We start from the raw sequence: 113,833 nt of genomic DNA on the forward strand, positions 1-113,833 counted from the left end.
GTCGACCGTTACCTGGCGACTTCGGTGCCGGGAATCCATGCGCTCGGCGACGTGGCCTGTGTGGATGGCGTCAACGCCATGTACGTGCAGCCGCTGCAGGCCGGCGCCAAGGCCCTGGCCCATACGCTGACCGGCACCCCTACCGAGGTGCGCTACGGTGCCTGGCCGGTGCTGGTCAAGACAGCGCTGCTGCCGGTGGTGGCACTGCCGCCGCTACGCACTCCGGCGCGCTGGCGGATCGAGGGCGAAGGTCGGGATCTGGCTGCCTATGCCGAAGACCAAGACGAACGTTTGATCGGTTTTGCGTTGACAGGAGGTTGCGTCAGGCGGAAAGTTGAGCTGGCGCGAGCCGCTCCGCCGTTGCTAGGCTAGTGTCGTCAGTACTTCGGCTGATTGTCTTCTGCCCGTAAGGAACTGGCGATAAACTCCGCTTGCGCTTCATGAGCAGGGGTGAACCCGATCACAAGGGAACGGGCTCTCCGGGAGCGACAGGCGATCGCGCTTGAAACTTATCGTGAAGAACAACACAGCCGGCCGACCGTGCCGGGATTATAGCCATACCAGGAGGGCTGTATGCGTAAGCCAGAACTTGCTGCGGCAATTGCCGAGCGTGCGGAATTATCGAAGGACAAGGCCAGTCAGGTGCTCAACGTCATTCTCGACGAAATCACCGGTAGCGTGGCTCAGGGTCAGGATGTCTCCCTGATTGGTTTCGGTACCTTCACCGTGCGCGAGCGTGCCGCACGAACCGGGAAGAACCCCCAGACCGGCCAGCCGTTGTCCATTCCGGCCAGCAAGACCGTGGCCTTCAAGCCGGGCAAGGGTCTCAAGGACGCCGTCGGCAAGGGGTGACGTAGGCCAGACGGTTCTGCGTGGCGCGGCCTGTGTCGTCAGGCCGCGATATCCTTCTCTCGCTCGGACTGGATCGACATGAAGCTGCGATTGATGCTGTGGTTGCTGGGATGGCTGCTCAAGCGAGCCCTGCGCCGCAAGCCGGGCTTCCGTCAGACGCTATCCGACATGCGTGCCTTCGATTGGGGTATTGCCACCGAAGACCTCTCCGTCGCACGTCACTATCGCATGTCGCCCGAGGGCATTCAGAGTGCCCCGGGGCTTCCCGTGGACCTCGACCTGGAGTTGCGCTTCGACGACGAGACGACCGCCATTCGCGTGCTGCGCAAGCCGACCCAGCAAGCCTTTCTCGATGGCATGATGGCAGGCCAGGTACGCCTAGTGGGCGACTCGGGCGACCTGAAAAAACTGCAGAAGCTGCTCACGCAGCTCTGAATCACTTTCATTACCAAGCTTCCCCTGCATGGCGTGACATGACGTGGATATCCCTCACCAGCGGCTGGTCTATTTTAGAGTCACCCTGGAATCGGGCTCAGTACGTCAGGCAGCCGCAAGACTCGACATCGCTCCCTCGGCGGTGAGCCGGCAACTCAACCTGCTGGAGGAGGCACTAGGGGCGACGCTGCTGGAGCGTAAGCGAACCGGCATCCGCCCCACGCCGGTGGGCGAGATGCTGCTGCAATACTGCGAGCGGCGCGGCGCCCTCGACGAAAGCTTCATCGCCTCGCTGGAGGCCTACCAACGGCTGGAGACCGGCACCGTGTCGCTGGTGGTGGGCGAAGGTTTCGTCGGCGACCTGATCGCCAAGCCGCTGCGCGAGTTTACCGAACGCTATACCGGCATCCAGCTCGATATTCATCTGGCCGGCACCTCCGGCATCATCGAAGCGATCATCGATGAACAGGCCCATATCGGCCTGATGTTTCATGAACGTACCCACCACCAGCTGCGCTTCTGGGTCTCGAGCCCGCAGCCGCTGATGGCCATCCTGCCGCCCGAGCACCCGCTGGCCGAAGAGCCGGAGCCCCTAACCCTGGCTCAACTGAGCGAGGAGCCGATGGCGATGTGGGATCCCAGCCACCAGGTGCGGCAGATGGTGGACCAGGCCTTTCACCAAGCGCGGCTGCGTCCGCGCATGAGCATGAATACCAACTCCATGGCGGTACTGGCGCAGTACGTGCGCAGCGGCATGGGCATCACCCTGCTGCCGGCCTTTGCCGTGGCCCGCGATCTCGAAGCGGGAACGCTGATGGCGCGTCCGGTCGACGACCCCCTGTTCCTGCGCTCCCAGGCGCATATGGTCACCCGCATCGGGCGCCAGCAGCCCAAGGCCAGCGTGCTACTGCTGCGCCACCTTCAGCGCTGGATGCAGGCCTTCCAGGGCGCCGCGGTGCCCTCCCTCGAGAGCGCTGCGGCGGGCGGCGATCAGCCCACGCCGTTGCCGTAGCCCATCGCCACGCTGGCTTCGCTGGCGGTCTCCACCCACACGCTCTGCGGCAGGGTGTACTCGCGCAGGCCGTCGAGACCGCTGGAACGACCGAAGCCGCTGTCGCCGAAGCCGCCGAAGGGCGACATCACGCTGATCGCCTTGTAGCCGTTGATCCACACCGTGCCGGCGCGCAGTTGGCCGGCCACCCGGTGCGCGCGGGCCGGGTCCTGGGTCCACACCGCGCCGGCGAGACCGAAGCGGGTGGCGTTGGCCAGGCGTACGGCCTCCGCTTCATCATCGAAGGGCATTGCCACCAGTACCGGGCCGAATACCTCCTCGCGGGCGATCTCCATCTCCGGGGTGACGTCGACCAGCACCGTGGGTGCCAGGAAGTAGCCCTTTGCCTCCTCGGGCAAGCCTGCCGGGCGGCTGCCACCGGCGATCACCCGCGCGCCGGCGGCCACGGCGTCCTCGATCATGCGCGTCACGTGAGCGTATTGGCGGGCGTTCTGCAGCGGCCCCATGCGGGTCGCCTCGTCGCCGGGCAGGCCGACTTCGATCCCGGCCGCGGCGCGCGCCAGCCGCTCGGTCACCTCCGCGAAGGCCTCGCGCTGAACCAGCAGTCGCGAGCCGGCCACGCAGCTCTGTCCCGCCGCGGCGAAGATCGCCGCCTGGGCGCCGGCCACGGCGGCGTCTAGCCTGGCATCGGCGAAAACGATGTTGGCCGACTTGCCGCCCAGCTCCAGCACGCTCGGTACCAGCCGCCGCGCGCCGGCCTCGGCGATCAGGCGACCGCTGTGGGGCGAGCCGACGAATACCAGCTTGCTGATGCCTTCGCTGCCGGTGAGTGCCGCGCCAGTGCTCGGCCCCAGGCCGTTGACGATGTTGACCAGCCCCTTGGGCAGGCCGCCTTGCTCCAGCAGCCGAGCGATCACCACCGAGGTGAAGGGGGTGAGTTCGGAGGGCTTGAGCACCACGCCGTTGCCGGCGGCGATGGCCGGGGCGAGCTGCCAGGCGCAGGTGAACATCGGCGCGTTCCACGGCGTGATCTGTCCCACCACCCCATAGGGCACGTGACGCACGTAGTTGAGGTGACTGGTGGGTACCGGGATCACCTCGCCGTGCTGCTTGTCGCACCAGCCGGCGTAGTACTCGAACATCTCGCGCACCTTGCCGACCTCGCCGCGGCAGTCGCGGATCGGCTTGCCGGCCACCACGCTCTCGAGCTGGGCCAGTGCTTCCTCTTGGCCTTCGAGGCCGCGTACGGCGGCGTTCATGCGTCGACCGCGCTCGCTGGCGGTGAGTGCCATCCACGCCTGCTGCGCCCGGCTGGCGGCGGCAACGGCACGCTCGACCAGGGCGGGGCCGGCATCGCGATAGTCGAGCAGCGCCTCGTCGGTGGCGGGATCGACCAGCGTTATCGTCTCGCCTTCGCCCGGACAGGGTGCGCCGTCGACCCAGTTGGAGAACCACACCTCGTCCTGCAGGGCGAAGCCATCCAGCAGCGTCGAGAGTCGTTCACGGGCCTGTTGGTTGAGAGGGTTCATGGCGCAGTCTCCTCGGTGGGGGTAGCAGCGGCCAGCAGCGCGCCGGCGATACGGTTGAAGTCGTCGCCATCGGCGAGATGCTCCGGGTCGGCGTGCCACGCCTCGACCACGGCATCGAGCAGGCCCGGTGGCATGTCGAGGCGCTTGGCGGCGTCGCGGGCCAGGCGCAGGTCCTTGCGCATCAGGCCGGTGGTGAAACCCGAGTCGAAGCGCCCGGAGAGGATCCATTCGGGGAAGTTGACCTCGCTGACCGCGCTGCGCCCCGAGCCGCTGTTGAGTCCGGCCAGGCAGGCGGCGGGATCGACCCCGGCGCGGGCGGCCATGGCCACCGCCTCGGCGGTGGTCAGCAGGTGCGCGGCGCACAGATAGTTGTTGGCCAGCTTGACCACATGGCCGCTGCCCGGCCCGCCGACATGGGTATAGCGGGCCGACATCGCCTCGAGCATCGGCGCCAGGCACTCGATGGTGGCCGCCTCGCCGCCGAGCAGCATGCCGAGCTTGCCCGTCGCCGCTCCCTTGGGGCCACCGCTGACCGGGGCGTCGAGCCATTCCAGCCCGGCGGCCTGGACCTTGGCGGCCAGCTCCCGGCTGATCACCGGATCCGAGGTCGAGGTATCGACGATGACGCTGCCCTTCGGTGCCAGGCCGAGCAGGCCGGGCGAGGTCTCGACCACCTCCCGGACCTGGGCCGAGGTGGGCAGCGACAGCAGGTAGACGTCGCTCGGTGGCAGCTCGTCGGGGGCGATCACGGGCAGCCCCCGTTTGGCCAGGCGCTGGCGGGCGCTCTCGAACAGGTCGCTGCCGGCGACGTCGAAACCGGCGGCTTGCAGGGTCAGGGCCATGTTGCCGCCCATTTGGCCGAGGCCGATAACGCAGATTCTCATGGACGTTCCTCAATAAGATGCAGATGCCGTGTCTGGCAGGCGCGTCGATCCGGGCCGCAGCAGCGCTGCGGCCATGGAAGCCGTGGCGAAAAGCGCCGTCAGTCGTCCAGCAGGGCCTTGACCAGTGCCTGCCAGTAAGCCACGCCGAGCGGGGCGATGGCGTCGTTGAAGTCGTAGTGCGGGTTGTGCAGTGCCGCGCTCTCCACGCCGTTACCGAGCCAGATGTAGGCGCCGGGACAGGCCTCGAGCATGAAGGCGAAGTCCTCCGAAGCCATGCTCGGCGGCAGGTCGCGATGCACGCGGGTGATGCCCGGCAACGTCTCGAGCACTCCGGCGCAGCGCGCCGCATGCTCGGGCGCGTTGATCGTGGCGGGATAGCGCGACTGGTAGTCGAGTTCGACCTTGAGGTCGTGGAACCCGGCCAGCGCCTCGACGGCCTGACGAAAGCGTCGCTCCAGATAGGTGCGCAGCTCGCCGTCGAAGCAGCGCAGGGTGCCGCGCAGCTCCACCGTTTCCGGGATCACGTTGAAGGCGTCGCCGGCGTGGAACTGGGTGATGCTGAGCACCGCGCTCTGGTGGGGCGGCGTCTCGCGACTGATCAGCCCCTGCAGCTGGCTGGCCAGCTGACAGGCGGCCAGGAGGGTGTCGCTGCCCAGGTGAGGCATGGCGGCGTGGCAGCCGCGCCCGCTGAGCCTCAGGGTGAAGACGTCGAAAGCGGCCATTACCGCGCCGTCATGCACCGCCGCCTCGCCCACGGCGAGTCCGGGCCAGTTGTGCAAACCGTAGACGGCTTCCATGGGGAAGCGCTCGAAGAGCCCTTCCTCGACCATCACGCGGCCGCCGCCCTCGCTCTCCTCCGCCGGTTGGAAGATGAAGACCACCCTGCCGGCGAAGTCAGGGGCGGCAGCCAGTGCGCAGGCTGCCCCCAGCAGCATGGTGGTATGTCCATCGTGACCGCAGGCGTGCATCTTGCCCGGCCTGCGGGAGGCATGATCGAAGCGGTTGGCCTCCTCGACGTCGAGCGCATCGATGTCGGCCCGTAGCCCGATGGCGCGTCCGGGACCGCGCCTGCCGTCGAGAATCGCCACGACGCCGGTACCGCCACCCAGCCCGGTCACGACCTCGAGACCGGCCTGGCGCAGCAGCTCGGCGATGCGCCCGGCGGTGCGATGCTCCTCGAAGGCGGTTTCCGGGTGGCGATGGAAGTCGTGGCGCCAGGCCGTGAGGCGCTCGGGCGTCGGTAGCAGGCGGTCATCCATGAACGGGCTCCTCAGAGAATCAGGTGGGCGATGAATGCCGAGGCAACGAAGGTACCGGTGAATACCAGCAGCGAGACGATCACCAGCTTCCAGCCGGTCTGGCGGAACATGGTGAACTCGCGGCCGGTCAGCGCCAGGCCGGCATAGGCCAGTACCGGCGTCACCACGGCGAGGAAGTTGACATGGGAAAGCTGCTCGACGACCCAGGCGTTGCCGGGAAAGAAAGGCAACGTCATGGCGATACTGACCAGCGAGACCCAGGCCACGCTGGGCAGGTAGAACGGGGCGAAGCGGCCGATGACCAAGCCGATCATGACCATGACATAGAGCAGAATCATGCCGGGCAATGCCTGGAGCAGCGGGGCGCCGTTGATCATGTTCGAGCACCAGGCCGCCACGCACACCACGGCCAGCAACAGGGCGGTCTTGCCGAGCTGCTGCTCGGGGCGCAACTCCTCGAGGGCGTCGGCGTTCAGTGTGGGAGTGGTATCAGCTTTCATGGCGAATCTCCTGCAGGGGGGCGCCGCCCAGACGCTTGTAGAGCCATTCGGCCGCGGGCAGGGCGATGAACAGGGAGACGTAGAGGCCGGTGGCGTAGGTCAGCAGGTTGCTGGCGCCGGAGAAGGCCAGCAGTTCGTCGCGCAGATGGGGTGCGGCTTCTGCCAGGGCGCCGGAACAGGCCGCCACCATGCTGCCGCTGCCCACGCCGCAGGCCATGGCCAGAGCACGGATGTCGAGGACATCCAGCGAGGCCAGGTAGCCGGCCATCAGCGCGAAATAGAGGGTGCCGAACATGGTGCCTACCACGTAGACCCCCATGATGCCGATGCCTTCGGGGCTTCTCAGGCCGTATCTGTCGGAGATGACCGCGATGTTGGGTTCGCGGGCGATGGAGTAGGTGGCGCCAATGGCCTCGCGTCCCATGCGCAGCACCAGCACGGCGAAAGGCAGCGCCAGCAGCATGGTGCCGAGGTTGCCGAGCTCCTGCAGGAGAAGCGCGGGGCCGGCGGCGATGATCTGCTCGATGGCCGGGCCGATGGTGGAGCCGAATTTGGCGATGAAGGGCAGGATGGAGATCATGATCAGCGGCCCGGCGGCGTTGCTGACCCGTTTGGGAATGATCCGCTGCATGCCCGAGAACAGGTGCGGATTGAGCAGCACACCGATCAGGAAGGCGTAGAACAGCGGCAGCAGCAACAGCGTGCCGGGACCGAGAGGAATGCGCAGGATGCCGATCGCTTCGGCCAGCAGCGACGCCAGCACCACCGTCAGGTGCAGACGCCAGTCGAGTAGCAGTTTCATGTCCATGGAGTTGTCCTTGTCGTGGTATGGGACAACCCCGAGTATCGAAAGGAGAGTGTTCCAATGATAGGCGCTTAATGTTCTGAAAATTACACCCTGAGAGGACACGGCGGACCTACACTTTGAGCGTATCGACTGCAAGGAAGACCATGGAACGCTCACCTAGCATATGGCAATTGCCGCTCACGGATTTCCGCAACGCTATCGAGGCTCGCGCCATGCCGGGCTGCGGTGCGGCGGCAGCGGTCAGCGCGGGATTGGGTCTGGCCCTCGTCCTCAAGGGGTTGCGCCTGAGCGATACCCGAGCGCCCGGGGTGCCGCGGAGGGAGCTGATCGCGCGTGGCGATGGCTTGCGCGACGAGTTGGCACGCCTTGCCGATGACGATATCGCCGTCTTCGAGAATTACCTGTCGGCCAAGAAGCACTCCCATGGCACGCCTCAGCGGGCCGGACGAGAAATCGGCGAGATGGAGCGGGCCATCGAATCCGCTTGTCGCGTGCCGCTGGCGATTGCACGGGCCTGTCGCGACGGGCTGGTGTTGAGTGTTGAAGCGCTACCCCAAACGGCCGAGCGGCTGCAGAGCGATACCCTGGCCGGTGCGAAGCTGCTGCATGCGGGGTTAGGTGCGGTGCTGGCGGGGGTTGACGATAACCTTGAGGGGCTCGCCGACCCGAAAGAGCGGCGTGCGCTGGAAGGTGAGCGTGAAACGCTCCAGGCCGAAGCCGATAGCTGGCTTTCCCGGCTTTCAGCGTAAGAGCCTGCGTTGACTGTGTGTCTATACGAAAGTCGAATGTCGGGTAGAGTATAGGGCATGGCTCTCTGCGAGATGATGCCTTTCATGCCGATATCGCTATCGCTCTCGCTGCAACGACTCTGGACGCTGGACAAGTTCGCCTACAGCCTGCGGGTCTTTCTCGCCTTCAGCGGGGCGCTCGCGCTGAGCTGGGTGCTGGCCGACATCGCGCTGCTGATCCCGCTGTTCCTGGGCATCATCGCCAGCGCCCTGTCGGAGACTGACGACAGTTGGCAAGGGCGGCTGCAGGCATTGCTGGTGACGCTGCTCTGCTTCGCCGTCGCATCGCTTGCCGTGCGCTGGCTCTTTCCCTGGCCGTGGCTGTTCGCCGTCATGCTGGGTGTTTCCACCTTCGTCCTGATCATGCTCGGCGCGGTGGGGCAGCGCTACGCCACCATCGCCTCCGGCACGCTGATACTGGCGATCTACACCATGATCTCCATCGAGCACCACGCCAGCGTGCCCGAGGCGGGGGGCTGGAACCAGACGTTGCTCATCCTGTTGGGGGCGGCCTGGTACGGGGCGATTTCAGTGATCTGGTGCGCACTGTTCTCGCGCCAGCCGGTCAAGCAGAGCATGGCCCAGCTCTATCGCGAGCTGGGCAAGTATTTGATCCTCAAGTCGATGCTGTTCGAGCCGCTACGTGGGCTGGACGTGGAGGCTCGCCGCTTGGCGCTGGCGCGGCAGAACGGCAAGGTGGTCGAGGCGCTCAATCGCGCCAAGGAGATGATCTTTCGCCGACTCGAGGGGCAGCGCGGCAGCCGCAAGCTTAACCGCTACCTGCGTATCTACTTCATTGCCCAGGACATTCACGAGCGGGCCAGCTCCTCGCACTACCCCTACGCACAGCTGACCGACGCCTTTTTCCATCACGACGTGCTGTTCCGCTGCCAGCGCCTGCTCGACCAGCAGGGGCAGGCGTGCAAGCGGCTGGGCAAGGCACTGTTGCTCAATCGTCCTTTCGAGCACGGCCAGAGCGAACGGGCGCTCGCCGATCTGCGCGCTTCCATCGATCATCTGCGTGCCATGGACAATCCGGCGTGGCGTGGCCTGATGCCTCCGCTCACCGCCCTGGCCGACAACCTCGCCACCCTGGAAGAGCAGCTGGCCATGGCGCACAATCCCGACGCTGGCGCCGATCAGGACGATGTCAGCTTGCTTGATCGCTCGCCATCGAGCCTGAAGGATGCCTGGGAGCGCATTCGTCTTAATCTGACGATGGGCTCACCCACCTTTCGCCATGCGATCCGGTTGCCCCTGGCCCTGCTGGTGGGATACGGCCTGTTGCACCTGATTCATCCCACCCAGGGGTTCTGGATCCTGCTCACCACGCTATTCGTCTGCCGCCCCAACTTCGCCGCCACCCGGCGTTTCCTGGTCCAGCGCATTGCCGGCACCGTGCTGGGGCTGACCGTCGGCTGGGCCTCGATCACACTGTTTCCCAGTGCGTTGCTGCAGACACTGATCGCAGTGTTGTCAGGGGTGACCTTCTTCGCCACCCGTGAAAAGCATTACATCGTTGCCACCGCCGCGATCACGCTGCTGGTGCTGTGCAGCTTCAACCAGGTCGGCGACGGCTTCGACCTGATCTGGCCGCGGCTCTTCGATACGCTGATCGGCGCGTTGATCGCCGGTGCAGCGGTGTTCTTCATTCTGCCCGACTGGCAGGGAAGGCGCCTGCATCGCGAGGCGGCCAGCGCGCTCACCGCCAGCCGCCGCTACCTGGAGGAAATCCTGCAGCAGTATCAGAGCGGCAAGCAGGACGATCTCGCCTACCGACTGGCGCGGCGCAACGCCCACAACGCCGATGCCGCGCTGTCAACGTTGCTGGCCAACCTGCTACAGGAGCCCGAGCACTACCGCCGTCGCGATGCCGATGAAGGTTTCCGTTTTTTGGTACTGTCGCACACCCTGCTTGGGTATCTCTCGGCGCTGGGTGCCCATCGGCACCGACTCGGCGAGGCGGATTATGTCGCTCGCCTAGTTCCCGCCGCGCGCCGCATCGCCGACTATCTGGAGATGCTGTCGGATCGCCTGGTTCGGCGCGTACCGGTGGCTGGACTCGAAGAGGCGAGAGAGGCACTGGTGGCATGGTTCGAAAGCGAGTCTCAGGGGGCTGAGGGCGAAATCTACCGCCCCATGCAGACCCAGCTACTGTTGATCGCGCGGCAGTTGGGGCCCCTGACAGAAGCGGCCGATCGCCTGATCGAGGTACGCCATGATTCGGCCGGCGCGGGCGCCGCTGCGGCGGGTTGAGGCCCGTCATACCTGACCGTAGCGTCCCGCCTCGTCGCCGAGCCAGCGGCGGATCAGCGGCCGGCTGGCCTCGGGGTGCCCGGCGAGCAGCGCCTCAGCCAGGGAAGGAATGCGTTCGAGAAGGTCGGCGTCGCGCTCGAGATCGGCGATCTTCATCTGAGCCAGCCCCGTCTGGCGGGTACCCAACACTTCGCCGGGACCGCGCAGCTCCAGGTCCTTCTCGGCGATGCGGAACCCGTCGGTGGTCTCGCGCATCACCGCCAACCGCTCCCGGGAGTGAGCCGACAGCGGACCGTGATAGAGCAGCACGCAGAAACTCTCGGTCGACCCACGTCCCACCCGACCGCGCAGCTGATGCAGCTGCGAAAGCCCCAGCCGTTCGGGATTCTCGATAATCATCAGGCTGGCATTGGGCACGTCGACGCCCACCTCGATCACCGTGGTGGCGACCAGCAGGTCGAGCTCGCCATGCTTGAAGGCATCCATTACGCCGGCCTTTTCGGTGGCCTTCATGCGTCCGTGTACCAGGCCGATGGCGAGTTCCGGCAACGCCTCGGTGAGCTCGTCGCGGGTGGCTTCGGCGGCTTGACATTGCAACGCGTCGGACTCCTCGATCAGGGTGCAGACCCAGTAGGCCTGACGTCCTTCGGCGCAGGCGTGGCGGATTCGGGTGACCACCTCCGGACGGCGCTCATCGGGGACTACCACTGTCTTCACCGGTGTGCGTCCGGGCGGCAGTTCGTCGATGATCGAAACGTCGAGGTCGGCGTAGGCGCTCATTGCCAGGGTGCGTGGAATCGGTGTGGCGGTCATTACCAGTTGGTGCGGCGTGAGGCCCCCGGCTTCCCCCTTTTCGCGTAGCGCCAAGCGCTGGTGCACGCCGAAGCGGTGCTGTTCGTCAATGATGGCGAGTCCCAGGCGCTGGAAGTGCACGTCGCCCTGAAACAGGGCGTGGGTGCCCACCACCATGCGAGCCCGTCCGTCGAGAATGGCCGCCTTGGTATCGAGGCGCGCCTTGCCCTTGAGCTTGCCCGACAGCCAGGCCACCTCGATGCCGAGCGGCTCGAACCAGGCCTTGAAGGTATGATAGTGCTGCTCGGCCAGGATCTCGGTGGGCGCCATCATGGCCGCCTGGCAGTCGCCGGCGATGGCGGCCAGCGCAGCCATCGCCGCGACCACCGTCTTGCCCGAGCCGACGTCGCCCTGCACCAGGCGCAGCATGGGCACCTCGCGTGCCAGGTCGCTGCCGATCTCGTCGAGCACGCGGCGCTGGGCGCCGGTCAGGGAGAACGGAAGCTGGGTAAGAAAGCGCGTCTGCAGGCCGCGTCCGCTGGGCAGCCCCGGCGCGCCGTCCTGCTGGATTCTCAGGCGCACCTCTCTCAGGCTCAGGCGATGCGCGAGCAGTTCCTCCAGCGCCAGCCGGCGCGTGGCCGGATGCCGGCCGCTGGCGAGCCGTTCGGGATCGGCATCCGGCGGTGGTTGGTGCAACACATGCAGGGCCTGATGTAGCTCGGGCAGGGCGAAGCGTTGGCGCAGCTCGCTGGGAATCCAATCGGGCAGCGCCTCGGGAGCGGCGTCGTGCCGTTCCAGTGCCTGTTCAATCAGCGCCCGCAAGCGCGCCTGGTGCAACCCTTCGGTGGTCGGGTAGATCGGTGTCAGGTGATCCTCGACCGGCGCCGTATCGCTGGTCAACAGGCGGTACTCGGGGTGGTAGATCTCCAGGCCGGTGGCGCCGGCACGGGCCTCGCCGAAGCAGCGCACCCGGGCACCGGAGCGGAATTGCTGCTGCTGCGCAGGGGAGAAATGGAAGAAACGCAGGCTGATGATGCCCGAACCGTCACGCAGCCTGACCAGCAGGCTGCGGCGGCGTCCCTTGACCACCTCGCTGGCCGAGACCTCGCCCTCCACCACCGCCTCGTGACCGGCCCGCAGGGTGCCGATCGGCGTAATACGGGTGCGGTCCTGATAGCGCAGCGGCAAATGAAACAGCAGGTCGGCCACGCTCTCCACGCGCAGCCGGGCCAGCTTCAGCCGCAGCGCTTCTCCCACTCCCTTGAGGGAGGTGACCGGCGCGTCAAGCGCATTGGTGTCAGCGCTCATGCCGGTTCGGGAAGCGCCTCGTGACATTGCTGGATCGCATCGGTGACGGCATCGATCGCCTTGGGTCGCGGGAAGCTGGCGCGCCAGGCGATGGCCACGGTGCGCGACGGGGCCGGCGAACGGAAGGGACGGCTGGTGAGCAGGCCGCTCTCGTAATGGCCGGTACCGATGGCCGAGCGCGGCAGCACGGTAATGCCGAGCTTGGAGGCGACCATGTGGCGGATGGTTTCCAGCGAGCCGCCTTCGGCCGTCAGGGTATTGCTCGGACTGTTGAGCTGCGCGCTGATCGCCGGACAGGCCTCGAGGATCTGATCGCGGAAGCAATGACCTTCGCCGAGCAGCAGCAGGCGCTCCTTGAGCAGATCCTCCTTCTCGATGACATCACGCTGGCTCCAGGCGTGGTTGGCCGGCATGAGGACCTCGAACTCCTCCTCATAGAGGGGCTTGGTGACCACGTCGGTCTCGGTGAACGGCAGCGCGATGATGATGGCGTCGAGCTCGCCGCTACGCAGCTTGCGCCGCAGGTTGGCGGTGAAGCCCTCCTCGATGTACAGCGGCATCTGCGGAGCGCTGCGCGTCAGCGACGGTATCAGATGAGGGAACAGGTAGGGGCCGATGGTATAGATCGCGCCGATGCGCAGGGGGCTGGCCAGCTGATCCTTGCCGGCGTTGGCCAATTCCTTGATCACACTGCTCTGCTCCAGTACGCGCTGGGCCTGCTCGACGATCTTCTCGCCCAGCGGGGTAACCTGGACAGTGGACTTCGAGCGCTCGAACAGGGCCACGCCAAGCTCTTCCTCAAGTTTCTTGACGGCCACCGACAGCGTCGGCTGCGAGACGAAGCAGCGCTCGGCGGCGCGTCCAAAATGCCGCTCCTGAGCCAAGGTTACGATATAGCGAAGTTCTGTTAGAGTCATGTCTGGTGCCCTTGGGCATCCTCTCGGACGATAGATGACTTTCAATAGGGACTTTTTATCAGGGGGCGAGAGAAAGGTGAAGAAAACGACATTGATTCTGGGCTGTGGCGATATCGGCATGGTGCTGGGGCGCGAGCTGCTGGTAGCCGGACATCACGTGATCGGCGCCCGCCGCAGCGTAGCGGCATTGGAGGGTTCCGGCATCGAACCGCTGGCACTCGACCTGCTTGACGAGGACGCGTTGGCCAGATTGCCTGACGCCGACTACGTGGTCTACATCCTCAGTGCCGACCGCTTCGACGAGGCCGCCTATCGAGCCGCCTATTGCGACGGCCTCAAGACGGTGTTGCGCATCTATGAGGGACGCGACAGGGCGCCGAAGCGCCTCTTCTTCGTCTCGTCCACCAGCGTCTATGCGCAGAAAGAGGGCGAGCGGGTTGATGAGGAGAGCCCCGCGGAAGCGGCCGGATTCTCCGGGACGGTGATGCGCGAGGCTGAGCGAGCCTTGCGCGAGAGTGCGCTGGCCGGCACCACGGTGCGTTTCTCGGGCATCTACGGCCCGGGACGCGACCGCCTGATCCGACAGGTACTCGAGAGACGTATCGCGCCCAAGACACCCCCGATGTACTCCAACCGCATCCATCGCGACGATTGCGCCGGCGTGCTGAAGCACCTGATCGGTCTCGATATCGCCGGCCAGCCGCTCGACGATCTCTACCTGGCCAGTGACTGTGCGCCGGAGCCGCTGCACGAGGTGATGGCCTGGCTCGCCCTCCAGCTCAAGGTGGAGCCGACCGAAGTGATCCAGGCACCGCTGCGCAAGCGCGCAAGCAAACGCTGCGACAATACCCGCCTGCGCGAGACGGGCTATGTCTTTCGCTTTCCCAGCTACCGAGACGGCTACGCTCAGGTGATGGAGGAGGGCGGCTTCCTGGCCGAACCGGTCTGATCCGGGCCTGGCGCGACAGGCAATGCGGGAAAACGCCCGCGCTGCCTGTTTGCTCTGGTTCCGGGCATCCCGTTTTCCCGCCGACCTGCGCTCACAGCGGCAAACGGTAGCCCAGGGCGAGCACCTCGATGCCTTCGTTGGGCGCCTTGATGCCCGCATTGGAATAATGCGTGAAGCTCAGCGAGAGTTCGCCGGGTCCCAGCGACCCTCCCAAGGCGATGCGATCCTGGAACTGAAACGCCGTGGAGAGATCGCGCGAGCCGATCCGCGCATCGAGAAACACCGCAGCGCCGATGCCGCCCTCGACGAAGACGCTCCTCTCCCCGGCGAAAGTGTAGCGCAGCATCGGCGAGAGCAACCAGGCGGCGTTTTCGTCGCTCTCCTCTCCGTTGAGCAACAGCAGGCCGGTAGCCAGGCGCAGGTCAAGCTGCGGATGCAGGCGATCGAGACCGATCATGGTATCGAATTCGATTCGAGCGGCGGCTCTCGACTCGCTGGTGGCGCCACCTGCGATATAGAGATCGGCCAGACCGGTGGGACTGCCCGTCATGAGAAAACAGGCCGCCAGAGTGGCGGCGGATTTTCGCTGGATCATGGTTTCTCCTTTCGCGTACGCACCGGTGCGGGGCGACTCACCGTTGGCGCGCTTCGTCCTTGAGCTCAGTTCTGCGATTCCGCCAGGGCCTGGTAGCGTGCGCCACGATCATCGATGATCGATTGAATCAGCGCTATCTGATTATAAGACCATGCCAGCGCTACGTCGGGTAATCCTTGTCGCTCGAAGGTGGCAGCGCGTCGCAGCAGAGTGACGTGGGGAACGAATCGGGCGGGGCGGCCCCCCAAGCCGAGTGTTTCGAGCGTGCCCCATAAGGCTTCCTGCAAACGTGACAAGGCCGGGTGGGGGCCCCCGCCGACCCAGACGATACCCGGCCGTCGGAAGCAGCCCCAGCGGTCGATGTGCCATCTGCCGGGTTCGATGCGCTGACCGCCCACCCAGTCGGCCAACTCGCTCGCCTGCGCCTCGCCCACCTCGCCGAGGAAGGCGAGCGTCAGGTGCAGGTTGTCGTCCGGCATGCGTCGACCGCCGCAGCGCGCGTGGGCGGCATCCGCCAGCTCACCGAGCCGCTGGCGCAGCTCGGACGGCGGCATCAGGGCCAGAAACAGCCTCACGCTCTGCTAGTCTCCAATCACCATGACGGCTTCGGCTTCCACCTGAGCGCCTTTCGGCAGCGCCTTTACGCCTACCGCGGCACGCGCCGGGTAGGGCGCTTCGAAGAACTCCTCCATGATCCGATTGACGATGGCGAAGTTGTCGAGGTCGACCAGGTACAGATTGATCTTGACGATCTCGCCCAGCGAGCCGGCAGCCTCCTCGCATACCGCCTTGAGGTTGGCGAAGACCTGGCGCGCCTGGGCTTCGAAATCGTCGGAAACGAGCGCCATGGTGGCCGGGTCGAGCGGGATCTGGCCGGAGAGATAGACGGTGTTGCCGGCCTTGATGGCCTGGGAGTAAGGGCCGATGGCGGCGGGCGCTTTGTCGGTATTGATGACAGCCTTGTTGCTCATGGTGGGTCTCCTTGTGATTCTCATGGCGATGCACTAACGAAAGGCCCGCTCGTCGCCAGAGCGACGAACGGGCCGGAAGCGGATTCAGTTGCCGACGCGCGAGATCCTGCCGACGTGCGATAGGTTACGGATGCGCTTGATGATTCGGGCCAGGTGAACGCGATCGCGTACCGCCAGGGTGAGGTGCACGATGGAGAGGCGCGCGTCGCGCTCCTCAATGCCGATGCGCTCGATATTGGCGTCAGCATCGGTGACCAGGCTGGCGAGTTCCGCCACCAGGCCACGGCGACTCTCGATCTCGATGCGCAGCGCCACCGGGAAATCCTCGACGATCTCGTGGGACCACTCCAGCGCGAACAGCTTGTCCGGATCGTTCCTCAGTTCGTCGAGATTGCGGCATTCGGCACGGTGCACCACGATGCCCTTGCCTACCGACAGGTGGCCGACTACCGGGTCACCCGGCAGCGGATGGCAGCAGCGGGCGAACTTGATCACCATGCCCTCGGCGCCGCTGATCAAGATCGGCCCCTGGGGCTGGAGCGTGCGTTGGCCGGCCTCGGCCATGTCGCCGTGCAGGATGTCGATCAGACGACGGGCCACCACGTGGGTCACCCGAGTGCCGAGGCCGATCGATTCGAGCAGGCTCTCCTCGCTCTTGAGCGAGAGCTCCTCAAGCAGTTCCGGCAGGACGTTCTCCGGCAGTTCTTCCAGGCTGGTTTCGAAATCGCCCAGCGCCTTGTTGAGCAGGCGCCGGCCGAGTTGAACCGCCTCGGTGTGTTGCTGGTGCTTGAGGGCGTGACGAATTGCCGAACGGGCCTTGGCGGTAACCACGAAATTGAGCCAGGCCAGGTTGGGGCGAGCGCCCGGTGCGGTGATGATCTCCAGCGTCTGGCCGCTTTCCAGCCGGGTGGAGAGTGGCGCCAGGTGGCGATCGATGCGACAGGCGATGCAGTTGTTGCCGATATCGGTGTGCACCGCATAGGCGAAGTCGATCACCGTGGCGCCCTGGGGCAGTTCCATGATGTCGCCACGCGGCGTGAACACGTAGATGTCGTCGGGGAACAGGTCGTTCTTGACGTGCTCGATGAACTCCAGCGAGTCGCCGGCGTGACGCTGCATCTCCAGCAGCCCCTTGACCCACTCCCGGGCGCGGGCATGGCTGCCCTCGGCGATGGGATGTTCGGTCTGGCCCGCCTTGTAGAGCCAGTGGGCGGCGATGCCGTTGTTGGCCATGGCTTCCATCTCGCGAGTGCGAATCTGCACCTCGATGGGCATGCCGCCACTGCCGAACAGGGTGGTATGCAGGCTCTGGTAGCCATTGGCCTTGGGTATGGCGATGTAGTCCTTGAAGCGCCCTGGCACCGGCTTGTAGAGGTTGTGCACCACACCGAGGATGCGGTAGCAGCTGTTGACGTCTTCGGTGATGATGCGAAAGCCGAACACGTCCATGATTTCGGCGAACGGCTTGCGCTGGTCGCGCATCTTTTTGTAGATCGACAGCAGGTGCTTCTGGCGGCCTACCACGGTGCCGGGCAGGCCTTCGTCGTCGAGGCTTTTCTGCAAAGTGGTCTGGACTTGGCGGATTGCCGAACGGCGGTGGCCTCGGGCGCTGGAAACGGCGCGCTTGATGCGCTCGGCGCGCATCGGATGCAGTGCCTGGAAGGAGAGATCCTCGAGTTCCACCCGAATGGTATTGATGCCCAGCCGACTGGCGATGCGGGCATAGATCTCGAGCGTCTCGCGGGCGATGCGCCGCTTCTTCTCAGGGCGCAGGGCGCCCAGGGTGCGCATGTTGTGCAGGCGGTCGGCGAGCTTGACGATGATCACGCGAATATCGCGCGACATTGCCAGCACCATTTTCTGAAAATTCTCGGCCTGGGCGACGGCCTTGTCCTCGAAGGTGATCTGGGTCAGCTTCGAGACACCGTCGACCAGCTCCGCCACCGGCTTGCCGAACTGCTCGGCCAATGCCTCCTTGGACACGCCGGTATCCTCGATCACGTCGTGCAGCATGGCCGACATCAGGCTCTGATGGTCCATGTGCATGTTGGCGAGGATGTTGGCCACCGCCAGCGGGTGGGTGACGTAGGGTTCACCGGAGCGTCGCCGCTGGCCGTCGTGGGCCTGCTCGGCATAGTAGAAGGCGCGCTTGACCTGCTGAATCTCGTCGGCTGGAAGGTAGCCGCCGAGTCGGTCGGCCAGGTCGTCGATGGTGAACATTAGCGCGCCTTGGGTGACTTGCCTTACTCCTCGAGGGGAATGCCCGGCTCGCCCTCGCGACGAATCCGGACCGGCGCCTCGATCGGCTCGTCCAATACGCTATGATCGACCAGGCCGGCGGCGATCTCGCGCAGGGCCATGACGGTGGGCTTGTCGTTCTCCCACGGCAGCTGGGCATCGCGAGAGCCACGGGCCAGTTGGCGAGCGCGCTGGGTGGAGATCATCACCAGCTTGAAGCGGTTTTCGACGTTATCCAGACAATCTTCGACGGTGACACGCGCCATAGGGGGTCTTCCCGGAAACTGTGAGGGGATGTCCGGCAAGCGCCGAGCATCCAAGAAAATGGAATAGGACAAACTAGATTACTCGACGCCCGGCGGCCGTGACAAGCGTCGGCGACAGGGGCAGGGCAAGTGCCTGCGCCGAGGTCAGGACAACAGCGCCGCCAGCAGCGAGCCGTGGGCTTCACGCACCCGCGCCAGGCTGAGGCGACGGCTGATCACCAGCGATTGCAGCTCGCGCAGGGCGGTGGTGAAGTCGTCGTTGATCACCAGATAGTCGTACTCATCGTAGTGCGACATCTCGCTGACCGCGTCGCGCATGCGCCGCGCGATGGTGGCATGCTCGTCGGTGCCGCGGCTGGCCAGGCGGCGCTCCAGCTCGTCACGCGAGGGGGGCAGGATGAAGATAGACACCGCATCGGCCATCTGGCTGCGCACCTGACGGGCCCCTTGCCAGTCGATCTCGAGGATCACGTCCTGGCCGGCGTTCAGCATCGCCTCCACGGCCGGCCGCGAGGTGCCGTAGTAATTGTCGAACACCCTGGCATGTTCAAAAAACTCGCCGCGCGCGATCATCGCCTCGAACTCGGCGGTTTCCACGAAGTGGTAGTTGACGCCGTTCACCTCGCCGCGGCGCCGGGCCCGGGTGGTATGGGACACCGAGACCTGGATGCCGTCGAGGCTCTCGATCAGCTCGCGCACCAGGGTGGTCTTGCCGGCGCCGGAAGGCGCGGAAACGATGAAAAGCGTGCCTTGGGACATGGGGAAACTTCCGTAATGAGCGACTGCGATGACGCTGATACAGCCTGCCTGGCGCAAAGGTGAAACGGGCCCATATTATACACGCCGAGACGCTACTCGATATTCTGGATCTGCTCTCTCATCTGCTCGATCAGCACCTTGAGTTCCACCGCGCAGCGCGTGGTGCTGGCCACCGCCGATTTGGAGGAGAGGGTGTTGGCCTCGCGGTTGAGTTCCTGCATCAGGAAGTCGAGACGGCGTCCCTTGGGGCCCTTCTGGCCGAGCTGACGCTCCACTTCGCCGACATGGGTCTCGAGCCGGTCGAGCTCCTCGTCGACGTCGGCCTTCTGTGCCAGCAGGACCAGCTCGGCCTCGAGCCGCTGGGGATCGAGCTCGGCCCGAATCGCTTCCAGCCGCTCCAACAGTTGGGCACGCTGGCGCTCGAGAATCTCCGGCATCCGCTGGCGCACCTCGGCCACTTGTTCGCGTACGCCGGACAGCCGCTCACGGATCAGCGTCGCCAGCTTTGCCCCTTCTCGAGCGCGGGCATCGATCAGCTCGTCAAGGGAAACCTGGAACAGCGAGGCGGCTTCGGCCTTCACCGTTTCCAGGTCGATGCCCTGGGCTTCGACAATGCCGGGATGATCGAGCAGGGCCAGGGCATCGGGCATGGCGACCTGGGGCAGCGCCTCGCGGATTTCGCCCAGCGCCTCAGCCAGCGCGACCAGGCGTTTATGATTGACCGCCAGGCTCTCGCTGGCGTCGGTGGGCTCGAAGCGCAGGTAGCATTCGACCTTACCGCGGGCGAGCCGCTCACGCAGCGTCTCGCGAAAACTGGGCTCGAGGTCGCGCAGCGCCTCGGGCAGTCGAAAGAAGGGCTCCAGGTAGCGCTGGTTCACCGAGCGCAGTTCCAGCTGCAGGCTACCCCAGTCGCCTTCCCGGCTCCCGCGGGCGAAGGCGGTCATGCTGTGAACCCGAGTGCTGTGGTCGACCATGGTGATTCCTCTTTCGATCGGCGGTACCGCGATGGCCAGCTTGTCGGCCTGTTGCAGGAGGAGTGTAACCGATTCCTTGTCACGACCGTGTGGCCGACCGTGTAGAATGGGCGGCCATTCGGCGCCCGCCCCCATGAATCGACGCTTTCCGTCACCTTGCGCTGGGCGCTTTCGAACCCACTGCCGATTCGAGAGGTAACATGGTTTCCGACCCCACTCGCCCCAGCGGGCGACGCCCCGACCAGCCGCGCGAGATTCGCCTGACCCGTGACTATACGCGTCATGCCGAAGGCTCTGTGCTGGTGGAGTTCGGCGACACCAAGGTGCTATGCAACGCCAGCGTCGAGGCCGGCGTGCCGCGCTGGCTGCGCGGCAAGAACCAGGGCTGGGTCACCGCCGAGTACGGCATGCTGCCTCGCGCCACTCACACTCGGGGCGGTCGCGAGGCGGCGCGCGGCAAGCAGGGTGGCCGCACCCTGGAGATCCAGCGCCTGATCGGGCGCTCGCTGCGCGCCGCGGTGAACCTGAAGAAACTGGGGGAATTCACCATTACCGTCGACTGTGATGTGATCCAGGCCGACGGTGGCACCCGCACCGCCTCTATCACCGGCGGTTGCGTGGCGCTGGTGGATGCCATTCGTTACCTGCAGCGCAAAAAGCTGATCAAGAGCGACCCCTTCGTGCAGCTGGTCAGTTCGGTCTCGGTGGGGCTCTTCAAGAGCGTTCCGGTGGTGGACCTCGACTATCCCGAGGACAGTGCCGCCGAGACCGACATGAACGTGGTCATGGCCGAGCCGGGTGGATTGATCGAAGTGCAGGGCACCGCCGAGGCGGGGGTATTCTCGCGGGAACAGCTCAACGCCATGCTGGAGCTGGCCGAAAACGCTGGCGCCCAGCTCTTCGAGCATCAGCGCGAGGCGCTAGGTATCCGTCGCTGAGCCAAACCCAAGGACGAAGGGCGCCGATTCGTGCGCTGCCGCGACGATGAATGGCGGATCGTCGCCGGAGCGCAGCAATCATCAGCGATTCTCCAAAGCATCGCGCCGGCCTTGCAGGGCCGGCGCGATGCGGTCCGGTCCAGGCCGGGCCGCGACGAAAGGGCGCAGGTCACAGCGCCAGGTCGTACTCCACGAACAGCGGGGCGAACTCGCTGAAGGTGGCGTCGTAATCGATCCAGGCATCGACCACGTGGCGGCGCAGGTTGGGGCCGACGATCTGATAGTCGATGCGCCATCCCTCCTGGCGTGAGCGCGGCACTTCCTGATCCAGCTTGGGCCACCAGGTGTATTCGCCGGCGTCGCGGTTGATCTCGCGGAAGGTGTCGATGAAGCCGGTGGGGCCGAATACCTGATCCATCCAGGCGCGCTCTTCGGGCTTGAAGCCCGGGGTGGCCTGGTTATCGGCCCAGTTGGCCAGATCGAGGGTCTTGTGGGCGATATGCCAAGTGCCGCAGATGATGTACTCGCGGCGCTTGCGCGCCATCTTGCTCAAGTACTCCTGGTACTGCGCCATGAAAGCCTGCTTGGCGGCGTAGTCGCTGCCGTCGGGCATCAGGAAGCTGGCGATGCTGAAGCGGTCGTAATCGGCCTGCAGGAAGCGCGCTTCGTGGTCGCACTGGGGAAAGCCGAGACCGTACATGATGGCCTTGGGGATCTTGCGGCAGTACAACCCCACGCCGGAGAAACCGTCCTGCTCGGCGTCCAGGAAGTAGCCCTCGTAGCCTTCCGGATAAAGGATGCTATCGTCGAGTTCGAAGCTCTTGGCCTTGAGGTTCTGGACGCAGATGACATCGGCGTCCTGTTCGGCCAGCCAGTCGAGAAAACCTCGCCCGACGGCCTCGCGGATTCCGTTGACATTGATGGTGGCAATTTTCATACATGGTCCCTTTGACGTCGCGCGTGTATGATACCCGACGTTTCGACGTTTGGGTAAATGGCCCGCATGGCAATTCATGGTAGGACGGTTTTTTTCATGCCATGGGGCTAAGTGATAGCGGGGGATCGCCGTGGCGGCCAGCATGCAAGCCTATCAGCGTGAATTCATCGAGTTCGCCATCGAGCAAGGCGTACTGAAATTCGGCGAGTTCACGCTCAAGTCGGGTCGCGTCAGCCCCTACTTCTTCAACGCCGGCCTGTTTCGCAGCGGCGGCGCCTTGGCGCGGCTGGGACGTTTCTACGCCGATGCCATCGAGGCCAGTGGCCTGGGTTATGACGTGCTGTTTGGTCCGGCCTACAAAGGCATTCCGCTGGCCGCGGCCACTGCGGTGGCGTTGGCCGACCATCATGACCGCGATCTGCCCTTCGCCTTCAACCGCAAGGAGGCGAAGGATCACGGCGAAGGGGGCAACATCGTCGGCGCCGAGCTAGCCGGCCGCATCCTGATCATCGACGACGTGATCACGGCCGGCACCGCGGTTCGCGAAGTGATGGCGCTGATCGAGGCCGCCGGTGCCGAAGCGGCCGGCGTGGTGATCGCTCTGGATCGTCAGGAGTGCGGACAGGCTGAAGGTGGGGCAGAAAGGCGAAGCGCCATTCAGGAAGTCGAGGCGCGCTACGGTATACCGGTGGTCAGTATCGTGACGCTCGATATGGTACTGGCGTATCTTGAGCGGTATGCGGGTGAAGCGCTTCAGCGTCACGCGTCGGCCATTCGCGACTACCGGGCGCGCTATGGTGTCGCAGGCGGTTAACGTTCCAGCATGTTACGCGTAGCAAGCAAGGAGTCATCGATGAATACGCTTGGACAGTTCGCCAAGGCCGCCCTGGCCGCGGGCATTCTGTTTGCCGCTACCGGCGCCCACGCCGCCGGTAGCCTGGATCTCAACCTTGGCGCCGATGCCGTGCAATTCGAGGCGGCCGGCGAGCTCACCCAGGGCGTGGCCCTGGGCGGTGGGGTGACCCAGAGCGAGTACCGAGAGGATGCCAGCATCTATCATGCCCAACTGCTGGGCGTGCAGCGCACCCGCGAGCGCGATGTCGGCATCGGCGGGCGATGGACCCAGTTCGATACCGATTACGGTAACGGCGGCGGCCTGGGCCTGGGCGGCTACGGCTATGTCTACCTGCCGCAGATGCCCGATGTCTCGCTGGGCGGCTATGCCTTCTACACGCCGGGCGTAGTGACCAGCAACGACCTCGAGGACGGCTACGAGGTTGGTCTGCGGGCGCGCTACGCCTTCACGCCCAACGTCGACGGCTATGTCGGCCTGCGTCAGACGAGGGCCGATTTCGACAACCGCCACGGCAGCCGTACCCTGGATCGGGGCGCACAGGTGGGGGTTCGCCTGAGCTTCTGAGTTCCCCCTTCGTCGCGCCGACGGGCCCCTACGGGGGCCCGTGCGCGTTCACCGGCAGGCCGCCATGCTCGATGTCGTGCTCTTCGAACCCGAAATACCTCCTAACACCGGCAACCTGATCCGTCTGTGCGCCAACAGCGGTTTCCGCTTGCATCTGATCGAGCCGCTGGGTTTTGTCCTCGATGACAAACGGCTGCGCCGCGCCGGGCTCGACTACCATGAGTGGGCGACGGTCAGCGTACACCGTGATTGGTCGGCCTTCGTCGAGGCAGTGGACCCTCCGCGGATATACGCCGTGTCGACCCGCGGTCGGACGGGCTACCACGAACCGGCGTATCGCCCCGGCGATGCCCTGCTGTTTGGCCCCGAGACCCGCGGCCTGCCGCAGGCCATGCTCGACGCGTTACCCCCCGAACGGCGGTTGCGCATTCCCATGCTGCCGGGCAGCCGCAGCCTCAACCTCTCCAACGCCTGCGCCATCCTGATGTTCGAAGCCTGGCGACAGCTGGGCTTCGCTGGCGCGGCGGCCCCTGAATAGCGCCCGAGACACGCCCATGAGCATTCAGCAACGCCTTGCCAAGCTCAACCCACGCCAGCAGGAAGCGGTGCGCTACATCGACGGCCCCTGCCTGGTGCTGGCCGGCGCCGGTTCGGGCAAGACCAGCGTAATCACGACCAAGATCGCCTACTTGGTGCAGGTATGCGGCATGAGTGCACGGCGCATCGCGGCGGTAACCTTCACCAACAAGGCTGCCCGCGAGATGAAGGAACGGGTGGGGCAGATGCTCAAGGGCAAGGAGGGTCATGGGCTGACCGTCTCGACCTTCCACACCCTGGGACTCAACATCATTCGCGGCGAGCTCAAGGCGCTGGGCTACAAGCCGGGTTTCTCGCTGTTCGACCCCGAGGACGCCAAGGCGCTGCTGCGCGACCTGATGAACAAGGACGCCCAGGTCGACGCCGAGCAGATCAACGCCGTGCAGCACCAGATCTCGGAGTGGAAGAACGACCTGGTGCTGCCGGGCCAGGCGCTGTCCCATGCCGTGGACGAGGACGAACAGTACGCCGCGCGGGTCTACGAAGCCTACGTGCGTCACCTCAAGGCCTACAACGCGGTGGACTTCGACGACCTGATCCTGCTGCCGGTGGTACTGCTCAAGGATCATCCCGAGGTGCTGGCGCGCTGGCGGCGCAAGATTCACTACATGCTGGTGGACGAGTACCAGGACACCAACGTCTCCCAATACCTGCTGGTCAAGCTATTGATGGCCGAGCGCAAGACTTTCACCGTGGTGGGCGACGACGACCAGTCGATCTATGCCTGGCGCGGCGCGCGGCCCGAAAACCTGGTGACCTTGGGCGAGGACTTCCCGCGGCTCAATGTGATCAAGCTGGAGCAGAACTACCGCTCCACCGGCACCATTCTGCGCGCCGCCAATACCCTGATCGCCAACAACCCCCACGTTTACGAGAAGACCCTGTGGTCGGAGATGGGCCAGGGCGCGCCGATCCGCGTGGTGGTCAACCGCCACGAGGAGGCCGAGGCCGAGCGGGTAGCCAGCGAGATTCTCACCCGGCGCATCAAGGAGCGTGCCGAGTGGCGCGACTTCGCGGTGCTCTACCGCGGCAACTTCCAGGCACGGCTGCTCGAACTCAAACTGCAGCATTACCAGATTCCCTACAAGCTCTCCGGCGGCACCTCGTTCTTCTCGCGCAACGAGATCAAGGACGCCATGGCTTACCTGCGCCTGCTGATCAACCCGGCCGACGACAATGCCTTCCTGCGCATCGTCAACGTGCCGCGCCGCGAGATCGGCCCCGGCACCCTGGAGAAGCTGGCCAATTACGCCACCGAGCGTGGCGTCTCGCTATTCGACGCCTGCCATGAGCTGGGCCTGGAGCAGCAGTTGCCGGCGCGGGCAGTGGAGCGGCTCTCGCGCTTCACCCACTTCATCGACGGCGTGCGTCGGCGCATGGATGGCGGCGACGCCCTGGCCGCGATACGCGGCATGCTGCTCGAGATGGACTACGAGGCGTGGCTCTACCAGAACGCCAGCGCGCCCACCATCGCCGAGCGGCGCATGGCCAACGTGTGGACGCTGATCGATCAGCTCGAGAAGTCGATGAGGCGCGACCCCGAGGAGATCGAGGCGGAAGACGCCGCCGAAACCGACGACGTGGAGGCGGCCATCTCGCGGCTGGTGCTGCGCGACATCCTCGAACAGCAGGCCGAGGAGGACGACACTGACAAGGTGCAGCTGCTGACCATGCACGCCTCCAAGGGTCTGGAGTTCCCTCACGTCTACCTGATGGGCCTTGAAGAGGAACTCCTGCCCCATCGCAACGCCATCGAGGCGGGGACGGTGGAGGAGGAGCGCCGCTTGGCCTATGTCGGCATCACCCGGGCGCGCCAGACCCTGACCCTGACCCTCGCTCGCCAGCGCAAGGCCTTCGGCGAGCTGATGGACTGCACGCCGAGCCGCTTCCTCGACGAGTTGCCGACCGATGACCTCGAGTGGGAGGGGCGCGCCGACCGGGAAGACCCGGAGAAGAAGCAGGCGCGGGGACAGGACGCCATCGCCGGGCTGCGCTCGTTGCTGGGCTAATCCCGACGGTGCCGGAGGGAGACATGAACGACGATGGGGCGCCAGAAGGCGCCCCATCGCTGGTTCCGACCCGCGCCGCAGGTTACTTGACGGGTTCGACCAGGAAATCCACGGCGGCACGGACCTCATCGTCGGAGAGGCCCATGTTACCGCCCTTGGGCGGCATGGCGCCGACGCCGTTGATGGCGTGGTCGTACAGGGTCTCGATGTCCTGATCGATGCGGCCTTCCCACTCGCCGGCTTCACCACGGCGCGGCGCACCGGCGGCGCCAGTCATGTGGCACGCCATGCAGGCCTGGTTGTAGATGGCCTCGCCGTCGATCCCGGCATGAGCCGGCTCGTCGCCAGCGGCTTGTTCGTCGGCGGCGGCTTCCTCGACGGCCTCTTCATCGGCGGGAGCCTCTTCGGTCGCCACGGCGGCGGCTTCGGCCTGCTCGTCTACCGGGCCCTCTTCGGTCACGGCCTCCTCGTCGGTAGCGGCTTCAGCCTCGTCACCGGCAGCCGCCTCGTCATTGCCTGTGGTTTCTGCCTCGCTGGCGGCTTCTTCTTCCCCGCCCAGCTCCGGCACGTCCATCACCGGACCCACCAAATGGGCGGTGGCGGCGGCGACGTCCTCGTCGGAGAGATTGGGGTTTCCACCACGAGCCGGCATGGCATTGAAGCCGTTGATGGCGTGATCCAGCAGTGTGTCCCAGCCCTTGTCGACGCGGTCGGCCCAGGCGTCCTCCTGGCCGCGCACCGGCGCACCGGCGGCCCCCGATTCATGACATGCCATGCATACCTGGCCGTAGATGGCCTCGCCGTCCGCGCCGTTGCCATCACCACCCGAATCGCTTGCGGCCGCAGCGGCTGTACCGCAGTCCTCACCCTGCAGGCAGAGCTGGCCCACCGGCTTCAGGCGTTCGGCAATGGCATCGCGGTCCACCTCGTCGGCCTGAACGGACGCGGCACCCGCGGCCAGGCCCAGGGTGGCCAGACACCCCATGATCAACTTGCTGGATTTCACTCTCACCACCTCTCGACGGTCCTGTAATCGTAATCTGCCATAGCGACATCGGCATGCGACGGCCGGACGCATGACGCACACAATGCGCCCTAGTATACCGACAACCCGGAGGGCTGGAAAACGGCGTTGCTGCATGCCTTTGCATGAAAGGCAACGGCTCGGCTGGCTTCGTTGATAGCCGCCGGGTATCGTAGAGCTCACTCTTCGGCGTGTTCCACCGGCGACGCGAGGTCCACGTGTACGATTTCCTTATCATTGGCGGCGGCATTCTCGGCCTTTCCACCGCCATGCAGCTCATCGAACGCTATCCCGACAAGAAAATACTGCTGCTGGAGAAGGAGCGCGGCCCCGCGCAGCATCAGACCGGCCACAACAGCGGCGTGATCCATGCCGGGGTCTACTACACCCCGGGCAGCCTCAAGGCGCGCTTTTGTCTCGAAGGCAACCGCGCCACCCGCGAATTCTGCGATCGGCATGCCATCCCCTACGAGATCTGCGGCAAGCTGCTGGTTGCCACCAACGAGCAGGAAATGCAGCGGATGGAAGCGCTCTGGGAGCGTACCGCGGCCAATGGGCTCGAACGAGAGTGGCTTTCGGCCGGGGCGCTCCTTGAGCGTGAGCCCGAAATTGCCGGTCTCGGCGCCATCTTCGTCCCTTCCAGCGGCATCGTCAGCTACGCCCGGGTCGCCGAGGCGATGGCCGAGGAATTCCAGCGCCATGGCGGCCAGATCCGCTACGAGCAGGCCGTGAGCGGCATCGAGGAGCGCTCGAGCGAGGTGATCGTTACCACGGCACGCGGCGGCGAATTCAGCAGCCGTTATCTAATCAGCTGCTCGGGGTTGATGGCCGACCGGATCGTCCGCCTGCTGGGGCGTAAGCCCGGCTTCACCATCTGCCCGTTCCGGGGCGAGTACTACCGCCTGCCCGATCGGCTCAGCGGTATCGTGAACCATCTGATCTATCCGATTCCCGACCCGTCCATGCCGTTTCTCGGCGTGCATCTTACGCGTATGATTGACGGTTCGGTGACCGTCGGCCCCAATGCCGTGCTGGCTCTCAAGCGGGAGGGGTACCACAAGCGTGACGTCTCGCTTGCGGATCTGTCCGGCATGCTGGCCGACCCGGGCATTCTCAAGGTGCTGGGCCGCCATCTCCGGCCCGGACTGCGCGAGATGAAAAACTCGTTGTGGCGCAGGGGTTACCTGGAGGAAGTGCGCAAGTACTGCCCCAGCCTGACCCTGGACGACCTGGAGCCTTGGCCCGCCGGCGTGCGCGCTCAGGCCGTATCGCGCGACGGCCGGCTGATTGACGATTTCCTGTTCGTCAATACCCGACGCACGGTCAACGTTTGCAATGCACCGTCGCCGGCCGCCACGTCGGCCCTGCCCATCGGTCGGCATATCCTGGAAAAGGTCAGTGAGATGGTGCAGTCGGGCTGAGTCCCGTAGCGCCGCCAGGCTGGACAGGCTCGGTGTCGGCGGTTACGATGTTGGCCGCTTCACCGCAAGCAGCGCCCGTAGCTCCGTTGGGCGTAGCCGGAGGGGGAGTGTTGTGCAGCGCAACGCGCTGCCGGCGTGCGGGGTCGACAAGGTTCCCAGCGCCATCTCGTATAAGCGCCCGTAGCTCAGTTGGATAGAGTGTTGGCCTCCGAAGCCAAAGGTCGCAGGTTCGAATCCTGCCGGGCGCGCCAAACCCCCTTCCGAGGCATTCCTCGCAAGGCTTTTTCAAAGCAAGATTTTCCTTAAAAACAGCTAGTTGTGTTCTTTGCCGATCCTGGCCATTCCTTCCCAAGCCTGCTGTAAAATGGTATAGAGACTGGTATAAACCCCAGTTCGAAGATGCTCGCTATACCACCATGCCGCTAACCATCAGAAAAATCGAAACTTCCAAGCCAGGGCCGAAAGTCACCACCCTTACCGACGGCATGGGATTGCAACTCGTGATTTCGCCGAATGGAAGTCGAGGTTGGCGCCTGCGCTATACCCGGCCAAATGGCAAGCGCAACATGATGAGCCTGGGCAGTTACCCCGAGGTGAGCCTTGCCGAAGCCCGCGAGAAGCGCACGGATGCCCGGAGGCTGCTGGATAAGGGCATCGATCCTGTCGAGCATCGTCAGCAGGAGCGGCGAGAGCAGCAGTTTGCCGCCAAGAATACCTTTCGTGTGCTGGCCCAAGAGTGGCACGAAACCATGGCGCCACGCTGGAAGGCGACCTCCAAGCGTGCCAAGGAGAGCTTGAGAGCCCTAGAGGGCCATGTCTTTCCGTATGTGGGCGACAGAGCCATCGACGGTATCAAGCCCCTCGAGTGGCTGGAGATCCTACGCCGGCTCGAAACCGCCGGCAAATTCGAGCAGCGTCGCAAGCTGCACTCCTTCTGCCGCGACATCTATCGCTTTGCCATCATTACCGGTCGTGCGACATATAACCCCCTGACCGATCTTGGTGGCGCCCTGCATCGCTACAAAAAACAGAGCTTCCCGCATGTCTCCCAGGCGGAACTGCCCGAATTGGTCAGGGCTATCGAGAGTTACGACAAGAGCCCGATGGTCAGGGTCGGGCTCAAGCTATTGCTGTTGACCGCCGTTCGCCCCGGCGAGATGCGCATGGCCCGCTGGGAAGAGTTCGACCTGCAAAACGGCGTATGGAAGATCCCTGCCGAGCGCATGAAGATGGCGAGGGCTCATCAGGTACCCCTGCCAACCCAGGCCATTGATGAATTACGTAGCCTGCACCGCTTGACAGGGCGTTTTGGGTTGCTCTTTCCTGGTCGCAACGACTCCACGAAGCCGATCTCAGATACCGCCTTCGGTATGGCTCTAAAGCGCATGGGCTTCGATGGTCGGCATGTGCCGCACGGATCGCGCCACGTCGTGGCTACTGGCCTCAAGGAGATGGGTTTCCCACGTGAATGGATCGAGGCCCAGCTATCCCACAAGTTGCCGGGCCTCGAGGGCGTCTACACACACGCTGAGCATATGTCTCCTGATCAGCGACCAGCAATGATGCAACAATGGGCTGATCATTTATATGATTTCTTTACTCGCGCTTAGATGGTGGCTCTATCAGTCAGAGATCTCAGTACTTTACATGCAAAACCATTTTCGTGGTAAACACTCTCAAGCAAAGCATCTTGCCTTAATGTGATTAGTGATCTGAGAATTGCATCAACGGCGTTTGTTTTTGCCATGTAGTGATCTACATGCTCATAACCCCGCCCCTGAGTGAACTCTTGTTCAATCCTCTCAGATTCAAGTTCTAGTATTTTTTTGTAATTCTCTGAGTATTTGTTCCAAAGAGCGTCTCTTCCGAACTCATACAGAGATATTATCTCTGCCAAAGATTTTCTGTCGATATCCGATATGCATTTTTCAACATATTCCTTTTCTCTTTTATTGCTTCTTAATATTTCCCTTGCGCTTATGTCTACAAAGCCTGGTTTGCTCGCACCTATATTTTGTTCATGGTACCCTATCCATGCTTCAAAAAATGCAGAAACATCAGCTTCGCAAAGAAATTCCAATTTGTTTTCTATGTCTATATTTTTAGAAAATTGAAAGTGGTCCTTTATTATGTCGATAGCCTTCGATAGCTCTCTTCCAGAGATTCCAAATTCACGTTTTAACTCATCTTTTGTTGCTCGTAGTTCTTCAGTGCGCCATAATCCTTTATTGGGAAGACGCTTCGATATCTCACATATATCTTCACGAGATAAGTTGTTTGTATGCGTCCCTAGGCTATATTCTTCTATTAGTGTACTACACAAAAAATATAATTCTTCCAGAAGGGCTTTAATTTCTATTGTTCTACGCTTTAAGTTTAGGAGGTTGATTACAGGAGTTTTAGTAAGATGTTTTTCTTCTCTTGCGTCATGAGAATATCTGAAAGTCTGTCCAGTAGGATCTATTTCAGAAATATCCCTAATATATGGATCAAGTCTATTATTTAATTCTTCTAATCTCTTGTCGGTAATTGATGATTGTTCTCTGTAAAAAGCCCAGAGCTGTCCGATATCATGGTGAGCAGAGATTTTGTATTCCCTAGCAGCATTGTTCTCTCTTATTTTGTCTAGCTTTTTTATAGCACTTTTTACATAAAGCTCAACAGCGTGTCTGATACAAAAAACAATGGGAAATACCAAAATGTCCACTTTACCTACTTCTTCCCTGCTCAATACTTTATCAAGCATGAGAGTGGATGCTTCAACATATCCCACTGCGTAAGAATCAATATCTTGAAAACCGTTATCTCCGACGCATGCATTAAAGCAAATTGGCCCTGCTGGTCCAAAAGTATTATTGAAGAGCCTATGTTTAGCTTCCATATGTCTCAACCAAGCAATATACGTTTGATAGTCAGTTTGACGCTATGTCAAGTGAAAATTCCATGAGCTACTGCTCTTCTCGGTGTAAGTGACTCCATCCACACCGAGGGCTCCTCGTCATTCCCACCATACCTCTGCAAGCTAAGCATGTCCTGGCCAGAAGCCGCTATCTGTAAGAAACCGACTTACAGGTGCATCGCCTCGCCTTCCTGCCAGGACCGCTGCAAGCTGAACAAGACCCGAGCGGCACCGTTCGGACAGTATGAGAACACCATCGCAAGAGGAAAGTTGGATGACAATCCAAGCCACATCGCCTGCCCCTCGCTTCAAAGCCGTCGAGCGCATCCAGCTCGGCAATCGCCTGCTGCGTCGCCGGGAGGTCGAACTGAAGACCGGTAAGAGCCGGTCGGCGATCTACGAGAGCATTCGCCAGGGAACTTTCCCTGCGCCGGTCCCGATTGGCGAGAACAGTGTCGCCTGGCTCGAGGAGGAAATAGACGGCTGGATCGCCGAGCGACTGGCCGAACGCAACAGCACACTGGCCAATGCCCAGTCCCGTCCCAGCTTTTCCCAGTACGCCCAGGAGGCTCGCGCATGAAGCGCTTCGTGCTGACGATCAATGGCCAGTCCGTCACGTTCTCCGAGGGCGATTTGAAGGCCATGGATTCGGCAATGACCGCCGCCGCCAACGTTCCGGGTCGCGAGATCCACCGTAGCGGCCAAAGCGGTACCGTTACGGCGGTTCTACAAGATGATGCCGGAGACGGCCATTTTCGTGACCGTCTTCCCCTAGCTGCCAATACGCAGCGCTTTACCGACCTCGAGCGTGGGCCGGTGGAAACGCTGACCGACTGCTAACCCGCTCCCTGACCTGAAGCAACGACGCTGCTCGGCGCATGCCGAGTGGGTATGGGGAGCCTTTGTGCCCAAAAAACGCAAAAGGCCCCGGCAGCGCGCCCACGCTGTCGAGGCCATATCGAGCAAAACACTCATGCGAAACGATACCACACTCTCTACATCGCGAATGCTCCAAGACTTGCCTGAAAGGGCCAGGAGTGCTTATGATTGCCCTGTCACGGCAAAATCCGTGGCCGAGTTTGGCGACTCGAATTACTCAAGGCGCAGTAGCGCCAACAGCAGCATTGCAGGCGCTTTTTTTGTGCAAGCAATGCCATGTTATGGCGGGCTGCGTGGGGAGACCTTCGGGTCTGCCGGTTTCCTTGGGTGCCGGTTCGCCAACCTCGCGCAGTCCGCCCCCAAGCTGTTTGGCGACGGCCGGGGCGGTTCCGAGATTACTCAAGGAGCCTCACCCATGGCACAGCACGCTCAAAGTGCGTCCGCACGTTTCGAGATCCCCCAGCATCAAATTGCCACCGCCCTGATCGGCACCAAGCTGATCGCTTATCGCATCAACCGCCGTCCCGACCAGCTTGCCTACCTGTTGGGCTTGGTGCGCATGGCCTCCGCCGTTGGCGCCATTTCCATCGACGAACACAAGCAGTTTCTTGCCGACCTCGACACCCTCCTGGCAGAGGAGGTGGCCCATGGCTAAGCGACTCGAGGATGCTTGCTGCCTGACCGAATCCGAATGCCTGCTGATCGACCCACGCGTCGACGTGGATACCTTGTTCGATCACGCCGAACAGCGCCTGGATGCGGTGAAGGATCTGATGTTCACGCTCTCCACCACGGACGGGCCCAGCGGCAATCTGGTGTTGTCGGATCTCTCCAATCTGGCCATGGTATCGCGGCTCCTGCTGGCCGACGCCAGTGACCTGCTTGTCGCCGCCCGCAATGGGCTTCGCAAGGGGGAGGGGCGCAATGGCCGATAATGTCATCGTCAAGATACAGCGGGCCGCCATGGCGGCCCTGCAAGCCGCCGATACGTTGCTTCCCGAGTGGCTGCCGGATGGTGAGCGCCAGGGCTCGGAGTGGCTTGCCCGCAACCCGGCGCGCACGGATCAGGCGAGCGGTTCCTTCGGGGTTTCGTTGGCCACCGGCAAATGGAACGACTTTGCCGATAGCGATGCCCATGGCGGCGATCTGGTCTCGCTGCTGAGCTACCTGCGCGGGTGCCGGCAGGTGGACGCAGCCATGGCCATCGACCGACGACTGGGGCTTGGCATTTTCCGGCGCTCGAGCGCTTTCGCCGGCCAGGAAGGCAGGGAGCCGGCAGCGGTACTGCCCGACAAGGCCACCCTTCGCCTGTGCGCCCAGGCTGAACGCCAGGAAGCCCAGCGGCAGGCGGCCTTACTCGCTCGCCGCCTCTGGAATACCGCTGCGCTGGCTTGCCCGGACCATCACTACCTGACGGCCAAGGAGCTCTCGCCACACCTGCTGCGCCAATCGCCCCAGGGCCAGCTACTGGTGCCACTGTACGCCGAGGGCCAGTTGGTCAATCTCCAGTGCATCGATGGCCAGGGGCGCAAGCGCTTCCTCAAGGGCGGTCGGGTACGCGGTGCCTATTCCACGCTGGGCCGGATCGTGCCGGGGCGGTGCCTATATATCTGCGAGGGTTGGGCGACCGGCGCGACGCTGCACGCCCATACCCGTGAACCCGTCGCGTGCGCCATGAATGCCGGCAACCTGACGCCAGTCGCCCAGGCACTGCGAGCGCGTTATGACGGGGTGGAGATCGTCATCGCCGGCGATGACGACCGCAAGACGCCCAGCAATCCTGGACGGGCAGCGGCCAACGAGGCGGCGTTGGCCATCGGGGCGCTGGTGGTGTTCCCGGTCTGGCCCGAGGGCGCCCCGGACGACCTGAGCGACTTCAACGATCTGGCGCGCTGGTATCGCCGGCAAGGGGCGCAAGCATGAGCGAGAATCAGCCGCACCTATCGCTTGTCGGTCAGCCGGTCGCCCCCGAGCTCGACACGCTCGAGCGTCCGTCCTATGGCGTCTATGAAGGCCCTACCAGCGTCGATGGCAAGCTCTACCGGGCCGGCACTTGGTTCCACGGCATCAAGTACTCCCACGGCGACGAATCGGGGCAGCCGTTCGATCTGTGGTTGTGCGCGCCGCTGCATGTCGATGCCGAGACGGTGAACAGTGACGATGGCAGCGTCGGACGGTTGCTGCGCTTTCGGCACCGGGGGCGGGTCATCGAGCATGTCATGCCCATGGAAGCGCTGGCCGGGAAGGGCGAGGAAGTGCTGAAGGCGCTGATGCGCCAGGGGCTCGAGGTGGAATACCACCAACGCCGCTACGTGCCGGCGTATATCGCCAGTCACCATGGCCTGAGCAAGATCCTGGCCACCACCACCAAGCCGGGATGGCACGACAGCAGCGGCGCCTTCGTGCTGCCGAGCCGTGTCATCGGCGGCGAGAACGTCCGCTATCAGGATACCGGCAAGGGCGCCAACCTGTTCACCACCAAGGGGAGCCTGCAAGGCTGGCAGGCCGAGCTTGCCCCCTACTGTGTGGGCAACCCGGTGCTGATCCTCGCCGTGTGCTGCGCCCTGGCCGGCCCGCTGCTTGGCAAGGTCGGTGTCAACGGCGGTGGCGTGCATCTGGTCGGCGACTCCTCGAGCGGGAAGTCGCTGGCCCAGGCCATCGCCGCCTCCGTGTGGGGCAATCCTGGCGTGTTCGCGGCGTCCTGGGACATGTCGAAGGGCGGCATCGAGATCGAGGCGTCGTCGCGCAACGATACCGTGCTGATCCTCGATGAGATCAAGCGCGCCGACCCCAAGCGGGTCCAGGAGATGGCCTATGCCATCGCCAACGGGACCGGCAAGGGCACCATGACCCGTGAGCGCGAGGGGCGACCCAAGCTCTACTGGCGTGTGCTGGCATTATCCAGCGGGGAGCGTTCGCTGTCCGAGCATGCCGCCATCTCGGGCAACCCGGCGCACGCCGGCGCCGAGCTGCGCATGGTCGACGTCAATGCCGGCACTCGTGCCCATCGCGCCTTCGACGAGCTCCACGGCATGAGTGGCGAGACCTTCCATCGCCTGCTCACGGCAGCGGCCTCCCGGCATTACGGCCACCTGGGACCGGCCTTCGTCGAGGCGCTGGTGAGGATCACGGACCCGGAGCACTTCTATCACCGCTTCGCCGAGATCCGCACGAGCTTTGACGCCGAAGGCTCCCAGGCGGGCCGGGTCGCCGATCGCTTCGCTATCATCGGTCTGGCGGGCGAACTGGCCATCGAGCATGGCCTGCTGCCGTGGCCCGTCCACACGGCGAGCCACGCTTGCCGCCAGCTTTTCCGCGAGTGGGTCGCTCACGTTGGCGACGGGAACGCCGAGGATCGCCAAATTCTCACCGCCATCGCCGATTTCATCGCCCTGCACGGCGACAGCCGGTTTTCCGATATCGCCGCGGAACTGCCCAACCCCAACGTGCGTCAGCGCGCCGGTTACTACGAGATCGATGCCGGCAAACGGCTCTATCTGTTCAACCGCGCCTCGCTGGTCGAAGCCGCCGCTGGCTATGGCCGCGAACGTATCATCCGCACCCTTGAAACCTACGGCGTGCTGGCCAAGACCGACGGCGGACGCCGCCAGAAAAACTATCGCCTGCCAGGAGGAGGGAGTACCCGATTTTTCGTGGTCGACCCCGACAAACTCGACACCGAACGGAGCGCGACATGAGCCAACCCCAACGTTCACAGGAACCTGATTTCCGTGGCAACACCGGCAACAGGGGCAACAGCCAGCAACCATGCGGGTTTCAGGCGTTGCCTATGGATAAGAGAGGTGGCAACAACGGCAACACATCTCTTTATACAGGGGTAACTGACTACCAGCCCGTTGCCGAATCAAAAACACCGGCTACAGGTTGCCATTTTCAAGCCACTGAAAATAAAGCGATTTTCCTCTGTTGCCACGTTGCCACCGATTTTGAAAATCAGACAGAGGAATTAAAGGGGTCTGGCATTGGCTCTCGCACCAATGCCGCCTCCTTCACCTCGGCAGCCTCTACCTCCCTCCTGGCAGGCGAAGGGGTGGCCCTTTCCCGCCGTCAGCCACCACACCAACGATTCATCCCCACAGGTAGCCACAGCGCACCTGCTCAACCCAGCGCAACGTCCATGACACATCCCGGAGCCTGACATGTCCCCGCATACCACCATGACCGAGACCATCACCCACAACGCCGGAGACAACGCCGCTATGCCTCAGACCAACACCACCCTTGAGACCGCCCACCATGCCCCGACCGCTGACACGCTGCCGTCGAGACGAGAGATGCGTTATTTCCAGACGCCCGCCAGCATCGGTGCCGTGACACCCGAGCAGGCCCGGCAGCGGCTGTGCGTAGCTCGCTGCGACTACCTGAACCAGCGTGAACGGCTCGAAGCTGCCACACAGGAGCTCGACCGGCTGCGCAAAACGCTCAAGGCCTTCGATGAGCAAGTGAAAAACGCAGGACAGGCATGGCGCCAGGGCTTCCTGAGCAGCTTCGGCAAGCAGAGTAAGGACGTACGCGACCAGAAGAAGCAAGAGCTGCAATGGCGGCTCGAGGCAGACCAACACCGCGAGATGATTGCAATGCTCGAGCCCCAAGTGGAGTGGCTGCGCATCAAAACGCTCGAGGCACGCCTCTCTTTCGATCAAGCACGGGAATGCCTGCTGGAAGTCTGTAACCACGCCGAGCTCATGGACAGTGTCGATGCGATTGCCTGCAGTGATGGCGCAGCAGCCCTCTACGCTGCCCTACAGCCGTTGTTCAAGCGAATCGCCACCGACACCTGCAACGATGCTGTCTTCATGTCTCAGTTTGGGGTCGATGTGTCCAGTAAGCCCGGTGAAGGGATACTCGCCTATATAAGTAACCTGCAGGGCCAGGACGTGCGATGCGAGATCGAGCGCCGCCAGTACGCCGCCGTCGGTGAGCTTCTGCTGAGTCGGCGCCCTCGCGACATCAAGGCCAGCGTTCCGGAAGGCTCAGAGGACATACCCACGCTGCCCTGCGAAGCCAGTCGTGGTGACTATCCCAGCCTCCTAGGGGTGAGCCGGCGCCTCAAAGAGCTGGAAGCGCAAATGGCCTATGTGCCTGACCAGGAGAACACCAACGGCGCCTAGCCGCCCAACCGGCAATGAAGCCCGTTCACCAGCCCCACCTCGTGTGGGGCTTTTTCATGGGCGCTAGCGGCCTCGAGATAGCGCCCTGCTCCATGGACCTCAAGCCATGGCCAACGCGCCCCAGGATGGCCCACACATGGCGCTAGCCTGCCTCCTCGAGGTGGTTGCCAGCGGACCGCCCTCCTACCACCGCCGCGCACCCACGGCGCGCAATCGACTCCCCGCCCCGCCCGCGCGCTAAATCTGTCGGTTTTTATGCACTCATGCATCGACCGCCAAGCCGCGCCACTGCTGGGGCCGCGCAGGGTGAGAGGGTAGCAAAAAGTCTTGCGGATTCATGCGAATTCACGCGCCCCACAATGGGTAAGGGGGAGAAAAAGCCCTAAGCTAAACCTTCGCCTAGCCGATAGGTGAGATAGACACTCCTGGTAAGGCTTGCATGTGCCGAGGCGTTACAGGAAAGGTAGTGTGGAATGGTCTAAAGTAGCAGATGGTTAGGTGGCACAGACGTCGTGTGATAGGCAATACTGCAGAAAACTATAATGATCGCGGGGGATGAAATGGCTAATGAATATCAATCGCTTGCAAGCACCTATCCGAGTATGCACCAGCCACCTGTGGCGACTCCGATTGACCGTATCGGCACTTCCTCAGAGAGGCGGCCCAGCGCCTTCCGATTCAGCTTGGCGAACAAGCCATCGCACTCGACGTTCAAGTCAGTCATCGACCCAAAGCGGACGTGCCAGAAAAATCAACATGCACGTTTATTGATGTTACATAGAATCGTAATAAATATTTTCATTGGAATCAGTGGGCTGAGAGTGCGATATCGTACAAGTGGGAAAGCGTGCGTGCTACCTAATCCTGCTATATCTTAAATGCTTCAAGCATCCGAAAGGGACTCGATAATGGGAAGAGCTAAAGAAGAGTGGATGCGACAGCAAGAATTGGAACCCATGTATGAATGGATAGAAGAGAACTACGGAGATGATGTCGGCGAAGAGGGTTCAGAAACCTGGAAGCAGGCTGCTCAAGCCTACGAAGACCGCTGTGAGGAACTCCAGCGACAAGAGGCGGAGTGGTACGAACAAGAAGAGATAGAGTGGTATATATACACCCAATCTCAAGCGGGGAAGTTTGATATTCAAATTCTCAGCGTCTTAGAACTTCTTGATATGCAGGCAAGTAGTGAAGCTAAGTTTAGCTTGCTGGTCATGTTACACGGTCACATAGTTGCCGCAGTAGAATCGTACTTAGCATCAACTTTTATTCATAAGGTTACCAATTCAGAAGAGTTGATCAGGAAGCTTGTTGAGACAGATCCAGTGTTCTCGAATAAGAAGTTTACAATGAAAGAGATATACGAAAAGCATGAGAGTCTGAAGCTGACTGTTGCAGCATATTTACGAGACCTTATTTTCCATAATCTAGAAAAAGTAAAGCCCATGTATAAAAATGTACTTGGTTGCGACTTTGGTGATATATCTTGGCTATTCGAAGCGGTAAAAATTAGGCATCATTGCGTTCATCGTGCGGGCCTTGATCAAGATGGTTATAGGGTTAATCTTTCGAAAGAATCAATAAGAGATCTGGCTCACAGTTCTAGCAAACTTGTTCATGCCGTGGAGGCTAGAGTTGACAAGATTTAGAGTTCAGAATGAGCGTTCTAAGCATAACAAACCACCAAAGTGGACGCATGAGACGCGCCGCTTCATTCAGCATTAGCTATACAAGAAAATATGAATATGGACGAAATAGGAAAAGTCATAATTCGTTACGATGAGAAATATGTTGCCGATAGCTTAAGATCGCTCGATAAACTAAATAAGTTCACTGGCACTTTCGTAAAGGATGTAGCAGAGATATATGATTATATAACGAGGATGCGGAATATCGTTCGCAACCCTACTGGATTCAATTTAGAGGACGCGCCTATTTTGGGGTTGTTAACCAGAATATGGAAGCTGCTCAAAGAAATCGCAATCTACTATGAAAAAGACAATGCTGAATTTATAAGCATATTAGAAAGGCCATTGATCGAGGCAGCAGTAACGGCTGAATACCTGCTAATGAGTGACTCAGCTGTAATTGAGGATTACCGGAAGTGCTCATATAAAGATCGGTTGAGAATACTACGTGAATTTAATGAAGGATCCAAGTTCTTCGAGACAAAGGCGGGAAAACGTCTGCTTAGATCAGTTCAGGAGAAAATGAAATTAGAAGGTTTCTCAGAGGAAGACTTTAAAGTACAAAAGAAAAATCGCTGGAAGCTTCAAGGAAAAAGTTTTTTCGATATATTCGGAGAAATTAAAGGCGAGGGTCTGTATAAGTACACTTACGGAATAATGTCTGAGTCTATACATGGATCATGGAACGAATCTATGGACTGGTGCCTTCAAAAAAACGAAGACTCAACATTCACTGTTTACCCGTTTTATCATGGAGCTGACATTAGGTATATATGCCCTACGCTCAAGTTCTGTAATGAGGGATACAGGCTCTGGCTAAAGCGGATTGATTGCGAGGATGAGAACATGTTTAACATTCTCGACTGGATTGAAAGAGTTAATACAAGAATATTTATGATATTTGACCAAAAGTATGACGAGTCAAATGGGTAACAAAGCCGGCCGGAGGGACCAAAACTGCTGCTTCTCCCTCGTGTTCCAGCTCCTGATGGCGGCGTTATAAGACCAATCCACAAAGAAGGTGAGAAAGCATGGCTGCGATTATTCAGCGATATATGGATCTGCCCAAATTTGTAAACCTTATTCAGACTAATTCTCTCTATTTCTCAAAAATGTCAGCCTTTGAGGATGCCTTAGAAGGTGGTTTGACCGTTAGTGACTTTTTCAAAACCTCGAATATGATTTCGATCCTAGACATAGCAGTGAATGGCGCCTTGCCCCCAGCGAATGAGGATGCAGTAGCGAGAGTCGCTCGGCTCGAAGGTTTAGAGTCGAAGAAAAAAGAGATCGAAAAAAGGCAGTTCCACACACCATTTGGTTCATATCCTTGTGATGAAGCGGAAAGACTATTTCCTGCATGCAAAGAATGGTTGTACGTAAGTTGTTGGCACCAATCAGAGCATGAGTGCGCGGCTATGTGGAAATTATTCGGTCGAGATAAGAACTCAGTGTGTATATTTTCAACTATTGAAAGGTTGGAAGCTTCTATAGTTCCTGATCCGACGTGTGACATGCTGAAGCTATGGCAAGTGAATTATATAGATCATTCCGCTGATACCTTCTCTGTGAATCCGATAGATCCTTTCATAGCCAAATCAAAACCATACGCTTTCGAGCGTGAGTTCAGAGTAGTATCGTGGAATTCAAGAAAAAATCTATTAACATCTCCAAAGAACGATGAGTCTGGACGTTTGCTCAAAGTTAACCTGGAAGAAATGATACATAAAGTGGTTGTTTCCCCACATGCAGACCCTTGGTTTAAGAGTACGATAAAACAACTATGTGAAGATGCAAAAGTAAACGTCATTGTTGAAGACTCCGTTATGGGGATGCAACCGATATCGGATATTTATCAAGCGATGAGTAATAGCAAATTACGGGAGCCGGAAGTGTAAGACGAGTCGCTTCGTTCTGGAGTATGTAATATGAGCATTGTAAAAATTGCCAAGAGTCCCAAAGACTGTAGCGATTCGGAGATTGAGTCATTTGAAATAATGGTGGCCGAGGGCGGAGAGGTTTCGTTGGTTGGTCTTCGTCAAGAATTCAGCGCGCAGAGAAGCTTTTCTTCATCAATGATGGCGAATGCGTAGCCGTTGGAGCCATTAAGAATCCCGATGCTAGGTATAAAGCTCGTATACTTGAAAAGTCGGGTGCTCCTGAGCACAACAAGTATGAATATGAGCTGGGCTGGATTTATGTCTCGAAAACAGCGAGAGGAAGAGGCTACGGACGTTTTTAATGGAGTCAATCATACATTCTTTATCAGGCAGAGCGTGTTTTGCCACGACACGTGAAGATAATGCTTCAATGCATCATTTGTTCGACCGGTTTGGATTTACAAGAATTGGCCAGCCATACCTAAGTGAAAAGGGGATTATTCTCTTATCCTCTACGCAAAGTCATAACAAGGCCAAGCACAGCTACAACTTTTCATTGTGGCTTCGCCGCAACAATCAAGCTGCGCTTGTTGGAGGTATTGCATCTGTTACTCTATATACGTCCGTTCCTGTTCGTAAGCAGTTCATATGCACCACAAACAGGACCGCCCGTGCTTGGTGATATCCGCTGGGTAGCCGTTAGCGGATCAGAGATGGTTAATGACTTTCGGATTTTATGCACCTTCTACGCAGCTAATGACGGGTGTGCTTGGGAAGCCACATAGCCCAGAGACTGGTGTGGCCGTTCTTCGTTGTAGTACCGGATTCAACGACAGATGATCACTCTGGCTTGGTCCAGCGATTCGAAACGATGTAGCCAATGTACTCTTCCTTCAGCGAGTGGAAGAAGCGCTCGAAGAAGGGAACTGCTTCAGGACCAGCCCCATCCTGCCGGCCAGATCGCCATTAATCGCACGACGACGCGGCTTGGTCCGGTAGGACAGTGTCCGCCAAGGGAGATCCACACCGGCACAGATTGGCGAGTGATACCACCTGGCTCCCTGGGTCATCCTGTGCAGCTCTGGAGGGGTCACTTCAGATGGAGATGCTGGTATAGCAGTTGGTATAATTCCTATATCAAAATAAATAAACACTATTAAATTCAGTTATTTAAAACCAGAAAGCGAATCCTGCCGGGCGCGCCACGCATCCAGAGCCCTTCGGCTCGCGATGGAAGAGCCGCTATTCTCTCTGCCATTTGATCTGAAACTCTATTTCCTCTTCATCATCGGAGCGCTCATGTTCGATGGTGAATTCGGCACGTGCCGGCACATAGATTCGTTCTCCGGCTATCTGGATGTCGAAGCGACCGCCGCTTTCGATGGTATCGGCCAGGCGACGTAGCTTGGCGACGAACTCGGCTTTGGTATAGCCCTTTTCAACGTCCCGTTCTGCCTTGTCTGGCATGGATTGACTCCCTTTCGTTCTGGTCATCGGGCTAACCCAGTCTAGCAGACGGCAAGTGTTGTCCACTTGGTGCTGGCTTGCGGCCACAGCATCCTTGCGGGTTCGACCCATGGCGTTGGGACAAGCTATGCTGGCTCAAGCACACCGAGGAGAGGCCTGCCATGCCGAGCGCCAGCATTTTGCAACAAGGCACCGTCCGCTGCTTTCCCGTCGGCCTCTGCGATGATGGGGGCAAACCGGTCAATGCGGAAGTTTCCGCCGTGGTATACGACGGCAAGCGCCTGATCTTGGCCAGCGACAAGCCGATCCCTGGCGAGGGTCGTTCAGCGGTATTCGCCCTGCCCATGACCCCGGAAGGGCCGGACGATACACAGCTGGAATACTTCACCACGCCGCTGATCAGGCAGGCAGTCAAGTACGAGGACTTTGCCCTCACCGCCGACAGCCGCCATGTCCTGGCGACCACCGGCTTCGATCGCATCGATGACGCCAGCCACGACCTCAATGCTTACAACCATCTGCTGATATGGCCGCTGGGCGAACCGGACAAGGTGCAGGCTGTTGATCCGGATCCGCGTGACGGCGTGGAGGGGTCGCTGGAGCTGCGCAACAAGCTCGACGGAGCGATCGGCTTTCCGTACTACAAGATCGAAGGGCTGGCGGCGATACCGGGTGAGCGCGGAGATGGCCTGCTGCTCTTCGGCCTACGTGAGCAGGGCAATACGCACGATGACTTCGCCTATGTCAGCCGGCTGGTGGGAGCGCACTACGAGATCAGCCAGACGGGCAATCTCGTCTTCATCGACGAGATGCGCGAGTTCTATGCGTTTGATCCCGGACATCACGAAGGGGTGAGGTTCGAATGCGGCCTGTCCAGCCTGGAGTACGATCCCTACCATGCCCGGCTCTACTTGCTGACGAGTTTCGAGACGGAACAGAACGGTGAGTCTTGTATCGGCGGTTATTTGTGGGTGATGAGCCTCGATGATCTACGCGCCGGCCGGCTCCCTATACTGGTTACGGCGGCGGATGGCTCGCCGCTGGAGTTCGAGCATAAAGCGGAAGGCCTGGCGGTTCTGGATCACGAGCGCATGTTCGTCGCCTACGACAATGATCGTCACCTGGGGTTGGGAAGCATTGACGATCGCGATGAGCGACACGCCTGCGAAGCGCCTTTTACCTTGCTGCGCATGAGCAACCCGTAACGGTGTGAACGCGAGCGCAGCATCTCAACGGGTCCACCACCAATTCGAGACCCGCAGTGCCAGGCCATGGGGCTTCTTCGCTGCAGCGCTCAGCCCAACTGCCGGCGCCAGCGATTCTCGATGGTGTCCAGTTCGGCGGGGCCGTAGAAGGCCTCGGCGTGGCCGCCGTAGTGGGCCCACAGTTGGTCGCCCAGGTCATAGTGCCACCACTCGCTGGGCAGGTTGGTGAAGCCCTGCCCGGTCATCACGCGATAGAGCAAGCGGCGGTTGTCCCGCGCACGACGCTGCTCATGGCTGGGTGACCCCAGGCGTTCGAAGTGGTCGCTGTGCGAGGCGGGCAACGCCTCGTCGAACAGCGTGCCCATGTCCAGCGGCAGGCCGTCGGCGTCGCACAGGGTGACGTCCACGGCGCCGCCGGTGAGGTGCGGACTCGGCGCGGTCGGGTCGCGGCTCGGCAGCGAGACGAACTCGCGGGTACGCTCGAGCAATTGCTCCTCGCCAAGATCCGGGTGGTGCAGGTGGATCGCCTCGTGCAGCGTGTCGAACAGGTATTGTTGCACCCGCCAGGGGCGCCAGCCGTCGAGCACCACCAGGCCGAGGCCCTCGGGCAGCGCCCGGGCCGCGGCGAGCAGCGCCTTGTAGACCCCCTCGCGCACGAAGCACTCCGGCACTGCGCCGGGTATGCCCAGCCGGGCATAGGCGGGAAACACCTTGAGCGGCGGCGGTGCCAGGCTCATGGGCACCAGGCGTTCACCATTGTCGCGTATCGGCAGTCGGCTGACCGACTCCCAGCCGGGAAACGGCAGGCTGGGTACGGCCTCGGGTTCAGGCAAGCTATGGCGGGGCATGAAAGCTATCCAATGGCAGCGGGCAGCCAGAGCGTCAGCTGCGGAAAGAAAATCAGTAGGAGCAGTACGCCGATCGCCGTCAGCACGAAAGGCCAGATGGTGCGGAACAGCGCGACGATCTCGATGCGACTGACGGCGGCGGCGACGAACACGCAGGCACCCATGGGCGGCGTGATCAGGGCAATGGTGATATTGAGCGTGATGACGACTCCCAGGTGCACCGGGTCGATGCCCGCCATCATCGCCACCGGGGCGAAGATCGGCGTGAGCAGCATCAGCGCCGATACCTCCTCCATGAACATGCCGGTCACGAAGGTGATGGCGCTGAGCAGCAGCAGGATCAGCACGGCGTTGTCGATGTAGGGCGAGAGCAGCGAAACGAACTGGGCCGGCACCTGGGCGTAGGAGAGCAGCCAGCTGATGGTGGCCGAGGCCGCCATGATCAAGAAGATCGCCGAGGTGAGCCGGGCGGTGTCCAGCAGTGCCCGCCAGAAATCTTGCAAGCGAAGCCCGCCGAGCAGAATACCGCACAGGGCGACATAGAGCGCCGTCAGTGCGCCGGACTCGGTCGGTGTGACGAAGCCGAGCACGATGCCCGCGACGATAATGAATGGGGCGATCAAGGCGGGAAGGGCGGTCAGGGTCGCGAGGCCCAGCTCGCCGAGCCGCGGCAGGCCGCCGCGCTTGGGCAACCCGTGGCGCCAGGCATGCCAGGCGTTCATGCCCATGAAGGCGAGGCCCAGCAGCAGCCCCGGTATCACGCCGGCGAGGAACAGGTCGCCTACCGAAGTGTTGGTCAGCGAGGCATACAGGATCATGAAGATGCTGGGCGGGATGATTGGCCCGATCAGCGAGCTGCCGGCAGTGAGCCCGGCGGCGAAGGCGCGCGTGTAGCCCTCCTTCTGCATGGCCGGTACCAGCAGCGAGCCTAGCGCCGAGGTATCGGCCACGGCGGAGCCGTTGACGCCGGCGAAGAATACGCTGGAGACCACGTTGACGTGGCCCAGGCCGCCGCGCAGGTGACCGACCAGCAGGCGTGCCAGGCCCATCAGCCGCTCGGTGAGTCCGCTGGCGTTCATCAGGTTGCCGGCCATGATGAACAACGGAATGGCCATTAGCGAGAAGACATTGATACCGCCGAAGAACTGTTGTGGCAGCATGCGTGGGATCATTCCCGGGTCGACGAACAGAAAGCCGACCACGGCGGTGGTGAGCAGGGCGAGGAACAGCGGCAGCCCGAGCAGCACGTGGGCGAGGAACACCGTCAGCATGGTGAGGATCATGCGGCCTCCTCGGTGATCGTCGGCAGCGGTGCCGGTCCGTACCACAGGGCATGCCAGGCGAGCAGGGCGAAGCCCAGCGGTAGCGACATCAGCGGTATCGTGCGGCTGACGCCGAGCCCCGAGGTGGTGAACATACCCACCGACAAGGCGTAGCGGTAGCTGAACCAGGCGCCACCCAGGGCCAGGGCCAGCGTCAACAGCCATTGATAGACGTTGAGCGCGCGCGCCAGGCCGCGCGGCAGCAGGCTCTCGATCAGCGCCACGCGCATATGCCCTCCCTCGATCCACACGGCACCGGCGGCGAGCATCACCGTGGCGATGATCAGGAAGCGTGCGAGTTCATCGGTCCAGATCGGCGCCCCACCGGCCAGGTAGCGCATGAAGACGCCGTAGAGAATGGCCGCCAGGTTGATCAGCAGCAGCGTGGCCGCAAGCGTCAGGGCGAGTGTCCGGCTCACGGCCAGCACGCGTTGGCGAAGCGAAGGCATGGAAACTCCGGCCGTCACGGCGAGGGCCGGGTGGCCCTCGCGACATTGCAGGGTGGGTTCAGTCGAGCAGCTCGGTCATGCCGGCATCCTCCAGCGCCAGGTCGACCCAGCGCTGGTCGATGCCACGCTCGCGCAGCCACTCCAGATAGGCCGGCTGGCCCACGTTACGGAAGGCGGCGATATCGTCCTCGGAGGGGCGAATCACTTCCATGCCCTGCTCTTCGAGGAAGGCGATGCGCTCCTCCACCTTCGCCTCGTTGTGCTCGCGGGCGTTGCGGTTGGCCTCGGCCACGGCGTCGAGGAAGGCCTCGCGGGTAGCATCGTCCCACCCCTTAATCATCTCGGCGTTGCCGACCAGGAACTGGTTGGAGTACTGGATATTGGCCAGGGTCAGGTAATCCTGCACCTCGTAGAGGCTGCCCAGGATGATGTACATCGGTGGGTTCATCTGGCCGTCGGCGACACCGGTGCGCAGGGCCATGTAGACCTCTGTCCAGGGAATCGGCGTTCCCGAGGCGCCGAAGGACTCGTAGAGCGCTACCTGGCTCGGGTCCATGGCGCGGAAGCGCAGGCCCTCGAAGTCGTCGGGATGGCTGATCGGCTTCTGGTTGTTGGTAAAGGCGAGGAAGCCCCCCTCTTCCACCACGGCCAGCATCTCGACCCCGGCCCGCTCGCGCAGGGCGGCTTCGACCTCGTTCCAGTACTCGCCTTCGTCGAAGAAGGTGCGTGCCGCCTCGAAATCCGCGAACAGGAAGGGTATGGCGCTGACGAAAATCTCTTCGACCAGGGGCGACACGCCGGCGAACGAGGCCACGTTGAGGGTCGGCGTGTTCATGGTCTGCTCCATGCGATCCTCTTCCTCGCCGAGCATGCTGTTGGGATAGAGTTCGAGCACGAGTTCGCCGTCCGTCTTTTCCTCGACCAACTCCTTGAGGTTGGTAGCGAAGACGTGAACGGCATTTTTATCCGGGTCGGGAGCGCCGTTGTAGCTGAGATTGATGCTGGTGGCCGCCTGGGTGGAGCCAGCCACCAAGGCGCCAGTCACAAGGCCGAGGGAGGCAAATCCCTTGAGCGCAGAGGGGAAGATGCGGTTCATGGTTGTTCTCCTTGTGTTGTTGTTCGGGGCAAAAGCCACTGCTTCGCCCTGTGGGCGGGTTATCCATTAGCAGACTAGAAATTGAGGCGTTGACTATGCAATACCGCAAGTGTTGCTTTTAAGACAACGCATGCTGGTTTCGGGCCAGTCTGGGCGCATCGCCCCGAAAGAATCGCATGCCCTGGCGCAGGTGTTCGACGCAGGCCTTGGCCGCCACGGTGAGCTCGCGCCCCTCGAGGCTGACGATCTGTGCCCTGGCGCCGTTCATGATCGGATAGGCCATGGGCAGGGCAAGAATCTCGCCGCGCTGGATCTCGTCGCTTACGGTCAGCTCGGGCATGAAGGTCACGCCGATGCCGGAGCGGACAAAATTCTTCAGCACCGCCACGGAGTTGGTGTGCAGACGGGCGTCGAGATGCACGCGCTCCTGGTGGGCCACCATGTTGACCATCTGGCGCATGCCGAAGGGATTGTCCATCAGAGCCAGAGGCGCCCCTTCCAGGTCACGCAGGCGCACCGGCCGGGTCAATTCGGTCAAGGCATGGCCTGGCGGTACGATCAGGTCCAGCGGCTGGCGGGTTTCCACATGGGCAAGGATCAGGGGGTCGACGGGTGGCGCATACAGCAACGCCAGGTCGACCTCCATGTCCTTGAGCAGCGACATCGCCTCGTTGACGCCGGCCATGCGGATCTCGACGTCGATCCCGGCGAAGGCGGACATGAAGCCCCCCAGCGGCGCCGTAATCAGATCGGCGATGAAGCCCTCGCCCACGGCGATGCGGACCTCGCCGCGGGCCAGGCCCTGGATGGCCATCAACTGCGACAGCACGGCTTCTTGGGCGGAACGCTGGGCATGGAAGTGCTTGACCAGCAGGCGTCCCGCCTCGGTGGGGCGCATGCCGCCCCCGTGGCGCTCGCACAGTCTGACGGCGAGATTTTCTTCCAGTGCTTTGAGTTGGCGGCTGATGGCCGAAGCGTCCACGCCGAGCCGGGCGGCGGCACGGCGCAGCGAGCCCTGCCGAATCACTTCGTTGAGATAGGCAAGGGCGCGCTGATTGAGCATAGAGGCTCCTTCAGGAAGAGGAAGGGAGAGAATATCTGTTCGTCTCGAGGGGCGTGGCATGACGGTACGGAAAATAATATGATGTATGACGAACTAGGCGGCGAACGATACGCTCGACTCATGCTGACGCTCAAGCTGGCGTATTATGAAGTAAAAGAGGAAGAAAAGAGGAGTCCATTGCTCAGGGTAGCCGTATGACAATTGATATTTCGGATCTGAACGTTCAGAAGGTCTCGAAGCAGGGAAGCCTCCCGACCCACGTCGCCGATAAGCTGGAAGCACTGATTCTGAAAGGTGAAATAAAGGTCGGCGACAAGCTGCCGACCGAGGCTCGCCTGTGCGACTCGTTCGGTGTCAGCCGCACGGTGATTCGCGAGGCGGTAACCCACCTGAAGTCGCTGGGGCTGGTGGAGACGCGGAGAGGAGTCGGTACGACGGTGCTGCGGGCTACCGCCATCGAAGCGCGCCCGGCCGAGAGGATCAGCCCCACCACGATCGAGGACATCCTGCATGTGCTCGAGCTCCGGCTGTCGCTGGAGCCGGCGGCAGCGGAGCTGGCCGCCTTGCGATACGACGAAGAGGACCGCCGCAATCTGGAAGCCAAGCATGCCGCATTCATCAAGGCGCATGCCGAGAAATCCCAGGCACGCGTGGAGGATTACGAGTTCCACTACGCCATCTTCAAGGCCGCGAAGAATCCCTTTTTCCTGCAACTCTACGCTCAGCTCAGCCAGAGCATGATCCCGCGTGCCAAGCTGCTGGCCGTCGACATCAACCGGGCCGCTGCGGAGCGCTACATCGGGCGGGTCAAGGAGGAACACGGCTATATCCTCGAAGCCATCCTGTCCCGCGACCCGGAAGCGGCCAGGGAAACCATGTATCAGCATCTCAACCGCTCGTGGAATCTCTACAGGAACTACCTGGAGAACTGACAGCCGTTTGTGTCGGCCGAATGGGGGCCGTGAGGAGAAGAGCGCGCCGGAGGCCCCGTGCTGAGCTAAGGTGTCGCTAACTGGCGATGTTTTGTATGCCGGGTGTCTTGGGCTTGCGAACCACCATGAAGTAGTAGAACACAGCGGTCAGCAAGAGGAAGAAAAGGCTGTCGGGGCTGGTGAGGAAGACCATGGGGTTGCCGTCGTTGATGGACAGGGCCCGGCGACAGTACTCCTCGAGGCTGGGTCCCAGCACGAAACCGAGCAGCAGGCAGGCGATGGGGTATTTGTGCTGGCGCAGGACGTAGGCCAGCACGCCGAACAGCAGCGCCAACGCCATCTGGAAGGTGGAGTAGGTCGCCACGTAGCTGCCGACCAGCGCGATGACGGCGATGCTGGAGTACAGCACGTCGCGTCGAATCGACACGATGCGCACGAAGTAGGGGCCCAGCAGATAGAGCGTCAGCGGCACGAGCACCAGGGCGCTGATGAGCAGGGCCGCGAACATCGGTGCCACCAGATGCAGCTGGGTATCGAGGAACTGGGGGCCCGGCTGCAGGCCGTTGATCACCAGCACCCCGAGCACGATGGCCGTGGTGGGGTCGCCGGGGATGCCGAACGAGAGCATCGGCACGAAGGCGCCGCTGCACATTGAGTTGTTGGCCCCTTCGGCCGCGGCGATGCCCTCGCACGAGCCCTTGCCGTAGCGCTCGGGATGCTTGGAGCTGCGCATGGCTTCGGCGTAGGAGACGAAAGCGGCCATCGAGCCGCCCGCACCGGGCAGGACACCGATGGCGTAGCCGATGACGGCGGACTTGATATAGCGGTAGACGCCGATCTCGCGCACTTCTCTGAGCGGCGGGATGAAATCCCGACGACGAATCCTTTCGGCCTTGATGGTATCGGCATCGACGGTACGCCGCCCGCCCTTGCGCGCCTGCACCAATAGCTCGCTGATGGCGAAGCCGCCGATGACCAAGGGCATGATGTCGATGCCCTGCATCAGCGTGCTGGTGCCGAAGGTGAAGCGTGGCACGGGTTGCATCACATCGATGCCCACCGTAGCGACCATGACGCCAAGTGTCGTGGCGACCAGCCCCTTGGGGATGGAGTCGCGCTGGGAAATGACGATGACGATCAGCGCGAAGGCGATCAGCGAGAATTTCCCCGGCGTGCGGATCAGCAGTGCGGCCTCGGCCGCCATGGGCGCGACCACCATCAGCAGGACGGCGCCCAGGGCGCCGCCGATCATGGAGGCCAGCGCCGCATGCCCCAGGGCCTTGGCCCCCTCGCCGCGCTGCTGCATCGGATAGCCCTCGATCGCGGTCATCATCGAGGCCGGGGCGCCGGGGATGTTGATCGTGGTGGCGGTGATGCTGCCGCTGCACATGCCCGCCATGAAGATGCTGGCGCAGGCCACGAGCGCCGAGGTCACGTCGAGGCTGTAGGTCAGCGGCAGCAGCAGGGCGATGGCCAGCATCGAGGTCAACCCCGGTACGGCGCCGAAGAAGGTACCGATCAGGTAGCCGCCCACCATGTAGGCGAACACCTCGGGCTGTAGCAGGGTGGCGAATCCGTTGAGCAGTTCTCTGAAGTAATCCATGACCGTTACGTCCCTAGCGTGGGCAAGCGAACCTGGAAAATGAGCTCGAACAGGGCGTAACCGAGCAGGGTGATGAGCAGGGCCGCGCTAACCTTGACGATCCAGGCGCGACCTCCCTTGCCGGGGCGGGGATTGCCGAACAGGAACGTCAGCAGCAGTACATAGAGGAACGTGGAGACGCTGTAGCCGATGATCGAGAAGACGCCGATGTACACACCGGTCGCCAGGGTGACCCACAGCGCGCCGAAGCGATTGAGGGCCGGCACCCCGGCTTCGGCTTGCGTCTCGGCCGCTGCGGGAGGGGGCGTGTCGACCGTCGCGGTCTTGCCGCTTCCGCTGCGCCCCTGCCAGATCACGATGCCGATCGAGAGGTACATGATCACGGCGAGCACGACCGGGAAGAACGATGCCGTGATGTCGCCGCGCTTGATCGGCGGCATCATCTGCAGGGCTTCCACGAGATAGATCGTGGTGACCGCCAGCAGCAGAACGGGCACGATCCACTTTCCGCTGAACGCGTAGGGGAGCTTCAAGGTTTCACCTCTCCTGGCTGTGGGCATAGCCCCGCCGCGCGGAGGCACGGCGGGGGCGACATTCCTGGTTTGGCGCGAAGCGCGAGGCACGCGTCGGAGTGGCCTAGTCGAGGATGCCCTGCTCCTGGAGCTCCTCCATGGTGGCGAAGATCTCCGCCTGCGTGGTGCCGACCCACTGCGTGACGTCATCGCGTCCCAGCCAGTTCGGCGTTACCCCGACGTCGACCAGCCAGTCCTGGAATTCGTCGCTCTCGTAGGCTTGCTGGTAGGCCGCTTCCAGCTCGTCCAGGATCGGTTCCGGCGTACCGGCCGGGGCGGCCAGGATGATGAAACTGCCCATCTGGATGTCCAGGTCGTGTTCGGAGGCGGGTGGCACGTCCGGGAACGACTGGCTCTGCACGTCGGTGAATTCGATCAGGCCACGTGCATCGCCGCCCTCGATGAGCGAGGCGAAATCGCCCAGGCTGGTGAGTGCAAGGTCGATCTCGCCGTTCAGCAGCGCTTCCTTCTGCGGGGCGGCGCCACCCGGATAGGAGATGATCTTGAAGTCGGCGTCGGTCGCATCCATCAGCTGGAGCAGCGTCAGATGGGTGCGCGCCCCCATGTTCTGGATGCCGGCGCGAATGCTGCCGGGCTCGGCCCTGGCCGCCTCGATCAGCGCCTCGAAGCTGTCGTACTCCGAGTCGGCCGGCACGATGATGGCGTCGGGCTCGCTGGTGATGCGCGCGATCAGGTCCATCTCTTCGGTGCTGTAGCCCGGCAGCATGTCCTGCCACGGCACGGTGATGATGCTGTCGTAGGTCAGTGCACCGAGGGTATAGCCATCGGCCTTGGCGTTGATCAGCTGGATCAGGCCATTGCCGCTCATGCCGCCCTCGATGTTCTCGACATACACGGTGCCGGACAGCGACTCTTCCGCCAGGTCGGTGATCTTGCGCACGATGCCGTCGGTGCCGCCACCGGCGCCCCATGGCACGATCATGCGGATATCGCGGGTCGGGTAATCCTCCGCGGCGTTGGCCGTGGCGGCCACCAGCGCAAGGGTGCAGGCAAGCCCCATGGCTGTCTTGAACATAGCGGTACTCCTTTGTTCTATGACGTTATCGTTGTCGTTCTGCTGTCATCCGGGCGGCATAGAACGGCGAGCCACCCCATTCCTCGTTGCATGACCCTTGTTGCACTCAGGACGCTTCACTCCGCGAGCGCGAGGATTTCCTTCCAGGTTGCGTCGTTGACCTCCACGACTGCATCCGGCGCATGCCTGTCTCGTCGTCGCCGTTCTTGGGTCGACCTGCCCGGCCAGCGTACGGGGACGTCTCCTTCGTCCGGCGTGGCTGCCGCCAGATGGGCGGTGATGCCGTCCACCAAGTGGCGACAGTGCTCCTGACCGCCCAGATGGCGGGGGTCGAAAAGCATGAAGACCTGACAGCAGCCGGTGCCGCTGCCCCGCTGCAGTTCGTCGATCTCGTGGCTGGGTCGGCCCTGGGCCAGCAGGGCCGCGAGTGCATCGAGCAGGATGGCCAGGCCGGAGCCTTTCCAGTACCCGGTGGGCAGAATACGCCGCGTGGCTTCGATCGCTGCAGGCTCCCGAGTCAGCTCGCCCTGGGCATCGAAGCCGCCGTCGACGGGGAGCTGCTTGCCTTGCTGACGCAGCGTCTGGAGCTTGCCGTAGGAGAACTGCGACATGGCCATGTCGAGCACCAGCGGGCTCTCGCCCGGCACGCCCAGCACCAGCGGGTTGTTGCCGATGCTTTGCTGCGACGACCCCCAGGCCGGCATGCACGATTCCGTATTGGTCCACATCAGCGCGGCATAGCCGCGCTCCACGGCATGCCAGCCATAGCTGCCGCCGCGCATCCAGTGGGTGGTGTCACGAACGGCAACGACGCCGATGCCGTGCTCGTCGGCCAGCGCCATGGCGCATTCGGTGGCCTGCATGGCGTTGCGAACCCCAATGCCGAAGTGGCCATCATGAACTTCCAACGCGCCCAGTGCATGAACCCGTTCCAGCGTGGCTTGCGGATTGACCCAGCCACGCTGGACGTAATCGACGAAGCGAGCAACACGGCCGACGCCATGCGAGGCGACACCATCCCAGGTGCTCTCGGCATGAATACGGGCGCACAGCTTGGCGTCCGCACTCGTCAGCCCGGCGCGCTGCAGAACACCTTCCAGAATATGGGTCAGGGTAGTGAAGGGAACCGCTGTCATCGTGTCGCTTCCATTAAGTCATACATCATACAAAAACGTAGTGGCCAAGCGAAACCTGAGAAATACGCCTTTAGTCGCAGGGCGGGAAAGTGTTATCTCTTGGATCGTGCCTCTTGGATCGTGGGTGAACTCAAGGGTTGCAATAAGGGTAATACATAGTATGTATTATTAATGAGGTCGCAGCTTCCGACCCGAATAGCTGATACGAAGAGGCAACGCCATGTTCGTCGATCTACGCACCTACACGATGGTCCCGGGCCGTCTAAACGCTTATCTCGAGCTTTACGAGCGCGAGGGGCTGCCGATCCAACAGCGGCATCTGGGCAATCTGTTGGGTTATTTCGTTACCGAAACGGGGGAGCTGAATCAAGTCGTGCATCTGTGGGGCTACGCGAGCGCTGCGGACCGCGATGCCCGTCGCTCCGCCATGGAGAAAGACCCCGACTGGATCGCCTATCGCAGGAAGAGCGCCGAGGCAGGTAACGTCCAGCACCAGAGCAACAAGCTGCTGCGTCCCACCCGCTTCTCTCCTATATAAAATGAGGTGCCTATGGCTGGCTCATACGAGGACCAGGCCGCGCGCACGGGTGCACAGGTGCTGGTCGATGCATTGCTGAACAACGGTGTGACGCAAGCTTTCGCCGTGCCCGGCGAAAGCTATCTCAGCGTGCTGGACGCGCTCTACGATCATCGGGAGCGCCTGAGGCTGGTCACCTGCCGGCATGAGGCGGGGGCGTCCAACATGGCCGAAGCCTACGCCAAGATGACGGGGTTGCCAGGCATCTGCTTCGTCACGCGCGGACCGGGGGCGTGCCACGCCAGCATCGGCGTGCACACTGCGCGCCAGGACTCGACGCCGATGATCCTGTTCATCGGCCAGGTTGCGCGACACATGCGCGAGCGCGAGGCCTTCCAAGAAGTCGACTATCGCCAAATGTTCGGCCCGGTGGCCAAATGGGTCACCGAGGTCGACGATGCCAGGCGTCTGCCGGAACTGCTGGCGCGCGCCTTCCAGACAGCGATTTCCGGTCGCCCCGGCCCGGTGGTCGTCTCGCTGCCCGAAGACATGCTCGACGATATGGTCCGCGTCGAAGACGCCCCGGCGGCGAGTCGCATCCCCATCGCTCCCGATCCGCAGTCGCTGGCGCGCGTCTCCCAAGCCTTGGAGGAGGCGCAGCGTCCGGTGCTGATCGTCGGCGGTGGCGACTGGAGCGCTCGGGCGGGAGAGCACCTGCGACAGTTCGCCGAAGCGCATCAGGTGCCGATCCTGGCCTCGTTTCGCTGCCAGGATTTCGTCGACAACGAGTCATCGGCCTATGTCGGGCGCCTCGGCCTGGGCGCGTCGGCGCAGGCCAACGCGCTGGTGGAGCGGGCCGACCTGATCATCGCACTGGGCGCCAGGCTGGGCGAGGCCACTACGCAGGGCTATACCCTGCTGGCGTCGCCACGACCGCGACAACGGCTCGTTCACGTGCATGCGGATATCGGCGAGCTGGGCCGGGTCTACCACGGCATGCCGATCAACGCGACCTCGCCGGAGTTCGCCGAAGCGCTGACGACGCTCCCCCCGCGGGCCGGCATGGGGCGTTGGGCCTATGTGGCGCAGGCACGGCAGGCCTTCGAGGCCTACATCAGGAGAGAGCCCTCCAAGGTTCCACTGGACATGCAGACCGTCGTGGCGACGATCGCCGAGACCCTGCCCAAGGACACGGTCTATGCCAACGGTGCGGGCAATTACACCCTATGGCTGCAGCGCTACCTGACATTCCATGCCTTCCGTACCCAACTGGCGCCGACCAGCGGCGCCATGGGGTATGGGTTCCCTGCGGCCATCGGCGCCAAACTGGCCCAGCCGGAACGCAGCGTGGTCGCTTTCGGTGGCGATGGCTGTGCGCTGATGAGCATCCAGGAACTGGCGACGGCTCGCATGCTGGGGCTGAAAATCCTGTTCGTGATCGTCAATAACGGCAGTTACGGGACGATCCGCATGCATCAGGAACGCCGCTTTCCGGGGCGGGTTTCGGGAACCGAGCTGATCAACCCCGACTTCGTTACCCTGGCTCGCGGGTTCGGGCTGCATGGCGAAGCCATCGAGCGCAACGACCAGTTACCGGAGGCACTGTCCCGCTGTCACGCCCATGAGGGATCGGCGCTGCTGGAGATCCGCATGTTTACAGAGACCGCATACGCCACACCGCCGAAGGCATGAAGAAGCCACCTCCCTTCCCTTGTCCATAAACGACGCGCACAGCGTCTGGTTGCGACATCGGAAGGCCGCCTGGCTGGCGGCCTTCCGGTAGATGACCGATTTTTTACGTATCCGAGAGCGACATTTTGGAATATCTTTGATGATCGGCTTGCCTAAGTGCGACACCTCAAGCACTTACCAAGCCCTGACCCTGACACAGCACCCTGACGGGTAAAACATGCCGACAACCACAATGACTCACGGCATTGGAGTACGATAATGGCCACGTCAATCCAGGCTTCTTCCCCCTCCCAGTGCAAGGAACCGGCGCCCCAGACGCTGGGATTCCTGCTGCTGGAAAACTTCACCCTGTTCTCGCTGGCCTCGGCCATCGAACCGCTACGCATGGCCAACCAGTTGGCCGGGCGTGAGCTGTATCGCTGGTTCACCCTAAGCGTGGACGGCGGACCGATTTCCGCCAGCGATGGGCTGCGGGTCACGCCGGACGGCGCCATCACCATGCCGCTGGCACTGGACATGGTCATCGTGTGCGGCGGCGTGGGGCCGGCTCGCGCCGTGCAGCGCGAGCATGTCACCTGGTTGCAATCCCAGGCGCGCCTGTCGCGGCGGCTGGGCGGCATCTGTACCGGCAGCTGGGCGCTGGCCAAGGCGGGGCTGCTTGACGGCTACGAGACCAGCGTCCACTGGGAATGCCTGGCGGCGATGCGTGAGTCGTTCCCCCGGGCCGTGCTGACCACTCGGCTGTTCTCCATCGACCGCGATCGGGCTACCGCCTCCGGCGGTACCGCGCCGCTGGACATGATGCTGACCCTGATCGGACGCGAGCATGGCCGCGAACTCTCTGCGGGCATTTCCGAGATGTTCATCTGCGATCGCATGCGCGGCGAGAACGATCATCAGCGCGTCCCGCTCAAGCACGTATTGGGCACCACCCAGCCCAAGCTGCTGGAAATCGTCGCGCTCATGGAGGCCAACCTGGAGGAGCCCATCGGGCTCGAGGAGCTGGCGGAGTACGTGAATGTCTCCCGGCGTCAGCTCGAGCGGCTGTTCCAGAAGTACCTGAACTGCTCGCCGTCGCGCTACTACCTCAAGCTGCGCCTCACCCGGGCGCGCCAATTGCTCAAGCAGACTTCGATGTCGATCATCGAGGTGGCCTCGGCCTGCGGTTTCGTCTCCACGCCGCACTTTTCGAAGTGTTACCGCGAGTTCTTCGGCCTGCCGCCGCGGGAGGAGCGGCTGGGCATGAATCCGCTGCGCCCACCGGCACTGGTCCAGCAGTCGACCGACAGCCTGTTACTGCAACCGGTCGCCTTCCAGTCCGTGCCGGAACAGCCGATTTCGGCGGCCCTGATGGCGCTCGACCAGGCTCGCGGCGAGCCGACCTATGCCAGCGTGCGCTTGAATCATTGAAGCCTTGGCTCGCGACCATGGCGTCGCGAGCCGTTGTGCCTCATGTCATGCCTGGCGCCCGATGAAGCGGTAGCCAGGCCTTTTCGTGCCCCCCGTTTTCCCTTGTATCCGGACGGCGACGTTGTGCCGCTCGTCGCAGCCACGACAGAGATGACGTTTTTGGAATTATCGCCGTCGCTTCCAGAAGTCGAGGCGTGCCTGGCCGGCGCTATGCTGCCATCAGTCAACCCCGATCCGGAGCACGCCTCATGACGCCCCAAGACCTGCACGACGACGCCATCGTCATCGACGGCCTGATTATCGCCAAGTGGAACCGCGAGCTGTTCGAGGACATGCGCCGCGGCGGACTCACCGCGGCCAACTGCACCGTCTCGGTGTGGGAGGGCTTCCAGGCGACCGTCAACAATATCGTCGCCTCCAACCAACTGATGGCGGAGTGCAGCGACCTGGTGCGGCCGGTGCGGACCACCGCCGATATCACCCGGGCCAAGGAGGAGGGCAAGACCGGCATTATCTATGGCTTCCAGAATGCCCACGCCTTTGAAGACCAGATCGGCTACGTCGAGGTGTTCAAGCAGCTCGGCGTGGGTATCGTGCAGATGTGCTACAACACCCAGAACCTGGTGGGTACCGGCTGCTACGAGCGCGACGGCGGCCTGTCCGGCTTCGGCCGCGAGATCGTCGCCGAGATGAACCGCGTCGGCATCATGTGCGACCTCTCCCACGTCGGCGCCAAGACGTCCGAGGAGGTGATCCTCGAGTCGAAGAAGCCGGTGTGCTACTCCCACTGCCTGCCGTCCGGTCTCAAGGAGCACCCGCGCAACAAGTCCGACGAGGAACTGCGCTTCATCGCCGAGCACGGCGGTTTCGTCGGCGTGACCATGTTCACCCCCTTCCTGCGCGCCGGCATCGACGCCACCGTCGACGACTACGTCGAGGCCATCGAGTACGTGATGAACATCGTCGGCGAGGATGCCATCGGCATTGGCACCGACTTCACCCAGGGCCACGGCAAGGACTTCTTCGAGTGGCTGACGCACGACAAGGGCTACGCTCGTCGCCTGACCAACTTCGGCAAGATCATCAATCCCGAAGGCATCCGCACCATCGGTGAGTTCCCCAACCTGACCGAGGCGCTGCTGCGCCGCGGCTTCAGCGAGGCCCAGGTGCGCAAGATCATGGGCGAGAATTGGGTACGCATCTTGAAAGATGTTTGGGGCGCCTGATTGAGCCAAAGCCGACACCGCGCGCGATCGGGGCGCCGGGGACAGGTCGCAGGAAGGTCATTTGCCATGGATGGCAAATATAGCGCCCAGGGATGGGTTCACAGCGCCTTCGCGAAGGCCTGTCGCCGGAACAGCCCCGAAACCACCAAGCCAATGGCGACCGCCAAGAACAACGATTTTTGAGGACCAGACCGTGACCAAGATGGCCCCTGAGCTTCCCATCGAGGTGGATAGCGAAACCGGCGTGTGGACCACCGACGCCCTGCCGATGCTCTACGTGCCTCGGCACTTCTTTATCAACAACCACACGGCCGTCGCCGAAGCGCTGGGTGTGGATAAGTATGCCGAGATACTCTACCGCGCCGGATACAAGAGTGCCTGGCATTGGTGCGAGAAGGAGGCCGATCTGCACGGCCTGGAAGGCGTCGAGGTGTTCGAGCACTACATGCGGCGGCTTTCCCAGCGCGGTTGGGGCAAGTTCGTGACCGAAGACATCGACCTCGCTGCCGGCACCGCCCGGGTGCGCCTGGAACACAGTGCTTTCGTCTATCAGCTCGGCAAGACGGGGCATAAAGAGGAGTACATGTTCACCGGCTGGTTCGCCGGCGCCATGGACCAGATCCTTGCCGCCCGCGGAAGCCGGCTGCGCACCGCCGCCGAGCAGGTCCAGAGCGCCGCCGAGCCCGGCTGCGACGTGGGTATCTTCACCGTCAAGCCGTTGCCCGACGCCCGGGGTTGAGGAGGTTTCCATGGCATTCGACGCGATCTTCGAGCCGATACAGATCGGCAAGCTGACTATCCGCAACCGTGTGGTCAGCACCGCCCATGCCGAGGTTCATGCCACCGACGGCGGTATGACTACCGAGCGTTACGTCAAATATTACGAAGAGAAGGCCAAGGGCGGCTGCGGATTGTGCATCTGCGGCGGCTCCTCGGTGGTTTCCATCGACAGCCCCCAGGCCTGGTGGAGCTCGGTGAACCTCTCCACCGACCGCATCATTCCGCACTTTCAGAATCTCGCCGATGCCGTGCACAAGCACGGCGGCAAGATCATGATCCAGATCACCCACATGGGGCGGCGCTCGCGCTGGGACGGCTTCGACTGGCCGACCCTGGTGTCGCCCTCGGGCATTCGCGAACCGGTGCACCGCTCCACGTGCAAGACCATCGAGGAGGAGGAGATCTGGCGCATCGTCGGCGACTACGCCCAGGCCGCGCGGCGGGCCAAGGAGGGCGGCCTGGATGGCGTTGAGCTCTCCGCCGTGCACCAGCACCTGATTGACCAGTTCTGGAGCCCGCGGGTCAACAAGCGCACCGACCAGTGGGGCGGCAGCTTCGAGAACCGCATGCGCTTCGGCATGGAGGTGCTCAAGGCGGTGCGCGCCGAGGTGGGCGACGACTTCGCCGTCGGCATGCGCATCTGCGGCGACGAGTTCCATCCCGACGGTCTGACCCACGAGGACATGAAGCAGATTGCCGCCTATTACGACGCCACCGGCCAGGTGGACTTCTTCGGTGTGATCGGCTCCGGCTGCGACACCCACAATACCCTGGCCAACGTGATTCCCAACATGTCCTTCCCGCCGGAGCCCTTCCTGCATCTGGCGGCGGGCATCAAGGAAGTGGTCAACGTGCCGGTGATCCACGCCCAGAACATCAAGGATCCCAACCAGGCCCAGCGCATCCTCGAAGGGGGCTACGTCGATCTGGTGGGCATGACACGGGCGCATATCGCCGACCCGCACCTGATCGCCAAGATCAAGATGGGCCAGATCGACCAGATCAAGCAGTGCGTGGGAGCCAACTACTGCATCGATCGCCAGTATCAGGGGCTCGACGTGCTGTGCATCCAGAACGCCGCGACATCGCGGGAATACATGGGCTTGCCCCACATCATCGAGAAGAGCGAAGGCCCCAAGCGCAAGGTGGTGGTAGTGGGTGGGGGCCCTGGCGGCATGGAGGCGGCCCGCGTTGCCGCCGAGCGCGGGCATGACGTTACCCTGTTCGAGGCTGAAGAGCAGCTCGGCGGGCAGATCACCATCGCCGCCCAAGCGCCGCAGCGCGACCAGATCGCCGGTATCACCCGCTGGTACCAACTGGAGCTGGCGCGCCTGAACGTCGACCTGCGCCTGGGCACCCGTGCCGACGAGGCCACCATCGAAGACCTGCGTCCGGACGTCGTGGTGCTCGCCACCGGCGGCCAGCCCTTCCTCAGCCAGTATCCGGAGTGGGGCTACTCGGAGAACCCCGAGGAGAGCTTGGTGGTGAGTGCCTGGGACATTCTCAGCGGTGCGGTGGCGCCGGGCAAGAATGTGCTGATCTACGACACCATCTGCGAATTCACCGGTGTCTCGGCAGCGGACTACCTGGCCGACAAGGGCGCCAAGGTCGAGATCGTCACCGACGACATCAAGCCGGGAGCGGCGGTGGGCGGCACCACCTTCCCGACCTACTACCGCAGCCTCTACGAGAAGGAGGTGATCATGACCTCCGACCTGATGCTGCACAAGGTCTACCGCGAGGGCGACGCCCTGGTGGCGGTGCTCGAGAACGAGTACACCGGTGCCCTGGAGGAACGGGTGGTCGATCAGGTGGTGGTGGAGAACGGTGTACGCCCGGACGAGGCGCTCTACTACGCGCTGAAGGAACGTTCTCGCAACCGTGGCCAGGTAAATCTCGAGGCGCTCTACGCCGCCAAGGCGCAGCCCTGTTTGAGTGAGCAGGGCGATGGCTACCTGCTGTTCCGTCTGGGTGACTGCACCGCGCCGCGCAATACGCATGCGGCCATCTATGACGCCCTGCGGTTGTGCAAAGACCTCTGAGTTGGCGAAAGCCACCAACGGTGAGGGGCGCCGGGGGCAGGCCGTCGCGAGGGTCATTTGCCATGGATGGCAAATGTAGCGCCCAGGGAAGGGTTCACAGCGCCCTCGCATAGGCCTGCCGCCGGTAAAGCCCGTCGCCAATGCTAATGCCAAAGCCAACGGCTTATGAGACGAGGTGAGCACCATGCTCGACACCCTCCTGCCGATACTGATCTTCTCCGCCCTGGCGCTGGCCGTGATCGGCGCCGTGCGGCGCATACGCCTGTGGCGCCAGGGGCGGCCCGCTCGGGTCGATCTGCTGCGCGGGCTCGCCGCCATGCCGCGGCGCTACCTGGTGGACCTGCACCACGTGGTGGCGCGCGACAAGGTAATGTCCAACACCCATGTGGCCACCGCCGGCGGCTTCGTCGCGGCGGCCGTACTGATGATTCTGGTGCATGGCCTGGGGCTGGCGCAGGGCGTGCTCGGCTGGGCCCTGCTGGCGGCCAGCGCCGCCATGTTCGTCGGTAGCCTGTTCGTTGCCAGAAGGCGGCGCAAGCCACCGGCGCGGCTCTCCAAGGGACCCTGGATGCGCCTGCCGAAGAGCCTGATGGCGTTCTCGCTGAGCGTGTTTCTGATCACCCTGCCGACGGTAGGCATTCTGCCTACCGGCTTCGGCCACTGGCTGCTGGCCCTGGCGCTGGCCGCGGTGCTGGTTTGGGGCCTGGGGGAAATGTTCTTCGGCATGACCTGGGGCGGGCCAATGAAGCACGCCTTCGCCGGTGCCCTGCACTTGGCCTTTCATCGCCGCCCCGAGCGCTTCGGTGAAGGCAACCGCTCCACCGGTCTCAAGGCGCTGAGCCTGGACGATCCCAAGGCCCCCCTGGGGGTCGAGACACCCAGCGATTTCACCTGGAACCAGCTGCTCGGCTTCGACGCCTGCGTGCAGTGCGGGCGTTGTGAAGCCATGTGCCCGGCTTTCGCCGCCGGCCAGCCGCTCAACCCCAAGAAGCTGATCCAGGACATGGTCGTCGGCATGGCCGGCGGCAGCGATGCCAGCTATGCCGGTAGCCCCTACCCGGACAAGCCCATCGGCGAACACCGCGGCCACCCGCATGGGCCCATCGTGGCTCGCGAGGGCACCGCCCTGGTCGATGCCGAGACACTGTGGTCGTGCACCACCTGCCGCGCCTGCGTCGAGGAGTGCCCGATGATGATCGAGCACGTCGATGCCATCGTCGACATGCGCCGCTTCCTGACCCTGGAGCGCGGCGATACCCCGGGCAAGGGCGCCGAAGTGATCGACAACCTGATCGCCACCGACAATCCGGGTGGCTTCGATCCCGGCTCGCGCATGCACTGGGCCGCAGACCTCAATCTGCCCCTGATGCGTGACGTGGGAGAAGCCGAGGTGTTGCTGTGGCTGGGCGACGGTGTCTTCGACATGCGCAACCAGAGGACGCTCAGAGCGTTGGTTAAGGTATTGCGCGGCGCCGGCGTCGATTTCGCCGTGCTCGGCAACGAGGAGCGCGACAGCGGCGACGTGGCGAGGCGGCTGGGCGACGAGGCGACCTTCCAGTCGCTCGCCAAGCGCAATATCGCCACCTTGTCACAGTATCGCTTCCAGCGCATCGTCACCTGCGATCCGCACAGCTTCCACGTATTGAAAAACGAATATGGCGAGCTCGACGGCCACTATCAGGTATCCCATCACAGCACCTATATCGCCGAGCTGTATGAGGCGGGGCGGCTGCACTTCGCACCTTGGAAAGGGGGCACGGTCACCTATCACGACCCCTGCTATCTCGGTCGCTACAACGGCGAGTACGAGGCACCGCGCAACGTGCTCAGGGCGCTGGGCATCGAAGTGAAGGAAATGGCACGCTCAGGCTATCGTTCGCGCTGCTGCGGCGGCGGCGGCGGTGCGCCGATCACCGATATTCCCGGCAAGCAGCGAATTCCCGACATGCGCATGAATGACGTCGAGGAGACCGGCGCCGAGCTGGTGGCGGTGGGCTGTCCGCAGTGCACCGCCATGCTCGAGGGGGTGGTCGACGCCACCGCCGAAGTGCGCGACATCGCCGAACTGGTGGCTGAGGCGCTGGCGGAGCGTCCCGCTGCCTCGGGGAGCGTCCGGGTTCAGCAGCCAGCCGCCGAGGAGGTGACACCATGAGCGATATCATTCGTCGCGATCCACGCCGCGAGTGGATCGCCCGCAATCGCCTGCATCCCGAGCACGAACGGATGCTGGCGGAACTTGGCCAGGGCATGGCCATGGCGACGGAGTGGATGGGTCCCAACGGTGCGATCCGCAGGAATCCCCATGCGGTGGGCTTCATCGGCCCCAATGGGATCAAGCGCATCGACCGCAGCGGTGTCCAGCAAGCGGCCGCGACGGGGCGCGGCGCCGGTCACAAGCCGGCCGCTGACGATCGCCGGCGTGTCACGATCGAGGCTCCCGCCTTCCTGGTCGCGGTGATACCGGACATGCCCGGTGGGCGCCTCTCCAGCCACGACCGTGACCTGCTGGGCCTGGCTCGGCAACTGGCCGATGGCGATGGCGATCGGCCAGGTGCGGTAATGGCGGTGGTCCTTGGCGGCCACAAGGAGGAGTCGCTCGGCGAGGCCGGTATCGACCGCCTGCTGCATTTCGACGACGCACGGTTCGATGGCTACGCGCCGGAGGCACGTCTGGCGGCGCTCACTGCCGTCGAAGACGAGCTCGCCCCGCGCCATTGGCTGTTGCCCGACTCCAAGCTGGGCGGCGCCGACCTGGGGCGGCGCTTGGCGGCACGTCTTGGGGAGCGTCCCGCCGTCGGCGTCTGGCAGCTCGAGAAGGACGAGGCTTGCGCGCTGGGTTGGCGTTGTACCGGGAGGGGGGCCGCCGGGACTATCGATATCAGCCGCGCCCTGCCACGTGTCGTGCTGGCGCTGGCCGAATGCGCCGAGCCCGTTTCCGAGACCTGCCATGCGGCGCAGCCGCTTCCCTTGTCGCAGCCGCTGCCTCCCCTGCTGGGTCGCATCGAGGATCTGGGTCAAGTGGCCGTCGATCCGGCCGGCGTGGCCTTGGCCGAAGCCGAGTTCATCCTCTCCGCCGGCAATGGTGTCAAGGATTGGGAGGGGTTTCATCAAGCCGCCAAGGTGCTGGGCGCGACCGAGGGCGCCTCGCGGGTGGCGGTGGACGATGGCTTCATGCCGCGCCACCGCCAGGTGGGTGCCACCGGGACCTGGGTCACCGCGCGGGTCTATATGGCGGTGGGCATCAGCGGTGCCATCCAGCACCTTCAGGGCATCCAGAGCTGCGACAAGGTGGTGGCCATCAATCTCGATCCGGGATGCGACATGATCAAGCGCGCCGACTTGGCGGTGATCGGCGACTCGACGAGCCTACTCGCGGCACTGGTCGATCTGGTGGAGCGGCAACGAGAGGAGAAACGCGATGCGGCTTGAAGCGCAACAACCTGGAGCCCAGGAAGAAGCGGCACTCGAGGTGACGGTGCTGGTCTCCGTCGGCCGGCATCCCCTGACCGGTCGCGCACGGCGTGCCGACCACGATGCCCGCGGTGTGGAGCTTGCCCTGACGCTCGACAAGGCGCGCATCTCGCTGCTGCACGCCGGTGCGCTCGACGAGGAGAGCGAGAACGCCATGCGCGGCTATCTGGGCATGGGCTTTCCCGCCCTGACCCTGGTCGAGCAGCCGCATGGCGCCGACGTGATCCCCGCCCTGGCGGATAGGCTGAATGATGCGAGACCGCAGCTGGTGATCGCCGGTGAGCGAGCCGAGCAGGGTGAGGGGTCCGGTTTGTTGCCCTACCTGCTTGCCGAACGCCTGGGCTGGCCGCTGGTCAGCGGTCTGGCTGACGTGGAGAAGATCGAGAATGGTGTGGCGACACTGCTCCAGGCCCTGCCGCGTGGCCAGCGTCGCCGGCTTCAGGTACGGCTACCGGCTATCATCACCGTCGACGCTGCCGCCTCGTCAGCGCGCCAGAGCGCCTTCGGCCCGTCTCGGCGAGGCGAGATCGAGGCCGAGCCGGCCGCGGTAACGTGGGACGAGGCCCAGCCGGAATGGAGTGTGGCACCGGCCCGGAAGCGCCCCAAGCGGCTCAAGATCGTCAAGGCGGCATCGGCCCGGGATCGCTTCAAGGCCGCTGCGGCCAAGGCCGAAGGCGGCAGTGGCCAGGTGCTGACCGACGTGACGCCGGAGCAGGGGGCCGAGGCGATCTTCAAGCTGTTGAAGGATGAGGGCGTACTGCGTTAGGCCATCCCGAAGCACGATCCCAAAAGAAGACCCCGGCCCAAGCCGGGGTCTTTGCATTCGTGCATGTGTTGGGGCGCTTGTGATCAGGCCAGCTTGGCTGCTGCCAGCCCGCGCTGCTCTTCCCTCAACCCCTTGACCAGACAGAAGGCCATGCCCAGCAGCACCAGGGTGAAGGGCAGCCCGGTAGCCACGGCGCCGGCCTGCAGCGCACCCAGCGCCGTGCTGCCCCCACCGTAGAGCAGAATACCCGCGATGACACCTTCCAGTACCGCCCAGAACACACGCTGGCCGCGGGGCGCGTCGGTCTTGCCGCCGGCCGTGATGTTGTCGATTACCAGCGAGCCGGAATCCGATGAGGTAATGAAGAAGATCAGCACCAGCAGGATCGCCAGGCTGGAGGTCAGGGTGGTCAGCGGCAAGTGCTCGAGCATCTGGAACATCGCCAGAGAGACGTCGCTGATGCCGTCGGCCAGGGCACCGACCCCGGCGGCCGACTGGTCCAGGGCGGTGCCGCCGAAGACACTCATCCACACCAGTGTGACCAAGGTCGGTACCACCAGCACGGCAATCAGGAACTCGCGCACTGTGCGGCCTCGGGAAACCCGCGCGATGAACATGCCGACGAAGGGCGACCAGGAGATCCACCAGGCCCAGTAGAACACCGTCCAGCCGTGATACCAGGTGGTGTCGTCGCGACCGAACCAGTTGGAGAGCGGCACGATATGGCTGGCATAGGCCAGGGCGGTGCTCCATAGGTTATTGACGAACAGCAGCACGCCGCCGGTCACCAGCACGAAGGTGAGCAGCCCCAGGGCGATCACCATGTTGATATTGGAGAACAGCTTCACGCCGCCGTCGATGCCGCGCCATACCGAGAACAGCGCCACGGCGGTAACCACCACGATGATGGCCAGTTGGGTGCCGATGGTATTGGGTACGCCGAACAGATAGTTGAGGCCGCCCGCCGCTTGTGAGGCGCCGAAGCCCAGGGAGGTGGCCAAGCCAAAGATCGTCGCCAGCACCGCGACGATGTCGATGACGTGACCGAACCAGCCACGCACCCGTTCACCGAGGATCGGTGTGAAGGCCGAACGCAGGGTCAGCGGCAGGCCGCGGTTGTAGGCGAAGAAGGCCAGGGACAGCCCCACCACGCCGTAGATCGCCCAGGGATGCAGACCCCAGTGGAACATGGTGGCGCCGATGGCCGCGCTGGCCCCGGCCGGGGTGCGCGCTTCGGCATTGAGCGGGGTGCCGTACCAGTCGGTGTAATAGGCCACCGGTTCGGCCACGCTCCAGAACATCAGGCCGATACCCATGCCCGCGGCGAACAGCATGGCGAACCAGGAGGTGGTCGAATATTCCGGCCGGGCCTGGCTGCCGCCTAGGCGAATGCGCCCCACCGGCATGGCGATCAGCGCCAGGCACAGCAGCACGAACAGGTTGCCGGCGATCATGAACAGCCAGTCGAAGTACTCGATCGACCAGCCGCGAGCCGCGGTGAGATGGCTATTGGCGGCGTCGGGATAGATCAGTGCGTAGAGAATGAAGGCCAGAATGGCCAGGGCCGAGAGAGGAAAGACGGGATGATGGAAATCCATCCCCAGCACCTGGGCGTTGTCCTGCCCGGGCGAGAGGATCGGTGCATCGTCATGCTTCATGGGGATTCCTCGATGATTGTTGTTGGTGTTGCGCTTGGGCCGGGTCCGATGACGCACCCGACTCGTCATTGTTGGGCGCATGGAAGGAGGGCAGTGTCGTGAAAGCGACCTGCGGTTATCTTGTGCGGCCCCTGGCATGGCGATATCACGTATGGCGGCGTCGCCTGTGCGAATACGTGGCCTTCGAGGTGTGGCGTAGGCTGGCTCGGTGGCGTTTCGCCATCCCTCGGTGCCGGGCTCAGGTCCGGTCAGCCGCATAACAACGTAAGGAGCCAGCCATGAGCCAAGCCAACCGCGGAGTCGTCTACAAGGGCCCCGGCAAGGTCGACATCGAAGCCATTCCCTATCCGGAACTCGCCCTCGGCAATCGCAAATGTGACCACGGCGTGATCCTCAAGGTCGTCACCACCAACATTTGCGGTAGCGACCAGCACATGGTACGCGGCCGCACTACCGCGCCCGCCGGTCTGGTGCTGGGCCACGAGATCACGGGGCTGGTGATCGAATGCGGACGTGACGTTGAGTTCATCAAGCCTGGCGATCTGGTCTCGGTCCCGTTCAACATCGCCTGCGGACGCTGCCGCAACTGCAAGGAAGGCCGCACGGGGATCTGCCTCAACGTCAACCCGGCGCGTCCAGGCGCGGCCTACGGCTACGTCGACATGGGCGGCTGGGTCGGGGGGCAGACGGAATACGTCATGGTGCCCTATGCCGACTTCAACCTGCTGAAGTTCCCCGACACCGACCAAGCCATGGAGAAAATCCGCGACCTGACCCTGCTCTCCGACATCTTCCCCACCGGCTTTCATGGCTGCGTGACGGCGGGCGTCGGGCCGGGCAGCACCGTCTACATCGCAGGGGCCGGCCCGGTGGGACTGGCGGCGGCGGCTTCGGCCCAGCTGCTGGGGGCGGCCTGCGTGATCGTCGGCGACATGATCGAGGAGCGTCTGGCCCAGGCGCGCAGCTTCGGCTGCGAAACTCTCGATCTGACCCAGGAAGGCGACATGGCCGACCGGCTCGAGGCGATTCTCGGTGAGCGCGAGGTCGACTGCTTCGTCGACTGCGTTGGCTTCGAGGCCCATGCCTGCGGCTGCAACCACGGTCAAGAGGCGCCGGCCACCGTGCTCAACTCGGCGATGCAGATGACCCGCGCCGGCGGCCAGATCGGTATCCCGGGCCTTTACGTGACCGAGGACCCGGGTGCCGCCGACGATGCCGCCAAGCAGGGGAGCCTGAGCATGCGCTTCGGCCTGGGCTGGGCCAAGTCCCATTCCTTCCATACCGGTCAGTGCCCGGTGATGAAGTACCACCGACCCCTGATGCAGGCAATCCTGTTCGACAAGATCAGGATCGCCGATGCGGTCAACGTGCAGATGATTTCTCTTGATCAGGCGCCGCAGGGCTACGCCGACTTCGACGGTGGCGCGGCGAAGAAATTCGTCATCGACCCCCACGGCAGCGTGGCCGCATAAGGGAGAACCCGAGCTCGCCGACGGTTCGCTGAAGGCGGCGCGGCGAGCCATTTCGGGATATCGACCCCCACGGCAGCGTGGCCGCCTGAGCGCTGGCTGGGCTAGATCTGGCCGGGTAAGATAGTCGAGAAAACGGCAGCCAACGTTAGCGGGAGGTGCGGGACATGATGTATGCCGATCTGATCGATGCGGAGGATTTCCGCGAGCGCCTGGTGGCGCTGGGCATCGATCTGCCTGCCGATGCCGATCCCGACGAAAGCGCCCGGCTGGCCGCGCAGCAGCACGCACGCAGTGCGGTCCCCGGACTGTCGACACTGGTCGCCGAGTTGGGAACCCAGCTCGGCGTCATGCAGCCGGAAGTACGCGAGGCGCTGGAGCGCCGCTTGCGGGCTGCCCTCGGCGAGACTCGAAGCTCTAATGCCCTACTCCGAAAGTGAGCATGAACGAATCGCCCCCGGCCTAGGCCGGGGGCGATTTCATGATGCCAGAAGGGCAAGTCGCGGCATCTAGCCGCGCACCAGCTGCAGGTGGGGGGCGCTGTGGCCCAGATTCTCCTGCATCCGCTCGCTGTACCAGTCGATGAAGTCGATCACGCCGAACTCGTAGGTTTCGGAATAGGGACCGGGCTGGTAGGCCTGGGAGTTGATGCCGCGCTGGTTTTCCTCGGCCAGGCGCTTGTCCTGGGCGTTGGTGGCGTCCCACACCCGGCGCATCTCCTCGGGCTGGTAGTCGACGCCTTCCACCGCATCCTTGTGCACCAGCCACTTGGTGGTCACCAGGGTCTCCTGCGGGCCTAGCGGCAGTACACGGAACACGAGGGCATGGTCGCCCATGAAGTGGTTCCAGGAGTTGGGCAGGTGCAGGATGCGCAGCGAGCCCATGTCGGGGCTGGTCAGGCGGCCCATCAGCTTGCGGCAGGCCGGCTTGCCATCCATGGTCATGGAAACCACGCCGTCCAGCAGCGGTGTGCGGGTCAGCCGGTTGCGCTTGCCGAAGCGTTTGAGCTGCCAGGGAATTTGCTGCTCGTCCCAGTCGGACTGCTTTTTCGCCACCAGCGCCTTGTAGGCCGGCGTGGCGCGGGGATCGTCGGTGTCGTCGAACTCCTGCAGCGAGTTGAGCAGCTCCGGATGGGCGCCGTTGCAGTGATAGCATTCGCGGTTATTCTCGATCACCAGCTTCCAGTTGGCTTGCTCGATGATATTCGACTCCACGGCGACCTTGAGGTTGGCCATCTCGTAGGGCTCGAGATAGTGCTCCAGGGTGACCAGAAAGTCGTCGATGGCGGGTGGCTGCTCGGCCAGGCTGATGAAAATGAAGCCGCCGCCGGTCTTGACGTGGACCGGCTTCAGGCCATAGGCGGAGTGGTCGAAGTTCTCACCCATGTCGCTGCCGGCGAACAGCAGGCGGCCGTCGAGTTCGTAGGTCCACTGGTGATAGGGACAGACCAGCTTGGCCACCTTGCCCTTGTCGCTGACGCAGAGCCGCGAGCCGCGGTGACGACAGACGTTATGGAAGGCATGGATCGCGCCGCCTTCGCCGCGTACCAGAATCACCGGATTGTCGCCGACCTGAAGGGTCATGTAGTTGCCCTTGGCGGGTATCTCGCAGCTCATGCCGGCGAACAGCCACTCCTTGCCGAAGATCTCCTGCATGTCCAGGGCGAACAGCCGGGCATCGTTATAGAAGGGCTGGGGCAGCGAAAAGTTGCGCGCACGTTCGGCGAGCATCGCGGAGACGGCCTGCCGCGCCGGGTCCAAGGGGTCATCCAGGGGAGTGGGTGAGATCGGGTCCATGGGAATACATCCTCATAGCTGGCCGCGGCTGCGGCATCGGTCGAATTGTTGGGTGTCGTCAGTGGTTCGGCGTTGTGATTGTGCAGATGCCGGATATGAGTAGGGCGAGTGTGGATCAGCCGCAGGACGCCCAGTTGTCTGCCGGCGACAAGCATGAATCCAGGCGCGACGTGCGGAAGGAGAAAATAAATGTCCGGTGGGAGTCATGGGCATGCCCGTGTCGCAGTCAGGCAAGTCGCGGCCTTGCCGCCTGGCGCAGAATTCGTTCAACGGCAGGCGGTGTTCCGCAGTCGGAGCCTTCCACGCTGATCAATGCCAGGCGACACGACATGACCATGAACTTTCTTAACCCCGTCACGACCCAGACCTGGACCAATGGCCGCCATCTGGTGCGCTGCGTCAAGGTGATCCAGGAGACTTGGGACGTTCGCACCTTCTGCTTCATGGCCGAGCAGCCGGTGTTGTTCTTCTTCAAGCCGGGGCAGTTCGTGACCCTGGAACTGGAGATCGACGGCGAGCCGATCATGCGCTCCTACACCATCTCCAGCTCGCCGTCGATTCCCTACAGCTTCTCCATCACCGTCAAGCGGGTGCCGGGCGGTCGGGTGTCGAACTGGCTGCACGACAACATGAAGGTCGGCGACGATCTGGCGGTGCATGGCCCGGTGGGCAACTTCAACTCGATCGACTTTCCTGCCGACAAAGTGCTGTTCCTCTCCGGCGGCGTGGGCATCACGCCGCTGATGTCGATGACACGCTGGTTCTTCGATACGAATGCCAATGTCGACGTCGAGTTCATCCACAGTGCCCGTGCCCCGCGCGATGTCATCTACCATCGCGAGCTGGTGCACATGTTCTCGCGGATTCCCGAATTCAAGCTGCATATCGTCTGCGAGAAAAAGGACGACATCGGCGAGGCCTGGGCCGGCTATCGAGGGTATTTGACCCAGCCGATGCTTGAGCTGATGGCACCCGATTATCTCGAGCGCGAGATTTTCTGCTGCGGCCCCACGCCGTACATGAACGCGATCAAGCGCATCCTGCGCGATAACGGCTTCGACATGAGCCACTATCATGAGGAGTCCTTCGGCGCCACGCCGCTTGACGTGCGCGAGGACGTGCTGGAGCTGGCCGAGCAAGCCGAGGCAGAAGCCGAGGAGATCGATGTCGCCGATATGCTCAGCGTCGAGTTCATCAGCTCGGGCAAGAGCGTGCGCATTCAGCCGGGCGAGACGGTGCACGCCGCCGCCGCCAAGCTCGGTCTGCATATTCCCAAGGCCTGCGGCATGGGCATCTGCGGCACGTGCCGGGTGGGGCTCAAGTCCGGCGAAGTGGACATGGAGCACAACGGCGGCATCACCGAGGAAGACATCGAAGAGGGCTATATCCTCTCCTGCTGCAGCAAGCCGCTGGGCAACGTGGTGGTCGACTACTGACGCCTGCCCCGGCGAGTTCAGTCGTGCCGTGCCTCGCCGAACAGCTCGTCGACGCCGCACACCTCGCCGCAGCGATCCAGCAAATAGCCGGGCAGTTCGCGCACGGCTGCCTGGAACGGTTCGCTGCGGATCATCTCGAGCAGGCGCCCGACGCTGGGCTCGGCCAGGCTCCTGCGTTGACACAGCAGCAGGTAATGCTCGCTGGCCAGCGGCAGGAAATCCAGGCCGAACTGGCGGGCGGCGGCTTCGACGCCGAAGCCGACGTCGGCCATGCCGGCGGCGATGTAGGCGGCCACCGCGGAGTGGGTGTATTCCTCGAGCTCGAAACCCGGAATGCGCTGGGACGAAAGCCCGGCATCGCGCAGCAGGATATCGAGCAATGCCCGGGTGCCCGAGGCCTGCTGGCGGTTGATGAAGCGCACGTCACCGCGCTCGAGATCTGCCAGACCGGCCACGTCCCTGGGGTTACCCGGCGCGAGCATGAGCCCCTGACAGCGGGTGATAAAACGAATGATGCAGTGACTGCGTGGCCGAAGCTGGCGGCGATAGCTCTGCATCAGAGGGCCCTGGGTCGCCGTGGTCGGCATGTGGTAGCCGGCCACGTCGCAGACGCCTCGGTTGAGCGCGGCCAAGGCTTCCGCGGGGCTGCAATATTGCAGGTCGAGCTGGAAGTCGTGGGCGAAGCGGGGCAGCAGCGCCACCGCGTAGCCGTGGCTGGCGTGCATGCGCAGCACCGGCTCGACGCCCTCGTATAGCTGCTGCAGCTCGAGATTGAGCTCCGAGCCCAGGCTCTCTAGCTGCGGGCCGAGTCGGGCCGCCACACGCTGACGGGCCCACAGCAGTTTGTCGCCCAGCGGCGTGAGCCGAGCGCCACGGCCCTTCTGCAACTCCACCAGGGCGACGCCGAAGAAGTCCGCCCACTTGTTGAGCAAGTTCCAGGCGTGGCGATAGGAGATGCCAGCCTCGGCGGCGGCCTCGGTCAGCTTGCCGCTGCGATGGATGCCCTGCAGCAGCCCGAACAGCTGGGGGTCCAGGCGGTTACCCGCCTCGTCGGTGAAGGACCAGGCCGGCTCGATTCGAATGCGTTTCATATGCTGTATTTTTCATATTTCGAAACGAAGGCAGTGCTGCTACTTTCACAAGTAGCGCACCAGTACGCGAGACTACAGAACCTTATTCCATATATGCACTGTAGTACATAATCAGACCATAACTAGCAGCTTCGAACGTACCGACGCAATGTTGCGCCCTACGTTCGTTTCGAGGCCAGGCCATGCACAACCGCACTTTCCTTCCTTGGACCCCCCAACTGGTTCGGGACGAAATCGACGCCCTGAAGCACAAGCCCGGGGCTCTGCTCCCCATACTGCACGCGATACAGGCTCGTTGCGGATTCGTACCGCGCGAGGCGGTGCCGCTCATTGCCGAGTCGCTGCAGCTCACCCGTGCCGAGGTGCACGGCGTCATCAGCTTCTATCACCACTTCCGCACCAGCCCGCCGGGGCGTCATGTGGTGCATATTTGTCGCGCCGAGGCGTGCCAGGCGCGGGGTTCCCGTGCGCTGGAAAACCACGCGCGGGAAGCGCTCGGCATCGATTACCACCAGACCACCGCCGACCGCGAGATCACCCTGGAGCCGGTCTATTGCCTGGGCAACTGCGCCTGCGGTCCGTCGCTGCGCGTGGATGATCGCATCCTGGGGCGGGTGACGCCCGAGCGTTTCGATCGCCTGATCGACGAGCTGTCCGTGCAAGTGCTGGAGGTGGGCTGATGAAGGTGAAGATCTATGTACCCCGGGAGACCACGGCGCTCTCCCTGGGGGCCGATGAGGTCGCCGTCCGCGTCGAGGCGGAAGCGGCTGCCCGCGGTGCCGAGATCGAGCTGGTGCGCAACGGTTCCCGAGGGCTGTTCTGGCTGGAGCCGCTGGTCGAGGTCGAGACCGCCGCCGGCCGCATCGCCTACGGACCGGTCGAGCCCGGCGACGTGGCCGGCTTGTTCGATGCCGGACTGTTGGAGGGTGGCGACTCGTCTCCTCTCTGCCAAGGGCCGACCGAGTCGATTCCCTACTTGCAGGCCCAGCAGCGCCTGACCTTCTCACGCATTGGCGTCACCGACCCGCTCTCCATCGACGACTACCGCGCCCACGACGGTTTCCGCGGCCTGGAGCAGGCGCTCACGCTCACGTCCCAGGCCATCGTCGACGAGGTCAAGGTTTCCGGCCTGCGTGGCCGCGGCGGGGCAGCGTTTCCCACCGGCATCAAGTGGCAGACCGTGCTCGATGCACCGGCGGAACAGAAGTACATCGTGTGCAATGCCGACGAGGGCGATTCCGGCACCTTCGCCGATCGCCTGGTGATGGAGTGCGACCCCTACCTGTTGATCGAAGGCATGGCCATCGCCGGTCTCGCCGTGGGGGCCACCCAGGGCTATGTCTACCTGCGTTCGGAATATCCCTTGGCCCATGAGATTTTCAATGACGCCATCGCCCGCGCCGAGGCGGCCGGCTATCTCGGCGCCGACATCCTCGGCAGCGGTCGGCGCTTCGATCTCGAGGTGCGCCTCGGTGCCGGTGCCTACATCTGCGGCGAGGAGACCTCACTGCTCGAAAGCCTCGAGGGCAAGCGCGGCATGGTGCGCTTCAAGCCGCCGCTGCCCGCGCTCGAGGGCCTGTTCGGCCAGCCCACCGTGGTCAATAACGTGCTGTCGCTGGCGGCGGTACCCTTCATCCTCGGCCGCGGCGGGCAGGCCTACGCCGACTACGGCATGGGCCGCTCGCGAGGCACCCTGGCGCTGCAGTTGGCCGGCAACGTCAAGCGCGGTGGGTTGGTGGAACTCGCCTTCGGCACCACCCTGCGCCGCCTGATGGAAGCGTACGGCGGCGGTACCGCAAGCGAACGCCCGCTGCGCGCGGTGCAGGTGGGTGGCCCGCTGGGTGCCTACCTGCCGGAAAGCCAGTGGGACCTGCCGCTTGACTACGAGGCCTTCGCCGAGGTTGGCGCGGTGCTCGGCCACGGCGGTGTGGTGATGTTCGACGACACGGTGGACATGGCCGAGCAGGCGCGCTTCGCCATGGAGTTCTGCACGGTGGAATCGTGCGGCAAGTGCACTCCCTGCCGCATCGGCGCGGTGCGCGGCGTCGAGGTGATCGACCGCATCCGCGCGGGCGACCGCCGCGAGGCCAACCTCGCGTTGCTGGGTGACCTGTGCGAAACCATGGTGGACGGTTCTCTCTGCGCCATGGGGGGCATGACGCCCTTTCCCGTGCAGAGCGTGATGAAACACTTTCCCGACGACCTGCAGCGCAACGCGCCGCCGCGTTGAGCGGGAGGAGGTACGACATGTTGCAATACTTCGACCCCAAGCACGTCTCCCCGGAGCGCGACTACGGCACCCCGGCGCGGCTTTCCGGGACGCTCGTCAGCCTCGAGATCGACGGCACCGAGATCAGCGTGCCCGAGGGCACCTCGGTGTTGCGTGCCGCGGCCCTGGCCGACATCAACATTCCCAAGCTGTGCGCGTCGGACAACCTCGAGGCGTTCGGCTCCTGTCGCCTTTGCGCGGTACAGATCGAGGGCAAGCGCGGCCTGCCGGCCTCCTGCACCACGCCGGTCGAGAACGGCATGAAGGTCACCACGCAGAACACACGGCTCGCCAAGCTGCGGCGCAACGTGATGGAGCTCTACATCTCCGACCACCCGCTGGACTGCCTGACTTGCCCGGCCAACGGCGACTGCGAGCTGCAGGACATGGCCGGCGCGGTGGGCCTGCGCGAGGTGCGCTACGGCTTCGACGGCGACAACCACCTGGCGGCCGAGACCGACGACTCCAATCCCTACTTCAGCTTCGATCCGAGCAAGTGCATCGTCTGCTCGCGCTGCGTGCGTGCCTGCAATGAGGTACAGGGCACCTTCGCCCTGACCATCGAGGGGCGCGGCTTCGATTCCAAGGTCGCCGCGGGGCAGAGCGAGGCCTTCATGGACTCCGAGTGCGTCTCCTGCGGCGCCTGCGTGCAGGCCTGCCCAACCTCGACGCTGATGGAGAAATCGGTGATCGAGCAGGGTCAGCCGGAGCACAGCGTGATCACCACCTGCGCCTACTGCGGCGTGGGTTGCTCGTTCAAGGCCGAGATGCAGGGCGACCGGGTGGTGCGCATGGTGCCGTACAAGGGCGGCGACGCCAACCACGGGCACTCCTGCGTCAAGGGCCGCTTCGCCTTCGGCTACGCCACCCATCCGGATCGGCTGAAAACGCCAATGATTCGCGAGTCGATCGACCAGCCCTGGCGCGAGGTAGGCTGGGAAGAGGCGATCACCTTCGCCGCCGAGCGGCTCAAGGCGATCCAGGCCAAGTATGGCCGCGAGAGCATCGGCGGCATCACCTCGTCGCGCTGCACCAACGAGGAGACCTACCTGGTTCAGAAGCTGGTGCGCGCGGCCTTCCGCAACAACAACACCGATACCTGCGCGCGGGTGTGCCATTCGCCCACCGGCTTCGGCCTCAAGGCGACGCTGGGCGAGTCCGCCGGCACCCAGACCTTCGACTCGGTGATGAAAGCCGACGTGATCGTGGTCATCGGCGCCAATCCCACCGACGCCCACCCGGTGTTCGCCTCGCAGATGCGCAAACGCCTGCGTCAGGGCGCCGAGCTGATCGTGATCGACCCGCGGCGCATCGACCTGCTCAAGACGCCGCACCATCGCGACGCTCAGCACCTCGCCCTGCGCCCCGGCACCAACGTGGCGATGGTCAACGCCCTGGCCCACGTGGTGATCAGCGAGGGGCTGGAGGATCGTGAGTTCATCGCCAAGCGCTGCGACGAGTCGGGCTACCAGGCCTGGCGCGAATTCATCCTCGAGGAGCGCCACTCGCCGGAGAACGTCGAGGCGATTACCGGCGTGCCCGCCGAGCAGGTGCGCCGCGCCGCGCGTACCTACGCCAACGCACCCAACGGCGCGATCTACTACGGCCTCGGCGTCACCGAGCACAGCCAGGGCTCGAGTATGGTCATGGGCATCGCCAACCTGGCGCTGGCCACCGGCAACATCGGTCGCGAGGGGGTGGGCGTCAACCCGTTGCGCGGGCAGAACAACGTCCAGGGCTCCTGCGACATGGGCTCCTTCCCCCACGAATTGCCGGGCTACCAGCACGTCGGCGACCCTGCCGTGCGCGAGCGCTTCGAGGCGGCCTGGGGCGTGGCCATCGACGACGAGCCGGGACTGCGCATCCCCAACATGTTCGATGCTGCCGTCGCCGGCGATTTCAAGGCGCTCTACGTGCAGGGCGAGGACATCGCCCAGTCCGACCCCAACACCCAGCACGTCGAGCTGGCGCTGCGCTCGCTGGAGTGCCTGATCGTGCAGGACATCTTCCTCAACGAGACGGCCAAATTCGCCCACGTGCTGTTGCCGGGCTCCTCCTTCCTGGAGAAGGACGGCACCTTCACCAACGCCGAGCGGCGCATCAACCGGGTGCGCAAGGTGATGCCGCCGCTGGCGGGCAAGCAGGACTGGGAGGTGACCGTGGACCTGGCCAATGCGCTGGGCTATCCCATGCACTACGACCATCCGTCGCAGATCATGGACGAGATCGCCGGCCTAACGCCAAGCTTCGCCGGGGTCAGCTACGCGCGGCTCGACGAGCTGGGCAGCATCCAGTGGCCGTGCAACGAGGTGCACCCCAAGGGCACCCCGACCATGCACATCGAGGACTTCCCCATCGGGCTCGGTCAGTTCGCCATCACCGACTACGTGGAAAGCGACGAGCTCAGCAACCGCCGCTTCCCGCTGCTGTTGACCACCGGGCGCATCCTCTCCCAGTACAACGTCGGCGCCCAGACCCGACGCACCCACAACCAGGCCTGGCACGACGAGGACGTACTTGAACTGCACCCGGCCGATGCCGAGCTGCGCGGCGTGCGCGACGGTGATTGGGTCGGCATCACCAGCCGCGCCGGCCAGACGGTATTGCGCGCGCGGATCAGCGACCGCATGCCGCCGGGGGTGGTCTACACTACCTTCCACCATCCGGGCAGCGGGGCCAACGTGATCACCACCGACAGCTCCGACTGGGCGACCAACTGTCCGGAATACAAGGTAACCGCCGTGCAGGTCGAGAAAGTCAGCCAGCCGTCCGCCTGGCAGCGCCAGTTCCAGACCTTCGACCGGCTGCAGCTCGAGCTGCTGCGCGGTAGTGCGAAGGACGAAGCGGGCCAGGCCCTCAGCGGAGCGCGTGAATGAATGACGACGACAGCTTCTGCCAGGCCCCGGTGGAGGTGCACCGGGGTGGCAGCGCCGAGCGGCGGGAGGACAGCATCGCCGTGGAAACGCCGGTGGCGCTGGTCTACAACGGCATTTCCCACGCCGTGATGATGGCCACACCGGCCGACCTCAAGGACTTCGCCCTCGGCTTCAGCCTCACCGAGGGCATCCTGCAGACGCCGGATGAACTCTACGGTGTCGAGGTGCGCGAGGAGGCCACCGGCGTCGCCGTGCAGCTGGAGATCGCCACCCAGCGCTTCATGGAACTGAAGCAGCGTCGTCGCAGCCTGGCCGGACGTACCGGCTGCGGCCTGTGCGGCACCGAGTCGCTGGAACAGGCGATTCGCCCGATTGGCCGGGTTGCGGCCCCTGACGTTGCCGACGGGGCCATCCAGCGCGCCCTGGAGGCGCTGCGCTGGCACCAGCCGCTGCAGCGCGAGACCGGGGCCACCCACGGCGCCGCCTGGTGCGACCTCGGTGGGCAGGTAGCGCTGGCCCGCGAGGATGTCGGCCGCCACAATGCCCTGGACAAGCTGATCGGGGCGTTGATGGCGCGTGGTTTCGATGCCCGGAGGGGCTTCGTGCTGGTCTCCAGCCGGGCCAGCTACGAGATGGTACAGAAGTGCGCCGCAGCCGGGATCGGCTGTCTGGTCGCGGTATCGGCGCCTACCTCGCTCGCCGTCGAGCAGGCGCGCCAGGCGGGCCTGAAGCTGGTCGGCTTTGCCCGCTCGGGTCGCCATGTCATCTATCATCAGCCGACAAGCGAAGCCGTGTCGGCCATCCAAGCCAGCGGAGGTTGATCGCCATGAGCCGCAGCCAGCTCGACTCCCTGATCCACATGGCGAACCAGATCGCCGCCAACAACGCTCACTACGGCGATGCCACGGTCGAGCGCGTGCATTCTCACCTGAAGAAGTTCTGGGCACGCAGCATGAAGCGTCAGATCGTCGACTATCTCCAGCAGGACGGCAGTCGGCTCTCGCCGCTGGCCAGAGAGGCCGTCGAACGGCTGGCGCGGGAGCAGGTCGCTCGTGTGGGGTGAGGCCGCACGCTACCAGAAGCGCGGATAACGTCGGTGGCGGGCCAGATTGTTGACCAGGATCGCCACCAACAGCATGACGCCGCAACCGATGCCGATCGGCATCACGGGGTACCACCAGTTCAGTGACGTGATCGGTGGACCGCCGATCACGGCGACCAGGGCCGCGGCGGCTCCCGGCGGATGCACGGTATGCGTGAGCTGCATGACGAGCACCGAGAGCGACACGGCCAGCGTGACGGCCAGCGCCGTACTGCCCAGCAGTTGGAAGCAGCCTACTCCCACCAGAGCGGAAAGGATGCTCCCCAGCAGGACGTTGCGCGGCTGCGCGAACGGACTTTCCGGGGCGGCATAGAGCAGCACCGAGGTGGCGCCGAATGAGGCCACGATCAGCAGATGGTGGGATAGCCAGTGCGCGCTGAGCCAACAGATAGCCCCCATGCCGCTGAACGCGCCGAACCAGGACCACAGGGCATCCTGCCAATCCGGGCTGGGAGTTTGGGTCCGTTCGGCGCGCATCTTGGCGAAATAGGTCTTCATGGCTGACGGCTGCACAAAAGAAGTGCAGGAGTCTCGCAGAGCGCACCGGCAAAGGGAAGGCAAGTTTTTTTATAAGAACATGCCGTTTGGCTGATCGAGGTCATTTTTTCGAGGCCATGCTGAGTGCTGGCGTCACGAAGCTGTAAGGCGGCGGTACTAACGTGGGACTGTTTATCCGACAGGAGCTCGTCCCATGTCCCGATGCGTCACCCGTACCGTTATGGCCGGCCTGTTGGCCAGTCTGCCATGCCTGGCCCAGGCCGACACCCTGGTGCTCTACACCAGCCAGCCCAACAGCGATGCCCAGCAGACCGTGGACGCCTTCCAGGCCGCCCATCCCGACATCGAGGTGGAGTGGGTGCGCGACGGCACCACGCAGTTGATGACCCGGCTGCGCTCGGAGCTCGAGGCGGGCGTGACCAAGCCCGACGTGCTGCTGATCGCCGATAGCGTGACCATGGAGTCGCTCAAGCGGGAGGGTAGGTTGCAGCCCTACCTGAGCGAGGCGCGCAATCGTTACGATGCCTCGCTCTACGACCCCGACGGCTACTATTACGGCACCAAGCTGATCACCACCGGCATCGTCTACAATACCCGCGCCGAGCAGGCGCCGAAGAGCTGGCAGGCGCTGACCGACGATGGCTATGCCGGCCAAGTGACCATGCCCAGCCCGCTCTACTCCGGGGCCGCCCTAATCCACCTGGCCGCCCTGACCCAGCATGCCGAGCTGGGCTGGGACTATTACGAGGCGCTGGCCGCCAACCGGGCCGAGGCCCAGGGCGGCAACGGCGGCGTGTTCAACGATGTGGCCGGGGGGACCAAGCCCTACGGCGTGGTAGTGGATTTCCTGCCCATCCGCGAGGCGGCCAAGGGTTCCCCGGTGGCCTTCGTCTTTCCCGAGGAGGGGGTCTCCGCCGTGACCGAGCCGGTGGGCATCTTGGCCGAGGCCCGCAACACTGAAGCCGCCCAGCGGTTCGTTGATTTTCTGCTCTCCGAAGAAGGCCAGCAGCTGGTTAGCCAGCAAGGCTACCTGCCGGCGCTCGACAGCGTCGAGCCGCCTCCCGGTTTCCCCGCAAGGGACGAGATCCGCGTGATGCCGCTCGACGCCGAGCGTGCCCTGGAGCAGGCCGAGGCACACAAGCAGCGTTTCAGCGAGCTGTTCGGAGGCTGACGTGTCGTCTGCGGCAACGCCGCGCAGCCAGCAACGCTGGCTGCTCACCCTGCTGATGGGAACGATGCTGTTGCTTTGCCTGGCGCCCAGCCTGCGGCTGCTGATGGAGGCCCTCAGCGGTCTCGGCCTGGGCAGCGAGGCCCCGCTATGGCGCGTTCTCGCCTCGCCCCGTACCTGGCTGGCGCTGTGGCACAGCCTTTATACCGGCGTCCTGGGCATGCTGATCGCGCTGCTGTTGGGTGGCCTGTTCGCCTTCGCCATCACGCTGACCGACGTGCGCGGCAAGGGCGTGCTGATGTTCTGCTTCATGTTACCGATGATGATTCCGCCCCAGGTCACCGCGCTGAGCTGGCTGCAGCTGTTCGGACCGGCCAGCCCCTTGCTCAACAGTTTGAATATCGCGCCGGCACTGGGCGCTCCTCAGCCGCTTCATTCGGGCGAGGGGATCGCTTTATTGCTGGGCATCCAGAGCGCGCCGTTGGTGTTCTTGGCATTGCGTACCAGTCTGGTGGCGCTGCCGCGCGAGCTGATGGAAGCCGCGCGTATCAGCGGCGCCCGGCCATTCCAGGTGTGGCGCCATACGGTGCTGCCGCTCACACGTGGCGGGCTGGTCGCCGGTGGCGCCATGGCCTTCGTCTCCAATCTCGGTAACTTCGGCATTCCCGCCATGCTCGGCATTCCCGCCGGCTACTATGTGCTGCCTACCCTGATCTACCAGCGCATGGCCGGCTTCGGTACCGGCGTGCTGGCCGAGATGGCCGCCCTGTCGATGTTGATCGGCGGGCTGGCACTGGCCGGGGTCGCCCTGCAGCAGCGGTTGCTGAAGCGCAGCCGCTTCGGCCTGATCGGTCATGCCGGGCGTGCCCACGACCTGTCGCTGGGTCGCTGGCGAGGCGGTGTCGAGGCGGGCCTTGCCATCCTGCTCGCGGCGGTCCTCCTCGCGCCGCTGCTGGCGCTGGTGGTCGGTTCGCTGGTTCCGGCCATGGGAGTTCCCTTGACGGTCGAGAGTGCTACCCTGGAAGCCTACCGCGAGATGCTGGGTCGCCAGGGCGTGACGCGCCGGGCCATGCGCAACAGCCTATGGCTGGCCGGTGGGGCTGCGCTCACGCTGATGGTCGTGTGCCTGCCGCTGGCCTATCGCCTGCAGCGTCTTCCACAGCGCTGGCAGGGGCTGGTTCTCAGTGTCATCGAGCTGCCCTACGCCCTGCCCGGGGTGGTGCTGGCGGTAGCCTGCATCCTGCTCTTCGTACGTCCACTGCCCTTGGTCGAAGTGTCTCTCTACGGCACCCTGTGGCTGATCTTCATCGCCTATCTGGCACGTTTCCTGTTGGTCGGCTTGAAGCCCGTGACCGCAAGCCTGGCGCAGCTCGACCCGTCGCTCGAGGAGGCCGCCCAGTTGGCCGGTGCCGGCCTGTGGCGACGGTTATCCGGCATTGTGCTGCCGCTGCTGGCTCCGGCGCTGTTCGCCGGCGGCCTGCTGGTGTTCCTGATCGCAGTGAACGAACTCACCGTCTCGGCACTGCTGTGGAGCGCCGGCAACGAGACATTGGGCGTGCTGATCTACACCCTCGATCAGGGCGGCGACAGCGTACTGGCCTCGGCGGTGGCGGTGCTGGTCGTCGCTATGGTGGCGCTGCTGATGTTGTCGCTCAACATGATGGCTTCGCGCCTGCCCCGGGGGGTGATCCCATGGCGGGACTGAGCCTGGCCGGGGTCGGCAAGCGCTTTGGCGAGCATGCGGCGGTGAGTGGGTTGACACTGGACGTCGCCGCGGGGGAGTTCGTGGCCCTGCTCGGCCCGAGCGGCTGTGGCAAGACCACCGTGCTGCGCATGCTGGCGGGCTTCGAGCAACCCAGCGAGGGGCATATCCGGCTCGGCGGTCGGACCCTTTCCGATGCGAGCCGCCATGTGCCGCCCGAGGAACGCAATATGGGCATGGTCTTTCAGTCCTACGCGTTGTGGCCGCACATGAGCGTGGCCGATAATGTCGGCTACCCGCTCAAGCTGCGCGGCGTCGGCGGTAGCGACTATCGCCGTCGCGTCGGTGAGGCGCTCGCCATGGTGGAGCTCGCGGCCCTGGCCGAGCGCCGCCCACAGGAGCTCAGCGGGGGCCAGCGCCAGCGCGTGGCGCTGGCCCGCTGCCTGGTGGCCTCGCCCGCGGTGGTTCTGCTCGACGAGCCGCTGGCGAACCTCGATCGCCACCTGCGCGCCGCCATGGAGGAGAGCTTCCGCGCCTTCCATCGGCGCAGCGGGGCCACGCTCGTCTATGTGACCCACGACCAGAGCGAGGCGATGGCGCTGGCCGATCGCATCGCCGTGATGCGCGAGGGGCGATTGGTGCAGTGGTCGACTCCCGAAACCCTCTATCGCCAACCGCACAGCGAGTGGCTGGCGGGTTTCATCGGCCAGGGCAGCGTGCTGTTGCTGCCAGGCGCGGTGCCCGGCCGGTGGCTGGAAGGCGATGCCCTGATGGCCGCCGCCGAGGAAGCGGGCGTGCAGGGGCGGGGCCCCGTGCTGGTTCGTCCGGAGCACGTCCGGCTTGGCGAGCGTGGCGGCCTGCGTGCGCGGGTGGAGCGAGCGGTCTTTCGCGGTGAGCGCTATGAACTCGGGCTGCGCCTGGCCGATGGTTCGGCACTGCTCGCTTACTCGGCCCGCCGCCTCGCTGAGGGCAGCACGATCGGCGTGACGCTGGACCTTGGCTGGGGGCTGGAACCGGAAGCGGGGACGCCGGGCCGGCGCTGACCTCGGATGTCGCATCGTCTCGGCATACCTGGCGAGAATCGGTCAGCATCGACGGTAGTTCGAGCTTTTACCCAGCTTGGCGCATGGTATATTCGTTCACCGGCAGTCAGGTTACTGTCCGTTACGCCCGGACCCGCTGCCGCCTGACAACCGGCCTCACGCCGGGGCCGAGGCGCCTGCAGACCGCGACCGCGCCGGAAGGACGACACGAAAGGAGTCGTGCCATGAGCCACATGGCACGGGCCAGGATATCGGCCCCTGGGAAGGCATAGCGACACCATAACGAGCCGATACAAGCAACAACGCGCAGGGCAGGGTGACATGTACAGGGGACGCTTCTCGACTGCCGTCTTGACGGTGGCATTGCTCACGTTCGGGCCGACGGCCCAGGCCAACCTTCCCTCAACCTCGCCCGAAGCGGGCGATCCTTCCTTCCTCTCTTCGATGCTCTGGCAGTCCCTCGACGGCGTGGCCATGCCCGAGGGGGTGACCCGGGACGAGGTCTGGTTGAGCATCGATCTTCGCCATCGCCAGGTGACGCTCTATCGCGGCGAGGCGGTGATCAAGCGCATCGAACATCTGGCCTACGGGGCCGGCGGCGCGGCTCCGCTTCGCGCCAAGGGGAGCTCGATGACGCCGCTGGGGGAGTTTCGCGTCGACCGGATCAACCGCGCCTCGCGCTTTGGGCTCTTCTTCGGCTTCGACTATCCCACGACGCAGGTAGCCGAGGAGGCGCTGCGGTTGGGCAGGATCACACCGCAGGAGTACGGCTACATCGAGCGCTACCGGGCGCGCCATGGGCGTGCGCCGCACGATACCGCCCTGGGGGGGCTGATCGGCATCCACGGTCTGGGTCGTGGCGACCCCGATGTTCACCAGCGCTTCGACTGGACCGAAGGCTGCGTGGCAGTGGATAACGAGCAGATCCGCGCCCTCGACCCTTGGTTGAGGATCGGCACTCGCGTCGTCATTCAAGGGTAGTCAGCCTTCCTCGAAGGCGGGTTGGCGGAAGAGCGTGGGAGTCGAACCCACCAGGGACCGCTGGCAGCCCCTGCCAGATTTGAAGTCTGGCCGCCCCACCGGGGGTCGATCCTCTTCCTTGAGTGTCACGGCGCGGGTTCACCGCCACATCCCGGCCTGGCGGATGAAGCGCTCGTCCCCCCTGCGTCGCGTGTACCCTACCCTATCAAAGAATTCGAGAATGTGAATGGCCAGCTTGCGCCCGGTGCCGATGCGGTCGCGGAACGCGGCCGCCCGTACCGCGCCGTGCGCTTCCGCCAGGGCCCGCACGATATTGGCCATTTCGACGACCGTCTCGGCCAGGTAGAAGTGGTCCCGGCGAACCTGGTAGAGCCGGCCCAGGCGGGCGCAGGCAATCAGCGCCTGTCGAATGCGCGCTTCGTCGAGTTCCGTGGCGGCGGCCATGTCGCGCACCCTCGGCGGCTGGAAGGGGGCGGCGGCGATGAACGGCTCGAGTCGCTGCCACAGCGCCTCGTCAGCATCGCCGAGGATCGCGCGATGCTCAGGCAGGGCGACGAAGGGGCCATGGGCGCTTAGTGCCCCGCGTTCGACCAGCGTTGTCAGCAGCTCTCGACCTACCGGCTCGGGCAGCCCGGGCATGGCCTGACGCGCCAGGCGGGTGCGCTCGGTGCCGAGCATCGAGGGGTCGTGCGCATGGTTGGTCGCGACGGCTTCGAGCAGGCGCGCTTCCAGCACCTCGATGGCCTCATGCGAAAAGGCGCGGATCTGGCCTTGGGTGGCGATGACCCGACCTCCCAACGCCCGGACGCGTGCGGCCAGTGCCGTCGCATCGGCATTGGCGTTGCGCGCCGTGGCGCCCAGATCGACCCCGTCGGGTCGCTGGCGCAGCGCTTGTCGCAAGGGCAGGTCGAGATCGTACGGCGGGCCCGAGGCCACACACTCGGCCAATGCCCTGAGCCAGGCGAGGCGTTCGGGACGGCGCTGGCCACGGCGGGGCGGGTCGCCGTCGAGCACCACCCCGCCGCCCAGGGTGAGGCGCCCGCCGGGATCGCGAATCACGAAGCGATCCCCGAGGCAGGCGTGCACCGGGGCGTCAAGCACGAGCTGGCCCAGCCCATGCTCGCCCGGGCCGAGCCGCTGGCCCTCGAGCAGTGACAGGCGGCCGCTGAGTCGGGTGACGCCCAGGTGCGTGTGAATTGGCGCCCAGTGCTTGATCACCGGCGCGCCGTGGAGCAGTTGCAGCTGAACATCGAGGCGCCGGAGCGGCGGCGTCTCCAGCGCCTCGGCCACGATCCAGTCGCCACGCTGGATCGCGTCGCGGGCCATGCCCGGCCCGGCGAGGTTGAGCGCCACGCGATCGCCCTGTTGCGCCCGCTCGCTGGCGCGATGCTGTCGGCGCAGGCCCCGTACCCGCGCCGTCAGACCGGCCGGCACCAGGCGCACTTCGTCGCCCTGCGCCACGTGGCCGGCGAAGGCCGTGCCGGTCACCACCAGCCCGGCACCGGCCTTGGTGAAGACCCGGTCGACGGCGAGCCGGAAGCGCCCATGCACCGTCTCTTGGCGCTGCATCGCCGCCGCTGTCCATAGCCGGTCGCGCAGTTCTTCCACGCCTTCGCCGCTGTGGCTGGAGACCTCGACGATCATCGCCCCGGCCAATGGCGTATCGGCCAGCAGCGCAGCGATGTCTTCACGCACCTGACGCCGACGCTCGGCGTCGACCCGGTCGATCTTGGTCAGCGCCACCAGACCGCGGTCGAGCCCCAGCAGGGTGAGGATCTGCAAATGCTCGACGGTCTGCGGCATGACGCCATCGTCGGCGGCCACCACCAGCAGGACCGTGTCGACGCCGGCGCTGCCCGCCAGCATGTGGTGAAGAAACCGTGCGTGACCGGGCACGTCGACGAAGCCGAGCTCGACGCCCTCGGTCACCACGGGATAGGCGAAGCCGGGCTCGATGGTCAGCCCACGTGCCTTCTCTTCCTTCAAACGGTCGGTGTCGATGCCGGTGAGCCGTTGGATCAGGGCGGTCTTGCCATGATCGACATGGCCGGCGGTGCCGACGATCAAGGCGTGCCTCCGTACGTTTCGCTGCTGGCGGCGCTCCGTGCGTCGCTGGCCGCACGGTTTCCTGTCCCTTCAGCCGCCTTCCTCTCATCGCTTGCCATGCCGCTCTCCGTGCCGGCCGTGTAGCGTCGCTGGAGCGCTTCCAGCTGCCCCAGGAAGGCCGTCTCTTCGGCCTCGCCGACCAAGCTGCGCAGGTCGAGACGCAGGGCGCCGTCGCTGAGTCGGCCGATGACGGGGCGGGGCAGGCCGCGCAGGGCCGTCTCGAGGTGCCGTAGGCGACGCTCGCGCAGACGGCGCGGACTCTCCTCGGGTCGCCACACCAGCGCTCGGCTGGGCAGGCGGTCGACCGGTAGCGAGCCGCTGCCGAGTTGGCTCAGGCATGGTTCGAGCGTCACCGTGATGTCGGGAAGCAAGTGCTGAACGTGGGGCAGCAAGCGCTCGCCAGTGGCGGCGATATCGGTTTCGGGGCGGGTCAACAGCGCCAGGGTGGGGATGTCGCGCTGCGGGACATCGCTGTCGCGATAAAGGCGCAGCGTCGCCTCGAGCGCGGCCAGGGTCAGCTTGTCCAGGCGCAGGGCGCGCTTCAGCGGGTGGCGCTTGATAGAGGCGATGGCCTCGCGGCGGCCGACGATGATGCCGGCCTGCGGGCCGCCCAGTAGCTTATCCCCGCTGAAGGTGACCACGTCGGCGCCGGCGCCGACGGCATCAAGGGGCTGCGCCTCGTAGGGCAGGCCGAGCGCGGCGAAGTCGGCCAGTGCGCCGCTGCCCAGATCGACCAGGAAGGGAAGACCGTGGGCATGGGCGATGTCGGCCAAACGGGGTTCGGGAACGCTGCCGGTGAAGCCGGTAATGGCGTAGTTGGAGGTATGGGCCTTGACGATCATCCCCGTGTGCTCGCCGATGGCCTCCTCGAAATCGCGCGCGTGGGTACGGTTGGTGGCACCCACCTCGCGCAGGCGGCAGCCCGCCGCGGCCATGATGTCGGGCATGCGGAAGGCGCCGCCGATCTCGATCAGCTCGCCGCGCGAGATCAGCGCCTCGCGACCGGCACCCAGCGCCCCCAGAGCCAGCAGCACGGCACCGGCATTGTTGTTGACCACGGTAGCCGCCTCGGCACCGGTCAGCTCACACAGCAAGCCTTCGACCAGCCGGTCGCGATCGCCGCGGCCCCCGCTGTCGAGGTCATACTCCAGCGCCACCGGGTGACGCGCCGCTTGCGTCATGGCCTCGATGGCCGCCTCGGCGAGCGGCGAACGGCCCAGGTTAGTGTGTATCACCGTGCCGGTGAGGTTGAATACCGCGCGACAGGCCGGCCGGGCCAGTTCGGCCAGGCGGCTCAGCACCCGCGTCGCCAGGCTGTCCAAGTCGGGGCAGGCCGGTGCGGCCGGCTGTGCCAGCACGCGTCGGGTCTCGTCCAGCGTCTGGCGCACGGCGCGCCGCACAAGGCGTTGGCCGTAGCTTCCGCGGGCCTCTCGCACATGAGGGTGGGCCAGCAGTGCATCCACCGCAGGCAGGCTGCGTCGAACGTCCATTGTCGTCATTCCATGCGGGGGGCGGTCGTTTCTCCTGTCCAAAGGAGATGGGGCGTGCCTATGGCATAGCATGCCGGGCCGGGCCGCGTCCATGCGTGTCCGGCTGGCTAGGCGTTGACGATCAGCAGCGGGTTGGTCCCGCTGCGCCGGTAGCGGCCCTCCTCGTCGATGAGCAGGTCGAGCGCGAGACTGGCGAGGTCGTCGGCCAGTGGTTCGGCGTCGGCGTCGAGCGTGCGCGGAAAGATCTTGAGGTAGCTGCCGCAGTCGCCGCAGGCCTCGGCCTGGGCCGGCAGGGGGGCGGTCGTGTCGCTCTCTTCCGCCAGGCTCAGGTAATCGAGCTTGCCGCTCTGTTCGCACACGCTGCAGATGGAGCGCTCCAGATACCACTGGGTGGCGCACAGTCCGCACTGAAGGTAGCGCACGCCGTTATACTGCGGATCGGCTTCGATCACGCTGGCCAGGGGCGGCGAGCCACAGCTGGGGCACAGGGTGCGCACCTCGCCGACCGGACGCGCCGGTGCCTGGGGCAACGTATGCGTTAGGCGCAGCCAGGCCACCTGCAGCGCGGCAGCTACCAGTGGCATCAGGCCGCGAGTTCGTTCGTCGCCGGCTTCGCCCGCGAGCACGTCGTCAGCCAGCCGATCGATCTCTTCCGCCGACAGCTTGCGCAGGGTGTCGAGCAGCGGGCGCTGGGCCTGGCCGACGTGCAGCTCGAGCGCGTCCAACAGGGCGTCGAGCTCGGCCCGGATACCGATGTCGCCGCGCAGCGCCTGCACGTTGAGTGGCGGCATGCCGTGCTCCAGTGCCAGGGAGAAGGCCTCGGGCCCGGGCTGCCAGCTCGGCGTAGTGCGTTCCAGTGCAACCTGCTGGGCCTGGGCCAGCTGCGCCATGAAGCGCAGGAAGTCTCCGAGCGGCGCGACGCGCTCGGCGAGAGCTCGCAGGCGTTTTGCGCGCCGGGCGAAATGGTCGTCGTCGGGCAGGCGAACCTCGGGGGGATGCATCACCCCCGTCGGGGCATTGCCGAAGGCGTGTGTCACGGCGACTCCTGTCGGTTCGTGGGCGTGTCGTGGCGGCGGCTGATCGCGCGATGCTTGCGCGCCTTCTCGCGCTCCTCCTCGTACCACAGATCATGGTGATGACGCGCCCAGGCCCAACTGACCCGGCCGCGTACCATGGCCTGGAACGAGCCCTTGACCCAGATACCCGAGTAGACATGGATGATCAAGGTGATGATGGCGAGAAAGGCGACGACGGCATGCCCCAGGGACGCCAGCCGGCGCAAGGTGATGGGGATGGCATCGGCGAAATAGGGCTGCCAGATCAGCAGGCCGGTGATCAGCAGCAGGACGATGCAGCCGAGCATGATCCAGTACACCAATTTCTGGCCCGCGTTGTTCTTGCCCACCGGCGGCAGCTTTTCGTCGCGATTGGCCAGCACGTCGCGGATCTGCTTGAGCCATTGAACGTCGTGTCGACGGATCGTGCTCTCCTTGAAGAAGGCGACTGCCATGAAGAGGAACATCAGCGTCATGAACAGGCCGATGTAGGGATGCAGGATGCGGGTCATGGTCGGCCCGCCGAACAGCGCGGTCAACGACCAGAAAAAGGGGTGGAAGAACGGCAGCCCACTGAGCACCAGCAACACGAAGCTGATCGCGACGAGCCAGTGATTGAGGCGGTTCCATACGCTGTAGCGCCGCAGCGCGGGGTCCGATTTGGCCAGGCTCATGGGCGTTCCTCCCGTTCGCGTTCGCGGGCCTCATCCTCGCGCACTGCCGCTTCGTCCTCCTCGCCGTATTCCTTGGGGCCGGCGGTGACGTAATGGAAGAAGCCGGTCAGGGCGGCCAGGCCGATCGCCATGGAGGCCAGCGGCTTGGTTACGCCCTTCCAGGCGTCGACCAGCGGGCTGATGCGCGGGTCCTCGGGCAGGTGGCTGTAGAGCCCCGGCCGGTCGGCGTGCTGCAGCACGTAGATTACATGGGTGCCGTCGACCCCTTCGGGGTTGTAGACCCCGGCGTTGTCGAAGCCGCGGCTCCTGAGGAAATTCGTGCGGGTCTCGGCCAGGTCGAACATGTCCTCGCGGGTGCCGAACATGATCGAGCCGGTGGGGCATGACTTCACGCAAGCCGGCTCCAGGCCATGGAACACCCGATCGGAGCAGAGCGTGCACTTGTAGGCCTTGTGGTCCTTCTTCGAGATGCGCGGCACGTCGAAGGGGCAGCCCGACACGCAATAGCCGCAGCCGATGCAGTGCTCCGAATTGAAGTCGACGATGCCGTTGGCGTACTGCACGATGGCGCCGGGCGCCGGGCACGCCTCGAGGCAGCCCGGTTCGGCGCAGTGCATGCAGTTGTCCTTGCGGATCAGCCACTCGAGGTTGCCCTGCTCGTCCTCGTACTCATCGAAGCGCATCACCTGCCAGGTGTTGGGCGTGAGGTCGAGCGGGTTGTCGTATTCGCCGACGCACTCGCCGACCTCGTCGCGCAGATCGTTCCACTCGGCGCAGGCCACCTGGCACGCTTTGCAGCCGATGCAGCGCGACACGTCGATCAGCTTGGTCACGCGATCCACCCCACCGCTCCGCTCCTGGGGCGAGGGCACCTGCGTTGCCGACCGGGCGATGACGTTCTGCAGGTTGATCTGGTCGCCTCTCATGTCGTTTCGCCTCCTTGCGTCATAGCTTCTCGACCCGCACCAGGAACGACTTGTACTCGGGGGTCTGGGTATTGCCGTCGCCGACGGATGGCGTCAGGGTGTTGGTCAGGTAGGACTTCTTCGTCTCACCGAGAAACCCCCAGTGCAGCGGGATGCCGACCTGGTGCACGGTCTGGCCGGCAACCTGCAGCGGGCGGATGCGCTTGGTCACCACCGCCACGGCCTCGATGTATCCGCGCTTGGAGCTGACCCGCACGCGGTCGCCCTTGGCGATACCCAGTTCTTCGGCCAGACTCTCGCCGATCTCGACGAACTTCTCCGGCTGGGCGATGGCGTTGAGCCGGTTGTGCATCGTCCAGTAGTGGAAGTGCTCGGTCAGGCGATAGCTGGTCGCGGCATGCGGGAACTCCTCGTAAGTACCGAAGTTCTCCCGATCCTGTTCGAATACCCGAGCCCCCGGGTTGTGTTTTGCCAGGGGGTTGTCCGGGTGCAGCGGGTTGTTGGCGATCGGCGTCTCGAAAGGCTCGTAGTGCTCCGGGAAGGGCCCTTCGTTCATGCGGTCGCGGGCGAAGATCTGGCCACGCCCGGTCTGGTTCATGATGAACGGTGCCTGGCCGTCGCCGGGGGCGGAAGTGGGCGGAAAATCGGGCACGTCGTTGCCGACCCAGCGTTGACCGTTCCACCACACCACGGCCTTGCGCGCCGCCCATGGCGTGCCGTCGGGGCGGGCGCTGGCACGGTTATAGAGAATGCGGCGGTTGGCGGGCCAAGACCAGGCCCAGCCCAGCGTCTGGCCGGTGCCGTAGGGATCGGAGTTGTCGCGGCGCACCATCTGGTTGCCGCCCTCGGTCCAGCAGCCGGCGAACAGCCAGCAGCCGCAGGCGGTGGAGCCGTCGGCGCGCAGCATGCCGAAATCCTCGAGCTGTTCGCCGGCGCGAATCAGCAGGTTGCGCTCCTCGTCGAAGACATCTTCCAGTGCCCAGCCATTGTATTCGCGTGCCAGCTCCTCGGGGCTCGGCTCATCGGGGCGGCGGTAGGGCCAGTGCAGGTTCAGGATCGGCTCGGGGAAGGCGCCGCCCTCCTCCCGGTAGAGTTGCTGCAGGCGCAGGAAGATGCCGGCCATGATGGCCGTATCGGCACGCGCCTCGCCCGGAGGGGGCGCCGCCGCCCAGAACCACTGCAGCCACCGGGAGCTGTTGACGATGGTACCGTCCTCCTCGGCGAAGGCGGTAGTGGGCAGGCGGAACACCTCGGTATCGATCTCGGCCGGGTCCACGTCATGGAATTCGCCGTGATTCCTCCAAAACTCCGCCGTCTCGGTGCGCAGTGGATCGATCACCACCAGGTAGTTCAGCCGCGACAGCGATTCGGTGATCTTGGCCTTGTGCGGGAAGGCTGCCAGCGGATTGAAGCCTTGGCAGATGTAACCGTTCACCTCACCCTGATGCATGCGCTCGAAGGTGTGCAGGATGTCGTAGAGGTCCACGCCCAGCTTCGGCAGCCAATCGTAGCACCAGTCGTTCTCCTCGCTGGCCGCATCGCCGAACCACGCTTTCATCAGGCTGACGTGGAAGCGCTCGTAATGGCGCCAATAGGAGACCTCATCGGCCACCAGGGGCGGCCGCGCCCGTTCCAGGATGTACGGGTCGTACTCCTGCTCGCCGGAGCGAGGCAACGACAAATAGCCCGGTAACAGGTTGGAGAGCAGGCCGAGATCGGTCAGGCCCTGGATGTTCGAGTGACCGCGCAGGGCATTGACTCCACCACCGCGCATGCCCATGTTGCCCAATAGGAGCTGGACGATGGCCGCGGTTCGGATGATCTGCGAGCCGATCGAGTGCTGCGTCCAGCCCAGCGCATAGAGGAAGGTCATGGTCTTGTCGGGAGCGGCCGTCTCGGCAATCATTTCCCAGATACGCTGAATCTTCTCGCGCGGCGTGCCGCACACCGAATGCACCACGTCGAGGGTGTAGCGGCTGTAGTGCTGGCGCAGCAGTTGGAAGACGCAGCGCGGGTGCTGCAGCGTCTCATCGCGCCGGGCGTGGCCCTCGTCGTCGTATTCGTACTGCCAGCTCGATTTATCGTACTCGCCGTTGTCGGGGTCGTAGCCGGTGAACAGGCCGTCGTCGAAGCCGAACTCGGGGCTGACGATCAGGCTGGCATCGGTATAGGCGCGCACGTAGTCCTGCTGGAACTGGCCGCTTTCGATCAGGTAATGGATCAGTCCACCGAGGAACGCGATGTCGGTGCCGGTACGGATCTCGGCGTAGAAGTCCGCCACCGCCGCCGTGCGATTGAAGCGCGGATCCACCACCACCAGTCGCGCGTCGTTGTGCTCGCGCGCTTCCATCACCCAGCGGAAGCCCACGGGGTGCGCTTCGGCGGGATTGCCGCCCATGGCAATGATCAGGTCGGCATTGCGGATATCGACCCAGTGATTGGTCATGGCACCGCGACCGAATGTTGGGGCAAGACCTGCCACCGTCGGTCCGTGTCAGACGCGCGCCTGGTTATCGAAGGCCACCATGCCGAGGCTGCGGACCACCTTGTGCGTCAAATAGGCAGTTTCGTTGGTCGACGCCGAGGCCGCCAGCATGCCGGTCGTGGTCCAGTGATTGACGGTATTGCCATCGTCGTCGGCGGCGACGAAGTTGGTGTCGCGATCCTTTTTCATGTGACGCGCGATACGGTCGAGGGCTTCGTCCCAGTCGATCCGCTTCCACTCGTTGCTGCCGGCTTCACGCACCTGGGGGTAGCGCAGCCGGGAGTCGCTTTGGATGTAGTCGAGCAGCCCGGCGCCCTTGGGGCACAGCGAACCGCGGCTTACCGGATGGTCCGGGTCGCCCTCGACATGGTAGATGTCGTCGACGTTATTGATCGCCGCATCGCCCCGGCTGTAGAGCAGCACGCCACAGCCCACCGAACAGTAGGTGCAGTTGCTGCGCGTGATCTTGGCGCCGGTCAGCTTGAAATGGCGGATCGAGGCGACGGCGGGTTCCGGGGCAAAGCCCATCATGGCCATGCTGGACGTGGCCATCCCCGCTGCACCGAGCTTGAAGAATTGTCTGCGTGTCACCCGTAGGGTCATGGGGCCTCCTGCCTGGTTCCTGTACCCTCAACTTTCTTGGCTGGTATCGCTGTCGGTCTTGATTCCCGCTCTATCGTTTACCGCATGTCGCGGATGTTGCGTCCGGAACGACGCGCCGTCATACGTCAAGCGTAGCGGTACTCGTCGCTCGATGCCGGACGAGGTATGAGTTCCGGCGAAGCCATCCTATTGCTCGTTGCTGCTCTGCGGCTCACCGCTTTCCCGCCGGCCTTCGTCCTGAGCACCCAACGGGTCGTCGGGCAGCGCCTGTTGCTCGGGCTCCGCCTCGCGTTCCGGGGGCTGGACTTCGTAAGCGGGGCCGTCGTCGGAGCCCGCCGCGGGGGTCTGGATCATGTCGTCGCCCTGGGTCTGGCCGCTGCCGGAACCCTCTTCTGCCTGGTCCATGTCCGAGTGGGTGATGCCGCTGCTGGTTCCGTACTGGCCGGTGTCGACATCGGGCGGCTCGATGGCCTCGGCGGGGTCCAGGCCCGCCGCGCCTCCGCCGGGTGATGCCGTGCGCTCCTCGGCGTGGGTAGCGGTCAGCCAAGCGGCACCCAGCAGGGCGACAAGCCAGCCCAGGCGACGGCATGTCGGGTTGCGCATCCTGGCCATATGGCACCTCCGAATCTCGGTCGAGGTAGGCGTGGTCATTTCAGCGTAGACCGCTCGCCGCGAAGAGGGCAATGCGCGCGCCAGACTGGCGCGGAAGGGAACGAGCTTCCTACACTCAGGCCAGCCATTCGTTGGAACCTGGGCAGGGCTATGCCCGGGATGCATTCGGCCACGTCAACGGAGTGACACCTTGCGCAGTCTACCGGCGACCCTACCGATCCTGTTCGTCTGCGAAATCAGCTTCCTGCTCGGCCACGGCCTGATCATGACCCTGCTCGGGGTGCGCATGTCCATGGAGGGATTTCCCTCGCACATGGCGGGTCTGCTGATGTCGAGCTTCTCGCTCGGCTTCGTGTTGGGCAGCTATGCGCTGGAGAAGCGCATTCGCAGCGTCGGCCATATTCGTGTCTTCTCCGCCTGCGCCGGCCTGCTGGCGGTCACCGCCATGCTCCACGGCCTGTGGGTCGATCCCTGGGCCTGGCTGGCCTGGCGGCTGATCGGCGGCATCGCCACCGCGGGCATGCTGATGGTGATGGAGTCGTGGGTGTCGGGAGAGTCGACCAACGACAACCGCGGCCGGGTGCTGGCGCTCTACATGGTCATCTCGACCCTGTCGCTGGCCGGCGGGCAGTGGCTGCTCAACGTCGGCGATCCGGCGGGGCCGGCGTTGTTCTCCCTGGTCGGGATGCTCTTCGCCCTGTCGCTGGTGCCGCTGTCCATCGTGCGGATACACGGTCCGCGGCAGGCCCACGACTTTCAACCCCAGAAAATCCGTCTCAAGGCGCTGTTCAAACGCGCCCCGGTGGGCCTGGTGGGGGCCTTCACAGCGGGCATGATGGTCCAGGCCTTCTTTGCCATGACGCCGTTCTACGGTCAGGAGATCGGTTTGTCCACTGGCGAGACGGCACGCTTCATGGCGATCACCACCATGGTGGCGCTATTCGCCCAGTGGGGGCTCGGGCGGCTCTCGGATTACATCGACCGGCGCAAGGTCATCCTCGGCATGGCCGTGATGATGACCGTATCGGGGGCCTTCGTGTCGATGATGGTGCGCATCGATTTCTGGATGCTGGTGGTGGTGGCCTGCTTTCACACCGCCATGCTGCACACCCTTTATGCCCTGAGCCTGGCCCATACCAACGATTGGCTCGAACCCGGCGAGGTCGTGGCCGCCAACGCCAAGCTGATGATCTGGTACGGTATCGGCTCGATCATCGGCCCCTTCACCGCCTCGCTGGTCATGCGTCTGGTGGGTCCCGACGGGCTGTGGGTGTTCCTCGGCGGTGCCTCGCTGATCCTGGCGGCATTCGTGGCGCTGCGCCTGCGCCGGCGCCCCGGCGTCCCCGTCGAGGAAGTCGAGCAGGAGCCCTTCGTCGCGGTCCCGACGCTGGAGACGCCGCACTTCGCCGAGCTCGACCCGCGCCTGGAGCCGACCCAACTGGAGTTCCACTTCGAGGATGAGAGCGCTCTTTCCGGCGAGGGCGACATGACGCAGGAAGCCGCTTGAGCTTCCCCGGGAAGGCGAATGCGGCATCATGAAGGTTTCCCTCGCTGGAGACACCAATGCGCTATATCACCGGTCTTTGCCATGGAGGAATGCTTGGCCTGCTGTTCACTCTCGCGGCGCTGCCTGCCGCGGCGCGCGCGGAGGCCTGTCCGGCTCCCGGCCAATGGCAGCGCCCCGGTAGCGCGCCGCTCGATTCCGCTGACCTGATGCACGAGCTGGCCGAGCACAACGTGGTACTGCTTGGTGAACAGCACGAGGTGACCGACCATCATCGCTGGCAGTTGCATGTCCTGGCCGGGCTGCATGCGCGGCGCCCCGACATGACAATCGCCTTGGAGATGCTGCCGCGCGAGGCGCAGCCGGCGTTGGATGCCTGGGTCGCGGGCGAGCTCGACGAAGCGGCCTTTCTCGAAGAGAGCGATTGGTTCAGCGCCTGGGGCTTCGACCCCGAACTCTATCTGCCGATTCTGCACTTCGCCCGCCTGCAGCGGGTGCCGCTCGTAGCCATCAACGTGACGTCCGAGTTGCGAGGTCGCCTGGTCGAGGAGGGCTGGACGGCGATCCCCGAAGAGGAGCGTTTCGGTATCTCGCCACCGGCCGAGCCGCCATCGGCTTACCGTGCGCGGTTGGCCGAGATCCACGCCCATCACCCCAGCGCCCATGACGAAGACAGCTTCGACCGATTCGTTGCGGCGCAGCTGGTGTGGGACCGGGCCATGGCCGCCGGTTTGGCCGAGGCCGGCGAGGCGGGAACCCTGGTGGTCGGTTTGATCGGCCAAGGCCATCTGCAGTTCGGCCACGGCGTGCCCCATCAACTCGACGACCTGGGCGTGGCCTCGCATGCTGTCCTGCTACCCTGGTCGTCGACAGGCGCGGCCTGCGAGCCGCCGCCGACGGACGTGGCACGAGCGGTGTTCGGCATCGCCGAGCGTGCCGAGCCGGCATCCACACGGCCGCAGCTAGGCATTCTCCTCGTGCCTGACGAGGCGGGTGTCACGGTACAGAACGTGCTCGAAGGATCGCTGGCGGAGCGCACGGGGCTCGCGGCGGGGGATGTCATCTTGCGCGCGGCCGGCGAGACGGTCACGCAGCCTGCCGACGTGATCGAGCATGTACGCCGCCAGCCGCCTGGCACGCTGCTGCCGCTGGAGATTCGCCGCGATGGCGAGGTGAGAGAAGTGCTGGCGCGCTTTCCGCCGCGCAGCGATGAGGGGCCATGACCGGTCAGAGGTAGTGGCCTTGCAATGAGTGGGGGTAGCCACCATATGGTGGGAACGCGGGCGCCTCATAGGAAGGGCTTATCGTAACCATGACAGCTTTCAATTTTCGACTATCGGCTGGCGTGGTTAAGATGGGCGCCGTATTCGGGATTACCCACCAACGCATGACATGGAGTTTGCTGAATGTCCCTGATCAACACTGAAGTCAAGCCGTTCAAGGCCACCGCTTACCACAACGGTGAGTTCATCGATGTCTCCGATGCCGACCTGAAGGGCCAGTGGAGCATCTTCTTCTTCTATCCGGCCGACTTCACCTTCGTCTGCCCCACCGAGCTGGGTGACCTGGCGGACAACTACGAAGAGTTCAAGAAGCTGGGCGTCGAGATCTACAGCGTCTCCACCGACACCCACTTCACCCACAAGGCCTGGCACGACAGCTCCGAGACCATCGGCAAGCTGCAGTACCCGATGCTGGCCGACCCGACCCTGCAGATCTCGCGCAACTTCGAAGTGCTGATCGAAGACGCTGGCCTGGCCGAGCGCGGCACCTTCGTGGTCGATCCCGACGGCAAGATCCAGATCGTCGAAATCAATGCCGGCAACATCGGCCGTAACGCCGAGGAGCTGCTGCGCAAGGTCAAGGCCGCTCAGTACGTTCGCAACAACCCCAACGAGGTCTGCCCGGCCAAGTGGAAGGAAGGCGAAGAGACTCTCGCTCCGTCACTGGATCTGGTCGGCAAGATCTAAGCGGTCTGCCAAGACCCGCGAGGCTATCCCCTGACCTCGTGTATGTACCACGCCCGGGCATGTGCTGCCCGGGCGCTCTTTCCAAGACGTGCAAGCCGATGCCCGCGCTGACTCCGTGACGCGTTGTGGTGGCGTCTTGCCGTCGTTCTTGAGCCAGACATGAAGGAAACCGCTGTCATGTTGGACGACAATCTGAAAAGCCAGCTAAAAGCCTACCTGCAGAAGGTCACTCAGCCGTTCGAGATCGTCGCGTCCCTCGATGACGGCGCCAAGTCCAAGGAGCTTCACGGACTGCTCAAGGATATCGAGAGCCTCTGCGACAAGATCAGCCTGCGCCTCGACGGTACGGACGCGCGCAAGCCCTCCTTCGCGCTGAATCGTCCCGGCGAGGACACCGGCCTGGTATTCGCCGGCATTCCGATGGGCCACGAGTTCACCTCGCTGGTATTGGCCCTGCTCCAGGTCGGCGGACACCCACCCAAGGTCAGCGACGACAAGATCGAACAAATCAGGAACCTCGAAGGCGAACTGCATTTCGAGACCTACTATTCGCTGTCGTGCCAGAACTGCCCCGACGTGGTGCAGGCGCTGAACCTGATAGCGATCCTCAACCCGAACGTGCGCCATGTCGCCATCGACGGTGCGCTGTTCCAGGACGAGGTGGAAGCGCGCCAGGTCATGTCGGTGCCGAGCATCTTCCTCAATGGCGAGCCCTTCGACCAGGGCCGCATGAGCCTGGAGCAGATCCTGGCCAAGGTCGACACCGGCGCGGCCAAGCGCGAGGCGGCCAAGCTCAACGAGAAGGCCCCGTTCGACGTGCTGGTGGTAGGCGGTGGCCCGGCCGGCGCCGCGGCGGCCATCTATGCCGCGCGCAAGGGTATCCGTACCGGCGTTGCCGCTGAGCGCTTCGGCGGCCAGGTGCTCGATACCATGGCCATCGAGAACTTCATCTCCGTGCCCTATACCGAAGGCCCCAAGCTGGCCGCGGCGCTGGAAGAGCACGTCAAGGAGTATGAAGCCGACATCATGAACCTGCAGCATGCCGTGAAGCTGGTGCCGGCGGCCGACCAGGGCGGCGAGCATGAAGTGGTGTTCGAGTCCGGCGCCAGTCTCAAGAGCAAGACGCTGATCCTTTCCACCGGTGCCCGCTGGCGCGAGATGAACGTGCCCGGGGAGGCCGAGTACCGCAACAAGGGCGTGGCCTACTGCCCCCACTGCGACGGTCCGCTGTTCAAGGGCAAGCGCGTGGCGGTGATCGGCGGCGGCAACTCCGGCGTCGAGGCAGCCATCGATCTGGCCGGCATCGTCGGGCACGTGACGCTGATCGAGTTCATGGATGAGATGCGTGCCGACGCGGTGCTGCAAAAGAAGCTGCGTAGCCTGCCCAACGTGGAGATCATTCTCGGCGCCCGTACCACCGAAGTGAACGGCGACGGTACCCGGGTCAACGGCTTGACCTTCGAGGAGCGTGCCAGCGGCGAGATCAAGCGGCTCGACCTGGAGGGCGTCTTCGTGCAGATCGGCCTGGTGCCCAACACCGAGTGGCTTACCGACTCGTCGATCGAGCTGTCGCCGCGCGGCGAGATCGTCATCGACGAGCGTGGCATGACCTCGGTGCCCGGCATCTTCGCCGCCGGCGACGTCACCACGGTGCCCTACAAGCAGATCGTTATCGCCATGGGGGAAGGCTCGAAGGCCGCGCTGGGCGCCTTCGATTACCTCATCCGTCACTGACGTCGATTCCGTTACCGACGGGAGCCTCGGTCGCCAGGCGTTCCGCTCGCCGACCCTCGCGCCCCGCAGGCCCTGCCTGCGGGGCGCGTCTTTTATTTCGCTATTTGCGGTCCGACATTCCAACCGGCGTTGAAGCCGATCTCGGCCGTATCGGCCAATAAGAGTGAAACATGCGGCAATATGCGCTAAGGATGATGCGGGGGCACATGAGACCTCACGACTCAATCACAAGCGAAGGAAGGACCGCATGAATCACAACAACAAGCACAGGTGGCCGTTGGCCGTGGCGCTGACGACAACGCTCGGCGCGGGTGGATCGGCCGCCGCCGCCACCCTGGATGACGTGCGCGGGCAGGACCGCGTGAGGTGCGGTGTCAACGCCGCTCAGCCGGGCTTCTCGGCGCTGGACGCGAGCGACACCTATCGAGGCCTGGATACCGATGTGTGCCGCGCCGTTGCCGCGGCCGTGCTGGGCGATGCCGCCAAGGTGCATTTCGTACCGCTCGATTCCGTGGAGCGTTTCACGGCCCTGCAGTCGGGCGAGGTGGACGTGCTGTCGCGAACCACCACCTGGACCTCGACCCGGGATACCACCCTGGGCGTCAACTTCACCGGCATCAGCTACTACGATGGCCAAGCGTTCCTGGTCGCCAGCGACCTCGGCGTGCAGAGCGCGCTGGAGCTGGATGGCGCGGCGGTGTGCACCCAATCGGGAACCACCAGCGAACTCAACCTGGCGGATTACTTTCGCGCCAACGGCATGACCTATGAGGCGGTGGTTTTCGATTCACCCGAGCAATCCATCAACGGCTTCGAAGCGGGGCGCTGCGATGTGCTCAGCTCCGATGCGTCTCAGCTGCATGCCCAGCGCATGCAACTGGGCGATCCCGACAGCGCCGTGGTGCTGCCCGAAATCATCTCCAAGGAGCCCTTGGGACCGGCGGTACGTCAGGGTGACGATCAGTGGTTCAACATCGTCAAGTGGTCGCTTTTCGCGATGATCAACGCCGAGGAGATGGGCATCACCAGCGCGAACGTCGACGAGAGGCTCGACTCCGACAACCCCGACATCGCTCGTCTGCTCGGGCGTGACGGCAACTACGGCGAGGCCATGGGCCTGGAGGCTGATTGGGCCTACCGGATCGTCAAGCAGGTGGGGAACTATGGTGAAGTGTTCGAGCGCAATGTCGGGGCGGGTTCGGATTTCGGTATCGAGCGTGGCCAAAACGCGTTGTGGACCGACGGCGGGTTGCATTATGCGCCTCCGGTGCGCTGAAGCATCCCGGCGCACCTTCATGGGGCTACGGATCAGGCCGGATATTCCTTGGTACGAGCGTTGAATAAGTGTTTTGCCTGCGCTATCCCCGCATTGGAACAAACCTTGCTAAGGTGCTGGCACATGCCCAGGCATGCAGCATTCAAACACAACATAATATGAGGGAACTTTTATGTGCGACAACAAGAATAAGTGGCTATGGCTCACTTCCGCAGCGGCCCTGGCGTTGGGCACCGTCTCCGTGGCAACCGCCGACACGCTCGAGAACACGCTCGAGCGCGGCGCGGTACAGTGCGGCGTCAGCGACGGTCTGCCGGGGTTCTCCGCACCGGACGATCAGGGCGAGTGGCAAGGCCTGGACGTTGACGTCTGCCGTGCCGTGGCGGCCGCGGTATTCGGCGACTCCGAGGCAGTGCGCTACATCTCGCTGAACGCCGTCGAGCGATTCACCGCGCTGCAATCGGGCGAAGTGGACGTGCTTTCACGCAACACCACCTGGACCACTACCCGCGATACCACCTTGGGGCTGAACTTCACCGGCGTGACCTTCTACGACGGTATCGGCTTCATGATCAACAAGGATCTGGGTGTCTCCAGCGCCAAGGAGCTCGATGGCGCGGCGATCTGTGTCCAGTCCGGCACCACCACCGAGCTCAATGTGGCCGACTACTTCCGCGCCAATGGCATGGAGTTCGACCCCATCGTCTTCGACACTTCCGAGCAAACCGTGGGTGGGTACGAGGCCGGCCGTTGCGATGTGCTGACCTCCGACTCCTCGCAACTCGCCGCGCTGCGCATTCAGCTCTCCGACCCGGACCAGTCGGTCATTCTGCCCGAAATCATCTCCAAGGAGCCGCTGGGGCCGGTGGTGCGCCAGGGCGACGACAAGTGGTTCAACATCGTCAAGTGGACGCTGTTCGCCATGCTCAACGCCGAGGAGATGGGCATCACCAGCGAGAACGTCGACGAGATGCTCGAGTCCGACAATCCCGACATTGCCCGCCTGCTCGGCCGCGACGGCAACTACGGCGAGGCGATGGGACTCTCCGCCGATTGGGCCTACAACATCATCAAGCAAGTGGGTAACTACGGCGAAAGCTACGATCGCAACGTGGGCATGGACTCCCCGCTCCAGATCGAGCGCGGTATCAACGCCCTGTGGACCGAAGGCGGCATCCAGTACGCTCCGCCAATCCGCTGATCGAACTGCCCGAGACACCGTATAAGTGCCTCGATCCCACTGCGCCCCGACCTGGACACCCCGGGTCGGGGCTTGACACCTGCTTGACGGATCCAGGCGGAGAGTCCTTTCATGTCCGTTCGACCCAAGGCCCCGTCCGTGGGCACAAAACCGCCTTTCTGGCGTGATCGCGCCAAGCGTGCGCTAACCTTCCAGGTTCTGCTGATCGCCGCGGTCGTGCTCTTCCTGCTCTACATCGTCGGTAACACCCAGGACAACCTCGCGGCCCGCGGCATTACCACCGGCTTCGGTTTCCTGACCAATACCGCCGGTTTCGGCATCGTCCAGAGCCTGATCGACTACTCCTCGCAGAGCACCTATGGCCGTACCTTCGTGGTGGGCCTGCTCAATACCTTGCTGGTTTCCGCGCTGGGGATTCTGGCGGCCACCTTGATCGGTTTCGTCGTCGGTATTGCCCGATTGTCGCCGAACTGGCTGATCGCCCGGCTGGCCAGCGGCTATATCGAGATATTCCGTAACATCCCGCTGCTGCTGCAGATCTTCTTCTGGTATTTCGCCGTGCTGCGCGCCATGCCCAGTCCGCGCGACAGCCTGACGCTGGGCGAGGTGGCATTTCTCAACGTACGCGGCCTGTTTCTTCCCGAGCCGCAGTTTCTGTCCGGCTTCGGGCTGATTCCGCTGGCCCTGGGGATCGCCGTCGTGGCCAGCATCGTGCTGCTGATCTGGAACAAGCGCCGTCACGAGGCCACCGGCAAGCGCCTGCCGGCGGGCTGGATCTCGCTGGGGCTGGTCGTCGGCCTGCCGCTGCTGGTGCTGGTTATCACCGGCGTGCCCGTGACTTGGGACGTACCGGAGCTGCGCGGCTTCAACTTCCGCGGTGGCTTTACCGTGATCCCCGAGTTCCTGGCGCTGTGGCTGGCGCTATCGATCTATACGGCGTCGTTCATTGCCGAGATCGTGCGTTCCGGCATCCAGGCGATTCCCCACGGCCAGACCGAAGCGGCACAAGCGCTGAGCCTGCCGCAGAACCTGGTGCTGCGTCTGGTGGTGGTGCCCCAGGCGCTGCGCGTGATCATTCCGCCACTGACCAGCCAGTACCTCAACCTGATCAAGAACTCCTCGCTGGCCACGGCTATCGGTTATCCGGACCTGGTCTCGGTGTTCGCCGGTACCACCCTCAACCAGACGGGGCAGGCGATCGAGGTCATCGCCATGACCATGGCGGTCTACCTCACCATCAGCCTGTTGGTGTCGATGTTCATGAACTGGTTCAACGCCCGCGTGGCGCTGGTGGAACGCTAGGAGAGGCGCCATGACGATTCAGCACAAAATGATCGAGGCGCGTCCGGCGCCCAAGAGCACTGTCGGTCCGCTCGCCTGGCTGCGCGCCAACCTGTTCAGCGGACCGGTGAATACCGTCTTCACCCTGCTGGGCCTCTACCTGCTCTATCTGTTGCTGGTGCCCACCATCGAATGGGCTTTCATCGATGCCGACTGGATCGGGACCACTCGCGACGACTGCTCACGCGAGGGGGCCTGCTGGGTGTTCGTCAAGGCGCGACTCGGTCAGTTCATTTACGGCCTCTACCCGCGCGACGAAATCTGGCGGGTCAACCTGACCTTCGGCGTGTTCGCGGTATTGATCGCCTGGCTGATGATTCCGCGCCTGCCCTTCAAGCGTTGGGTGGCAGCGGCCACGTTGCTGGTGTTTCCCATCTTCGCCTTCTTCCTGCTTTACGGGGGAAGTTTCGGGCTACCGCTGGTCCAGACCCACCGCTGGGGCGGCCTGATGCTGACGCTGGTGCTGGCCGTGGTGGGCATGGTCGGAGCGCTGCCCATCGGCATCGTGCTGGCGCTGGGGCGACGCTCGCAGATGCCCATCGTCAAAAGCTTCTGCGTGGTCTTCATCGAGTTCTGGCGCGGCGTGCCGCTGATTACGGTGCTGTTCATGGCGTCCGTGATGCTGCCGCTGTTCATGCCGACCGGCGTCAGCGTCGACCGCCTGATTCGCGCCTTCATCGGCATTACCCTGTTTCAGAGCGCCTATATGGCCGAAGTGATCCGTGGCGGGCTGCAGGCGATTCCCCGTGGCCAGGAGGAGGCGGCCGCGGCGCTGGGCATGAGCTACTGGCTGCGCATGGGCCTCATCGTGCTGCCCCAGGCGTTGAAGATGATGATTCCCGGCATCGTCAACACCTTCATCTCGCTGTTCAAGGACACCACCCTGGTCATGATCATCGGCCTGTTCGACCTGCTGGGGATCGTGCAGGCGGCACTGTCGGATTCCCGCTGGCTGGGCTTCTCCCTGGAGGGGTACGTGTTCGCCGCGTTCATGTTCTGGATCTTCTGCTTCAGCATGTCGCGCTACAGCCAGTACCTCGAGCGGAAGCTGCACACCGGCCATAAGAGATAGGACGAAAACAATGAACGAACAGGCGACACAGGCCGGCAACGCGGCCCCCATGGTCGAGATGCGTGGCGTCAACAAGTGGTACGGCGACTTTCATGTGCTGCGCGACATTGACCTCGAGGTCCGGCGCGGCGAACGCATCGTCATCTGCGGCCCCTCGGGCTCGGGCAAGTCGACGCTGATTCGCTGTATCAACCATCTCGAGGAGCACCAGGCGGGCGAGATCGTGGTCGGTGGCGTTCCACTGACCCAGGACGTCAAGCGCATCGAGCAGGTTCGCCGCAGCGTGGGCATGGTCTTCCAGCACTTCAACCTCTTTCCGCACCTCACCGTGCTGGAGAACTGCTGCCTGGCGCAGACATGGGTGCAGAAGAAACCACGGCGTGAGGCGGAGCGGCTTGCCATGCAGTATCTGGAACGGGTCAAGATTGCCGAACAGGCGCGCAAGTATCCCGGCCAGCTCTCCGGCGGTCAGCAGCAGCGCGTGGCAATCGCCCGCTCACTGTGCCTGCATCCCGAGGTGATGCTGTTCGACGAACCCACCTCGGCACTCGATCCGGAGATGATCAAGGAAGTGCTCGACGTCATGGTCGAGCTGGCGGAGGAGGGCATGACCATGCTCTGCGTGACCCATGAAATGGGCTTCGCCAAGACCGTGGCCGATCGCGTGATCTTCATGGACCAGGGCCAGATCATCGAGGAGAACGCGCCGGAGCCGTTCTTCAACAACCCGCAATCCGAGCGTACCCAGCTCTTCCTGAGCCAGATTCTCGGTCACTGACCGATGCGCGTGGCCGGAGTCCGCGCCTGTGTGCGGACCCGGTCGCACCGGGACTCGCCATGCACCATGACATGGATGACAGCGATGTCCGTCCGAACGGCCGCCGCTAGCCGCCGGTGCCTTGCGGTTTCAGCGGCTGTGCCGGACGCATGATCCGAGCGTTGCCAAGTACGCTGGGTTCGGTCTCGAGCGGACGCGCCTCGCTGGTCCAGGCCGCCTCGGTGCCATGCACGGCGGGCCGACGTTCGAACGAGCGAGTCACCACGTCGCGCGGGGTGAAGCCCACCCGGGCCTCGAGATGATGCGGCAGCAGGCATAGCTCGACCAGCAGGCGCAAACCCAGGGCGACGGCCAGCCATAGCCCGACGCCGAGCGCCAGGGTCGGCCAGGCCGTTGCCCAGCCGGTGGTGTCGAACCAGGGGCTGCGGGGCAACAACCAGAACGCCGCGGCGCCGAGCAGGGCGACCTGCAGCAGACAGTGGGATACGAGCAGGGTGCCGCGAGACAGCGGGCGGCGGGGAAACAGGAACTGGCGCATCGGAATCCTCCCGGGAACGCATCGCGTTACGATGTACGTGTCGACATCCATGCCGGATACCCGATGCTACCCCAGAAGTTCGCGGCGGTCAGCTGTTGCCTTTTGCAAGCAAAGGTAACGCTCACTCCAGCATAGTGACGCCGGCCGGCAACAGCGCCTCGCGATCGCGGTGTTCGCTCAGCAGGCGACCCTCAAGCGCGGTGAGCAGAATCTGCAGCGGATCCCCGTGACTGACCAGGAGGATGGTCTCGTCGCGCAGGGCACTTTCCAGGGAGCCGATCACCCCCTGCATGCGGGCGGCGACACTGGCGACACTTTCAACACCGTATTCGCGATGTTCCGGATTGCGGACATCCAGTGCCCAGACATCGTGGTAATGTCGATCCGAGCCCCCTTCGAACTGGCCGAACTCCCGCTCGCGCAGGCGCGGTTCCGGCTGCGTTTCGAGGCCGAAGTGAGCGGCCACTCGCTCGGCGGTCTCGGTCGTACGCAGGAAATCCGAATGCAGAATGCGCGTGGGGACGGGCCAGCACCAATCGGCAAGCCGTGTGTCGAGTTCCTGCACTCCTTGACGGGAAAGGCCGAATGCGAGGAGTCCTTGGGCCGGCGTGCTGATGATGCGCTGCTGGGCATTGGCCTGGCTGTGGCCATGACGCATCAGGAGATAGCGATTGTGTCGCCGGGGCGGGTCGGGCTGTAACGGGATTGACATGGTATTGTCATGCTACCTAGATTGAAGGTCTGGTTTCGTTTGCGACCATTGCTGTGCCCGAATGTTCGCTTCCGAGCAGAACGTTGCGCCAGCGATAGGCCGCTTTCGCCTAGTCTGGATACATATAACAACCGAGCGCATAGAGAGTCACGCCATGATAGACGACAAGAACCTGTTTCCTCGCCCCCTTTCCATGCTGGCCTTCGCCTCCTTGCTACCCCTGGCGTTGTTCGTCTCGGCCCCTTTGCAGGCCCAGGACGACTGCGAGCGTGGCGATCTGGACAGCCTCTACTGCGACGAGGATGGCGATCTGGTGGCCGATCGTCCCGAGGACGAATCGGAGTGGGTCGATCCGGATACGCTGATTTTCGCTTATACCCCGGTGGAAGACCCTGCCATCTATGGCGACATCTGGCAGCCGTTCATCGACCACCTGCAGGAGGTGACCGGACGCGACGTGCGCTTCTTCGCCGTGCAGTCGAACTCGGCCCAGGTAGAGGCGATGCGCAGTGGGCGCCTGCACATTGCCGGTTTCTCCACCGGCCCCACGCCGTTCGCGGTCAACCTCGCCGGCGCCGTGCCCTTCGCGCTGATGGGCTCCGACGACGGCCAGTTCGGTTATACCCTGCAGGTCTACACGCATGTCGATTCGGACATCGAGGAGATGGAGGACCTCAAGGGCAAGCGTGTCGCGCACACCTCACCGACCTCCAACTCGGGCAACCAGGCGCCCCGCGCGCTGTTCCCCGAACTGGGTGTCGTGCCCGACGAGGATTACGAGGTGATCTACTCCGGCAGCCACGACCAGTCGATGCTGGGCGTGGTGGCGCGCGACTACGACGCTGCGCCGGTGGCCTCGGAGGTGGTCGAGCGCATGGCCGACCGCGGCCTTTACGACCCGGAAGAGGTGCGCATGATCTTCGAGTCGGACCGCTTCCCGACCACGTCCTACACCTACGCGCACAACCTGCATCCCGACCTGGTCGACAAGATCGAGGAGGCCTTCTTCAGCTTCGAATTCGAAGGCACCGAGTTGGGAGAGGAGTTCGACGGCGTCGAGAAATTCATCCCCATCAATTACCAGGAGCACTGGAAGGTCATCCGCACCATCCAGGAAGCCAACGGGGTCGAGTACACCCCCGAGAACCTGGAGCAGGAGTGAGCCTCGTGCCCCCGGCCAGGCCGGGGGCACGCTCCATGTATGGCATGAGGGGATGGAATGCTGGAGATATCGAAGCTGGTCAAGCGCTACGGCAATGACGAGCCGGTGCTCAAGGAGCTCGACCTGGTGGTGGAGGGCAGCAGTGTCGTCTCCATCGTCGGCGCCTCCGGGGCCGGCAAGAGCACCATGCTGCGTTGTATCAACCGCCTGGTAGAGCCCACCTCGGGCTCGATCCGGCTCAATGGCACCGAGCTGGTCAACCTGCGCGGCGGGGCGCTGCGGCGGGCGCGGCGCAAGATCGGCATGGTTTTTCAGGGCTTCAACCTGATCGACCGGCTGACGGTCATGGAGAACGTGCTCGCCGGCCGGCTCGGCTACGTGAGCCTCTACCAGGCGGTGACCCGGCGCTATCCGCAACAGGATATCGAGCGCGCCTTCACGCTGATGGAGCGGGTGGGCATCGCGCACTACGCCAACAAGCGCGCCGATGCCCTTTCAGGAGGCGAGCGCCAGCGGGTCGGGGTGGTGCGGGCGCTGATGCAGGAACCGGAGATTCTGCTCGCCGACGAACCGACGGCCTCGCTCGATCCACGAACCTCCGAGCAGATCATGAAGCTGCTGCAGAGCCTGGCGCAGGAGCTTTCGCTGCCGGTACTGATCAATATCCACAACGTTGCCCAGGCCAAGGCCTACACCGAGCGCATCGTCGGACTGCGCCACGGCAAGATGATCTTCGACGGCGCCCCCGGCGACTTCGGCAAGGAGGCGCTGGACGCCATCTACGGCGGTATCGAGGCGCCCGAAGAGGAGATCACCGCCGCGCCATCGCGAACGTCCAGCGAAGGGGTGTCGCATGGCCAGATCTGACTCCGCCCGGAGCGCATCGCCGGCGCGTGTCTGGCACAAGCCGCCGTTCATTGCCAATCCCTGGCTGCGCTACGGGCTGTGGCTCGGCGTGCTGATCTATCTGGTATGGGCGCTGGGTAGCCTGCCGTTCAACTGGGAGCGCATCAGCGAGGGACTGCCTCGTGCCTCACGCATCTTCGGTGGCGGTTTTCCGCCGGATTTCTCGCGCAGCGGGCTGCTGCTCACCGGCTTCAAGGAGAGCCTGCAGATCGCCATCCTGGCCACGCTGCTGGGGGTGCTGTTGTCGATTCCGTTCGCCGTGATGGCAGCCAAGAACATCGTACCCAAGCCGGTCTACCTGTTCGGGCGCGCGGTGATCATCGTCTCGCGCAGCTTCCACCCGGTGATCGTCGCCATTCTTTTCGTTGCCGCGGTGGGCTTCGGCCCGTTGGCCGGGATACTGACGCTGACCGTCTATTCGATCGGTTTCGTCGGCAAGCTGCTCGCCGAGGAAATCGAGGAGATCGATTGGGGGCAGGTCGAGGCGATGAAGGCTACCGGGGCGGGCTATTTCGCCATCCTGGTCTATGCCGTGTTCCCGCAGATTCTGCCGCGCCAGGTGGGCCTGTCGATGTATCAGCTCGACAGCAACCTGCGCGCCTCCGCGGTGGTAGGCATCGTCGGCGCGGGAGGGATCGGGGCGACGCTGATGAACGCCTTCGGCCGTTACGACTATGACTTCGCTTTCGCCATCCTGCTGGTGATCATTGCCATGATCCTGGTCAGCGAGGGCATCAGCGGCTGGATAAGGAAACGCATATGGTAGACCACGCCGCTTCTCCGGCACCGCGGGTATGGCAGCGCTACGACCGCCGCCAGCGCCTCGTGCGCTTCTTCCTCACCCTGCTGTCGCTGACGCTGATCGTGTGGGCGGTGAGGGACATCGACATCTTCTGGCCCTGGGTATGGGATGCGCCCAACCAAATCTCGAACCTCGGCGCGCGTATGTGGCCACCCGACCCGAGGCGGCTGAGCGAGATCGCCTCCGCCATGGTCGAGACGGTGCACATCGCCACCCTGGCGACCATGCTCAATGTGTTCATCGCCCTGCCGGTGGCCTATATCGCCGCGCAGAACACCACGCCCAACCGTGCCTGCCTGTGGCTGGGGCGCTTCATCCTGGTGGCCAGTCGCTCGGTAAACACCATCATCTGGGCGCTGCTGTTCGTGGCGATCTTCGGCCCGGGGGTGCTGGCCGGGATCCTGGCGATCATGTTCCGCTCCATCGGCTTCGTCGGCAAGCTGATGGGCGAGGCCATCGAGGAGATCGATCGGCGGCCGGTGGAGGCCATGGAGGCCACCGGCGCGTCCAAGCTCAAGGTGGTGGCCTATGCCATCGTGCCCCAGGTGATGCCGGCCTTCTTCGCCATCGTCATCCTGCGCTGGGATATCAATATTCGCGAGTCCACTGTGCTTGGGCTGGTCGGGGCAGGGGGCATTGGCGTGATCCTGCAGGGCTCGATCGACACTTTCGCCTGGCGCACCGTGGCCACCATCCTGCTGGCCATCATCGCGCTGGTACTTTTTGGCGAGGCGGTAACCAGCTGGCTGAGGCGACGCGTGATCTAGGTTGGTTGACCCTATCCGCAGGGCTTGCCATGTTGATCAAGGAAGAAGGATCGCCTGTGGGCTATTCCATCCATCAGCAGCAAGGAGAGGCTATGACAACCTATATCGTGGTCGCTGATGCCGCTCGGGCGCGCGTGTTCACCCGCGATGCACGTAAGCTGGAAGAGAAGGAGAACCTGGTGCACAGCGAAGGGCGCCTGCACGAAGGAGATCTGGTCACCGGTACCACGGGGAGTGTCGACGAATCGACATCCCACACGCGGCGTGCCAGCCGTGGCGACAGCGTGGCCCTGGATCATGAGGCGGAACTCTTCGCCAAGGAAATTGCTCAGCGCCTCTACCAGGCTCGCGTCGGTAACGACATGGAGAAGCTGATCCTGGTAGCCCCGCCCCGCTTTCTCGGGGTATTGCGCGACAAGCTCGATGCGCCCACGAGCAAGCTGGTCCTGCATTCCGTCGACAAGGACCTCACCAAGGCCTCGCTGGCCGACATCCAGGAAGCGGTCAGCGACCTGCGCTGACTCTTTTCGCCTCAAGCTGCGGGCGCTCTTGCCGATAGAGGAGACAGGTCGCGCGACATTCGTGCGGCATCGCATCCCTCCCAGCGAGAGCGCCCATGCAAGTCAAATCGATCCGTCAGTTCATTCTCCTGCTGGCCGGCCCCTGCCTGCTGGTCGTGGTGGCGGCTCTGGTCCTCTATGGCCTGTTCTCCTCCGCGCGAACCCAGCAGACCGTCGAAACCCACACCCGCGAGCTGCTCGAAGACGCCATCGGCACGCGTCTGGCGGTGCTGGCCGATGCCGAGGCCGGACGCATCCAGCGAGAGCTCGAACATGCCCTGACACTGGCCACCCAGTTGGCCGACCTCAATGCCTTGATGGGACAGCATGACGTCAGCGGACGCAGCGCCATGACGCTGAGTCGCCGCGAACTCTCCAACCTGGTGCGTCAGACGGTGATCGAGAACCCCTCGCTGCTGGATGCCTTCATCGGTTGGGAGCCGGATGCCTTCGGCCGCGATACGCTGTATGCCGACCTCGGCGAGGCGGAGGGCTACGACGGCAGCGGCCGCTTCATGCCGTGGTGGTATCGCACCGGCGAAGACTCGGTAGAGGTGCTGCCGCTAGGCGAGACCATGGAGAGCGAGGCCCCCCTGGCAAGCGGGGTGCGTGAGGGCGAGTACTATCTATGCCCGCGCGAGACGCTCGCTCCCTGCATCATCGACCCGGCGCCCTACGATTATGGCGGCGAGACCCTGATGGTGACCTCGTTCAACGTGCCGATCCTGGTTGACGGGGAGTTCCGCGGCGTGGTGGGCGCCGACCTGTCGGTGGACTTCATTCAGCAACTGCTGCTGCAGGCCAATAGTGACCTTTATGCTGGCGCGGGTGAAATGGCCCTGATCGCCGGTCGCGGTGGGCTGGTAGCGCATACCGGCGACACCGCCCGGCTCGGGGCGGCAGCGGAGGAAGCCTTCTCCGGCGAGGTCATGGGCGCCATCGACCGGGCGCGCGAGCAGGGAACCGGCGTGAGCCTGACCCGGGACGGCATGCTGGAGCGCTACCAGCCGTTCACCATCGGCGCTAGCGAGGCACCCTGGACGCTGCTGATTCGCCTGCCCGAGGCGGCTGTGATGGCCGAGCTGGCAACGCTGCAGGAGGGACTGGGCGAGCAGCGCCGCGCCGACACCCTGGGCATGGCGATGGTCGGCCTGTTGCTGGGGGCACTGGGCCTCGCGGCACTGTGGTGGGTCGGCACCCGGGTCTCGCGTCCGCTGCGCCTGCTGGCCGAACGCATGCGCGAGATCGCCACCGGCAACGGCGACCTGACCCAGCGGTTGCCGGTGCGCGGTCGCGACGAAGGCGCCGAGCTCGCCGCCCAGTTCAACGCCTTCGTCGACAAGATCCATGACGTGCTGCTCGACGTGCGCGAGAGCAGCGAGTCGGTGCGCCTGGCGGCCAGCGAGATCGCCAGCGGTGGCGAGGACCTCTCGCGGCGCACCGAGCAGGCCGCCGCCAGCCTGCAGCAGACTTCGGCCTCGATGGAACAGATCTCGGCGACCGTCGAGCACACCTCGGCCTCGTCGCGCGAAGCCAACGGCCTGTCGAAGTCGGCGGCCGATGTGGCGCAACGTTCGGGCGAGACGGTGGGACAGGTCGTCGAAACCATGAGCGAGATCAGCCAGGCCTCCGGCAAGATCGGCGAAATCGTCAAAGTCATCGACGGCATTGCCTTCCAGACCAACCTGCTGGCGCTCAATGCGTCGGTCGAGGCGGCGCGGGCCGGCGAGCATGGCCGAGGGTTTGCCGTGGTCGCCGGCGAGGTGCGTCAGCTCGCCACCCGCAGTGCGGAGGCTTCGCGCGATATTCGCATGCTGATCGAGGCCTCGACCCAGCGGGTCGTCACCGGCACCGAGCTAGTGGGACGGGCCGGCGAGACCATGGGCGAGCTGATGGCCAGCGTCAACCGGGTAGCCAGCATGCTGAACGAAATCAGTGTGGCGGCACGTGAACAGAGCGACGGTATCGGCCAGGTCAGCGTGGCGGTCGCCGACCTGGATCGGATGACCCAGCAGAATGCGGCGCTGGTGGAGGAGTCGACCACCGCCGCCGAACGCCTGAGCGAACAGGCCGACCGCCTGGCCCGAGTGGTGGGCGGCTTCACGCTGCGCGGCAACACGCAAAGGTTACGCTAAGGCACCGTGGGCAGGTCGATCTCGTCGCTGCGCTGGGCGCCTTCGGTCATTTGCCGGCACAGGCGCAGGAACTCGCGCATGCCAGTGGCCAGGTATTTGTGGCGATGCCAGATGAAGGCAAATTGGCGACTGAGATCGAGTTCGGGGGTGGGAATCGGTATCAAACTGCCGCGGCGAAAGGCGTCGCGTAGCGCCAGCCGCGACACGCAACCGATGCCGAGCCCGGACTCCACCGCGCGCTTGATACCCTCGGTATGCTCCAGCTCGAGCAGGATGTTGAAGCGTCCACGGCGGTGACGCGCGGCCTGCTCCAGGGTCAGGCGGGTGCCAGACCCTTGTTCGCGCATGATCCACGCCTCGCGCAACAACCGATCGAGCTCTACCGGCCCGCCACCGGCCAGGGCATGGCGAGGCGAACAGAAGACCACCAGCTCGTCTTCCACCCAGGGCTGGGTGATGACGTCCTCCTCTTCGCAGCGTCCCTCGATCAGCCCGAGGTCGAGTTCGTGATGGCGTACCCGATCGATGATCGCCTGGGTATTGCGCACCTGAAGACGCACCCGGCTGCCCGGGTGGCGCTGCATGAAATCGCTGATCAAGAGCGTCGCCAGGTAGTTGCCGATGGTCAGGGTGGCCCCCACATCGAGCGAACCGATGCCCCGCTGGCCATGCAGCAGTTCCTCGATCTCTTCTGCGCGATCGAGCAGAGCCACGGCCTTGGGCAGCAGTTGAAAGCCCAGCGCATTGAGGCGCAGGCGCTTGCCGATCCGATCCAGCAGCTGGCAGTCG

104 protein-coding genes and 2 tRNA genes (2 of these 106 only partly in view) are annotated in these 113,833 nt (G+C 64.0%); 64 read left to right on the top strand and 42 right to left on the bottom strand.

The genetic code is table 11. The features are described from left to right. The 4 genes from F0A17_RS16010 to F0A17_RS16025 all read left to right on the top strand — a co-directional run. On the top strand, positions 1 to 372 hold the 3' portion of the coding sequence (locus tag F0A17_RS16010; RefSeq protein WP_149329360.1) for an FAD-dependent oxidoreductase. 789 nt of this gene lie to the left of the window's left edge; only the last 372 of its 1,161 coding nucleotides appear in the window; its start codon lies beyond the left edge, outside the window; the stop codon is at positions 370 to 372. Between the two features lie 201 nt (positions 373 to 573). Then, complete coding sequence (locus tag F0A17_RS16015; RefSeq protein WP_149329361.1) at positions 574 to 852, top strand: HU family DNA-binding protein; 279 nt, start codon at positions 574 to 576, stop codon at positions 850 to 852. A 78-nt stretch (positions 853 to 930) separates the two neighbouring features. Further along, entirely contained in the window at positions 931 to 1,287 is a 357-nt protein-coding gene (locus F0A17_RS16020; RefSeq protein WP_149329362.1) for a hypothetical protein, read from the top strand. 43 nt (positions 1,288 to 1,330) lie between these two features. Next, the gene (locus F0A17_RS16025; protein ID WP_228716937.1) at positions 1,331 to 2,299 is read left to right on the top strand and encodes a LysR family transcriptional regulator; all 969 of its coding nucleotides are present in this window, start codon (positions 1,331 to 1,333) and stop codon (positions 2,297 to 2,299) included. On the opposite strand, the gene F0A17_RS16030 is transcribed toward F0A17_RS16025, so the two are convergent. The 5 genes from F0A17_RS16030 to F0A17_RS16050 form a co-directional block, all read right to left on the bottom strand. Continuing rightward, positions 2,278 to 3,828, bottom strand: a complete 1,551-nt coding sequence (locus tag F0A17_RS16030; protein WP_149329363.1) for an aldehyde dehydrogenase family protein — start codon at positions 3,826 to 3,828, stop codon at positions 2,278 to 2,280. The two genes, F0A17_RS16025 and F0A17_RS16030, sit on opposite strands and share 22 nt — an antisense overlap. Continuing rightward, positions 3,825 to 4,712: an NAD(P)-dependent oxidoreductase gene (locus F0A17_RS16035; RefSeq protein WP_149329364.1), complete on the bottom strand. Its 888-nt coding sequence runs from the start codon at positions 4,710 to 4,712 to the stop codon at positions 3,825 to 3,827. Before F0A17_RS16035 ends, F0A17_RS16030 begins: the two co-directional genes overlap by 4 nt. Positions 4,713 to 4,810: 98 nt before the next feature. Then, positions 4,811 to 5,971 carry an amidohydrolase gene (locus F0A17_RS16040; RefSeq protein ID WP_149329365.1) on the bottom strand — a complete coding sequence of 387 codons (1,161 nt, stop codon included), beginning with the start codon at positions 5,969 to 5,971 and terminating at the stop codon, positions 4,811 to 4,813. Positions 5,972 to 5,982: 11 nt separating this feature from the next. Next, positions 5,983 to 6,471 carry a hypothetical protein gene (locus F0A17_RS16045; RefSeq protein ID WP_149329366.1) on the bottom strand — a complete coding sequence of 163 codons (489 nt, stop codon included), beginning with the start codon at positions 6,469 to 6,471 and terminating at the stop codon, positions 5,983 to 5,985. After that, complete coding sequence (locus F0A17_RS16050) at positions 6,461 to 7,279, bottom strand: DUF3100 domain-containing protein (RefSeq protein WP_149329367.1); 819 nt, start codon at positions 7,277 to 7,279, stop codon at positions 6,461 to 6,463. The genes F0A17_RS16045 and F0A17_RS16050 overlap by 11 nt, the downstream gene beginning before the upstream one ends. Positions 7,280 to 7,422: 143 nt before the next feature. On the opposite strand from F0A17_RS16050, the gene F0A17_RS16055 reads away from it, so the two are divergent. Both F0A17_RS16055 and yccS read left to right on the top strand, forming a co-directional pair. Further along, entirely contained in the window at positions 7,423 to 8,028 is a 606-nt protein-coding gene (locus F0A17_RS16055; RefSeq protein WP_149329368.1) for a cyclodeaminase/cyclohydrolase family protein, read from the top strand. A gap of 84 nt (positions 8,029 to 8,112) precedes the next feature. Further along, on the top strand, positions 8,113 to 10,323 hold the full coding sequence (yccS, locus tag F0A17_RS16060; protein WP_149329369.1) for a YccS family putative transporter: 2,211 nt from the start codon (positions 8,113 to 8,115) through the stop codon (positions 10,321 to 10,323). A gap of 6 nt (positions 10,324 to 10,329) precedes the next feature. Here yccS and recG read toward each other — a convergent pair whose 3' ends face one another. Further along, a complete protein-coding gene (recG, locus tag F0A17_RS16065; RefSeq protein WP_149329370.1) occupies positions 10,330 to 12,423 on the bottom strand; it encodes an ATP-dependent DNA helicase RecG in 2,094 nt (697 codons plus the stop codon). Beyond that, positions 12,420 to 13,340, bottom strand: coding sequence for a hydrogen peroxide-inducible genes activator (locus F0A17_RS16070; RefSeq protein ID WP_149329371.1), 921 nt, complete (start codon positions 13,338 to 13,340; stop codon positions 12,420 to 12,422). Before F0A17_RS16070 ends, recG begins: the two co-directional genes overlap by 4 nt. Positions 13,341 to 13,416: 76 nt before the next feature. Between F0A17_RS16070 and F0A17_RS16075 the strand changes: the two genes are divergently transcribed. Next, complete coding sequence (locus F0A17_RS16075) at positions 13,417 to 14,289, top strand: NAD-dependent epimerase/dehydratase family protein (protein WP_149329372.1); 873 nt, start codon at positions 13,417 to 13,419, stop codon at positions 14,287 to 14,289. Positions 14,290 to 14,380: 91 nt separating this feature from the next. Here F0A17_RS16075 and F0A17_RS16080 read toward each other — a convergent pair whose 3' ends face one another. The 7 genes from F0A17_RS16080 to F0A17_RS16110 form a co-directional block, all read right to left on the bottom strand. After that, complete coding sequence (locus tag F0A17_RS16080; RefSeq protein WP_149329373.1) at positions 14,381 to 14,884, bottom strand: acyloxyacyl hydrolase; 504 nt, start codon at positions 14,882 to 14,884, stop codon at positions 14,381 to 14,383. 65 nt (positions 14,885 to 14,949) lie between these two features. Further along, the gene (thpR, locus tag F0A17_RS16085; protein WP_149329374.1) at positions 14,950 to 15,459 is read right to left on the bottom strand and encodes an RNA 2',3'-cyclic phosphodiesterase; all 510 of its coding nucleotides are present in this window, start codon (positions 15,457 to 15,459) and stop codon (positions 14,950 to 14,952) included. A 6-nt stretch (positions 15,460 to 15,465) separates the two neighbouring features. Continuing rightward, on the bottom strand, positions 15,466 to 15,855 hold the full coding sequence (locus F0A17_RS16090; RefSeq protein ID WP_149329375.1) for a RidA family protein: 390 nt from the start codon (positions 15,853 to 15,855) through the stop codon (positions 15,466 to 15,468). Between the two features lie 84 nt (positions 15,856 to 15,939). After that, positions 15,940 to 18,075, bottom strand: a complete 2,136-nt coding sequence (locus F0A17_RS16095) for a RelA/SpoT family protein (protein ID WP_149329376.1) — start codon at positions 18,073 to 18,075, stop codon at positions 15,940 to 15,942. A 23-nt stretch (positions 18,076 to 18,098) separates the two neighbouring features. Continuing rightward, the gene (gene rpoZ / locus F0A17_RS16100) at positions 18,099 to 18,359 is read right to left on the bottom strand and encodes a DNA-directed RNA polymerase subunit omega (RefSeq protein WP_149329377.1); all 261 of its coding nucleotides are present in this window, start codon (positions 18,357 to 18,359) and stop codon (positions 18,099 to 18,101) included. Between the two features lie 144 nt (positions 18,360 to 18,503). Beyond that, positions 18,504 to 19,118 (bottom strand): guanylate kinase, encoded by a 615-nt coding sequence (gmk, locus tag F0A17_RS16105; RefSeq protein ID WP_149329378.1) that lies wholly within the window; start codon positions 19,116 to 19,118, stop codon positions 18,504 to 18,506. Positions 19,119 to 19,210: 92 nt separating this feature from the next. Further along, positions 19,211 to 20,092 carry a YicC/YloC family endoribonuclease gene (locus F0A17_RS16110; RefSeq protein WP_149329379.1) on the bottom strand — a complete coding sequence of 294 codons (882 nt, stop codon included), beginning with the start codon at positions 20,090 to 20,092 and terminating at the stop codon, positions 19,211 to 19,213. 200 nt (positions 20,093 to 20,292) lie between these two features. Here F0A17_RS16110 and rph point away from each other — a divergent pair, with 200 nt between their 5' ends. Continuing rightward, on the top strand, positions 20,293 to 21,030 hold the full coding sequence (gene rph / locus F0A17_RS16115) for a ribonuclease PH (protein WP_149329380.1): 738 nt from the start codon (positions 20,293 to 20,295) through the stop codon (positions 21,028 to 21,030). A 169-nt stretch (positions 21,031 to 21,199) separates the two neighbouring features. Here the strand turns inward: rph and F0A17_RS16120 are convergent, their stop codons facing one another. Then, a complete protein-coding gene (locus tag F0A17_RS16120) occupies positions 21,200 to 21,967 on the bottom strand; it encodes an exodeoxyribonuclease III (RefSeq protein ID WP_149329381.1) in 768 nt (255 codons plus the stop codon). A 142-nt stretch (positions 21,968 to 22,109) separates the two neighbouring features. On the opposite strand from F0A17_RS16120, the gene pyrE reads away from it, so the two are divergent. The 4 genes from pyrE to rep all read left to right on the top strand — a co-directional run bounded on the left by pyrE (position 22,110) and on the right by rep (position 25,993). After that, positions 22,110 to 22,781 (top strand): orotate phosphoribosyltransferase, encoded by a 672-nt coding sequence (pyrE, locus tag F0A17_RS16125; protein WP_149329382.1) that lies wholly within the window; start codon positions 22,110 to 22,112, stop codon positions 22,779 to 22,781. Between the two features lie 39 nt (positions 22,782 to 22,820). Further along, positions 22,821 to 23,387, top strand: coding sequence for a YfaZ family outer membrane protein (locus F0A17_RS16130; protein WP_149329383.1), 567 nt, complete (start codon positions 22,821 to 22,823; stop codon positions 23,385 to 23,387). 64 nt (positions 23,388 to 23,451) lie between these two features. Further along, entirely contained in the window at positions 23,452 to 23,925 is a 474-nt protein-coding gene (trmL, locus tag F0A17_RS16135) for a tRNA (uridine(34)/cytosine(34)/5-carboxymethylaminomethyluridine(34)-2'-O)-methyltransferase TrmL (RefSeq protein WP_149329561.1), read from the top strand. A 16-nt stretch (positions 23,926 to 23,941) separates the two neighbouring features. Beyond that, a complete protein-coding gene (gene rep / locus F0A17_RS16140) occupies positions 23,942 to 25,993 on the top strand; it encodes a DNA helicase Rep (RefSeq protein ID WP_149329384.1) in 2,052 nt (683 codons plus the stop codon). An 82-nt stretch (positions 25,994 to 26,075) separates the two neighbouring features. On the opposite strand, the gene F0A17_RS16145 is transcribed toward rep, so the two are convergent. Further along, positions 26,076 to 26,999: a c-type cytochrome gene (locus tag F0A17_RS16145; protein WP_149329385.1), complete on the bottom strand. Its 924-nt coding sequence runs from the start codon at positions 26,997 to 26,999 to the stop codon at positions 26,076 to 26,078. Positions 27,000 to 27,235: 236 nt separating this feature from the next. Between F0A17_RS16145 and lhgO the strand changes: the two genes are divergently transcribed. From lhgO to F0A17_RS16160, 3 genes are all read left to right on the top strand, one after another. Further along, positions 27,236 to 28,438: an L-2-hydroxyglutarate oxidase gene (gene lhgO / locus F0A17_RS16150; RefSeq protein WP_149329386.1), complete on the top strand. Its 1,203-nt coding sequence runs from the start codon at positions 27,236 to 27,238 to the stop codon at positions 28,436 to 28,438. 174 nt (positions 28,439 to 28,612) lie between these two features. Next, positions 28,613 to 28,689 (top strand) — tRNA-Arg (locus F0A17_RS16155). Positions 28,690 to 28,854: 165 nt separating this feature from the next. After that, positions 28,855 to 30,048, top strand: a complete 1,194-nt coding sequence (locus F0A17_RS16160; RefSeq protein ID WP_149329387.1) for a tyrosine-type recombinase/integrase — start codon at positions 28,855 to 28,857, stop codon at positions 30,046 to 30,048. On the opposite strand, the gene F0A17_RS16165 is transcribed toward F0A17_RS16160, so the two are convergent. After that, on the bottom strand, positions 30,045 to 31,319 hold the full coding sequence (locus tag F0A17_RS16165; protein ID WP_149329388.1) for a hypothetical protein: 1,275 nt from the start codon (positions 31,317 to 31,319) through the stop codon (positions 30,045 to 30,047). The genes F0A17_RS16160 and F0A17_RS16165 overlap by 4 nt on opposite strands. 292 nt (positions 31,320 to 31,611) lie before the next feature. On the opposite strand from F0A17_RS16165, the gene F0A17_RS16170 reads away from it, so the two are divergent. The 11 genes from F0A17_RS16170 (at position 31,612) to F0A17_RS16220 (ending at position 40,931) form a co-directional block, all read left to right on the top strand. Beyond that, entirely contained in the window at positions 31,612 to 31,917 is a 306-nt protein-coding gene (locus tag F0A17_RS16170) for a helix-turn-helix transcriptional regulator (protein WP_149329389.1), read from the top strand. Continuing rightward, the gene (locus F0A17_RS16175; RefSeq protein WP_149329390.1) at positions 31,914 to 32,177 is read left to right on the top strand and encodes a hypothetical protein; all 264 of its coding nucleotides are present in this window, start codon (positions 31,914 to 31,916) and stop codon (positions 32,175 to 32,177) included. Before F0A17_RS16170 ends, F0A17_RS16175 begins: the two co-directional genes overlap by 4 nt. Before the next feature lie 454 nt (positions 32,178 to 32,631). Next, positions 32,632 to 32,871, top strand: a complete 240-nt coding sequence (locus tag F0A17_RS16180; protein ID WP_149329391.1) for a hypothetical protein — start codon at positions 32,632 to 32,634, stop codon at positions 32,869 to 32,871. Next, positions 32,864 to 33,151: a hypothetical protein gene (locus F0A17_RS16185; RefSeq protein ID WP_149329392.1), complete on the top strand. Its 288-nt coding sequence runs from the start codon at positions 32,864 to 32,866 to the stop codon at positions 33,149 to 33,151. The genes F0A17_RS16180 and F0A17_RS16185 overlap by 8 nt, the downstream gene beginning before the upstream one ends. Further along, positions 33,141 to 34,139, top strand: coding sequence for a toprim domain-containing protein (locus F0A17_RS16190; RefSeq protein ID WP_149329393.1), 999 nt, complete (start codon positions 33,141 to 33,143; stop codon positions 34,137 to 34,139). The genes F0A17_RS16185 and F0A17_RS16190 overlap by 11 nt, the downstream gene beginning before the upstream one ends. Next, positions 34,136 to 35,914: a DUF927 domain-containing protein gene (locus F0A17_RS16195; RefSeq protein ID WP_149329394.1), complete on the top strand. Its 1,779-nt coding sequence runs from the start codon at positions 34,136 to 34,138 to the stop codon at positions 35,912 to 35,914. The genes F0A17_RS16190 and F0A17_RS16195 overlap by 4 nt, the downstream gene beginning before the upstream one ends. After that, a complete protein-coding gene (locus F0A17_RS16200; RefSeq protein ID WP_149329395.1) occupies positions 35,911 to 36,375 on the top strand; it encodes a hypothetical protein in 465 nt (154 codons plus the stop codon). The genes F0A17_RS16195 and F0A17_RS16200 overlap by 4 nt, the downstream gene beginning before the upstream one ends. 1 nt (position 36,376) lies before the next feature. After that, entirely contained in the window at positions 36,377 to 37,348 is a 972-nt protein-coding gene (locus F0A17_RS16205; protein WP_149329396.1) for a hypothetical protein, read from the top strand. Positions 37,349 to 38,256: 908 nt separating this feature from the next. After that, entirely contained in the window at positions 38,257 to 38,997 is a 741-nt protein-coding gene (locus tag F0A17_RS16210) for a hypothetical protein (protein ID WP_149329397.1), read from the top strand. A 96-nt stretch (positions 38,998 to 39,093) separates the two neighbouring features. After that, positions 39,094 to 39,969 carry a DUF5677 domain-containing protein gene (locus tag F0A17_RS16215; protein ID WP_149329562.1) on the top strand — a complete coding sequence of 292 codons (876 nt, stop codon included), beginning with the start codon at positions 39,094 to 39,096 and terminating at the stop codon, positions 39,967 to 39,969. A 98-nt stretch (positions 39,970 to 40,067) separates the two neighbouring features. Next, positions 40,068 to 40,931: a hypothetical protein gene (locus tag F0A17_RS16220; RefSeq protein WP_149329398.1), complete on the top strand. Its 864-nt coding sequence runs from the start codon at positions 40,068 to 40,070 to the stop codon at positions 40,929 to 40,931. Between the two features lie 1,224 nt (positions 40,932 to 42,155). Here the strand turns inward: F0A17_RS16220 and F0A17_RS16230 are convergent. Beyond that, positions 42,156 to 42,380 (bottom strand): amphi-Trp domain-containing protein, encoded by a 225-nt coding sequence (locus F0A17_RS16230; RefSeq protein WP_149329399.1) that lies wholly within the window; start codon positions 42,378 to 42,380, stop codon positions 42,156 to 42,158. Positions 42,381 to 42,541: 161 nt separating this feature from the next. On the opposite strand from F0A17_RS16230, the gene F0A17_RS16235 reads away from it, so the two are divergent. Then, entirely contained in the window at positions 42,542 to 43,585 is a 1,044-nt protein-coding gene (locus F0A17_RS16235; RefSeq protein ID WP_149329400.1) for a hypothetical protein, read from the top strand. A gap of 89 nt (positions 43,586 to 43,674) precedes the next feature. On the opposite strand, the gene F0A17_RS16240 is transcribed toward F0A17_RS16235, so the two are convergent. The 5 genes from F0A17_RS16240 to F0A17_RS16260 form a co-directional block, all read right to left on the bottom strand. Further along, positions 43,675 to 44,433: a M15 family metallopeptidase gene (locus tag F0A17_RS16240; protein WP_187774717.1), complete on the bottom strand. Its 759-nt coding sequence runs from the start codon at positions 44,431 to 44,433 to the stop codon at positions 43,675 to 43,677. A 5-nt stretch (positions 44,434 to 44,438) separates the two neighbouring features. Next, the gene (locus tag F0A17_RS16245; RefSeq protein WP_149329401.1) at positions 44,439 to 45,716 is read right to left on the bottom strand and encodes a TRAP transporter large permease; all 1,278 of its coding nucleotides are present in this window, start codon (positions 45,714 to 45,716) and stop codon (positions 44,439 to 44,441) included. Continuing rightward, entirely contained in the window at positions 45,713 to 46,204 is a 492-nt protein-coding gene (locus F0A17_RS16250; protein WP_149329402.1) for a TRAP transporter small permease, read from the bottom strand. Before F0A17_RS16250 ends, F0A17_RS16245 begins: the two co-directional genes overlap by 4 nt. Before the next feature lie 58 nt (positions 46,205 to 46,262). After that, positions 46,263 to 47,300 carry a TRAP transporter substrate-binding protein DctP gene (gene dctP, locus F0A17_RS16255; RefSeq protein WP_149329403.1) on the bottom strand — a complete coding sequence of 346 codons (1,038 nt, stop codon included), beginning with the start codon at positions 47,298 to 47,300 and terminating at the stop codon, positions 46,263 to 46,265. A 118-nt stretch (positions 47,301 to 47,418) separates the two neighbouring features. Further along, positions 47,419 to 48,363, bottom strand: coding sequence for a LysR family transcriptional regulator (locus tag F0A17_RS16260; RefSeq protein ID WP_149329404.1), 945 nt, complete (start codon positions 48,361 to 48,363; stop codon positions 47,419 to 47,421). Positions 48,364 to 48,557: 194 nt separating this feature from the next. Between F0A17_RS16260 and F0A17_RS16265 the strand changes: the two genes are divergently transcribed. Further along, a complete protein-coding gene (locus tag F0A17_RS16265; RefSeq protein ID WP_149329405.1) occupies positions 48,558 to 49,295 on the top strand; it encodes a FadR/GntR family transcriptional regulator in 738 nt (245 codons plus the stop codon). Between the two features lie 76 nt (positions 49,296 to 49,371). On the opposite strand, the gene F0A17_RS16270 is transcribed toward F0A17_RS16265, so the two are convergent. From F0A17_RS16270 to yiaK, 4 genes are all read right to left on the bottom strand, one after another. Next, positions 49,372 to 50,898, bottom strand: coding sequence for a tripartite tricarboxylate transporter permease (locus tag F0A17_RS16270; RefSeq protein ID WP_149329406.1), 1,527 nt, complete (start codon positions 50,896 to 50,898; stop codon positions 49,372 to 49,374). A gap of 5 nt (positions 50,899 to 50,903) precedes the next feature. Next, positions 50,904 to 51,431 (bottom strand): tripartite tricarboxylate transporter TctB family protein, encoded by a 528-nt coding sequence (locus F0A17_RS16275; protein WP_187774718.1) that lies wholly within the window; start codon positions 51,429 to 51,431, stop codon positions 50,904 to 50,906. A gap of 103 nt (positions 51,432 to 51,534) precedes the next feature. Beyond that, positions 51,535 to 52,506 (bottom strand): Bug family tripartite tricarboxylate transporter substrate binding protein, encoded by a 972-nt coding sequence (locus tag F0A17_RS16280; RefSeq protein ID WP_149329408.1) that lies wholly within the window; start codon positions 52,504 to 52,506, stop codon positions 51,535 to 51,537. A 116-nt stretch (positions 52,507 to 52,622) separates the two neighbouring features. Continuing rightward, on the bottom strand, positions 52,623 to 53,642 hold the full coding sequence (gene yiaK, locus F0A17_RS16285; protein WP_149329409.1) for a 3-dehydro-L-gulonate 2-dehydrogenase: 1,020 nt from the start codon (positions 53,640 to 53,642) through the stop codon (positions 52,623 to 52,625). A 220-nt stretch (positions 53,643 to 53,862) separates the two neighbouring features. On the opposite strand from yiaK, the gene F0A17_RS16290 reads away from it, so the two are divergent. The 9 genes from F0A17_RS16290 to etfB all read left to right on the top strand — a co-directional run bounded on the left by F0A17_RS16290 (position 53,863) and on the right by etfB (position 65,546). Further along, positions 53,863 to 54,180 (top strand): NIPSNAP family protein, encoded by a 318-nt coding sequence (locus tag F0A17_RS16290; RefSeq protein ID WP_149329410.1) that lies wholly within the window; start codon positions 53,863 to 53,865, stop codon positions 54,178 to 54,180. A 12-nt stretch (positions 54,181 to 54,192) separates the two neighbouring features. Next, a complete protein-coding gene (locus F0A17_RS16295) occupies positions 54,193 to 55,851 on the top strand; it encodes a thiamine pyrophosphate-dependent enzyme (RefSeq protein ID WP_149329411.1) in 1,659 nt (552 codons plus the stop codon). A 258-nt stretch (positions 55,852 to 56,109) separates the two neighbouring features. Beyond that, the gene (gene gbdR / locus F0A17_RS16300) at positions 56,110 to 57,261 is read left to right on the top strand and encodes a choline metabolism transcriptional regulator GbdR (RefSeq protein ID WP_149329412.1); all 1,152 of its coding nucleotides are present in this window, start codon (positions 56,110 to 56,112) and stop codon (positions 57,259 to 57,261) included. A 248-nt stretch (positions 57,262 to 57,509) separates the two neighbouring features. Continuing rightward, the gene (locus F0A17_RS16305) at positions 57,510 to 58,487 is read left to right on the top strand and encodes a dipeptidase (protein WP_149329413.1); all 978 of its coding nucleotides are present in this window, start codon (positions 57,510 to 57,512) and stop codon (positions 58,485 to 58,487) included. Between the two features lie 193 nt (positions 58,488 to 58,680). After that, the gene (locus F0A17_RS16310) at positions 58,681 to 59,226 is read left to right on the top strand and encodes a DUF5943 domain-containing protein (protein ID WP_149329414.1); all 546 of its coding nucleotides are present in this window, start codon (positions 58,681 to 58,683) and stop codon (positions 59,224 to 59,226) included. 10 nt (positions 59,227 to 59,236) lie between these two features. After that, a complete protein-coding gene (dgcA, locus tag F0A17_RS16315) occupies positions 59,237 to 61,309 on the top strand; it encodes a dimethylglycine demethylation protein DgcA (RefSeq protein WP_149329415.1) in 2,073 nt (690 codons plus the stop codon). A 184-nt stretch (positions 61,310 to 61,493) separates the two neighbouring features. Next, a complete protein-coding gene (locus F0A17_RS16320; protein ID WP_149329416.1) occupies positions 61,494 to 63,461 on the top strand; it encodes a (Fe-S)-binding protein in 1,968 nt (655 codons plus the stop codon). Continuing rightward, the gene (etfA, locus tag F0A17_RS16325; protein WP_149329417.1) at positions 63,458 to 64,738 is read left to right on the top strand and encodes an electron transfer flavoprotein subunit alpha; all 1,281 of its coding nucleotides are present in this window, start codon (positions 63,458 to 63,460) and stop codon (positions 64,736 to 64,738) included. Before F0A17_RS16320 ends, etfA begins: the two co-directional genes overlap by 4 nt. Then, the gene (gene etfB / locus F0A17_RS16330) at positions 64,728 to 65,546 is read left to right on the top strand and encodes an electron transfer flavoprotein subunit beta (protein WP_149329418.1); all 819 of its coding nucleotides are present in this window, start codon (positions 64,728 to 64,730) and stop codon (positions 65,544 to 65,546) included. The genes etfA and etfB overlap by 11 nt, the downstream gene beginning before the upstream one ends. An 83-nt stretch (positions 65,547 to 65,629) precedes the next feature. Here etfB and F0A17_RS16335 read toward each other — a convergent pair whose 3' ends face one another. After that, entirely contained in the window at positions 65,630 to 67,204 is a 1,575-nt protein-coding gene (locus F0A17_RS16335; RefSeq protein ID WP_149329419.1) for a BCCT family transporter, read from the bottom strand. A 278-nt stretch (positions 67,205 to 67,482) separates the two neighbouring features. On the opposite strand from F0A17_RS16335, the gene fdhA reads away from it, so the two are divergent. Both fdhA and F0A17_RS16345 read left to right on the top strand, forming a co-directional pair. Beyond that, on the top strand, positions 67,483 to 68,676 hold the full coding sequence (fdhA, locus tag F0A17_RS16340; protein WP_149329420.1) for a formaldehyde dehydrogenase, glutathione-independent: 1,194 nt from the start codon (positions 67,483 to 67,485) through the stop codon (positions 68,674 to 68,676). 164 nt (positions 68,677 to 68,840) lie between these two features. Beyond that, on the top strand, positions 68,841 to 69,113 hold the full coding sequence (locus F0A17_RS16345; RefSeq protein WP_149329421.1) for a hypothetical protein: 273 nt from the start codon (positions 68,841 to 68,843) through the stop codon (positions 69,111 to 69,113). A gap of 69 nt (positions 69,114 to 69,182) precedes the next feature. On the opposite strand, the gene F0A17_RS16350 is transcribed toward F0A17_RS16345, so the two are convergent. Beyond that, entirely contained in the window at positions 69,183 to 70,469 is a 1,287-nt protein-coding gene (locus tag F0A17_RS16350) for an aromatic ring-hydroxylating oxygenase subunit alpha (protein WP_149329422.1), read from the bottom strand. Between the two features lie 329 nt (positions 70,470 to 70,798). Here F0A17_RS16350 and F0A17_RS16355 point away from each other — a divergent pair, with 329 nt between their 5' ends. Next, a complete protein-coding gene (locus tag F0A17_RS16355) occupies positions 70,799 to 71,905 on the top strand; it encodes an FAD-binding oxidoreductase (RefSeq protein ID WP_149329423.1) in 1,107 nt (368 codons plus the stop codon). Positions 71,906 to 71,922: 17 nt separating this feature from the next. Here F0A17_RS16355 and F0A17_RS16360 read toward each other — a convergent pair whose 3' ends face one another. Beyond that, positions 71,923 to 72,996, bottom strand: a complete 1,074-nt coding sequence (locus F0A17_RS16360) for a substrate-binding domain-containing protein (protein ID WP_149329424.1) — start codon at positions 72,994 to 72,996, stop codon at positions 71,923 to 71,925. A 182-nt stretch (positions 72,997 to 73,178) separates the two neighbouring features. Here F0A17_RS16360 and F0A17_RS16365 point away from each other — a divergent pair, with 182 nt between their 5' ends. Genes F0A17_RS16365 through F0A17_RS16385 form a run of 5 tightly spaced genes read left to right on the top strand, consistent with a single transcriptional unit; the run spans position 73,179 to position 79,204 of the window. Continuing rightward, positions 73,179 to 73,676, top strand: a complete 498-nt coding sequence (locus tag F0A17_RS16365; protein WP_149329425.1) for a formate dehydrogenase subunit gamma — start codon at positions 73,179 to 73,181, stop codon at positions 73,674 to 73,676. Continuing rightward, positions 73,676 to 75,226: a formate dehydrogenase beta subunit gene (locus tag F0A17_RS16370; protein ID WP_149329426.1), complete on the top strand. Its 1,551-nt coding sequence runs from the start codon at positions 73,676 to 73,678 to the stop codon at positions 75,224 to 75,226. Before F0A17_RS16365 ends, F0A17_RS16370 begins: the two co-directional genes overlap by 1 nt. Before the next feature lie 17 nt (positions 75,227 to 75,243). Beyond that, positions 75,244 to 78,141, top strand: coding sequence for a formate dehydrogenase subunit alpha (gene fdhF, locus F0A17_RS16375; RefSeq protein WP_149329427.1), 2,898 nt, complete (start codon positions 75,244 to 75,246; stop codon positions 78,139 to 78,141). Continuing rightward, positions 78,138 to 78,962 carry a formate dehydrogenase accessory sulfurtransferase FdhD gene (fdhD, locus tag F0A17_RS16380; RefSeq protein WP_149329428.1) on the top strand — a complete coding sequence of 275 codons (825 nt, stop codon included), beginning with the start codon at positions 78,138 to 78,140 and terminating at the stop codon, positions 78,960 to 78,962. The genes fdhF and fdhD overlap by 4 nt, the downstream gene beginning before the upstream one ends. A gap of 5 nt (positions 78,963 to 78,967) precedes the next feature. Next, positions 78,968 to 79,204 carry a formate dehydrogenase subunit delta gene (locus tag F0A17_RS16385; protein ID WP_149329429.1) on the top strand — a complete coding sequence of 79 codons (237 nt, stop codon included), beginning with the start codon at positions 78,968 to 78,970 and terminating at the stop codon, positions 79,202 to 79,204. A gap of 9 nt (positions 79,205 to 79,213) precedes the next feature. Here F0A17_RS16385 and F0A17_RS16390 read toward each other — a convergent pair whose 3' ends face one another. Then, positions 79,214 to 79,741, bottom strand: a complete 528-nt coding sequence (locus F0A17_RS16390) for an HPP family protein (protein WP_149329430.1) — start codon at positions 79,739 to 79,741, stop codon at positions 79,214 to 79,216. Between the two features lie 220 nt (positions 79,742 to 79,961). Here F0A17_RS16390 and F0A17_RS16395 point away from each other — a divergent pair, with 220 nt between their 5' ends. The 4 genes from F0A17_RS16395 (at position 79,962) to F0A17_RS16410 (ending at position 84,635) form a co-directional block, all read left to right on the top strand. Then, entirely contained in the window at positions 79,962 to 80,912 is a 951-nt protein-coding gene (locus tag F0A17_RS16395; RefSeq protein ID WP_228716946.1) for an ABC transporter substrate-binding protein, read from the top strand. 55 nt (positions 80,913 to 80,967) lie between these two features. Next, positions 80,968 to 82,614: an ABC transporter permease gene (locus F0A17_RS16400; RefSeq protein WP_149329564.1), complete on the top strand. Its 1,647-nt coding sequence runs from the start codon at positions 80,968 to 80,970 to the stop codon at positions 82,612 to 82,614. Continuing rightward, positions 82,602 to 83,654 (top strand): ABC transporter ATP-binding protein, encoded by a 1,053-nt coding sequence (locus tag F0A17_RS16405; protein WP_149329432.1) that lies wholly within the window; start codon positions 82,602 to 82,604, stop codon positions 83,652 to 83,654. The genes F0A17_RS16400 and F0A17_RS16405 overlap by 13 nt, the downstream gene beginning before the upstream one ends. Positions 83,655 to 83,975: 321 nt before the next feature. Further along, a complete protein-coding gene (locus tag F0A17_RS16410; RefSeq protein WP_149329433.1) occupies positions 83,976 to 84,635 on the top strand; it encodes a L,D-transpeptidase in 660 nt (219 codons plus the stop codon). Between the two features lie 22 nt (positions 84,636 to 84,657). On the opposite strand, the gene F0A17_RS16415 is transcribed toward F0A17_RS16410, so the two are convergent. From F0A17_RS16415 to F0A17_RS16450, 8 genes are all read right to left on the bottom strand, one after another. Then, positions 84,658 to 84,753: transfer RNA gene (locus F0A17_RS16415), tRNA-Sec, on the bottom strand. Positions 84,754 to 84,773: 20 nt separating this feature from the next. Beyond that, the gene (selB, locus tag F0A17_RS16420; RefSeq protein WP_149329434.1) at positions 84,774 to 86,702 is read right to left on the bottom strand and encodes a selenocysteine-specific translation elongation factor; all 1,929 of its coding nucleotides are present in this window, start codon (positions 86,700 to 86,702) and stop codon (positions 84,774 to 84,776) included. Continuing rightward, on the bottom strand, positions 86,699 to 88,231 hold the full coding sequence (gene selA, locus F0A17_RS16425) for an L-seryl-tRNA(Sec) selenium transferase (RefSeq protein ID WP_149329435.1): 1,533 nt from the start codon (positions 88,229 to 88,231) through the stop codon (positions 86,699 to 86,701). Before selA ends, selB begins: the two co-directional genes overlap by 4 nt. 107 nt (positions 88,232 to 88,338) lie before the next feature. Further along, positions 88,339 to 89,268: a formate dehydrogenase accessory protein FdhE gene (fdhE, locus tag F0A17_RS16430; RefSeq protein WP_223111561.1), complete on the bottom strand. Its 930-nt coding sequence runs from the start codon at positions 89,266 to 89,268 to the stop codon at positions 88,339 to 88,341. Beyond that, positions 89,265 to 89,960 carry a formate dehydrogenase subunit gamma gene (locus tag F0A17_RS16435; protein WP_149329436.1) on the bottom strand — a complete coding sequence of 232 codons (696 nt, stop codon included), beginning with the start codon at positions 89,958 to 89,960 and terminating at the stop codon, positions 89,265 to 89,267. Before F0A17_RS16435 ends, fdhE begins: the two co-directional genes overlap by 4 nt. Continuing rightward, on the bottom strand, positions 89,957 to 90,886 hold the full coding sequence (fdxH, locus tag F0A17_RS16440; protein WP_149329437.1) for a formate dehydrogenase subunit beta: 930 nt from the start codon (positions 90,884 to 90,886) through the stop codon (positions 89,957 to 89,959). The genes F0A17_RS16435 and fdxH overlap by 4 nt, the downstream gene beginning before the upstream one ends. 19 nt (positions 90,887 to 90,905) lie before the next feature. Then, positions 90,906 to 93,974, bottom strand: a complete 3,069-nt coding sequence (fdnG, locus tag F0A17_RS16445) for a formate dehydrogenase-N subunit alpha (RefSeq protein WP_149329438.1) — start codon at positions 93,972 to 93,974, stop codon at positions 90,906 to 90,908. 186 nt (positions 93,975 to 94,160) lie between these two features. After that, the gene (locus F0A17_RS16450) at positions 94,161 to 94,586 is read right to left on the bottom strand and encodes a hypothetical protein (RefSeq protein ID WP_149329439.1); all 426 of its coding nucleotides are present in this window, start codon (positions 94,584 to 94,586) and stop codon (positions 94,161 to 94,163) included. A 190-nt stretch (positions 94,587 to 94,776) separates the two neighbouring features. On the opposite strand from F0A17_RS16450, the gene F0A17_RS16455 reads away from it, so the two are divergent. From F0A17_RS16455 to F0A17_RS16495, 9 genes are all read left to right on the top strand, one after another. Beyond that, positions 94,777 to 96,093, top strand: a complete 1,317-nt coding sequence (locus F0A17_RS16455; protein ID WP_149329440.1) for an MFS transporter — start codon at positions 94,777 to 94,779, stop codon at positions 96,091 to 96,093. 56 nt (positions 96,094 to 96,149) lie between these two features. Then, a complete protein-coding gene (locus F0A17_RS16460; protein ID WP_223111564.1) occupies positions 96,150 to 97,313 on the top strand; it encodes a ChaN family lipoprotein in 1,164 nt (387 codons plus the stop codon). Between the two features lie 183 nt (positions 97,314 to 97,496). Beyond that, a complete protein-coding gene (gene ahpC / locus F0A17_RS16465; protein ID WP_149329441.1) occupies positions 97,497 to 98,060 on the top strand; it encodes an alkyl hydroperoxide reductase subunit C in 564 nt (187 codons plus the stop codon). Positions 98,061 to 98,237: 177 nt separating this feature from the next. Further along, positions 98,238 to 99,794 carry an alkyl hydroperoxide reductase subunit F gene (gene ahpF / locus F0A17_RS16470; protein WP_149329442.1) on the top strand — a complete coding sequence of 519 codons (1,557 nt, stop codon included), beginning with the start codon at positions 98,238 to 98,240 and terminating at the stop codon, positions 99,792 to 99,794. Between the two features lie 247 nt (positions 99,795 to 100,041). Beyond that, the gene (locus F0A17_RS16475) at positions 100,042 to 101,070 is read left to right on the top strand and encodes an amino acid ABC transporter substrate-binding protein (protein ID WP_149329443.1); all 1,029 of its coding nucleotides are present in this window, start codon (positions 100,042 to 100,044) and stop codon (positions 101,068 to 101,070) included. Between the two features lie 172 nt (positions 101,071 to 101,242). Beyond that, complete coding sequence (locus F0A17_RS16480; RefSeq protein ID WP_149329444.1) at positions 101,243 to 102,271, top strand: amino acid ABC transporter substrate-binding protein; 1,029 nt, start codon at positions 101,243 to 101,245, stop codon at positions 102,269 to 102,271. Between the two features lie 111 nt (positions 102,272 to 102,382). Then, entirely contained in the window at positions 102,383 to 103,573 is a 1,191-nt protein-coding gene (locus F0A17_RS16485) for an amino acid ABC transporter permease (RefSeq protein ID WP_149329445.1), read from the top strand. Positions 103,574 to 103,583: 10 nt separating this feature from the next. Continuing rightward, positions 103,584 to 104,684, top strand: coding sequence for an amino acid ABC transporter permease (locus tag F0A17_RS16490; RefSeq protein WP_149329446.1), 1,101 nt, complete (start codon positions 103,584 to 103,586; stop codon positions 104,682 to 104,684). A 49-nt stretch (positions 104,685 to 104,733) separates the two neighbouring features. Continuing rightward, a complete protein-coding gene (locus tag F0A17_RS16495; protein WP_149329567.1) occupies positions 104,734 to 105,462 on the top strand; it encodes an amino acid ABC transporter ATP-binding protein in 729 nt (242 codons plus the stop codon). 106 nt (positions 105,463 to 105,568) lie between these two features. Here the strand turns inward: F0A17_RS16495 and F0A17_RS16500 are convergent, their stop codons facing one another. Further along, positions 105,569 to 106,000, bottom strand: a complete 432-nt coding sequence (locus F0A17_RS16500) for a hypothetical protein (protein ID WP_149329447.1) — start codon at positions 105,998 to 106,000, stop codon at positions 105,569 to 105,571. A gap of 121 nt (positions 106,001 to 106,121) precedes the next feature. Continuing rightward, entirely contained in the window at positions 106,122 to 106,712 is a 591-nt protein-coding gene (locus tag F0A17_RS16505) for a histidine phosphatase family protein (RefSeq protein WP_228716938.1), read from the bottom strand. A gap of 154 nt (positions 106,713 to 106,866) precedes the next feature. On the opposite strand from F0A17_RS16505, the gene phnD reads away from it, so the two are divergent. From phnD to F0A17_RS16535, 6 genes are all read left to right on the top strand, one after another. Next, positions 106,867 to 107,874, top strand: coding sequence for a phosphate/phosphite/phosphonate ABC transporter substrate-binding protein (phnD, locus tag F0A17_RS16510; RefSeq protein WP_149329448.1), 1,008 nt, complete (start codon positions 106,867 to 106,869; stop codon positions 107,872 to 107,874). Between the two features lie 57 nt (positions 107,875 to 107,931). After that, positions 107,932 to 108,741: a phosphonate ABC transporter ATP-binding protein gene (gene phnC / locus F0A17_RS16515; RefSeq protein ID WP_149329449.1), complete on the top strand. Its 810-nt coding sequence runs from the start codon at positions 107,932 to 107,934 to the stop codon at positions 108,739 to 108,741. Further along, positions 108,728 to 109,546 (top strand): phosphonate ABC transporter, permease protein PhnE, encoded by an 819-nt coding sequence (gene phnE / locus F0A17_RS16520; protein WP_149329450.1) that lies wholly within the window; start codon positions 108,728 to 108,730, stop codon positions 109,544 to 109,546. The genes phnC and phnE (F0A17_RS16520) overlap by 14 nt, the downstream gene beginning before the upstream one ends. Continuing rightward, the gene (gene phnE / locus F0A17_RS16525) at positions 109,540 to 110,349 is read left to right on the top strand and encodes a phosphonate ABC transporter, permease protein PhnE (protein ID WP_149329451.1); all 810 of its coding nucleotides are present in this window, start codon (positions 109,540 to 109,542) and stop codon (positions 110,347 to 110,349) included. Before phnE (F0A17_RS16520) ends, phnE (F0A17_RS16525) begins: the two co-directional genes overlap by 7 nt. Positions 110,350 to 110,441: 92 nt before the next feature. Then, positions 110,442 to 110,870 (top strand): host attachment protein, encoded by a 429-nt coding sequence (locus tag F0A17_RS16530; protein ID WP_149329452.1) that lies wholly within the window; start codon positions 110,442 to 110,444, stop codon positions 110,868 to 110,870. A gap of 95 nt (positions 110,871 to 110,965) precedes the next feature. Further along, entirely contained in the window at positions 110,966 to 113,044 is a 2,079-nt protein-coding gene (locus tag F0A17_RS16535) for a methyl-accepting chemotaxis protein (protein ID WP_149329453.1), read from the top strand. Here F0A17_RS16535 and F0A17_RS16540 read toward each other — a convergent pair. Then, positions 113,041 to 113,833, bottom strand: partial view of a LysR family transcriptional regulator gene (locus F0A17_RS16540; RefSeq protein WP_149329454.1) — the 3' portion only. 134 nt of this gene lie beyond the right edge of the window; the window shows 793 of its 927 coding nt (coding positions 135-927); its start codon lies beyond the right edge, outside the window; the stop codon is at positions 113,041 to 113,043. The two genes, F0A17_RS16535 and F0A17_RS16540, sit on opposite strands and share 4 nt — an antisense overlap.

Source organism: Billgrantia pellis (assembly GCF_008297955.1).
Lineage (GTDB): Bacteria > Pseudomonadota > Gammaproteobacteria > Pseudomonadales > Halomonadaceae > Halomonas > Halomonas pellis.

Bases quoted from the DNA above. Each gene is read 5' to 3' on its own strand.
- F0A17_RS16530 (WP_149329452.1), top strand. From the start codon at position 110,442: ATGACAACCTATATCGTGGTCGCTGATGCCGCTCGGGCGCGCGTGTTC.
- F0A17_RS16170 (WP_149329389.1), top strand. From the start codon at position 31,612: ATGACAATCCAAGCCACATCGCCTGCCCCTCGCTTCAAAGCCGTCGAG.
- F0A17_RS16395 (WP_228716946.1), top strand. From the start codon at position 79,962: ATGGCCGGCCTGTTGGCCAGTCTGCCATGCCTGGCCCAGGCCGACACC.
- F0A17_RS16270 (WP_149329406.1), bottom strand. From the start codon at position 50,898: ATGGATTACTTCAGAGAACTGCTCAACGGATTCGCCACCCTGCTACAG.
- F0A17_RS16050 (WP_149329367.1), bottom strand. From the start codon at position 7,279: ATGGACATGAAACTGCTACTCGACTGGCGTCTGCACCTGACGGTGGTG.
- dgcA (WP_149329415.1), top strand. From the start codon at position 59,237: ATGGCATTCGACGCGATCTTCGAGCCGATACAGATCGGCAAGCTGACT.
- F0A17_RS16205 (WP_149329396.1), top strand. From the start codon at position 36,377: ATGTCCCCGCATACCACCATGACCGAGACCATCACCCACAACGCCGGA.
- etfB (WP_149329418.1), top strand. From the start codon at position 64,728: ATGCGGCTTGAAGCGCAACAACCTGGAGCCCAGGAAGAAGCGGCACTC.
- fdhF (WP_149329427.1), top strand. From the start codon at position 75,244: ATGTTGCAATACTTCGACCCCAAGCACGTCTCCCCGGAGCGCGACTAC.
- F0A17_RS16505 (WP_228716938.1), bottom strand. From the start codon at position 106,712: ATGTCAATCCCGTTACAGCCCGACCCGCCCCGGCGACACAATCGCTAT.
- F0A17_RS16280 (WP_149329408.1), bottom strand. From the start codon at position 52,506: ATGTTCAAGACAGCCATGGGGCTTGCCTGCACCCTTGCGCTGGTGGCC.
- recG (WP_149329370.1), bottom strand. From the start codon at position 12,423: ATGAGCGCTGACACCAATGCGCTTGACGCGCCGGTCACCTCCCTCAAG.
- F0A17_RS16475 (WP_149329443.1), top strand. From the start codon at position 100,042: ATGAATCACAACAACAAGCACAGGTGGCCGTTGGCCGTGGCGCTGACG.
- F0A17_RS16485 (WP_149329445.1), top strand. From the start codon at position 102,383: ATGTCCGTTCGACCCAAGGCCCCGTCCGTGGGCACAAAACCGCCTTTC.
- F0A17_RS16260 (WP_149329404.1), bottom strand. From the start codon at position 48,363: ATGCTCAATCAGCGCGCCCTTGCCTATCTCAACGAAGTGATTCGGCAG.
- F0A17_RS16130 (WP_149329383.1), top strand. From the start codon at position 22,821: ATGAATACGCTTGGACAGTTCGCCAAGGCCGCCCTGGCCGCGGGCATT.
- ahpF (WP_149329442.1), top strand. From the start codon at position 98,238: ATGTTGGACGACAATCTGAAAAGCCAGCTAAAAGCCTACCTGCAGAAG.
- yiaK (WP_149329409.1), bottom strand. From the start codon at position 53,642: ATGACAGCGGTTCCCTTCACTACCCTGACCCATATTCTGGAAGGTGTT.
- ahpC (WP_149329441.1), top strand. From the start codon at position 97,497: ATGTCCCTGATCAACACTGAAGTCAAGCCGTTCAAGGCCACCGCTTAC.
- F0A17_RS16220 (WP_149329398.1), top strand. From the start codon at position 40,068: ATGGCTGCGATTATTCAGCGATATATGGATCTGCCCAAATTTGTAAAC.
- F0A17_RS16305 (WP_149329413.1), top strand. From the start codon at position 57,510: ATGACGCCCCAAGACCTGCACGACGACGCCATCGTCATCGACGGCCTG.
- trmL (WP_149329561.1), top strand. From the start codon at position 23,452: ATGCTCGATGTCGTGCTCTTCGAACCCGAAATACCTCCTAACACCGGC.
- phnE (WP_149329451.1), top strand. From the start codon at position 109,540: ATGGTAGACCACGCCGCTTCTCCGGCACCGCGGGTATGGCAGCGCTAC.
- F0A17_RS16080 (WP_149329373.1), bottom strand. From the start codon at position 14,884: ATGATCCAGCGAAAATCCGCCGCCACTCTGGCGGCCTGTTTTCTCATG.
- F0A17_RS16195 (WP_149329394.1), top strand. From the start codon at position 34,136: ATGAGCGAGAATCAGCCGCACCTATCGCTTGTCGGTCAGCCGGTCGCC.
- gbdR (WP_149329412.1), top strand. From the start codon at position 56,110: ATGGCCACGTCAATCCAGGCTTCTTCCCCCTCCCAGTGCAAGGAACCG.
- F0A17_RS16250 (WP_149329402.1), bottom strand. From the start codon at position 46,204: ATGCCTTCGCTTCGCCAACGCGTGCTGGCCGTGAGCCGGACACTCGCC.
- F0A17_RS16095 (WP_149329376.1), bottom strand. From the start codon at position 18,075: ATGTTCACCATCGACGACCTGGCCGACCGACTCGGCGGCTACCTTCCA.
- phnD (WP_149329448.1), top strand. From the start codon at position 106,867: ATGATAGACGACAAGAACCTGTTTCCTCGCCCCCTTTCCATGCTGGCC.
- phnE (WP_149329450.1), top strand. From the start codon at position 108,728: ATGGCCAGATCTGACTCCGCCCGGAGCGCATCGCCGGCGCGTGTCTGG.
- F0A17_RS16355 (WP_149329423.1), top strand. From the start codon at position 70,799: ATGACCATGAACTTTCTTAACCCCGTCACGACCCAGACCTGGACCAAT.
- F0A17_RS16335 (WP_149329419.1), bottom strand. From the start codon at position 67,204: ATGAAGCATGACGATGCACCGATCCTCTCGCCCGGGCAGGACAACGCC.
- F0A17_RS16295 (WP_149329411.1), top strand. From the start codon at position 54,193: ATGGCTGGCTCATACGAGGACCAGGCCGCGCGCACGGGTGCACAGGTG.
- dctP (WP_149329403.1), bottom strand. From the start codon at position 47,300: ATGAACCGCATCTTCCCCTCTGCGCTCAAGGGATTTGCCTCCCTCGGC.
- F0A17_RS16235 (WP_149329400.1), top strand. From the start codon at position 42,542: ATGCCGAGCGCCAGCATTTTGCAACAAGGCACCGTCCGCTGCTTTCCC.
- F0A17_RS16020 (WP_149329362.1), top strand. From the start codon at position 931: ATGAAGCTGCGATTGATGCTGTGGTTGCTGGGATGGCTGCTCAAGCGA.
- etfA (WP_149329417.1), top strand. From the start codon at position 63,458: ATGAGCGATATCATTCGTCGCGATCCACGCCGCGAGTGGATCGCCCGC.
- F0A17_RS16435 (WP_149329436.1), bottom strand. From the start codon at position 89,960: ATGAGCCTGGCCAAATCGGACCCCGCGCTGCGGCGCTACAGCGTATGG.
- pyrE (WP_149329382.1), top strand. From the start codon at position 22,110: ATGCAAGCCTATCAGCGTGAATTCATCGAGTTCGCCATCGAGCAAGGC.
- F0A17_RS16190 (WP_149329393.1), top strand. From the start codon at position 33,141: ATGGCCGATAATGTCATCGTCAAGATACAGCGGGCCGCCATGGCGGCC.
- F0A17_RS16180 (WP_149329391.1), top strand. From the start codon at position 32,632: ATGGCACAGCACGCTCAAAGTGCGTCCGCACGTTTCGAGATCCCCCAG.
- fdhA (WP_149329420.1), top strand. From the start codon at position 67,483: ATGAGCCAAGCCAACCGCGGAGTCGTCTACAAGGGCCCCGGCAAGGTC.
- rep (WP_149329384.1), top strand. From the start codon at position 23,942: ATGAGCATTCAGCAACGCCTTGCCAAGCTCAACCCACGCCAGCAGGAA.
- F0A17_RS16030 (WP_149329363.1), bottom strand. From the start codon at position 3,828: ATGAACCCTCTCAACCAACAGGCCCGTGAACGACTCTCGACGCTGCTG.
- yccS (WP_149329369.1), top strand. From the start codon at position 8,113: ATGCCGATATCGCTATCGCTCTCGCTGCAACGACTCTGGACGCTGGAC.
- F0A17_RS16165 (WP_149329388.1), bottom strand. From the start codon at position 31,319: ATGGAAGCTAAACATAGGCTCTTCAATAATACTTTTGGACCAGCAGGG.
- F0A17_RS16110 (WP_149329379.1), bottom strand. From the start codon at position 20,092: ATGGTCGACCACAGCACTCGGGTTCACAGCATGACCGCCTTCGCCCGC.
- F0A17_RS16385 (WP_149329429.1), top strand. From the start codon at position 78,968: ATGAGCCGCAGCCAGCTCGACTCCCTGATCCACATGGCGAACCAGATC.
- F0A17_RS16390 (WP_149329430.1), bottom strand. From the start codon at position 79,741: ATGAAGACCTATTTCGCCAAGATGCGCGCCGAACGGACCCAAACTCCC.
- F0A17_RS16535 (WP_149329453.1), top strand. From the start codon at position 110,966: ATGCAAGTCAAATCGATCCGTCAGTTCATTCTCCTGCTGGCCGGCCCC.
- F0A17_RS16210 (WP_149329397.1), top strand. From the start codon at position 38,257: ATGGGAAGAGCTAAAGAAGAGTGGATGCGACAGCAAGAATTGGAACCC.
- F0A17_RS16290 (WP_149329410.1), top strand. From the start codon at position 53,863: ATGTTCGTCGATCTACGCACCTACACGATGGTCCCGGGCCGTCTAAAC.
- F0A17_RS16320 (WP_149329416.1), top strand. From the start codon at position 61,494: ATGCTCGACACCCTCCTGCCGATACTGATCTTCTCCGCCCTGGCGCTG.
- F0A17_RS16265 (WP_149329405.1), top strand. From the start codon at position 48,558: ATGACAATTGATATTTCGGATCTGAACGTTCAGAAGGTCTCGAAGCAG.
- F0A17_RS16055 (WP_149329368.1), top strand. From the start codon at position 7,423: ATGGAACGCTCACCTAGCATATGGCAATTGCCGCTCACGGATTTCCGC.
- F0A17_RS16090 (WP_149329375.1), bottom strand. From the start codon at position 15,855: ATGAGCAACAAGGCTGTCATCAATACCGACAAAGCGCCCGCCGCCATC.
- selA (WP_149329435.1), bottom strand. From the start codon at position 88,231: ATGGACGTTCGACGCAGCCTGCCTGCGGTGGATGCACTGCTGGCCCAC.
- F0A17_RS16175 (WP_149329390.1), top strand. From the start codon at position 31,914: ATGAAGCGCTTCGTGCTGACGATCAATGGCCAGTCCGTCACGTTCTCC.
- F0A17_RS16035 (WP_149329364.1), bottom strand. From the start codon at position 4,712: ATGAGAATCTGCGTTATCGGCCTCGGCCAAATGGGCGGCAACATGGCC.
- F0A17_RS16365 (WP_149329425.1), top strand. From the start codon at position 73,179: ATGCACAACCGCACTTTCCTTCCTTGGACCCCCCAACTGGTTCGGGAC.
- F0A17_RS16345 (WP_149329421.1), top strand. From the start codon at position 68,841: ATGATGTATGCCGATCTGATCGATGCGGAGGATTTCCGCGAGCGCCTG.
- F0A17_RS16185 (WP_149329392.1), top strand. From the start codon at position 32,864: ATGGCTAAGCGACTCGAGGATGCTTGCTGCCTGACCGAATCCGAATGC.
- F0A17_RS16160 (WP_149329387.1), top strand. From the start codon at position 28,855: ATGCCGCTAACCATCAGAAAAATCGAAACTTCCAAGCCAGGGCCGAAA.
- F0A17_RS16480 (WP_149329444.1), top strand. From the start codon at position 101,243: ATGTGCGACAACAAGAATAAGTGGCTATGGCTCACTTCCGCAGCGGCC.
- F0A17_RS16360 (WP_149329424.1), bottom strand. From the start codon at position 72,996: ATGAAACGCATTCGAATCGAGCCGGCCTGGTCCTTCACCGACGAGGCG.
- phnC (WP_149329449.1), top strand. From the start codon at position 107,932: ATGCTGGAGATATCGAAGCTGGTCAAGCGCTACGGCAATGACGAGCCG.
- gmk (WP_149329378.1), bottom strand. From the start codon at position 19,118: ATGTCCCAAGGCACGCTTTTCATCGTTTCCGCGCCTTCCGGCGCCGGC.
- F0A17_RS16350 (WP_149329422.1), bottom strand. From the start codon at position 70,469: ATGGACCCGATCTCACCCACTCCCCTGGATGACCCCTTGGACCCGGCG.
- F0A17_RS16405 (WP_149329432.1), top strand. From the start codon at position 82,602: ATGGCGGGACTGAGCCTGGCCGGGGTCGGCAAGCGCTTTGGCGAGCAT.
- F0A17_RS16490 (WP_149329446.1), top strand. From the start codon at position 103,584: ATGACGATTCAGCACAAAATGATCGAGGCGCGTCCGGCGCCCAAGAGC.
- F0A17_RS16370 (WP_149329426.1), top strand. From the start codon at position 73,676: ATGAAGGTGAAGATCTATGTACCCCGGGAGACCACGGCGCTCTCCCTG.
- F0A17_RS16040 (WP_149329365.1), bottom strand. From the start codon at position 5,971: ATGGATGACCGCCTGCTACCGACGCCCGAGCGCCTCACGGCCTGGCGC.
- F0A17_RS16245 (WP_149329401.1), bottom strand. From the start codon at position 45,716: ATGATCCTCACCATGCTGACGGTGTTCCTCGCCCACGTGCTGCTCGGG.
- F0A17_RS16215 (WP_149329562.1), top strand. From the start codon at position 39,094: ATGGACGAAATAGGAAAAGTCATAATTCGTTACGATGAGAAATATGTT.
- F0A17_RS16015 (WP_149329361.1), top strand. From the start codon at position 574: ATGCGTAAGCCAGAACTTGCTGCGGCAATTGCCGAGCGTGCGGAATTA.
- rph (WP_149329380.1), top strand. From the start codon at position 20,293: ATGGTTTCCGACCCCACTCGCCCCAGCGGGCGACGCCCCGACCAGCCG.
- rpoZ (WP_149329377.1), bottom strand. From the start codon at position 18,359: ATGGCGCGTGTCACCGTCGAAGATTGTCTGGATAACGTCGAAAACCGC.
- fdhD (WP_149329428.1), top strand. From the start codon at position 78,138: ATGAATGACGACGACAGCTTCTGCCAGGCCCCGGTGGAGGTGCACCGG.
- F0A17_RS16230 (WP_149329399.1), bottom strand. From the start codon at position 42,380: ATGCCAGACAAGGCAGAACGGGACGTTGAAAAGGGCTATACCAAAGCC.
- F0A17_RS16460 (WP_223111564.1), top strand. From the start codon at position 96,150: ATGCGCTATATCACCGGTCTTTGCCATGGAGGAATGCTTGGCCTGCTG.
- F0A17_RS16045 (WP_149329366.1), bottom strand. From the start codon at position 6,471: ATGAAAGCTGATACCACTCCCACACTGAACGCCGACGCCCTCGAGGAG.
- F0A17_RS16495 (WP_149329567.1), top strand. From the start codon at position 104,734: ATGGTCGAGATGCGTGGCGTCAACAAGTGGTACGGCGACTTTCATGTG.
- F0A17_RS16120 (WP_149329381.1), bottom strand. From the start codon at position 21,967: ATGAAAATTGCCACCATCAATGTCAACGGAATCCGCGAGGCCGTCGGG.
- F0A17_RS16500 (WP_149329447.1), bottom strand. From the start codon at position 106,000: ATGCGCCAGTTCCTGTTTCCCCGCCGCCCGCTGTCTCGCGGCACCCTG.
- F0A17_RS16450 (WP_149329439.1), bottom strand. From the start codon at position 94,586: ATGGCCAGGATGCGCAACCCGACATGCCGTCGCCTGGGCTGGCTTGTC.
- F0A17_RS16200 (WP_149329395.1), top strand. From the start codon at position 35,911: ATGAGCCAACCCCAACGTTCACAGGAACCTGATTTCCGTGGCAACACC.
- F0A17_RS16410 (WP_149329433.1), top strand. From the start codon at position 83,976: ATGTACAGGGGACGCTTCTCGACTGCCGTCTTGACGGTGGCATTGCTC.
- F0A17_RS16240 (WP_187774717.1), bottom strand. From the start codon at position 44,433: ATGCCCCGCCATAGCTTGCCTGAACCCGAGGCCGTACCCAGCCTGCCG.
- fdxH (WP_149329437.1), bottom strand. From the start codon at position 90,886: ATGAGAGGCGACCAGATCAACCTGCAGAACGTCATCGCCCGGTCGGCA.
- F0A17_RS16400 (WP_149329564.1), top strand. From the start codon at position 80,968: ATGGGAACGATGCTGTTGCTTTGCCTGGCGCCCAGCCTGCGGCTGCTG.
- F0A17_RS16070 (WP_149329371.1), bottom strand. From the start codon at position 13,340: ATGACTCTAACAGAACTTCGCTATATCGTAACCTTGGCTCAGGAGCGG.